Genomic DNA, 113388 nt, shown 5'->3' with positions numbered 1-113388 from the left:
CGGTCGGCTCGACCCCCGAGGTCCCGCGCGGCATCTCCGACGTGCACGTGCGCTACCAGGAGGTCGCCGCCGACCTCAAGGTGCTCGACGAGCCGCTGAGCATGCTCACCCGTCCCACCCCGCTCGGCAAGCTCCCCATCGCCGAGCTGCGCGAGAAGGTCGCCCAGCTCGCCGAGGACAGCGAGGTGCTCCAGAACCTGCAGGAGCGCACCTCTCTCCTGGCGGAGCTCCGTCGCCTCGACCTGGATCCGCTGCTCCGCGACCTCTCCGACCGGCACGTGCCGCAGGAGGCCGTCGCCGCCGAGCTCGAGCTCGCCTGGTGGCAGTCCGTGCTCGAGCAGATGCTCGCGGGCGACAAGGCGCTCCTCAACGCGAACACGAGCGTGCTGGACCGCCTCGAGTCCGACTTCCGCCTCGTCGACGAGGCGCACGCCACCGCCAGCGCGGGCCTCCTGGCCTGGCAGCTCGCGGAGACGTGGAAGATAGGCGTGGTCGACTGGCCCGAGGAGGCGCACCACCTGCGTCAACTGCTCGGCGGATCCGCCCCCGTCGACGCCGCGGCCCTCCACCACTCCGCGCCCCACCTCTCCCGCACCATCGCGCCGGTCTGGCTCGCGTCGCCCTACGAGGTGCCCGCGATCACCGACGAGATGCCGTTCGACGCCGTGTTCCTCGTGGACGCCGGCGCCATGACGCTCGCGGAGGCGCTCGGCGGCATCCGGCGCGGCAAGCAGACCGTCGTGTTCGGGGATCCCGTCACGCAGACGCCGTCGCCGTTCACCATCGCGGTCGTCCCGCAGCCCGAGCGCTCGACGCCCCAGCTCGCGGACGACGACTCGACGCTCGAGGAGCGTCACGCCGACTCCGCTCTCGCGCGCCTCGGCGAGCTGCTGCCCACCCTCTCCCTCACGCGCAGCTACCGCGCGGGCGGCGAGGACCTGGCCGAGCTCGTCAACCGCCGCTTCTACGGAGGCCGGATCCAGTCGCTCCCGTGGGCGGGCACGTTCCTCGGCCACGGCAGCCTGTCGCTCGACTTCGTCGCCGACGGCCACGGCATGCCCGACGAGGACACCGGCGCCGTCGAGAGCGTCGACGCCGAGGTGATCCGCGTCGTGGAGCTCGTGCTCGACCACGCGAGCCACCGCCCGCGCGAGTCCCTCATGGTCATCACCGCGAGCGCCCGCCACGCCGTGCGCGTGCAGCAGGCCGTGCTCCACGCGGCGGCCAAGCGCAGCGACGTCACCGAGTTCTTCATCGGCGACCGCGCCGAGCCGTTCATGGTCGCGACGCTCGAGCAGTGCGTCGCGCAGAGCCGCGACCGCGTGATCTTCTCGGTCGGCTACGGCCGCACCCCGCACGGCCGCGTGCTGTCGAACTTCGGCGCCCTCGCGGCGCCCGGCGGGGAGCGCCTGCTCGCCGTCGCCATGACGCGCGCCCGCCGCTCGATGGTGGTCGTCTCCTGCTTCCAGCCGTCGGACATCGACCAGGACCGGATGAAGCACGGCATCGTCGCGCTCGCCCAGATCCTCTCCGAGGCGGAGGCCCGCTTCAGGGAGGACCCGATCCCGGACGACGGCGACGCCATGCTCGTCGACCTCGCCCGCCGCCTCGAGGGGCTCGGGCTCGCGCCCGCCCTCGGGCACCGCGACAAGCTCGGGCTCGTCGCCTCCTACGGCGGCCGGGCCATCGCGATCGAGACGGATCCGGTCGTCAACCAGACGAGCCTCCGCGAGTCGCTGCGGCTGCGTCCCGAGATGCTCAAGCGCCTCGGCTGGCACTACCTCCGCGTGCACTCCTTCGAGCTGTTCGCGGATCCGGACGCCATCGCCCGTCGCATCGCCACCGCCCTCGGTGCGATCTCGGACGCGCATCCGGTCACCGCGCCCGTGCAGGTCCAGGCCGGCGCGCACCGGGCGGACTGATGCCGGAGCGCGACGCGTCGGACGCCGGGCCGGCGGCCGACACGACGGGGGAGCGCCGCCCGGCCCGCCGGTCGCGACGCGCGTCGACGCCGCCCGTGCCCGGATCCGACCCCACGCCGCAGTCCGCCGCCCGAGCTCCCGCGGTGCCCGCCGCCGAGGACGCCCCGCAGGGCTGGGGCGACGCACCCGCCGCCTCCGACGCGAACGACGACCGCCTCCGGCTCGACCGCCCACCCCACTGGGGCTGACGGGTCGACGCCGGAGGCGGTCGGGTAGCGCGGGTGGAGCGCTAGGTCGGCTTCCCGGGCTCCGCCACGTGCTGGCCGGTGGACGACGCGATCGTGTGCGCGCCCTCGGGCGACGGCCGCCCGGCGAGCAGGTCGCGGATCTCGATGAGCAGCTCGGCCTCGGTCGGCGGCACGTCCTTGGGCGTCGCCTCCTCGGCGGCCTTCTGCTTCGCGAACGCGACCTTCTTGAGGTGGTTCACGGGCAGCACGAGCGCGAAGTAGACGACCGCGGCGACGATGAGGAAGTTGATCAGCGCGGCGAGCACGGCTCCGAAGAGAAGGGTGGATGTCTCGCCGTTCGCCGTCGGGATCTCGACCTTGAAGGCGTCGGCGAGCGTCGACGCGTTAAAGAGCGCCGCGATCAGCGGGTTGAAGACGGACGTGACGATGGCCGTCACGATCGCGGTGAACGCGGCGCCGATGACGACCGCGACCGCGAGGTCGATGACGTTGCCGCGGAGGATGAACTCCTTGAAGCCCTTCATGGGTGCTCCTGTCTGGCGGGCCGCCCGATCAGGTGGACGGCGAGGACGGACCGGAGCCCGAGGACGCGGGACCGGAGGGGGTGCTGGGGGTCACGGTACCGGAGCCCTGGCCGACGGTGCCGGATCCGGACGACCCGGAGGAGTCCGACGATCCGGATGACGAAGACGAGGACGAGGAGCCCGACGATCCGGATGACGAAGAGTCCGACGCCCCCGATCCGGACGACTTCGCCGACCCCGACGACGACCGCGACCGCTTGGCCGCGTCCTCGGTGCGCGAGTCGTTGCGGTAGAAGCCGCTGCCGGTGAAGCTCACGCCGACCGCGGCGAACAGCTTGCGGAGCTTGCCGCCGCACACGGGGCACTCGGTGAGGGAGTCGTCGGTGAACGCCTGGACGATGTCGAAGGCGTTGCCGCACACCGTGCAGCGGTAGGAGTACGTGGGCATGGGTCCCTAGAAGGAGTGGATGAGGGTCGGGGTCACGATGCCGTCGACCGGCATGTCGTGCTTCTCCCGCGGGAGCTCGTCGACGAACTCGGCGTCGAACACCACAGCGTAGACCGGGGGGCAGGCCTCCATGGATCCGAGGGTCTTGTCGAAGTAGCCGCGGCCCCATCCCATGCGCATCCCGCCCTGGTCGACCGCCGCGGCGGGCACGACGATGAGGTCGACGTCGTTGATGGCGATCGGTCCGAGCAGCTCGCCCACCGGCTCCGGCAGGCCGAAGAGGCCCTCGGTCTCCGTGCCGTCGCTCACGACCCAGTCGAGCAGGCCGTCGTTGCGCGACACCGGCAGGAGCACCTGCCGGTCGTTCGCGTGCAGCCACTGGAGGAACGGCCGCGTGGTGGGCTCGTCGACCGTGGACAGGTAGCAGGCGACCCGGCTCGCGTCGTGGTTCGCCACGAGCTCGGTCAACCGGCTCGTCAGCCCGTGCGCCGCCTCGTCGCGCTCCGTCGAGGTCATCTGCCGACGACGCTCCCGCAGCTGGGCGCGCAGCGCCCTCTTCTCGTTCCCGACATCGCTCGGCATGGTTCGAGTCTAGGTATGTTCGCCCGCTACGCTCGATCGCATGGTCACCCACATCACTAAGGCCGTCATCCCCGCCGCGGGACTCGGAACGCGATTCCTTCCCGCGACGAAGGCGATGCCGAAGGAGATGCTGCCGGTCGTCGACCGCCCGGCCATCCAGTACGTGGTGGAGGAGGCCGTGGGAGCGGGACTGCACGACGTCCTCATGATCACGGGCCGCAACAAGACCGCCCTCGAGAACCACTTCGACCGCAACGCCGAGCTCGAGGCCACCCTCCAGCTCAAGGGCGACGACGCGAAGCTCCGCAAGGTCAACGAGTCCACCGACCTCGCCGACATGCACTACGTCCGCCAGGGCGACCCCAAGGGCCTCGGCCACGCGGTGCTCCGCGCCGAGATGCACGTGGGCCGCGAGCCGTTCGCCGTGCTCCTCGGCGACGACATCATCGACAAGCGCGACGTGCTCCTGTCCCGCATGATCGAGGTCCAGCTCCAGCGCGGCTGCTCCGTCGTCGCGCTGCTCGAGGTCGATCCCTCGCAGACGCACCTCTACGGCGTCGCCACGGTCGAGGAGACCGACGATGACGACGTCGTGCGCATCACCGGCATGGTCGAGAAGCCCGCCGCCGGCACCGCGCCCTCCAACCTCGCGATCATCGGCCGCTACGTGCTGCGCCCCGAGGTCTTCGACGTGCTGCACAAGACGGAGCCCGGCAAGGGCGGCGAGATCCAGCTCACCGACGCGCTCGAGAAGATGGCCGCCGCACCCGAGTGGACCGGCGGCGTCTACGGCGTCGTGTTCCGCGGCCGCCGCTACGACACGGGCGACCGGCTCGACTACCTGAAGGCCATCGTCCAGCTCGGCGTCGACCACGAGGACCTCGGCGAGGGCCTGCGCGAGTGGCTGCCCGAGTTCGTCAAGACGCTCGAGCGCTGATCCGGGTCCGCGACGCGGGGCCGGGTCGCACCGGCGCCCGCGCTGAGGCCTAGGCTCATGGACGTGCCGCAGACCGTACCCACCATGCGGGACGGGCGCATCTCCGTCCGGCCCATCCGGCTCCGCGACTCGCGGGCCCTCGAGCGCTCGCTGCTCGACAACCGCTCCTGGCTCCGCAAGTGGGAGGCCACGAGCCCCTACGCGCCGATGGCCTTCGACACGCGGGCGAGCATCCGGTCGCTGCAGGCCAACGCGCGAGCGGGCCTCGGGGTCCCGCTCGTCATCGACTACGACGACGAGTTCGCCGGACAGCTCAACGTGTCCTCCATCGCCTACGGCTCGCTCTCGAGCGCGACCATCGGCTACTGGGTCGGCCAGGAGTTCGCGGGGCGGAACGTCACGCCCACGGCCGTCGCGCTGGCGACCGACTACTGCTTCACGACGCTCGGGCTCCACCGGATGGAGATCTGCATCCGCCCGGAGAACGCGCCCAGCCTCCGCGTGGTCCAGAAGCTCGGCTTCCGCTACGAGGGGCTGCGCCGCCGCTACATCCACATCAACGGCGACTGGCGCGACCACTTCTGCTTCGGCCTCGTCGTCGAGGAGCTCTCCACCAGCGTGCTCGCGCGCTGGAAGGAGGGCGGCGTGGATCCCGAGTGGTCGCGCGTCCCCGACGCCGACGTGCAGGCGGCCGCCGTGCCCCTTGCCGTGCAGCGCCGGATCTGACCTCCGCGCGTCCGCGGACCTGCGGATGCGCCGGTGTCGCCGTGGACACGCGGCGCGCTTCCCGCGCCGTGCCCGCCGGACCTCCTAGCCTCGGGACATGCAATCCGGCGGCATCATCATCGCGCTCTCCGCGGTGCTCTGGCTCGCCTACCTGCTGCCCACGTGGCTGCACCGGCGCCAGTACATGGCGACCGAGCGCAACGCCGTGCGCCTCCAGCAGACCCTGCGGATCCTGGCCGAGACGGCCGAGGTCCCCGACGCGGTGCGCGCCGAGACCCGTGCCCGCAGCGTCGTCGAGCAGCAGCGCGCCCTCCGCCGGGCCGCAGAAGAAGCCGAAGCCGCCGCGCGTGCGCGAGACGCCGCCGCCCAGCGCGCCCTACCGAAAGTGGCCCCCGTGTCCGCAACGTCGCCCTCCGCCGCCACGCGCCTCCGCCGCACCCGGCTCGTCGCCACCGCCATCCTCGCGCTCGCCCTCGTGGGCGTGATCGCCGGCATCGCCCAGGTCGCCGGTGCCGGCGCCTGGACGCTGCTCGTGATCTCGTCCCTCGCCACCATGGGCTCGCTCGCGATCCTGCAGCGCATGTCCCAGGTCGCCGCCGCCCGCCGCCTGCAGGCGCCCGAGGCCCGGCCGCGTCCGCAGACGGGCTTCACCGACTTCCACGAGTCCGCCGAGCAGCCCGCCGCGCCCGTCGCCGATCGCGAGGAGGGCGAGTCGTGGACGCCGGTGCCCGTGCCCAAGCCGCTCTACCTCTCCCGCTCGCAGGCGCCCGGCCCGCGTCCCGGCGCGGGCAGCGCGCCACGCGCGCCGCTCTCGCCCGTCGAGGAGATGCGCCGCGCCGCCGCCGCGTCGGAGGAGACGCTGCGACGCGCGCACCTCGAGCCCGAGGTCGCGCGCCTGTCCGCCGAGGAGGAGGCAGACGCGCCCGCCGCATCCGCCGCCCCGGCAGCGCCCGCCGCGCGCACCGCTCCCGTCAGCCGCTTCTCGCGCATGGGCATCGTCGACGACGCGGAGCCCGGCATGGGCGACCTCGACGAGGTGCTGCGTCGCCGCCGGGCGGTCGGCTGACCCACCGCCTCCGGGCCCGCGGTTCGGAGGGCTCCGCGTGACGTGGTAGTCTCGTGGAGTTGTCAGGGCCTATGGCGCAGTTGGTAGCGCGCCTCGTTCGCATCGAGGAGGTCAGGAGTTCGAATCTCCTTAGGTCCACAAGAACCCCGCTCCGGCGGGGTTTTTGCTTGTCCCCTGCGGATGACTGGGCACCCTCACGCCCTGTGAGGGATGGGAACGCGACGCGCGATGCGGTCCTAGCCTTCCCGCATGAAGACACGAAGAGGCCTCACCTCCGCACTGCTCGGACTGCTCCTCCCGGTCGCGCTCGCGACGGCGGGAGCGTCAGCTGCCTCGGCCTCCGCAGCTGACCCGGGCTCCGCCTCGGCGCACCCCGCCGCGGCGTCGACCTCATCCACCGCGTCCGGATGGCTCCACACGGACGGCGGGAAGATCGTCGACTCCACCGGTTCCACGTACACGATCCGCGGCGCCGCCTGGTTCGGGCTCGAGTCGTCGGGGTGCGTGCTCCACGGTCTCGACAAGATTACCCTCGACAGCGGCATGAAGCACCTGCACGACATGGGCTTCACGACGGTGCGCATGCCGTTCGCGAACAGCTGCCTCCGCGCCTCGAGCGTCGCCGACTGGGGGACCACCGCCAATCCGGACCTGAAGGGCATCACCCCGCTGCAGCTCATGGACCGTGCCATCGCCTCCGCGAAGGCCAACGGCCTCAACGTGTTCCTCGACCAGCACCGCCCGACCACCGACGGCCAGTCCGAGCTGTGGTACACGAACGACCTCCCCGAGTCCCAGTGGATCTCCGACTGGAAGATGCTCGCGGACCGCTACAAGGACGACCCCACGGTCATCGGCGTCGACCTGCACAACGAGCCGCACGGCCAGGCGACCTGGGGCTCCGGGGACACGGCCACCGACTGGCGGCTCGCCGCCGAGCGCGGGGGCGACGCGGTGCTGTCGGTGAACCCGAACCTGCTGGTCATCGTCGAGGGCACCGACAAGCAGCCCGACGGATCCGGCACGTGGTGGGGCGGGGCCCTCGGCGCCGCGGGCGACAAGCCCGTCGAGCTGAGCGTCGCGAACCGCGTCGTGTACTCGCCGCACGACTACCCCGCGAGCATCTACGCGCAGTCGTGGTTCAGCTCGCCGGACTACCCGAACAACCTGCCCAGCGTGTGGGACGCCCACTGGGGCTACCTCGCGAAGAAGAGCATCGCCCCGGTGCTGCTCGGCGAGTTCGGCACGAAGCTCGAGACCACCAGCGACAAGCAGTGGCTGACGACGCTGGTGTCGTACCTCCAGACCACCGGCATCAGCTCCTCGTTCTGGTCGTTCAACCCCGACAGCGGTGACACCGGCGGGCTCGTGCAGAGCGACTGGGTCACGCCCGAGCAGGCGAAGCTCGACGCGATGGCGCCGATCCTGCACCCGGCTCAGTCGTCGGGTTCGGGTTCCAGCTCGGGGTCCGGCTCCGGCTCCTCGTCGGGCTCCGGCTCATCGGCCGGATCCACGCCCGCGCCGCAGCCGCAGCCGCAGCCGCAGCCCGCGCCCTCCACGTCGGGCGCCGTGACGGCCACGTGGCAGCCGGGCGGATCCTGGTCGTCCGGCTACGTCGCGGGCCTCGACGTCACCGCGAAGTCCGCGGTCGCCGGGTGGACCGTGTCCTGGGCGAGCCCCGGCACGACCTCCGTCGGGAACAGCTGGGGCATGCGCTGCACGGTCGACTCCGGCACCGTGACGTGCACGGGCGCCGACTGGGCGGGTGCGCTGTCCGCGGGTCAGACCGTCCACGTCGGCCTGCAGGCCGCAGGCGGTCCGGCCCCGTCCTCGCCGCAGCTCACCGTCACGAGCCGCTGACCTCCTTCCCGCATCCACGGCGCCGGTCGCCGGGCACCCGCCCGGCGGCCGGCGCCTCGCCGGTTAAGCTCGACCGGTGCCCCGCCCCGCGATCCCGCCCGTGACCATCGCGAGCCCCGAGGTGCGTGCGCTGCGCGCCGACCTCGAGGCGGCGCCCTTCACCCTCGCGTCGGCGCTCGACGTGTGGGGCGACGCGGCCGGGCAGGCGTTGCACCGCGGGAACCGGATCCCGGCCCGTCGCGCCGTCGAGGCCGCCCGCACCGCCGACGGACTCCCCGCGGCCGCCGCGCTCGCGGCCCTGTTCGTGCTCGGCGATCCGGTCGACGCGGACGACCTCCGCGCCGCCCTGCCGACGCTCGGCCTCGACGGCGCGCGGCGCCTCGGCCTCGTCGAGGTCGATGGCGACCGCGTGCGACCCGCGGTCGACCTCCGCCCCTACGGCTTCATCGACGCGCACGGCGTCGGCGAGTGGTGGATCGCGTCCGACCTGGGCGAGCTCGCCACCGGCGGCGCCCTCGACGAGGACCACGTGCTCGGCGTCGGCGGCGCGTCGGCCACCCTCAGCGGCCTCATGATCTCCGCGCCCGTCGCGAGCGCCCTCGACCTCGGCACCGGCTGCGGGATCCAGGCGCTGCACGCCTCCCGCCACGCCGACCGCGTCGTGGCGACCGACATCTCCGCGCGCGCCCTCGCGTTCGCGGCGCTCAACGCGGCACTCAACGGGATCACGACCATCGAGCTCCGGCTCGGCAGCCTGTTCGAGCCGGTCGCGGGGGAGCGGTTCGACCACATCGTCTCGAACCCGCCGTTCGTGATCACCCCGCGCGCGGAGGGCGTGCCGGCCTACGAGTACCGCGACGCGGGCCTCGTCGGCGACGCGCTCGTGGAGGGCGTCGTCGCCGCCCTCGCCGACCACCTCACGCCCGGCGGCGTCGCCCAGCTCCTCGGCAACTGGGAGCACCGCGCCGGGGAGCCCGGCCTCGAGCGCGTCGCGGGGTGGCTCGACCGCGCGGCGGCGCGCACCGGATCCGGCCTCGACGCGTGGATCGTCGAACGCGAGGTGCAGGACGCCGCGCTGTACGCCGAGACGTGGATCCGCGACGGCGGCACCCGCGCCGGCACCCCGGAGTCGGAGGCCCTCATGGGCGCCTGGCTCGACGACTTCGCCGCGCGTGGCGTAGACGGCGTCGGATTCGGCTACCTCACCCTCCGCCGGCCGGTCGCGGGGGCGCCGACGCTCCGCCGGATCGAGCGGCTGCACGGCGGCCTCGGCCACAACCCCACCGGCCTCGGCGACCACCTCCAGGCCTCCCTCGCCGCGCACGACGCCCTCGCCGGCGTCGACGACCGCGCCCTCGCCGGGCTCGCGCTCGTGGTGGCCGGCGACGTCACGGAGGAGCGGCACTACTGGCCGGGCGCCGAGGATCCCACGGTCATGACGCTCCGCCAGGGCGCGGGCTTCGGCCGCGAGGTGCCGCTCGACACCGGGCTCGCGGCGCTCGTCGGCGCGTGCGACGGGGAGCTCGCGGTCGGCGCCATCGTCGACGCCGTGGCGCAGCTCACCGCGGTGGACCCGGGCGCCCTGCGCGCCGAGCTGCTGCCGCGGATCCGCGCGCTCGTCGCCGACGGCTTCCTGGCGCTGCCACGCGAGGCCGCGGCAGGGGAGGGGCTCGCCGACCGCCCAGGGCGCGACGCCTAGGATCGCGGGGTGACTCCCCGAACCGCCCGCCGCGCCGCCCGTCCCGAGATCGTCCGCGCCGGAGTGCTCGACGCCGCGCTCATCGTCGTCTTCGTCCTCATCGGCCGCGCGAGCCACGGCGAGGACCTCGCGCCGTCGGGCGTCCTCGGCACCGCCTGGCCGTTCCTCGCGGGAGGGCTCGTCGGCTGGATCGTCGCCCGGGCCTGGCGCAGCCCGTCGCGCGTCGTGCCCACCGGCCTCCTGGTCTGGGGCGTGACGCTCGTGGTGGGCATGGTGCTCCGCGCGCTCAGCGGCGAGGGCGTCGTGGTGCCGTTCGTGATCACGACCGCGATCATCCTGGGGCTGCTGATGCTCGGCTGGCGCGCGATCTCGGCCGTCGTCGTCCGTCGGCGCGCCCGGGCCTGATCCTGCCGGCCGCCCCGCGTCAGGCGGCGGGCGGCATGGGGGCAGCGGCCTCCATCACGGCGATGAGCGCCTTCGCGTAGGCCTCCTCGGCCTCGAGGTCCCGGTGCTCGACCTCGGCGCCGTCGATCACGACGAGCACCACGTGCGCGCCGTCCTCCGCTCCGCCGATCTCGCGCCGCAGCGACCGGAAGGCGCCGCCGAGCAGCGCCCGGAGCTGGTCCTCGCGCGGCAGCCACAGGCTGTCCTCGAGCGCCACGGAGTCGAGCGCCCACTCCGTCGTGCCGTTGAAGCCGAGGACGGTGCCGGTCGCGTGCTCGTGCGCCTCGATCGTGAGCTCGCTGATGGTGAAGACGTCGGACTCGAAGCCCTGGCCGCGGATCCGGAACCGGTCGCCGGGCTCGGGGCTCCACTCGAGGCCGAGCTCCAGGAGGGTCGTGGCGTGCGCGGTGGAGATCATCCGTGCAGTATGCCGGGCGCTCCCGGGTGCCGCCTCCGCAGGCGGGGGAATGCGCGTGCATTAGATTCGGGGCACCGCCTGCGGCAGACGCCGCCGCCGGACGGACACGGGGAGGACCATGCGCGCGACAGTCAAGGACGTCGCCGCGCGTGCCGGGGTCTCCCCGAAGACCGTGTCGAACGTGATCACCGGCCGCGTGGCCGTGAGTCCCGCGACCCGCGAGCGCGTCGAGCGGGCCGTCGCCGACCTCGACTACGTGCCGAACCTCTCCGCGCGCGGCCTCCGCAACGGGCGCACGGGCGTCATCGCGGTGGCCCTGCCCGACCTCGGCACCGCGTACTCCGCGGAGCTCGCCCACCACCTCGTGGAGGTCGCGCACGAGGCCGGCTACAGCATCCAGATGGAGGAGACGGGCTCGCGGCCCGACCGCGAGCGCGACCTCATGTCCCGCGCGCGCGAGCACCTGGTCGACGGCCTGATCCTCAACCCCGTCCTCCTCTCGCGGAGCGCCATCTCCCGCGCCGAGTCGCTGCCGCCCGTGGTGGTGATCGGCGAGGTCGAGCAGGAGATCGTCGACCGGGTGCTCGTCGACAGCGTCCAGGCGGCGTACGACATGACGCGCTTCCTCCTCGGCACGGGCGCCCGGCGCATCGCCGCGGTCGGCACGGCCACCCGCGAGGAGTCCGCGGCGGGCGATCTCCGCCGCATCGGCTACCGGCGCGCGATGGAGGAGGCGGGCGAGGCGCCCATCGAGATCGACCGCACGGGCTGGAACAGCGCGTCAGGTGCGGAGGCCGTCGACGCCTGGCTGGCCGATGGCAATCCTCTCCCGGACGCGCTGTTCTGCTTCACGGACGGCCTCGCGTTCGGCGCCCTGCGCGCGCTCGCCGACCACGGCATCCGCGTCCCCGAGGACATCCAGGTCGCGGGATTCGACGACGTCGACCAGTCGCGCTTCTCGATCCCGACCCTCACGTCCGTGCACTTCGACATCCGCGCCTACGCGGAGGCGGCCGTCGGCCAGCTGGTGCGCCGGATCGAGGAGCGCGACGGCCCGCCCGTGCAGCTCGTGATCCCGCACCGCATCGTCGTCCGCGGCAGCACGCGCCCGACCGCCTGACCCGGCCTGCTGCTCCGCGAACGTCCGGAGGATCGTCCGGCGGAAACGTTGCGCTCCGCATTACAACGATGTAATGATCGCTGCATCACGAAGGAGTGGTCAATGGATCCTGTTGCAGGAAAGGCCGGGGGACGTCCCTCGGCATGGTCGAGGCGTCAGATCCTCATGGGCGGAGCGGCGGCCCTGGGCGGCGCGTTCCTGGTCGGGGGCCTCTCCGGCTGCGCGCCCCAGGTGGCGTCGGCCGGCGGCATCGTCGACCTGAAGTACTGGCATCTGCTGTCCGGAGGCGACGGCATCCGGATGACGGAGATGGTGAAGGAGGCGAACGACTCCGGCGGCGGCTTCGACGTGACCGCCACCGTCCTCGCCTGGGGCCAGCCGTACTACACGAAGCTCGCCATGGCGTCGGTGGGCGGCCGAGCACCGGACGTCGCGGTGATGCACGCGGCCCGCGTGCCCGGCTTCGCGCCCGGCGGCCTGCTCGATCCGTGGGACACCGACAGGCTCGCCGAACTCGGCGTCACCCAGGCCGACTTCGAGCCGCGCGTCTGGGATAAGGGCGTCGTCGACGGGCAGCTGTACTCCATCGCCCTCGACAGCCACCCGTTCATCCTCATGTACAACACGGACATCGCGGCCCAGGCGGGCGTCCTGGGCGGCGACGGCCAGCTCGAGGAGATCACGTCGCCTGACCGGTTCCTCGAGGTCATGCGGGCGATGCAGGCCGTCACCGGCGAGCACGGCCTCAGCTACGGCTACCTCGGCGACGGCGCCCAGATGTGGCGCATGTTCTACACGTTCTACAAGCAGATGGGCGGCGACATGGAGCTGCCCACGGGCGGCGAGGTCGTCTACGACCGCGACAAGGCCGTCGCGTCGCTCGAGTACATCCAGACCCTGCTCGACGGAACGATCGCCACCCCGAGCGGCGACGCCGGCACCGCCATCGCCGAGTTCGCGGGCGCCAAGAGCGGCGCCATCGTCACGGGCGTGTGGGAGCTCCCCACGTTCCAGAAGGCGGAGGTGCCCTTCGACGCGATGCCCATCCCGAACCTGTTCGGCACGCCCGCGACATTCGCCGACTCGCACGCGTTCGTGCTGCCGCACCAGAGCTCGCCGGACCCGGTCAAGCGCGAGAGGACGTACGCCTTCGTCGCCGATCTCCTGAAGAACTCGCTGCAGTGGGCGGGCGCCGGGCACATCCCGGCGTACAAGCCGGTCGTCGACAGCCCCGAGTACGCGGAGCTCCTGCCGCAAGCGCACTATGCGAACGCGGCCGAGCAGATCGAGTACGACCCGGTGGCGTACTTCACCGGATCCGGCTCGGACTTCCAGACGTACTTCGCCGAGAACGTGCAGAACGTGTTCCTCGGGCGGCAGGAGGCGGGGGTCGGCCTCGACGCCTTTATCCGGCAGATCAACGCGCTGCTCGCGAAGCCCAACCCCCTGTAGCGCGCCCGCCCCCGAACGATCTCGCGGTCGCCGCCCATGCGCGGCGCCGCACCCTCTTCCCAGCGAAACGACGAAGGAGTCCACTCGTGACGACAGCAGCACCACCCACCCCGGTCGCCCCCGCGGCCGGGTCCCCGTCCCCGCGGCCCGCCGCGGGCAGCCCGAAGGTGCGGGCCAAGGAGCAATCCATGGGGATGCTCTTCATCGCCCCGTTCCTCATCACCTTCCTGGTGTTCCTGGTCTGGCCCGTCCTCTACGGCTTCTACCAGAGCCTCACCGGGCAGAGCCTCACGGGCGCCAACAGCGAGCTCATCGGCTTCGCGAACTACGCCGAGGCCTTCGGCGACTCCCAGATGTGGCGCTCGCTCGGCAACACCGTGGTGTTCACGATCGCGAGCACCGTCCCGCTCCTCGTCGTCGGCCTCGTGCTCGCGCTCCTCGTGAACCTCGGGCTCCCCGGCCAGTGGCTCTGGCGGCTGGCGTTCTTCCTGCCGTTCCTGCTCGCCTCCACCGTCGTGTCGCTGTTCTGGCTCTGGATGTACAACCCGCAGCTCGGCGTCGTGAACGCGATCGCCGGGGCGTTCGGCCTCCCGCAGCCCGCGTGGCTGCAGGACTCGAACCTCGCGATGACGAGCGTCGTCGTCACCACCGTGTGGTGGACCGTCGGGTTCAACTTCCTCATCTACCTGGCGGCGCTGCAGAACATCCCCGACCAGCAGTACGAGGCCGCCGCGCTCGACGGCGCCGGCAAGTGGCGGCAGCTGTTCTCCATCACGATCCCGCAGCTCGCCCCGACCACCGCGCTCCTCGCGATCCTGCAGGTGCTCGCGTCGCTCAAGGTCTTCGACCAGATCTACCAGATGACCGCGGGCGGCCCGGGCGGATCGACCCGGCCCATCGTGCAGTACGTCTTCGAGACCGGGTTCACCGGCTTCCGCTTCGGCTACTCGGCCGCCATCTCGTACATCTTCTTCGCCCTGATCGTCGTGATCTCGGTCATCCAGTTCACCGCGACCCGGAGGAAGTCATGACCACCGCCACCCGTCCCGCCTTCTCCTCCGGCACGCTCGCCCGGAAGCCCGCGACCAGCGTCGCCGCGCGCCAGGGCCGCACGGGCACGCCCCGGTTCGCCCCGTCGCGGATCGCCGCGCTCCTGATCCTCATCGTCCTCGCCGCCGCGTGGCTGCTGCCGTTCCTCTGGGCGGTGCTCACGTCGTTCAAGTCGGAGACCGACGCCGCGGCGTTCCCGGTGACGGTCTTCCCGGCGGGCGGGTTCACGCTCGACGCCTACGCGTCCGTGCTCAACGGCGGCACGATCCCGCTGTGGACCTGGAACAGCCTCGTCACCAGCACGGTGATCACGGTCGTCGCGGTCGTGTTCTCGGCGCTCGCCGGCTACGCGCTCAGCCGCATCGACTTCCGCGGCCGCAAGCTGCTGATGGGCGCGATCGTGGCGTCGATCATCATCCCGCCGCAGATCCTCATCGTCCCGCTCTTCTACCAGATGCTGTCGTTCAACCTGGTGGACACCCTCTGGGCCGTGATCCTGCCGCAGATCGTGCAGCCCGCCATGGTCTTCATCCTGAAGGCGTTCTTCGACCAGATCCCGATCGAGCTGGAGGACGCCGCGCGCGTCGACGGCGCGGGACGCGTGCGCGTGTTCCTGCAGATCGTGATGCCGCTGTCGCGCCCCATCCTCTCGGCGGTCGCGATCTTCGTCTTCATCGGCGCGTGGAACAACTTCCTCTGGCCCTTCATCGCCACGAACGACGCCACGCTCATGACCCTCCCGGTCGGCCTGCAGACGGTGAAGAACGCCTACGGGATCCAGTACGCCCAGAACATGGCGTCGGCCGTGCTCGCCGCGCTGCCGCTGATCCTGGTGTTCCTCTTCTTCCAGCGCCAGATCATCAAGGGCATCTCGACCACCGGGTTCGGCGGGCAGTGACCCCGCGCGACGACACCCGGACCCGCACCACCCATCCCGCCCGGGACGCACGCGCCCGGGCCGCTCGCGAAGGAGGACGCCCATGACCCGCGCCCGCATCACCATCGACCGCGACTTCACCATCGGCGACGTGCCCCGCCGGCTCTTCGGCTCGTTCGTCGAGCACATGGGCCGGTGCGTCTACAGCGGCATCTACGAGCCGGGCCATCCCACCGCGACGCCCGAGGGCTACCGGCAGGACGTGCTCGACCTCACCAAGGAGCTCGGCGCCACCGTCGTGCGCTACCCCGGCGGGAACTTCGTCTCGGGCTACGACTGGGAGGACGGCGTGGGCCCCGTCGAGGACCGGCCCCGCCGGCTCGACGGCGCCTGGCACACCGTGGAGACGAACGCGTTCGGCCTGCACGAGTTCGTGGGCTGGTCGAAGGCCGCGGGCGTCGAGGTGATGGAGGCCGTCAACCTCGGCACGCGCGGCGTCGACGCGGCGCGCTCGCTGGTCGAGTACGCGAACCACCCCGGCGGATCGAAGTACTCCGACATGCGCCGGAGGAACGGCGCCGAGGAGCCCTTCGACATCAGGCTCTGGTGCCTCGGCAACGAGATGGACGGGCCGTGGCAGATCGGGCACAAGACGGCCGACGAGTACGGCCGGCTCGCGCAGGAGGCGGGCAAGGCCATGCGGCTCGTGGATCCGCGCATCGAGCTCGTCGCGTGCGGCAGCTCCAACTCGGGCATGTCGACGTTCGGCCAGTGGGAGCAGACGGTGCTCGGCCACACCTACGACGTCGTCGACTACGTCTCGCTGCACGCCTACTACTACGAGAACGAGGGCGACGTGCGGAGCTTCCTCGCCAGCGCGGTCGACATGGACTTCTTCATCGACTCGGTGGTCGCGACCGCGGACGCGACCGGCGCGCGCCTGAAGAACCGCAAGCGCATCGACCTCTCGTTCGACGAGTGGAACGTCTGGTACCAGCGCGGGCTCGACGGCGAGGACCAGCCGCACCGCATCGAGGAGTCGGGCTGGCGCGAGCATCCGCGGGTCATCGAGGACGAGTACAACGTCACCGACGCGGTCGTCGTCGGCACGCTGCTCAACTCGCTCCTCCGGCACGGCGACCGGGTGAAGATCGCGAACCAGGCGCAGCTCGTGAACGTGATCGCGCCGATCCGCAGCGAGGAGGGCGGGCCCGCCTGGCGGCAGTCGATCTTCTGGCCGTTCGCCCGCATGGCGCAGCTCGCGACGGGTCGGATCCTCCAGGTCGAGGTCGACAGCGACCGATACGACAACGACCGCTTCGGCACCGCAGACGTGGTCGACGTGAGCGCGACCTGGGACGACGAGGCCGGCACCGTCTCGGTCTTCCTCGCCAACCGCGGGCTCGAGGAGGAGGCGTCGACCGAGGTCGCGCTGCGCGGGCTCGACGCCGGCCGGATCCTCCGCGCCGAGGTCCTGCGCGTGCCCGAGGGCGGCGACCGCTTCTCGAGCAACACGCTCGACTCCGGCGAGCAGGTCGGGCTCGTGCCGCTCGAGGGCGTGCACGCCGAGGGCGGGCGCCTCACGCTCACGCTCCCGGCGCTGTCGTGGGCGGTCGTGGTGCTGGACGTGACCCGCAGCTGACGTCCGCCGCACGACGACGGCCCGCCGTGCGCGATGCAGGGCGGGCCGTCGTCGTGGGGGAGGAGCGGATCAGCTCACGGGGCCCTCGGTGAGGGTCACGGTGCCGGTCTTCGCGGCGCCGGCCGCGGTGGTCCACCCGAGCTTCACCGACTCGCCCGGCTTGTGGCCGGAGATCGCGGCGCTGAGCTCGGAGGCCGAGGCGACGGCCTTCCCGTCGACCGAGGTGACGACGTCGCCCTGGGCGAGGCCCGCCTTCGCGGCGCCGGATCCGTCGACGACTCCCTGGACGGGCGCCCCCGCCACGGTGCCCGCGCCGTTCGCGAGCAGCACGCCGAGGAACGCGGGGTAGCCGATCTTCACGGTGCCGGACTCGACGCCGCTCTCGATCTGCTTCGCGATGGACATGGCCTTCTCGATCGGGATCGCGAAGCCCGCGATCTGCTCGGAGCCGGAGGAGGCTGCCGTGTCGATGCCGACGACCTCGCCCTCCGCGTCCACGAGCGGCCCACCGGAGTCGCCGGAGACGATCGCCGCGTCCGTCTGGATCAGGTCGGTGAGCGTCTCGCCCGCGGCCGTGCCCTCGGACTGCGTGGTGATGGTCTGGCCGAGCGCGGTGACCTGGCCGGTCGCCGCGGTGAGCGTGCCGGTGCCGCCCGCGTTGCCGACCCCCGTGACGGCCTCGCCGACCTGCGCGCCGTCGGTGTCGAGCTTCGCCGGGGTCAGGCCCGACGCGCCCTCGAGCTGGAGGACCGCGACGTCGTTCGTGGCGTCGGTGCCGACGACCTTCCCGACGTAGGCCTTGCCGGTCGACTCGACCGTGACGCGGATGCTGGTGGCGCCGCTCACGACGTGGTTGTTGGTGAGGATCGTGCCGTCGGACGACAGGATGATGCCCGTGCCGGCCCCGGCCGCGTTCTCGTAGGTGAGCGCGGAGTCGATGGTGACGACGCCGGCCTTCTGCGCCGTCGTCGCCTCCGGGGAGGTGACCGACGTGCCGCGCCCGGTGCCGGACTGCGTGCCGGATCCCGAGCCGGAGCCGCTGCCGGATCCCTGCCCGGGCAGCGTGGTCGTGCCGCGGCCGAAGCCCTGGCCCGGCGTGAAGGAGCCCGGGTCCTGGATCTGCGAGCTCCCGGCCTGCGAGCTCGACCGGCCGAGGTCGGCCATGAAGCCCACCGCCGTGCCGCTGCCGAAGGAGAGGAGGAGCGCGAGGGCGGACGCCCCCGCGATGAGGCCCGTGCGGAGGCCGCGGCGCATGCGCTTCGGCGGCACGGGGTTGCCCGCCGCGTCCACGGCGAGCGGGCGTCCGAACGCGTCGGTCGCGGGGGCGTGCCACGGCGATCCGGCGGGTTGGCCGCCGGCGGGCATCGCGGTGGCGTAGGCGGCGGTGGGCTGCTGCGCGGTGGGCTGCTGCGCGGTGGGGGCGCCGGCGCCGACCGCGGGGCCGGTGGCGGCGTGCGCGTCGGTCGGGGCGGTCCAGGCGGCGGGCGCGGCGGTCGCGCGGGGCGCCTCGGGTGCGGCGGGACCGGCGGTCGCGGGACCGGCGGGCGCCGGCCAGGCGGGCGCCGGCCAGGCGGGCTGCGCGGTCGCGGGCGAGCCATCGGCCGGCGGGTGGGGAGCGGCCGGCGCGGCGGGTGCGGTCTCGGCCGGGGTCGCGGCGTCGGCGGAGCGGGTGGCGTCGATGGGGGCCTCGTCCGGACGTCCGGTCGGCTCCTGGGGTGTCTCGTTCATGACGGGTCCTTCGTGTCTCGGGTGGCCCGGTGGGGGCCATGAGGAGATCACACCCGGCGACCCTATGAGCACCCCATGACGCGCACGAGCGTCCGCCAAGCATCCTGGGCCCTGCCCGGGCGTACCCTGAGCGGCATGACGCGGAGGTCGGACGGAGAGGACGAACCCTCCGGCGTGGATCCGCGCTTCGACCCGGCGTTCCAGCGGGCCTCGGCACGCGGGTCGCAGCCGAGCCCGGACCAGCGGGCGAGCGCCGGCGCCGAGCGCCCGGCCTCCCCGACCGAGGACCCGCCGCGGCCGCCGTCGCCGTCGGGACCGGGAGCGCGGGCGGCCGATCGGCCGGACCTCGCCGGCTGGCTCGCCCCGGTGCTCTGGATCCTCGCCGTCGCCTTCCCCGCCGCGGGCCTCGGCCTGCGCGCGCTCGCCGCCGGGATCGCGACCTCCATGCCGTACTCCAGCTTCGGCGACCCGCTGGGGCAGCGCTGGCTCCTCGATCTCGTGCCCCTGCTCGTGACCCTGGCGCCGGGCGTCGTCGCAGGCGGCCCGATGGCCGTGATCGCCGCGCTCGCCGTGCACGCCCTCCGCCGCCGGCCCGCCCGAGCCGCGACGGACGACCGCGAGGCCGACGTCCCCCGCGCGTAGGCTCGACGCATGGAGCAGAGAAGCCTCGGCAGGACCCATCGGAACGTCTCGGTCATCGGACTCGGGACATGGCAGCTCGGCGGGGACTGGGGTGACGTCGCCGAGGACGACGCGCTCGCGGTGCTCGACGCGGCGGCCGACGCGGGCATCACCTTCTTCGACACGGCCGACGTCTACGGCGACGGTCGCAGCGAGACCATCATCGGATCCTGGCTCCGCGCGCACCCGGATTCCGGCGTCACCGTCGCGACGAAGATGGGCCGCCGCGACGCGCAGGATCCCGCGAACTTCACCCTCGACCGCTTCCGCGAGTGGACCGACCGCTCGCGCCGGAACCTCGGCGTCGAGACGCTCGACCTCGTCCAGCTGCACTGCCCGCCCACGCCCGTGTTCTCGAGCGACCGCGTCTACGACGCCCTCGACGAGCTCGTCGCCGACGGCGCCATCGCGTCCTATGGCGTGAGCGTCGAGACGACCGACGAGGCCCTCCTCGCCATCGCGCGCCCCGGCGTCGCGAGCGTGCAGATCATCCTCAACGCGTTCCGCCTGAAGCCGCTCGACCGCGTGCTGCCGGCCGCCGTCGAGGCGGGCGTCGGGATCATCGCCCGCGTGCCGCTCGCGTCCGGTCTCCTCAGCGGCCGCTACACCGCCGCCACCACCTTCGCCGAGACCGACCACCGCAACTTCAACCGCGGGGGCGCCGCGTTCGACGTGGGGGAGACCTTCTCGGGCGTCGACTACGACGACGGCGTCGCCGCGGCCCGCGAGTTCGCGGCCGCCGCGCACGAGGCCGCGCCGGACCTCACGCCCGCGCAGGTCGCGCTCGCCTGGATCGTGCAGCGCGAGGGCGTCTCCGCGGTGATCCCCGGAGCCCGCAACGCGGAGCAGGCCCAGGCGAACGCGCGCGCCGGCTCCGCCCCCAGGCTCGGCGAGGTCTTCGAGCGCCAGGTCGCGGACATCTACGACCGGTACTTCCGCGCGGCGGTCCACCCGCGCTGGTAGTCCCGCGGAACGGACGACGGCCCGGTCAGCTTCGCGCTGGCCGGGCCGTCGTGCGTGCGGGGAGAGCTACTGCAGCTGGTCGCAGGCGCTCGACATCTGCGTCTTCAGCTCGTCGCTGATCGGCTGGCCGACGCCGGGCGCGAGCTGGTCGGCGAGGGCCGTGATCTGCTGGCCCGCAGCCGCGGCGCCGCTGTCCGTGGAGGCGGAGATCTCGGTGCCGAGGTCGCGGAACGCCTGCACGTCGGACTCCTCGAGCGTCGACTTGTCCTTGAGGCCGCAGGCGATGTCGCGGGTCTTGGCGGCGATGGCCTCGCGGGATCCGGAGGCCGCGGCGTCGCCGGAGCCGGCGTCGCCCTCGGTGGTCGCCTCGGGCGTGGGGCTCGCGGCCTCGGCGGAGGCGGATGCGGAGGCGGACGGGGTGGGCGTCGCGGCGTCGTCGGCGGCCGGCGAGCTGCACCCGGCGAGCGCGAGGCCGAGCACGAGGCCCAGCCCGGCGATCCCGGCGCGCAGGCGGCGCGTGGTCAGAGGGGTCTGCGGAGAGGTCATGCCCTCACACTATCCAGCGCGGCGGGCTGTTTTTCCGCGGGGGCGGAGACTCTGGGGCGCGGATCCCGTGGGTCCTCCGCGCGTCCGGCCGAGCCGACCGTCAGGTCATGACCGGGACGGGCTCCGTGTCCGGGATCGGGCCGGCGTCGCGGCCGCGGAGGTCCGGGCTGTGCCGGTGGAAGACGGCGGCGATGGCCGCGCCCGCCGCCAGCAGCGCCGCCGCGACGACGAACGCGCCCTGCGCCCCCTGCGCGTCGATGACGAAGCCGGCCGCGGCGGATCCCAGCGCCGCCCCGATGAGCTGCCCGGTGCCGACCCAGCCGTAGGCCTCCGCGGTGTCGCTGAAGCGCACCGAGGACGAGACGACGGCGAACAGCACGGCCAGCGCGGGCGCGATGCCGACGCCCGCGAGGAAGAGGAACACCGACAGCCAGACGACGTTCATCGACACGGCCGCGAAGGCGGTGCCGGCGAGGATGATCGCCATGCGCCGGGCCATGGCCCACGGGCTGATGGGGATGTGGCCGAGCGCGAGGCCGCCGATGAGCGAGCCGACGGCGAAGATCGCGAGGACGAAGCCCGCCTCGGGCCCGCCGTGTCCGAACACGGCGACGACGCCCGCCTCGATGGCCGCGCACGCCGCGATGAGGAGGAAGCCGACGATGGTGCTGAGGAGCACGGGAGGCCGCCCGAGCACCACGCCGAACCGGCGCTTGCTGCGGGGGATGCGCACCCGGCCGAGCTCGGGGGAGGAGATGAACCACGCGCCGCCGCCGACGAGGAAGGCGGCCGCCACGAGGATCCCGGCGCTCGTGTCGACCTGGATGGCGAGGAACGTCGCGATCACGGGCCCGAGCACCCAGATGATCTCCTGCGCCGACGCGTCGAGCGAGAAGAGGGGCGTGAGCTGCTTGGAGTTGACCATCTTCGGGTAGATGGTGCGGACCGCCGGCTGCACGGGCGGGTTGGCGAGGCCCGCGACGAGCCCGAGCGCCATGAACACGGGGACGGACGTGCCGTCGTCGCCGAGCGCCACCGCGACGACGGCGACCGTGCAGACGACGGACGTGAGGATGAGCACCGGGCGCATGCCCCAGACCCCCATCCACCGGCTCGTGAGGGGGCCGGCGACGGCCTGGCCGATGCTCGTCGCGGCGAGCACGAGGCCGGCCGCGCCGTACGACTCGTGGATCCGCTCCACGTGCATGAGGAACGCCAGCGAGAGCATGCCGCCCGGGAAGCGCGCCAGGAGCTGGGCGGCGATGATCCGGCCCACGCCGCGGGTCTTGAGGAGGCTTCCGTACGTGCTCACGAGGGTCAGATCCTACCGGCCGGAGGGCCTCCGCCTGCAGCCCCGGGCGCCACCGGACAGCGATGTCGGCGGCGCTCCGTAGCCTGTGGAACCTGTGGACAAGTCCGCGGAGTTGTCCACACCTGTGGACGACACGCCCACTACATATGGGGTTGGTCCTGGCCGGGGGCCCGCATATATAGTGATGGAACGGCGGGCAACCCCCATCGTCCTGGCTCCGCGGAGCAGGGCGGACGAGGGCTCGCCGAGCATTTCCCCTGGTGAGGACCAGGGCTGGTGAGGCGCAGGCGCAGCGGGTACGACCCGCATCGCGTCGCCTCCGACCGCAGGACAGTCCGCAGCCGATCAGCGCGGGCGACGAAGACCATGAGGAGCAGAGTGTCCATCACCGTAGTGAAGCGCGACGGCACGCGGGAGCCGTACGACGCGAACCGCATCAACCTGGCCATCGAGGACGCGACGCAGGGCCTCGACGAGAACATCGGCTGGGTCACGCAGATCGCCTCCGAGCTGGAGATCACCCTCTTCGACGGGATCACCACGCAGCAGCTGGATGAGGCTGTCATCCAGGTCGCGCTCCAGAACGTGAAGGACGACCCGGCGTTCGACACCGTCGCCGCGCGCCTCCTCCTCAAGACCATCTACAAGCGCGTCCTCGGCGACTACTCGTCGCCCGAGGAGCTCAAGCGCCTCCACGCGGAGCACTTCGCCCGCAACATCCAGCGCGGCGTCGACGAGATGCTCCTCGACTCCCGCCTCGTGCAGCTGTTCGACCTGGAGCGCCTCGCCCAGGCCCTCGAGCCGGCGCACGACGAGCTGCTCAAGTACATCGGCGTCGTCACGCTGAACAACCGCTACGGCATCAAGGGCCGCAACGGCGACGCCCTCGAGGTGCCCCAGTACTTCTGGATGCGCATCGCGATGGGCCTCACGCTCAACGAGCAGAACCCCACCGAGACCGCCATCGCCTTCTACGAGAAGATGTCGAAGCTCGAGTACCTCGCGGCCGGCTCCACCCTCGTCAACGCGGGCACCATCTACCCGCAGCTCGCGAACTGCTTCGTCATGGAGATGCAGGACGACATCGAGCACATCGCGAAGACCACGCGCGACGTCATGTGGCTCACCAAGGGCACGGGCGGCATAGGCCTCTCCGTCTCCAAGCTGCGCGCGCAGGGCTCGCCCATCCGCTCGAACAACACCACCTCCACGGGCCCGATCCCGTTCATGCACACCATCGACTCCGTGCTCCGCGCCGTCAGCCGCGGCGGCAAGAAGTTCGGCGCCCTGTGCTTCTACATGGAGAACTGGCACCTCGACTTCCCCGAGTTCCTCGACCTGCGCCAGAACTCGGGCGACCCGTACCGCCGCACCCGCACCGCCAACACGGCCGTGTGGATCAGCGACGAGTTCATGAAGCGCGTGCAGAACGACGAGGACTGGTTCCTCTTCGACCCGCTGGAGGTCTCCGACCTCAACGAGCTGTACGGCAAGGCGTTCTCGGAGCGCTACGCGTTCTACGTCGCCGAGGCCGAGGCCGGGCGCATCCGCATGTTCAAGCGCATCAAGGCGCGCGAGCAGTTCAAGTCGATCCTCATCTCGCTCCAGACCACCAGCCACCCGTGGCTGACCTGGAAGGACACGATCAACAACCGCGCCCTGAACAACAACACCGGCACGATCCACCTGTCGAACCTCTGCACCGAGATCACGCTGCCGCAGGACGAGGACAACGTCTCCGTCTGCAACCTGGCGTCCATCAACCTGTCGCAGCACTTCTCCGACGGGAAGATCGACTTCGCGAAGATCGAGCAGAGCGCGCGCCTCGCGGTGCGCCAGCTCGACAACCTCATCGACATCACGCGCTCCAGCGTGAAGGAGGCGGACTTCTCCAACCAGCAGAACCGCGCGGTGGGCCTCGGCGTCATGGGCTTCACCGACGTCGTGGAGAAGCTCGGCTTCTCGTACGAGTCGGAGGAGTCGTACGACCTCATCGACGAGATCATGGAGCACGTCTCCTACGCGGCCATCGACGAGTCGGCGGACCTCGCGAAGGAGCGCGGCGCGTACCCGAACTTCGAGGGCTCGCGCTGGTCGGAGGGCCTCGTGCCGCTCGACTCGATCGCGCTCATGGAGGCCGACCGCGGCGTGCCCGTCAAGGTCAACCGCACCACGCGCCTCGACTGGGACGCGCTGCGCGCCAAGGTCAAGGGCGGCATGCGCAACGCGACGCTCATGGCGATCGCGCCCACCGCGTCCATCGGCCTCGTCGCCGGCACCACGCCCGGCCTCGACCCGCAGTTCTCGCAGATCTTCAGCCGCTCCACCTCCTCGGGCAAGTTCCTCGAGGTCAACCGGAACCTGGTGAAGGACCTGCAGGAGCTCGGCCTCTGGGAGACCGTGCGCGAGAGCATCCTGCGCAGCCAGGGCGACATCCAGAACATCGCCGCCATCCCGGACTCGGTCAAGGCCACGTACCGCACGAGCTTCCAGCTCTCGCCGTACGCGTTCCTCGAGGTCGCGGCGCGTGCGCAGAAGTGGATCGACCAAGCCATCAGCCGCAACATGTACCTGGAGACGCGCGACCTCGGGGACATGATGGACATCTACTTCGCCGGGTGGGAGCGCGGGGTCAAGACCACGTACTACCTGCACATGAAGCCGCGCCACACGGCCGAGCAGTCGACCGTCAAGGTCGACAAGTCGCAGGACGCCGACGGCACCAAGCGCAAGGGCTTCGGCGGCTTCGGCGGCGGCGCTCCCGCGGCCGTGCCCGCCCAGGCCGCTCCCGCATCCACCGCGACCGCGGAGGCCCCGGCCCCGCAGTCCGCTCCCGCGCCCCGCAAGGGCTTCGGCTTCGGCGGAGTGGGAGGTGCACGCTGATGAACGACGACACGTTCGGCGACTACGTCGTCCCCATGGACCCCATGGACGAGCTCCAGTGCGACTCCTGCCAGTAGGCAGGCGCCGCTCCTAGCTCCTCCCGGCCCGACCGGCCGCCCCACCGCACGACCCGTAACGCAGCGCGAAAGTAGAGACACCAATGTCGAAGATCCTCGGCACGGGAATCCAGGAGGGCCTCCTCCTCAAGCCCGTCAACTACCAGTGGGCCATGGACCTGTACGACCAGGCCGTCGCCAACACGTGGTTCCCCAACGAGATCCAGCTCGGCGAGGACATCGCGGACTTCAAGAAGATGACGGACGAGGAGCGCCACGCGATCACGTTCCTCATGAGCTACTTCAACCCGAACGAGCTCCTGGTGAACAAGGCGCTCGCGTTCGGCGTCTACCCCTACATCAACGCGCCGGAGTGCCACCTCTACCTGGCGAAGCAGATGTGGGAGGAGGCGAACCACTGCATGTCGTTCGAGTACGTCCTGGAGACGTTCCCGATCGACCGCGAGGCCGCGTACAACTCCCACGTCGACATCCCGTCGATGGCGCGCAAGGAGGAGTTCGAGGTCAAGTTCATCAAGCGCATGACCGAGCAGACCCTCGACATCACCACCACCGAGGGCAAGAAGGACTTCGTCCGGAACCTCGTCGCGTACAACGTGATCCTCGAGGGCATCTGGTTCTACTCGGGCTTCATGGTGTCGCTGTCGTTCCGCCAGCGGAACCTGCTGCGCAACTTCGGCTCGCTCATGGACTGGATCGTGCGCGACGAGTCGCTGCACCTGAAGTTCGGGATCAACCTCATCCTCACGGTGCTCGAGGAGAACCCCGACCTGCAGACCGAGGAGTTCGCCGCCGAGATCAAGCAGATGATCCTCGACGCCGTCGAGATGGAGGAGCAGTACAACCGCGACCTCCTGCCCAACGGCATCCTCGGGCTCAACGCGAACTACATCAACCAGTACGTGAAGTACCTGGCCGACCGCCGCCTCGAGGAGCTCGGCTTCGAGGCCGAGTACAAGGTCTCGAACCCGGCGAAGTGGATGGCGACGGCGAACGACACGCTGCAGCTCGTCAACTTCTTCGAGTCGACCAACACGTCGTACGAGTCGAACGCGTCGGCCACCGTCGGCGCCAAGTAGGACCGCACCACCCGCCGCGGGAGACCGCGGCACCGCACGATCGACGCCGCCCGCGCCGCGCATCCACCCGGATGCCGGTGCGGGCGTCGTCATGCCCCGCCCCCACCGGCCGGGACGGACAGGGAGAGGGAGCATGACCGAGCAGCAGGCCGAGGCGCGGCACGTCGCGCGCGACGGACGGGTCTACCGCACCGAGGTGGTCGGCTGGGACGACCCGCGCGGGGCGCGGATCCGCCAGGCCATGGAGGCCGAGATGGACGTGCGGTACGAGGGCCGGCACGACGACGACCCCGACTGGCCCGCGAAGGCGGCGGTCGCGTTCGCGTTCGACCCGGCCGACGTGGAGGCCATCGTGCTGCTCGTCCTCGACGGCGACGACCGGGACGCGGCCGCGCACGGCGTCATCCGGCACCTCCGCGACGAGCTCGAGCTGAAGAAGGTCGTCGTGGATCCCGCGCACCGCGGGACGGGCCTCTCCCGCGTGCTCATGGCGGAGCTGGAGCGCGTGGCGCGGGAGCGCGGCGCGCGCCGGCTGATCCTGCAGACGGGGGACCGGCAGCCGGACGCCATCCAGCTCTACGCGACCGCGGGGTGGCTGCCCATCGACGTGTACCCGCCGTACATCCCGGTCACGAACTCGGTCTGCTTCGAGAAGCCGCTGGGCTGAGCGCCTCCGACGCTGCGAGCATGGGCGGATGGACATCCTCATCACGCCCGCCGAGCTCGCCCGCGCCCTCCGGACCCGCGACGACGTGCGCGTGATCGACGTGCGCTGGTCGCTCGGCGGCCCTCCCGGCCGGCCGCTGCACGAGGCCGGGCACATCCCCGGCGCCGTGTACGCCGACCTCGACACGGAGCTGGCCGGCCACGGCGCGCCCGAGGAGGGGCGCCACCCGCTGCCCGCGACCGCCGACCTCGAGCGGGCGGCGCGCGGCTGGGGGATCCGGGAGGGCGACACCGTCGTCGTGCACGACGGCGGCGGCAACACCGCGGCCGCGCGCGCGTGGTGGCTGCTGCGCGATGCGGGGCTCCACGATGTGCGGATCCTCGACGGCGCGCTGCCCGCGTGGGTCGCGGCGGGCCTGCCTCTGGCGACGGGATCCACCGTGACCGACCCCGGGGACGTGACGCTCTCGCGCGGCGTGCTGCCCACCCTCGACGAGGACGTGGCGGCGGAGATCGCGCGCACCGGGACGCTCCTCGACGCGCGCGCGGGCGAGCGGTACCGCGGCGAGGTGGAGCCCGTGGATCCGCGCGCCGGCCACATCCCGGGCGCCGTGAGCGCGCCGACGGCCGGGAACCTCGCCGCGGACGGGGCGTTCCTGCCCGCGGGCGCGCTGCGCGCGCGGTTCGCGGCCCTCGGGATCCGGCCGGGCGAGCCGGTGGGCGTCTACTGCGGCTCGGGCGTCACGGCCGCGCACGAGATCGCGGCGCTCGCCATCGCGGGCATCGACGCAGCGCTGTACCCGGGCTCGTGGTCGGCGTGGTCGAACCGGCCCGAGCAGCCCGTGGCGACGGGTGCGGAGCCGGACGGCGACTGAGGGCCCCGTCAGGTGAGGCGGCCGGCGTCGAGCGTGAGCACCCGGTGGGCGCGGTCGGCCGCCGTCGCGCTGTGCGTGATGAGCAGGATCCCGACGCCCGTGCGCGTGCGCGCCTCGTCGAGGGCGTCGAGCACCATCTGCTCGGCCGTGGCGTCGAGGGACGCGGTGATCTCGTCGCACACCAGCAGGGTCGGGGCCGCGACCATCGCCCGGGCGATCGCGACGCGCTGGCGCTGACCGCCGCTCAGCTCGTGCGGACGGCGGTCGAGGTGGCGCGGATCCAGCCCGAGGCGCGCGAGCAGCTCGGCGGGATCGGCGGGCGTGGAGCCCTGGCGGACGGCGGCGCGGCCCGCGCGGGTGAGCGCGGTGCGCACCGTCTCGCCCGGGTGCAGGGCGGCGCGGGAGTCCTGGAGCACCAGCCCCACGAGCGGCTTCTGGGACCGGGCCCGAGCGTCGCCCGCCCACGGGAGGCGCGTGCCCGCGACGTCGAGCGTGCCCGCCTCCGGCACGAGGAGGCCGGCGATCGCCCGGCCGACGCTCGTCTTCCCGGAGCCGGATCGGCCGCGGAGCGCGAGGATCCCGCCGGGCGGAATGCGGAGGGAGGCCTCCTCGACCACCCGGTGCGCGCCGAAGCGGATGCGGAGGCCGGTCACGTCGACGGCGGGAGCGGATGCGGTGGTCGGGATGGGGGAAGCCGCCCGCGCCTCGGCGGTCGCCGGTCCGCGCGCGGGCGGGAGCGGCGCGGATCCGGGCGCGGGGCCGGGTCCCCGTGCGCCGTCGCGCAGGGTGACGACGCGTCCGCCGGTGCGCGCGAGCACGTCGGGATCGTGGCTGGCGATGACGACGGTCGGGAGCCACGGGAGACGGGTGACGTGACGCGCGACGAGGTCGGCCGTCTCGGCGTCCAGGGCGCTCGTGGGCTCGTCGAGGAGGACCACCGCGGGCCGGCCGGCGAGGAGCGCGGCGAGGATCACGCGCTGCGCCTGGCCGCCCGAGAGCTCGGATCCGCGGCGGCGCAGCAGCGCGGGGTCGAGGTGCGCGTCGTGCGCGGCCTCGAGCGCGAGCCGGCCGAGGTCCGCGCGCCCGGTGCGGCCGGCGGACCGTCGCGCCGCCGATCGGATGTGGTGGAGCGCGGTGCGCGCGGGATCGAGGGCGCTCGCCGGGTCCTGCGGCACGTGACCCACGACGCGTCCGCGGAGGAGGCGGCGGCCGGCCGGGGTGAGCGGATCCACGCCGTGGACGCGGACGGTGCCCGCCGTGACCCGGGTCCCGGGGGAGAGGTGGCCGAGGAGCGCGTGCAGGAGGGTCGACTTCCCGCTGCCGGACGGCCCGGAGAGCCCGACGACCTCGCCGGGCAGGACGCGGAGGTCGATCCCGCGGAGGAGCGCCGCTCCTGTGCCGCTCGCGTCGGTCGCGCCGGTCGCGCCGGTCCCGCCCTCGATGGTGAGGCCGCTGACCTCGACGGCGGGGATCATCGGGCCGCCCCGCGCCGCCGGCCGGACGCGTCCACCGCGAGCGTGACGCCGAGCGAGACCGCGACCAGGAGCCCCGCCGGGACCAGGGTCGCGAGCGGGTTCGCGCGGATGCCGACCACGTCCTCCCGGACCATCCGCCCCCAGTCCGCCGCGGGCGCGCTGGCGCCGACCCCGAGGAACCCGGCCGCCGCGGCGAGCTGGATCGCCGCGATGAAGCGGAGGCCCGCATCCGCCAGGACCACGGACCGGATCCCGGGGATGATGTCGTGCCGGAGCCTGCTGCGGATCCCGTCGCCGCGCGCCCGGGCGATGACGACGTGGTCGGCCGCCGCGACGATGCGCGTCTGCTGCCGGATGGCGCGCACGGAGGACGGCGCGCTCACGAGGGCGATGGCGGCGACGATCGCCGCGGGTTGACCCGGGGCGCCCGCGGCGAGGACCAGCAGGACCAGCAGCGCGGGCAGGGCGGCGACGGCATCGACGACGCGCACGGCCGCGTCGGTCACCCGGGACGGACGGAGCCCCGACCAGATCCCGAGCGCGAGTCCCGCGACGCTCACGGCCAGGGTCGCGGCGAGGGCCTCGAGCACGAGTCCCCGCCCGCCCGCCGCGACGCGCGCGAGCAGGTCGCGCCCGAGCAGCTCGGTGCCGAGCGGATGCGCGGCGTCGGGACCCGCGAACGGCCGGCCGACGACCTCGTCCGGCGAGCCGAGCGGCAGCAGGGGCCCGAGCAGGGCGGCCGCGACGATGCTCGCGGCGAGGACCAGGGCGAGCGTCCGGAAGCGGTCGCGGGCGCGGGATCCGGCGGGCGCGTCGCTCATCCGCGGACCTGCTCGGCGCCCCGGCGGCGTCGGAGGAGGGCCGCGCCGACGTCGCCGACCAGCAGGATCGCGAGGGCCGTGCCGCCGAGCACGAGCGCCACCGCCTGCACCATCGGCACGTCCCGCGCGGACACCGCGCGCGCCAGCTCCAGGCCGATCCCCGGGACGCCGAAGAGCGTCTCGACCACGATCCCGCCGCCGAGCAGCCCCGCGGACACCAGCGCGAGCGACTGCAGCGCCGGTGCCGCCGCGTTCGGCAGCACGTGCACGAGCGCGAGGCGGAGGCCGCGGATCCCGTTGAGCCGCGCGTGCTCGACGAACGGCGCGCGCATCACGTCGACGACGGCCGCGCGCAGCATGCGCGCGGCCGGGCCCGCACCGGCGAGGGCGAGCGTCGCGATCGGCAGCACGAGCACCTCCGGGTGCTGCCACGCGCCGTCGCCCAGCGGCACGAGCGCGACCGCCGGGAACACCGGCACGAGGGAGGTGAGGAGCACGAGGAGCGCGGTGGCGACGAGGAACTCCGGCGTCGCCATCATGACGACCGTCAGGGAGGTGAGCAGCCGGTCGGCCGCGCTGTCCTCCCGCATGCCCGACGCGAGGCCGAGGCCGGTCGCGGCCACGGCGATCACCGCGACCGCGAGGGCCGTGATGGTGAGCGTGTCGGCGAGGCGCCCGACGATGACCGGCGCGATCTCGCGGCCGGAGACGAGCGAGCGGCCGAGGTCGCCGTGCAGGGCCCCGGCGGCCCAGGTCAGGTACCTCTCCGCCACCGGGCGGTCGAGACCCAGGTCCGTCCGCAGGGCGGCGCGCTCCGCCGCGGTCGCGCCGGTGCCCGCGAGCGCGCCCGAGGCGTCCCCCGGGAGCGCGTCCGCGCTCGCGAACACGACGACCGAGAGCGCCACGAGGGTCACGAGCGCGGCGCCGCACCGTCCGGCGATCCACCGGCCGAGCGGCGCCGCGGAGCTCACCGCGCCGCGACCGTCGCCCGCGACAGGTCGGGGAACTGCAGCTCGCGCACGCCGGCGACGCCGTCGGACTGCGCGCTGATCGACGGCACGAACACCGGCGCGAGCGTGTAGCCCTTCGCCCAGAGGATCTGCTGCGCCTGGTGCGACGCGGCGAGCCGGGCCTCCGGTGTGGCGGCGCTGCGCGCCTCGGCGACGAGGGCGTCCGCCTCGGGCAGCGCTCCGGGCACGTGGTTCGGCTCGAAGAGCGCCGGCGGCGTGTACCCGGCCGCGAACGGCAGCTGCTGGTACGCGGCGTAGTCGGCGTAGAGCTGGCCGGCCGGCAGCTCGGAGAGGGTCGCGTCCACGCCGATCGCGCGGAGGTCCTGCACGACGAGCGTGGCGGTCTCGACCATGCCGGGCAGCTCCGGGCCCGCCGTGAGCGTCACCTTCATGCCGCTCTGGCCGGCCTCCGCGAGCAGCGCCTTCGCCCGATCCGGGTCGTGCTCGCGCGCGGGCAGGCTCGTGTCGTAGCTCGGGAAGCCGAGCCCGGGCACGTCGTCTCCCGCGAACGCGTGGCCGAAGTAGACGGTGTCGACGATCTGCTGGCGGTCGATCGCGAGCTTGAACGCCTCTCGCACGCGCTCGTCGGCGAAGGGCGCGAAGGCCGGGTTCATCAGGAACTGCAGCGAGGAGGCGTACGGCAGCTCGCTGGTGGAGACGGTGATCCCGGACGCTCCCGTGAGCTCCTGCGCCTGCGCCGGGGCGAGCCCGCTCGCGTAGTCGACCTGACCCTGGCGCAGGGCATCCTCGCGGGCGGTCTGGTCGGAGATGGACAGCAGCTCGATGGAGTCGAGCGTCGGTCCGGTGCCGAGGGCGGTGCCGTAGAACGTCGGGTTCCGGGTGAGGACCGTGCTCTGCCCGGGTTCGAACCCGCTGACGGTGAACGGCCCCGAGGACGGCGTGGTCTCGGTGAACTCCGTGGTGCCGTCCTTGATGGCGAGCATGCTCTGGCAGATGAGCTGGCGCCCGTCGGCGACCGGGTGGCGCGTCGGCAGCGTGACGGTGAGGTCGTCGACGGCCGTGGCGGCGTCCACGTCGAGGTCGCGCGCGACGATCTGCGTGAAGGGCAGGCCGTGCAGCAGCCCGGGAGCGCGGAGCGAGTAGATGACGTCCGCGGCGGTGAGCGTGGATCCGTCGGTGAACGGCACGTCGGGTCGCACGTGCAGCGTGTAGGAGGAGAGGTCGGGGCTCACGTCGATGGAGGAGAGGGCGCCGTAGGCGACGCCGTCCGGAGCCGACGCGTCGAGCTCGCAGAACGGCGCGTGCACCAGCCGCGCGCGGACGTAGTCGAGCGCGGTCGGGCCGACCAGGTAGTCGAGCGTCTCGGAGGCGCCGCCGCCGGGGAAGGCCGCCCGGAGCGTGCCGCCGGACGCGGCGGCCTCCGCGGGAGCGCCGGAGGACGGCGCGCATCCGGATGCTCCCGCCGTGATCGTGAGGGCGAGCAGCGCCGCGACGATCGCGGGGTGCCTCCTGGGGAGCGTGGTCATGGGATCCTCCGTGCGGCTGCGTGGGGATCCGCGCGACGGCGCGGATCGAGACGCAGGATAGCCGCTTATCGAGAACCGTTCTCAGAAAGTTCCACATGCCCGCCGGGGACCCACGTGGTCCCGCCCGGGTCAGCCGCCGGCGCCGAGGTGCGCCCGCCAGGAGCCGCGAGCGGTGATGTCCTCGGCGCCCGCGAGCGCCGGGGGCTCGCAGAGGAAGCCGAGCACCTCCGACCCGTCCGCGAGCGCCACCTTGCCGACCACCATGGGGCGGGCGAGCTGCGCGACGAAGTCGCCCACGCGGCCCGACGGGATCGCCCACAGCTCCCCGGTGATGGACGCGCCGCCCGACTCCGTCGCGACGAGCCCCGGCTTGGGCGGCACGGTGTCGAGCGCGTGGAGGCGGTAGGCGGGCGCGGTGACCGCGTCGCCGAGCAGCCGGGCCCCGAGGCCGGTGAGCTGCCCGTTGAGCGGCTGCCCCGCCATGTGCGCGCCGAACACGGCGATCGGCGTGGCGGCGGGTCCCCAGGACGCCGCGGGCGTGCGCGTCTCGCCGCTGGCCGTGCCGATCGCGCGCTGCAGCCGGTCCGCGGCATCGACGAGCGCGGCGTCCGAGAACGCCGGGCCGACCAGGGTCACGCCGAAGGGCCGGCCGTCGGCGTCGGGCCCGGGCACCGCGATCGCGGCCAGGTCGAGGAGGTTCACGAAGTTCGTGTAGGTGCCGACCCAGGAGTTCACGCCGATCGGATCCGCCGCGACCTCGGCCCGCGACGGGTGCCCGGGGGCCGTGGGCAGCAGGAGCGCGTCCACGCCGTCGAGGATGCGCCGGGCATCCAACCGGTGGCGGCGGAGGGCCTGCTGGTCGCCGACGAGCTCGACGGCCGTCTTCGCGGCGCCGGATCCGATGATGCGCGCGACCGACGGATCCGCGCCCTCGGGCGAGCCGGCGAGCAGGTGCCCGACGGCCTGGGTGCGCTCGGCGACGAGGGCGCCGTCGTAGAGGAGGGCGGCGGCCGCGAGCAGCGGGGAGATGTCGACCTCGACGATCTCCACGCCGGCGTCGGCGAGCATCGCCACCGTCCGCTCGAAGGCCCCCCGCCACGCCGGCGACATGGGCGTGAGGTCCGCGTCGCCCGGCACGGCGAGACGGAGGGCGGGGGCCGCGCTGAGCGGGGCGTCGGCGGGCCAGGGGCGGCTGGCCGGATCCGCGTCGTCGACGCCGGCCATCACCCCGGCCACGCGCTCGGCCAGGCCGAGGGTGCGCGCGAACACCGTCACGGTGTCGTAGGAGGGCGCGGCCGGCACGACGCCGCGGGCGGGCAGGAGGCCGAGGGTGGGCTTGATCCCGACCAGCCGGTTGTAGGCGGCGGGCACGCGCCCGGACCCGGCGGTGTCGGTGCCGAGCGCCGCGTCCACGATCCCGAGCGCCACCGCGACCGCGGAGCCCGAGCTGGATCCGCCGGACACGAGCTCCGGATCGGCCGCTCCCCGCACCTCGCCGTAGGGGCTGCGCGTCCCCACGAGCCCGGTGGCCAGCTGGTCGAGGTTCGTCTTGCCGATGACCACGGCGCCCGCCGCCTCGAGGCGCGCCACGACCGTCGCGCTCTCCGCGGGCGTGTAGGCGCTGACGGGCAGGGCCGCGGTCGTCGGGAACCCGGCGGCGTCGATGTTGTCCTTGACGGCGACCACGAGACCCGCGAGCGGCAGGGCGTCGGCGCCCTCCTCCGCGAGGGCCCGCGCGACGCCGGCCGCGACGGCGACGGCCTCCTCCTCCGGGCGGAGCGCGATCCACGCCTCCGGCCGGTCCACCTCCGAGATGTGCCGGTAGGCGGCGCGCACGCGGGCGACCGGATCCGGCATGCCTTCGCGAGAAGCGGGAGGGGTGAGGGGGGCTGTCGTGGGCGAGGAGGTCATGCGGTCTCTCCGTTCGGGGTGCGGTGGTCGGGGGTGGTGGCGGAGACGATGGCGAGCGGCTGGCCGGCCGCGACGGTGGCACCGGCCTCGACGAGCATCTCCACCACGTGCAGGTCGTGGGGCGCGCGGACGGGCGTCTCCATCTTCATCGCCTCGAGGACGAGGAGCGCGTCGCCGGCGGCGGCGGACGCCCCGGTCGGGACCTCGACCTTCCAGACGGCGCCCGCCATGGGCGCCTCCACCACGGTGGCGCCCTCCGGGAGCCGGGAGCGGACGTCGTCCTCCGCGGAGTCGGCGCCGACGGCCTCCTCGCGGGTCGCGAACTCGCCGGCGGCCTCCCACGCGGCGCGCTCCGCCTCGAACGCGGTCGCCTGCCGGGCGCGGAACGCGGCGATGGGCTCGGCGTCGCGCGCGAGCATGTCCTCGTGCTCGCGCAGCGAGAACTCGCCCGGGCGGATGTCGAGCTCGAGCCGGTCGGCCGCCATCTCGGAGCGGAGGTGCGTCAGCTCCTCGGCGCTCACGGGGTGGTAGCGGATCCGGTCGAAGAAGCGCAGCAGCCACGGGTCGCCGCCCGTGAACGCCCGCCGCCGCGTGCGCAGGCCCGCCCAGATGGGGAGGGTGCGGCCGACGAGCTGGTAGCCGCCGGGGCTGTCCATGCCGTAGACGCACATGTAGGTGCCGCCGATGCCGACCGTGCCCTCGGCCGTCCAGGTGCGCGCCGGGTTGTACTTGGTCGTCATGAGCCGGTGGCGGGGGTCGAGCGGTGCCGCCGCCGGCGCGCCCAGGTAGACGTCGCCGAGCCCCAGGACCATGTACTGCGCCGACATGACGATGTCGCGGACCTCGTCCACCGAGCCCAGGCCGTTGGCGCGGCGGATGAACTCGATGTTCGACGGGTTCCACGGGGCGTCGTCGCGGATCAGCGACGCGTACCGGTCGATGGCCTCGTGGATGGCCGGGTCGTCCCACGAGAGGGGCAGGTGCACCTCGCGGCTGGGGACCACGAGGTCGGCCGTCGCCGGGATCGTGTCCTCGAGCTCCTGCAGGAGGCCGAGCAGGCGGCGCACGCTGAGCACCGCGGGGTCGACGTGCAGGTGCAGCGAGCGGACGCCCGGGGTGACGTCCACGAGCCCGGCCGGGTCGACGCGGGCGAGCGCCTCCATCAGCGCGTGGATCCGCATGCGGAGGCCGAGGTCCAGCGTCATGGGGCCGTACTCGACGAGGAGGTTGTCGTCGCCGCCGCGGCGGTAGACGACCTCGGGGGCGGCGTCGGTCGCGGGTCGCCGGGCGAGCACGCCGTCGTCGTCGTCGCGTCGGGAGGAGCGCGGGACGAAGGCGCTCGCCGTGCGCCGGGCGTCGCCGATGCGCGGCAGCTCCGACTCGTCGACGGGGACGAGGCGCAGGGTGTCGCCGGGGCGCAGCTGGCCGAGCTTCCAGCGGTCGGCGCTCACGACGGTCACCGGGCAGGCGAAGCCGCCGAGGCTCGGGCCGTCCGGCCCGAGGATCGAGGGGGTGTCGCCGGTGAAGTTGATCGCGCCCACGGAGTACGCGTTGTCGTGCAGGTTCGAGGGGTGCAGGCCCGCCTCGCCGCCGTCGGGTCGCGCCCAGCGCGGCTTCGGGCCGACGAGCCGGATCCCGGTGCGCGCCGCGTGGAAGTGCACCTCCCACCGGGCGTCGTAGATCGCGGTCATGTCGTCCGCGGTGAAGTAGTCGGGGGCGGGCTGCGGCCCTTCGGCGACGTGCAGCGTCCAGGAGGCGCCGATGACGGGACGCTCCGCCGGGGGTACGGGAGCGGGCGCGGCGAGATCCGTCGCGGATCCCGGCCCGTCGAGCGGCGCCGTCCGGAGCACGTCGCCCGTGGCCAGCGCCCGGCCGCCGTGCCCGCCGAAGCCCCCGGGCGCGAAGGTGGCGGCGCTGCCGAGGTAGGCGGGCACGTCGAAGCCCGCCCGCGCGGCGACGTAGGTCCTGACCCCGACGCCGCGCACCGTGCCGACGTCGAGCGTGCCGCCCGCCGGGACGAGGACGGGCTCCCACTGCGGCACGGGGATCCCGTCCACGGTCACGGCGGCCTCCGCCCCGGTGACGCACACGAGGGTGGCGTCGGAGAAGCGCAGCGCGGGTCCGGTCACGGTGCACTCGAGGGCGGGTGCGCCCTCCGGGTTGCCGACGGCGCGGTTCGCGAGCCGGAAGGAGCGGTCGTCCATCGGGCCTCCCGGCGGGACGCCGACCTGCCAGTGGCCGAGCCGACCGGGCCAGTCCTGGATGGTCGTGGACGCGCCGCCGCGCTCCACGTCGATCCGGGCGCGCTCGTCGCGGAGGCCCTCCAGGAGCGAGGTCGTCATCGTCCCGTCGAGCACCTCGGGGGAGCGGGCGATGCTCGCCAGCAGGCCGAGGTTGGTCTCCAGGCCCTGGATCCGCGTCTGGGCGAGCGCCTCGGCGAGGGCCGCGAACGCCGCCGTCCGGTCGTCGGCCGTGACGATGAGCTTGGCGAGCATCGGGTCGTAGATCGGCGTGACGACGTCGCCCGTCTCCACTCCGCTCTCGATGCGGAGGTCCGCGAGGTCGGCCACGGCGCCCGCCGGGAACGCCACCTCGGTCAGGAGGCCCGAGCTCGGACGGTGGTCCTTCGAGGGGTCCTCGGCGTAGATGCGCGCCTCCACGGAGTGGCGCGTCGGCGCGGGGAGGTCGGCCGCGGCCAGGAAGCCCGCGGGGCCGACGTCGCCGAGGCCCACCCGCAGCATCCACTCGACGAGGTCGATGCCGAGGATCTGCTCCGTGACGGGGTGCTCGACCTGGAGCCGGGTGTTCATCTCGAGGAAGAACACCTCCTGGCTCTCGGCGTCGTAGACGAACTCGACCGTGCCGGCCGAGCGGTAGTCGACGTGCCGTGCCAGGGCGGCGGCGCTCCGGTGCATCGTCTCCCGCACGTGCTCCGGCAGGTGCGGGGCCGGGGCCTCCTCGACGACCTTCTGGTGGCGGCGCTGCAGGCTGCAATCCCGGTCGCCGAGGATCGCGACGTTCCCCGCGCCGTCGCCGAACACCTGCACCTCGAGGTGACGGGCACGTGCGATGAAGCGCTCCACGAACACGCCGGGGGTCGCGAAGTTCGCCGCGGCGAGCCGGGTGACGGAGGCGAAGGCGGCGCGGAGCTGCGTCTCGTCGGCGCAGGTGACGATGCCCACGCCGCCGCCACCGCCGGACGCCTTCACCATGACCGGGTAGCCGATCTCCGCGGCCGCCTGGGCTGCGGCGTCCGCCGACCCGACCAGGCCGCTCCCGGGCACGCACGGGACCTCGCACTCCATCGCGATCGCGCGTGCGGTGTGCTTCGGCCCGAAGGCCTCGATCTGCTGCCAGGTGGGGCCGACGAACACCATGCCCGCCTCCTCGACGGCCCGCGCGAATGCGGCGCTCTCCGAGATGAAGCCGTAGCCCGGATGGATCGCGCCGGCGCCGGCGGCGAGCGCGACCTCGATGATGCGGTCGATGTCGAGGTAGCTGCTCTCCGGGGCGCTCGGCCCGAGGAGGTGCGCCTCGTCGGCCTCCCGCACGTGCGGGGCCGCGCGGTCGGCGTCCGAGTGCACGGCGATGGTGCGCAGCCCCATCCGCCTGGCCGTGCGGATGATGCGGCGCGCGATCTCGCCGCGGTTGGCGATGAGGACGCTGTCGAATGGCGGTGCGGGGGGAGCGGTTCCGGGCATGGGGTCTCGGCTTTCCGGGTCGGCGGAGCGGCGCGCGGCCCGGGGAATCGGGCGGCGCGGATGTCGCGGGTCGGGCGGGGACGGGCGTCAGAGGACGCCGCGGGTGACCATGTTCGTGATGGCGCGGGTGGCCCGGGCCATCACGGTGTCCATGGAGACGCCGACGTGCTCGCCGAGCGCGGCCTTGGCCGCGTCGACGTCGCCGGCGACCACGAGGTCGCCGATCGCCAGGTGCTCCTGGATGGTCGCGGTGATGCGGTCCTCGGTCACGTAGTCGTACATGCGCACCGAGCGGATGCGGTGGTTGACGGCCTCGAGCGCGTCCACGATCGCCTCGTTGCCGGCCGCCCGGCAGAGCGTGACGTGGAACCGCTCGTCCTCGACCACGAACTGCGGCGTCGGCGACGGCGGGCTCTCCGCGAACTCCCGCCACCGGTCGAGCTCCGCGGTGACGAGCGGGAGGTCGTACGCGGCGGCGTCGTAGTCGATGGTGCGCTGGATCCCGCGCATCTCGAGGGTCACCCGCAGCTCGTACAGCGCGGCGAGGTTCTGGAGGTCCGGCATGACCACGCGGTAGCCGTACTCGTCGTTCTCGATGAGGCCGTCGCTGCGGAGCATGAACAGCGCCGTGCGGACGGGAGTCCGCGAGACCTGCATCTCGGCGGCGATCGCGTCCTCCCGCAGCCGGGTCCGCGGGGCGTACGCGCCGCTCATGAGGCGGTCGCGGAGCTGCTCGTAGACGTGGTCGGTGCGCGAGCGCCGTCCCCCGGTCGCGGCCGCGGATGCCGTCGGGGTCACGGGGGCGTCGTCGTCGCTCATCCCTGCACCATACGGTCCGCCGGGGGAGAGGATCCTCCGGAGCGGCGGCGCCGTCAGCGTGCGGCTCACCGCTGGGCCGGGAGCACGTAGCGCCCCGTCTTGTCGGTGGCGAGCGCGAGGGAGGAGATGTACTGCGGCGAGCCGTCCTCCGCGCGCTCCGCGGACAGGATCATGTCGGGGCGCTCGAACTCCAGCCTCGTCACGTGGCAGCGCAGTAGCGCGGCGGAGGGATTGCCGTCCGCGTCGAGCATCGGCAGGTCGATGCCGTCGTCGGTGCGGCGCAGGTAGTAGCGGCCGCGCGTGAGGATCGCCATGAGCGGGGTCGCGACGATCGCGATGCCCACCGCGAACATGGGCGAGAACGGGGCGATGTCCGGCCCGAACGCGCCGAAGAACATGGCGATGGAGATCCCCGCGCTGAGCGCGAGCGCCACGACGCCCACCGGGTTCCAGTCGAAGAGCATGCCGCGCCGGAACTCCGGGTGCTTCGGCGACAGCCCCAGCACGTGCTTGTTGATCGCGATGTCGGTCGCGACGGTGACGATCCAGGCCATGCCGCAGTTGGCGTAGAAGCCGAGGATCGTGTTGAGGAAGTCGAACATGTTGAGCTCCATCAGCGCGAGCGCGATGACGAGGTTCACGATCACGAAGACCATGCGGCCCGGGTACGTGCGGGTGACGCGGGTGAACGAGTTCGTCCAGGCGAGCGATCCCGAGTAGGCGTTCGTGACGTTGATCTTGATCTGCGAGATCACCACGAGCACCACGGCGAGCGCGAGGGCCAGCCAGCCCGGCATCATCTGCTCGTAGACCCCGAGGAACTGGTGGACGGGCTCGTTCGCGGTCGCCGACGCGGCGGGATCCAGCGCGGCGATGAGGTAGACGGCGATGAAGAGGCCCACGGCCTGCTTGACGGCCCCGAAGAGCACCCACCCGGGGCCGGCGAGGATGACGGCGCGCCACCAGGCGACGCGGTTGGCGTCGGTCTTCGGCGGCATGAAGCGGAGGTAGTCGATCTGCTCGGCGATCTGCGCGATGAGCGAGAGGCAGACGCCCGCCGCCAGCATCACCGAGGCGAGGTCGGCGCCGCCGGTGCCGCCGCCCTCGCCCGGGTACGCGAGGAAGGTGCCGACCGACCCGGGGTTCGCGATCACGAGGTAGGCGAACGGGATCACCATCAGCACGAGCCAGAGCGGCGTCGTCCACACCTGCAGCTTCGACAGCGCCTTCATCCCGTAGATCACGAGCGGGATGACGAGCAGCGTCGAGACCGCGTAGCCCACCGGGCGCGGGATGCCGAGGCCGAGCTCCAGCCCCTGGGCCATGATCGAGCCCTCGAGCGCGAAGAAGATGAACGTGAACGTCGCGAAGATCACGTTGGTGATGATGCTGCCGTGGTACCCGAAGCCGGATCCGCGCGTGATGAGGTCGAGGTCGATGTTGTACCGGGCCGCGTAGTACGCGAGCGGGATGCCGGTCACGAAGATGATGACGGCGGCGACGAGGATCCCGAGGAGAGCGTTCGTGGTGCCGTGCGCGATGCCGATGTTGGCGCCGATGGAGAAGTCGGCGAGGTACGCGATGCCGCCGAGGGCGCTGGTCGCGACGACGCCCGCGGTCCAGCGCCGGTAGGAGCGGGGCGCGAAGCGGAGGGTGTAGTCCTCGAGGCTCTCCCGCGTGGCGGTGCGGGTGGTCGAGTCGGCCGCGGCGGGTGCGGCAGGGGGAGCGGTGGCGGGCGGAGCTGGCCGGGTCTCTGACGACATGGCACGACCTTTCACGGACGACGGTGCAGGGCGGGATGCGCGACGCGCTCCGGTGGGCGCCGTGGCCACCACTCTGCTGACGCCGTGTTTCCGCGATGTTCCCCGCAGCGAACATCTGTGTGTCGACAGGTCTGTACACGCACTTGTATACGAACTCGACGGCACGCGTCGCGCCGCCCGGACGGTCGCCCGACCGCCGGATCGATCCGGCGCGTCAGCCCGCGAGCACCTTGCGGATCCGCTGGAGCGACACGGGCTCGGCCGTCGGCAGGTGCTGGGCGAAGAGGCTGAGGCGCAGCTCCTCGAGCATCCAGCGCGCGTGCACGAGCGACTCGGGCGCGTGCGGCGCCGACGGGATGACGCCGCCGGCCTCGCGGTAGAGGTCGGTCGCCTTCTGCACCTCGGTCATCCACGCGCGGTCGCGCGCGGGCTGGTCGGGGAGGCGCTGCACGCGATGCGTGAGCCCGGAGAGGTAGGCGGGCAGGCGCTGCAGCCGCGCGAGGCCGGTGGCCGAGACGAAGCCCGGGTGCACGAGCCCCGCGAGCTGCTCGCGCGCGTCGGTGAGCGCGCCGATCAGCTGCATGCTCGTGGCCTGCTTGATCGCGCGCTCGGCGTCGCGCGCGCCCGTGAGCACGCGGTTGACGAGCGCCACCGTGTCGAACATCGAGTCCATGACGACGCCGGAGACGCGGTCGCGCGCGGTCTCGAACAGCTCCTTGGAGTAGATCGCGCCGCCCGGGGCCACGCGCTCGAGCACCTGGTCGATGCAGGCGAGCAGGCAGTCGTCGAAGAGCGCCTGCACGTTCGGGTACGGGCTCGTCGCGAGCATGAGCTTCTCCTGGCTCGTGAGGTGCTGCTTCACGTAGGCCGAGGGGTTCGCGATGGCGAGCACGAGCAGGCGTCGCACGCCGCCGGGCATGGCGCGCGCCTGGTCCTCGGCGGTCGCCATGAGGCGGATCGCGACGGTGGATCCCTCGTCGACGAGCGCCGGGTAGGCGCGGATGACGTGCCGGCTGTCGCCCGTGCCGCCCTGCGCGGTGTCGACGAAGCGGGGCAGCTCGTCGAGGTCCCACGTGGTGAGGCCCGTGCGCTCCATGCCGCGCGTGGCGGGGCCCTTCGCGCCGGCGACGCGCTCAACCGGACGCGCGGTGGCCCGGGCCACGCTGTCGCGGGCGCGGCTGGACAGGCGCGCCTGCAGCTCGGTGAGGTCGCGGCCGGCGGCGACCTCGCGGCCGCGCTCGTCGACGACGCGGAACGCCATGCGCAGGTGCGCGGGGATCCGGTCGAGGTCGAAGTCGTCGTCGGCGACGCGCACGTGCGCCTTCCGCATGATGAGGCCCGCGATGGTCGTGGTGAAGGCCACGGGGTGCTGCGGATCCGGCTCGGGCAGCCCCTCGAGGAGGCGGTCGGCCCAGTCGGCGGCCGGCACCACGTTCTTGCGGAGCGCCTTGGGGAGGGCCTTGATCATGGCGGTGACGAGGTCGCGCCGCATGCCCGGCACCTGCCAGTCGAAGCCGGCGGGGCTGAGGCGCGCGAGGAGCGCGAGCGGCACCTGCACGGTGACGCCGTCGTCGGGCGCGCCCGGCTCGAACCGGTAGGTGAGCGAGAGGCGCTGGTCGCCCTGCTGCCAGGTGGGCGGGAACGCGGCCTCGTCGACGTCCACCGCGTCCTCCGCGAGGAGCTCCTCGGCGGTCATGGTGAGGAGCTCGGGCGTCTCCTGGCGCTGCTTCTTCCACCAGCCCTCGAAGGCCCGCGTGGAGGCGACGTCGCGCGGGATCCGCTTGTCGTAGAACTCGAAGACGGCCTCGTCGTCGTTGAGGATGTCGCGGCGGCGCGTGCGCTCCTCGACCTCGGCGAGCTCCTCGCGGAGACGCCGGTTGGCGCGGTCGAACGCCTGCTGCGACTCCCAGTCGCCCTCGACGAGCGCGTGCCGGATGAAGAGCTCGCGCGCGTACGCGGGGTCGATGCGGGAGAACTGCACGCGGCGCTTGAGCACGATCGGCACGCCGTACAGCGTCACGCGCTCCCACGCCACGGTCGCGCCCTGCTTCTTCTCCCAGTGCGGCTCGCTGTGCGTGCGCTTCACGAGGCCACCCGCGATGGGCTCGGCCCACGCCGGGTCGATGGCCGCGTTGGTGCGCGCGAACAGGCGGCTGGTCTCCACGAGCTCGGCGCTCATGATCGCGTCAGGCTGCTTCTTCGCGAGCGCGGATCCGGGGAACACGACGAAGCGCGACTGGCGCGCGCCCACGTAGTCCTTCTTCTGCGCGTCCTTCAGTCCGATGTGGCTGAGGAGGCCCGCGAGCAGCGACTTGTGGATCCCGTCCGGGTCGGCCTTCGGCTCGTTCATCTGCAGGTCGAGCGGGCGGGCGAGCTGGCGCAGCTGCCGGAAGACGTCCTTCCACTCGCGGACGCGGACGTAGTTGAGGAACTCGGCCTTGCACATGCGGCGGAACGCGCTCGAGGAGAGCTCGGCCTCCTTCTCCTCGAGGTGGTTCCAGAGGTTGAGGAGCGTGATGAAGTCGCTCGACGGATCCACGAAGCGCGCGTGCTGCTGGTCGGCCTGCGGGCGCTTCTCGAGCGGGCGCTCGCGCACGTCCTGAATGGTGAGGCCGGCCACGATGATCATGACCTCGCGGCTGACGCCGTGCTTGCGCGACTCGACGACCATGCGGGCGAACCGCGGGTCGATGGGCAGGCGCGACAGGTCGCGTCCCACCTTGGTGAGGGCGGGCGTGCCGTCGGGGGAGCGGACGACCGCGCCGAGCTCCGTGAGGAGGTCGACGCCGTCCTTGATGCCCCGCGAGTCCGGCGGCTGGAGGAACGGGAACGCGGCGATGTCGCCGAGGCCGAGCGACACCATCTGCAGGATGACGGCCGCGAGGTTGGTCCGGAGGATCTCCGGCTCGGTGAACTCGGGCCGGCGGGCGAAGTCCTCCTCCGAGTACAGGCGGATCGCGATGCCGTCGCTGGTCCGGCCGGAGCGGCCCGAGCGCTGGTTGGCGGAGGCCTGCGAGATCGCCTCGATGGGGAGGCGCTGCACCTTCGAGCGCACGGAGTAGCGGGAGATGCGCGCGGTGCCGGCGTCGATCACGTACTTGATGCCCGGCACCGTGAGGCTGGTCTCGGCGACGTTGGTGGCGAGCACGATGCGACGGCGCACGCCCGCCTGCGTCGACGGCTGGAAGACGCGGTGCTGGTCGGCCGACGAGAGGCGGCCGTAGAGCGGGAGCACCTCGGTGTGCGGGAGGTTGCGGCTGCGGATCGCGTCCTCGGCGTCGCGGATCTCGTTCTCGCCGCTGAGGAACACGAGCACGTCGCCCGAGGACTCGGCGGCCAGCTCGTCGAGGGCCGCGTTGATGCCCTCGAGGAAGTCGCGATCGTCGGCCGGGCGCTCGAGCGGCGCGTCGGCGAGGTCGTCGTCCTCGCCCGCGACGGCGGCCTCGGCGACGAGCGGGCGGTACCGGATCTCCACGGGGTACGTGCGCCCGGAGACCTCCACGATGGGCGCGTCGCCGAAGTGCTTCGAGAAGCTCTGCGGGTCGATGGTGGCCGACGTGATGATGACCTTGAGGTCGGGCCGGCGCGGCAGCAGCTGCTTGAGGTAGCCGAGCAGGAAGTCGATGTTGAGGCTGCGCTCGTGGGCCTCGTCGATGATGATCGTGTCGTACTTCTTGAGCAGCCGGTCGCGCTGCAGCTCGTTGAGCAGGATCCCGTCGGTCATGAGCTTGATGCGGGTGTCGGCGGAGACCTTGTCGGTGAAGCGCACCTGGTAGCCGACGAGCTGGCCGACCTCGCCGCCGAGCTCCTCCGCGATGCGCTCCGAGATGGTGCGCGCGGCGAGCCGCCGGGGCTGCGTGTGGCCGATGCTCTCGCGGCCGAGCTCGAGGCAGATCTTCGGCAGCTGCGTGGTCTTGCCGGAGCCCGTCGCGCCCGCGACGATGACGACCTGGTTGTCGCGGATGGCGTCGGCGATCTCGTCCCGCATCCGGCTGACGGGGAGCTCGGGCGGGTACGCGATGCTGAATTCCATGCTGGTTTGAGTCTATCCGCGCACCGCCGCCCCTCCCCGTGGCGGGGGCCCGGAGGTAGCGTCGGGGAAAGGCGCCGGGTGCATCGGCGCGCGGGTCGCAGCCGCCTCCCGAGTCGACGACGACCGACGGGATCCACCCATGAGCTCCGACACGCCCCTCCTCGCCACCGACCACGCGACGACCACCGGGTTCGCCTCGGTGTCGGTCGCCGCGATCCTCGCCGAGTCCGCCGAGCGACACGCCGACCGGGTCGCCGTGGTCGTCGGCGACGTGTCCACCACCTACCGCGAGCTGTGGGACGAGACGCGCGCCTACGCCGGCGCCCTCGCCGAGCGCGGGGTGGGCGAGGGCACGCGCGTCGCGATGCTCATCCCGAACGTCGCCGACTTCCCGCGCGTCTACTACGCGGTGCTCGCCCTCGGCGGCGTGGTCGTGCCCGTGCACGCGCTGCTGAAGAGCGAGGAGATCGCGTACGTGCTGCGCGACTCGGGATCCGCGCTGCTGGTGTGCGCCGGACCGCTGCTCGAGCAGGGCGCGAAGGGCGCGGCGCTCGCCGAGGTGCCGGTGATCAGCGTGCTCGTGCCGGCCTCGACGGAGGGCGGGCCCGACCGGCTGGAGGAGCTCGCGCAGGCCGCGACGCCCATCCGCACCTACGTGCCGCGGCGGCCGTCCGACACCGCGACGATCCTCTACACCTCCGGCACCACGGGCCAGCCGAAGGGCGCGGAGGGCTGCCACCTCGCGCTCGTGATGCAGGTCGACGTGCTGCTGCTCGACACCTTCGACCTGCGCGCGGGCGACCGGATCCTCGGCTGCCTCCCCCTGTTCCACACCTTCGGCCAGACCTGCACCATGAACGCGTCGTTCCGGGCGGGCGCGACGATCGTGATGGTGCCGCGCTTCGACGGCGACGCCGCGCTCGCGCTCATGGTCGAGCACGACACGCAGGTGTTCATGGGCGTGCCGACCATGTACTTCGCGCTGCTGGCCGCCGCCGCCCGGAACCCCGCGCGGCCGGCCCTGCGCTACGCCATCTCGGGCGGCGCCGCGCTCCCGGTCGCCGCGATCGACGCGTTCCGCGACGCGTTCTCCGCGGAGATCCACGAGGGCTACGGCCTCACGGAGACCTCGCCCGTCGCGTCGTTCAACCACGTGGGGCTCCCGGCCCGGCCCGGCACCGTCGGGAAGCCGATCTGGGGCGTGCAGATCGACATCGCCGACCCCGAGCACGAGGACCGCGTGGAGCTCGTCGAGCGGGGCACGCTCGGCGAGATCGTGATCCGCGGCCACAACCTCATGAACGGGTACCTGCACCGCCCCGAGGACACGGCCCGCGCGGTCGTCGACGGCTGGTTCCGCTCGGGTGACCTCGGCACCATCGACGAGGACGGCTACATCCGCGTCGTCGACCGGACGAAGGACATGATCCTGCGCAACGGCTACAACGTGTACCCGCGCGAGGTCGAGGAGGTGCTCGCGCGCCACCCCGGAGTGGCCCAGTGCGCCGTGTTCGGCGTCGCGCACGAGCTGCACGGCCAGGAGGTGGCGGCGGCGATCGTGGTGCGCGCCGACGCCGAGGTGGACCCGGACGAGGTGATCGCGTTCCTCCGCGAGCGCATCGCCTCGTACAAGTACCCGCGGCGGGTGGAGATCGTGGACGCGCTGCCCCTCGGGCCGAGCGGCAAGGTGCTGAAGCGCGAGCTCGTGGAGCGGTTCGGCGGCTGAGGCCGGGGCGGCGCGCTGGGGAGGGCCGCGGCGATCCCGGGGGACCGGCCGCTAGCGTCGCGGGCGGCCGATCCCGCCCGCCGCTCTCGGCGCCACTCCCGGGACGGTCCCCGAGACCCGAGGAGCCTGCGATGCTCGACGCCGCCATGCCCGCCGCCCCGACCGACGATCCCGCCGCGGACGGCGGCGCCACCGCGGCCGGCCGGGTGCGGGACGGCCTCACCATCTCCGCCGCCGCGATCCTCGCCGAGTCCGCCGTCCGTCACGCCGACTCGGTGGCGCTGGTCATCGGCGAGGAGAGCATCACCTACCGCGACCTGTGGGCCCAGGCCCGGGCGTACGCGGGCGCGCTCGGGGAGCGCGGGGTGGGCGACGGGACACCCGTCGCCGTGCTCATCCCCAACGTGGCCGACTTCCCCCGCGTCTACTACGCGGTCCTCGCGCTCGGCGGCATCGTCGTGCCCGTGCACGCGCTGCTGAAGGCCGAGGAGATCGCGTACGTCCTCCGGGACTCGGGAGCGCGGCTCCTCGTGTGCGCCGCGCCCCTGCTCGCGGAGGGCGCCGCGGGCGCGGCGGCGGCGGGCGTCCCCGTCCTCACGGTGCTCGCCCCCGCCGACCGCCCCGACCTGCCGCCGCGCCTCGAGGACGAGGCCGCGCGGGCGACGCCGGTCGTCTCGTACGTCCCGCGGTCGCCCCTGGACACGGCCACGATCCTCTACACGTCCGGGACGACGGGCCAGCCGAAGGGCGCGGAGGGGACGCACCTCGCGATCGTGATGCAGGTCGACGTGTTCCTGATCGACACGTTCGACATGCACGCGGGCGACCGGATCCTGGGCTGCCTGCCGCTGTTCCACTCCTTCGGGCAGACCTGCACCATGCACCTGGCCTTCCGCATCGGCGCGACCGTCGTCCTCATGCCCCGCTTCGACCCGGACGCCGCGCTCGCCCTCATGGTCGAGCACGGCACCGAGCTGTTCATGGGCGTGCCCAGCATGTTCGTCGCGCTGCTCGCGGCCGCCCGACGCGACCCGCGACGTCCGCCGCTCCGGTACGCCATGAGCGGCGGCGCCGCGATCCCGGTCGCCGTGATCGACGCGTTCCGGGAGGAGTTCTCCGCGGAGATCCACGAGGGCTACGGCCTCACGGAGACCACGCCGGTCGCGTCCTTCAACCACGTGGGCGTCGCGCCGCCGCGGCCGGGCACGGTCGGGACGCCGATCTGGGGCGTGCGCGTCGAGATCGCCGACCCGGCCAGGGAGGACGCCGTCGTGATCCTGCCGCGGGGCGAGCTGGGGGAGATCGTGGTCCGCGGCCACAACGTGATGAACGGGTACCTGGGCCGCCCCGAGGACACGGCGCGCGTGCTCGTGGACGGCTGGTTCCGCACGGGCGACCTCGGCGCCATCGACGAGCACGGCGACATCCGGGTGGTCGACCGGACGAGCGACATGATCCTGCGCAACGGCTACAACGTGTACCCGCGCGAGGTCGAGGAGGTGCTCGCGCGGCATCCCGCCGTCGCCCAGTGCGCGGTGTTCGGGGTGCCGCACTCCGGGCACGGACAGGAGGTGGTCGCCGCCGTGGTCGTCCGGGACGGTGCCGTGGGGGATACTGCCGAGATGAAGACCTTCGTGCGCGAGCGCATCGCTTCCTACAAGTACCCGCGGCGCATCGAGGTCGTCGACGCGCTGCCGCTCGGGCCGAGCGGCAAGGTCCTGAAGCGCCGGCTCGTGGAGCGGTTCGGCGCGTGACGGATGTGCAGGGCAGCGGCGGCCTCCGCACGCCCATCCCGTCGGTCGCGATGGGCGACGGCGTCCCGATCCCGCAGTTCGGCGTCGGCACGTACAAGGTGTCGGACGACGACGCCGAGCGGATCGTCGCGGAGGCGCTCGAGGTCGGCTACCGGCACATCGACACCGCGGCCATGTACGGCAACGAGGAGGGCGTCGGGCGGGCGATCCGCGCGTCCGGCATCCCGCGCGACGAGCTGTTCGTCACCACCAAGGTCTGGAACGACGACCACGGACGCGCGCGGGCGGCCGAGGCGATGCGCCGGAGCCTCGACCGGCTGGGCCTCCCCGCGGTCGACCTGATCCTCATCCACTGGCCGGCCGCCGAGCGCGGCCTCTACGTGGAGACGTGGGAGGCGCTCGCCCGGGCGCGCGAGGCGGGGCTCACCCGCTCCATCGGCGTCTCCAACTTCCTCGTGCCGCACCTCGAGGCGCTGGACGCGGCGGGCCTCCCCGCGCCCGCGGTCGACCAGATCGAGCTGCACCCGCGGCACCAGCAGCGCGCGACGACGGACTACCTGCAGGAGCACGGGATCGCCGTGCAGGCCTGGAGCCCGCTCGCGCGCGGCGCCGTCGCGGACGCGCCCGTCGTGCGCGACGCCGCCCGCGCCCACGGGAGGACCGATGCGCAGGTCGTCCTGCGCTGGCACGTGCAGCGCGGCACGATCGTCTTCCCGAAGACCACTCGCCGTGAGCGGCTCGTCGAGAACGCCGACGTCTTCGACTTCGCGCTGACCGACGAGGAGATGGCGGGGATCGCCGCGCTCGAGGCCGCGGGACGCGTCGGGAGCCACCCGGATCAGGTGGTCTGACCGGGGCGCTCCCCAGCGGCACGATCGCGTCACCTCGGCCGGGTACCGTGTCCGTCATGTCCCAGCACCGCATCCGCACGCGCCTCAAGTCCGTGGTCGCCCGGGGCGTCGCGCCCCTCGGCGGGCATGCCGGCGGCGGGGCGTCGCGCGCGCGGGCCGAGCGGGAGGCCGACGGCGTCGCCGACCCGACGGGCGCGCGCCGCCCGAGTCTCGTCGACAACGGCGTGTACGTGGACGGCTGCCGCGTCGCCTCGCCCGCCACGCTCGCCGACACCTTCCGCGAGCTCGACGAGCGGCCCGAGGCCATGGCGTGGATCGGCCTCTACCGGCCCACGGTCGAGGAGCTGCAGGCGCTCGCCGAGGAGTTCGACCTGCACGAGCTCGCGGTGGAGGACGCGGTCCAGGCCCACCAGCGCCCCAAGACCGAGCGCTACAGCTCCACCCTCTTCACGGTGCTGCGCGCCGCCCGCTACGTGGACGACCGCGAGGAGGTGGAGTTCGGCGAGCTGCACGTGTTCCTCGGCCGCAACTTCGTGATCACCGTCCGGCACGCGGAGTCGCCCGACCTCTCCGCCATCCGCACGCGCATGCAGGAGCGGCCCGAGCTCCTCAGCCACGGGCCGCAGTCGGTGCTCTACGCGATCCTCGACGCCGTCGTCGACGGGTACGCGCCCGTCGTCACGGGTCTCGCGAACGACATCGACGAGATCGAGGACCAGGTGTTCGACGGGGATCCGGCCGTGTCCCGCCGCATCTACGAGCTCTCCCGCGAGGTCATCGACTTCCAGCGCGCGGTGCGCCCGCTCGGCGGCATGCTGCAGCAGCTGCAGGCGGGATCCGGCAAGTACGAGGTGAGCGAGGACCTGCAGCAGGCGCTCCGCGACGTGGCCGACCACGTCATCGTCGTGAACGAGCGCGTGGAGGAGTTCCGCGTGCTGCTGCGCGACATCCTCACCGTGAACTCGACGCTCGTCGGCCAGCGCCAGAACGAGGAGATGCGGGAGCTCAGCGAGTCGAGCAACCGGCAGAGCGTGGAGACCCGCAAGATCTCCGGCTGGGCCGCCATCCTCTTCGCGCCCACGCTCGTCTCGAGCGTCTACGGCATGAACTTCGACATCATGCCCGAGCTGCACTGGGACTGGGGCTACCCGTTCTCGCTGGTGCTCATGCTCGGCGTGAGCGGCGTGCTCTACGGGATCTTCCGCAAGCGCGACTGGATCTGACGCCGGACCGCCCGCGGCGCCGCGCGTAGCGTGGGCGCATGCGCAACCGCCTCGCCGACGCCGTCAGCCCGTACCTCCTCAGCCACGCGGACAACCCGGTCGACTGGCGGCCGTGGGGCGAGGAGGCGTTCGCCGAGGCCCGTCGCCGCGATGTGCCGGTGCTCGTCTCGGTCGGCTACTCGACCTGCCACTGGTGCCATGTCATGGCGCGCGAGACGTTCTCGGATCCCGCGCTCGCCTCGCGCCTCAACGCCGGGTTCGTCGCGATCAAGGTCGACCGCGAGGAGCACCCGGAGGTCGACGCGGCGCTCATCACCGCGGCCGGCGCCTTCACGGATCAGCTCGGCTGGCCGCTCAACGTGTTCACGACGCCCGAGGGCCGCACCTTCCACGCGGGCACCTACTCGCCGCCCGAGCCGCGCGCCGGGCACCCGTCGTTCCGCCAGGTGCTCGACGCCGTCGCCGACGCGTGGACCACCCGGCGCGACCAGGTCGAGCAGGGCGCGGGGCAGCTGAGCGCGGCGATCCGGGAAGCCTCGGAGCGCGGATCCGTGGCCTCGCCGCTGCCCGACGCCGCCGCACTCGACCGCGTGGCCGCCGATCTCGCCGCGTTCGAGGATCCCGAGCACGGCGGGTTCGGATCCGCGCCGAAGTTCCCCGTCGCGCCCGTCGTGCTGCTGCTCGACACGCTCGCGACCTCCGGGGCCCTCGTGCCCGAGCGCGCGGCGGCGACGGGCGCGCTCGTCCGCCGCACGCTCGACGCGATGGCCGGATCCGACCTGCGCGACCCGGTCGAGGGCGGCTTCTTCCGCTACTCCACGCGCCGCGACTGGTCCGAGCCGCACTACGAGCGGATGCTCTACGACAACGCCCTGCTCCTCGACGCCTACGCGCGCGCCGGGGACGAGGAGGTCGCGGCGGGCATCGCGGCGTTCCTCACCGGCACGCTGCGGCGCGCGTCGGGCGGGTTCGCGTCGGCCCAGGACTCGGAGAGCACGGTCGGCGGGCGCCGCGTCGAGGGCGGGTACTACGCGCTCGACGCCGCCGCGCGCGCGGCCGAGGAGCCGCCCGCGGTCGACGGCAAGGTGCTCACCGGCTGGAACGGGCTCGCCATCGGGGCTCTCGCCCGGGCGGGCCGCGCGTTCGGGCGCGGGGACTGGATCGACGCGGCCCGCGCCGCCGCCGACATGCTGCTCCAGGAGCACGTGCGCCCGGACGGATCCCTCGTGCGCGCCTCGATCGACGGGCGCGTCTCGCCCGCGGTCGCGACGCTCGAGGACCACGGGATGCTCGCCGACGGGCTGCTCGCGCTGGCGCTCGCGACGGGCGAGGTCGTCTACGCGGCGCGGGCGCGGGGGATCGTGGACGCGCTGATCCAGGCGGCGGGCACCGATCCGCAGCCCGGCGCCGCGGGGTTCCGCGTGCCGACGGGCGCGGATCCGGTGCTCGCGGGCTTCGGCCTCGATCTCGCCGCCGACCCGTCCGAGGGCGCGTACCCGTCGGGCCTCACCGCGGCATCTTCAGCCGCGCGCGTGCTCGGGCGGCTGACGGCGGATCCGCGCTACGAGCGGGCGGCCCGCGCCGCGCTCGCGACGGTGGCGGCGGGCGGCGTCACCCGCCCGATCGCGTTCGGCGGGGCGCTCGAGCAGGCGGCGGCGATCGAGGCGGCGGGTCGGCAGCTCGTGGTCGTGCTGCCGGACCAGGGAGCGCGCGCCGACGACCCGCTCGCCGCGGTGGCGCACGCGCTGATCCGCCCGCCGCACGTGTCGCTCGTGGTCACGGCGACCGCCGCGCGCGCGTGGGCCGACGCGGGCTTCGAGCTGCTCGCGGACCGCGCCGCGGGATCCACCGCCACCGCCTACCTGTGCGCCGACTTCGTCTGCCGCCTCCCGGTGACGACGGCCGACGCGCTGCGGGCGCAGCTGGCCGACGGGGCCTGACCGCTCAGGCGATGACGTCCTCGCCGTGGGCGAGGATCCGCTCGAGCTCGGCGAGCTGCCGCGGCGACGGATCCACGAGCGGCGCCCGCACGGATCCCACGGGCACGCCGCCCAGCCGCAGACCCGCCTTGATGAGCGACACGGCGAACCCGGGCGTCTCGTCGCGCAGGCGCACGAGCGGCGTGAAGAACTCGTCGAGGAGGAACCGCTGCCGCTCGTGGTCGTCCGCGCGGTACGCCGCGTGGAACGCGCTCGCGATGCGGGGCGCCATCGCGAACACCGCCGACGAGTACAGCGGCACGCCGATGGCCCGGTAGGCGGCCTGGCTCGACTCGGCCGTGAGCAGCCCGTTGAAGAACTGCACGTCGTCGCGCCCGGCCCGGCGGGCGGCGAGCACGAAGCGCTGGAACAGGGCCACGTCGCCCGCGCCGTCCTTGATCCCGGCCAGCGTCGGCAGCGCGAGGAGCCGCTCGACCGTGGCCTCCGTGAACTGCGCCTGGCCGCGGTGGTAGGCGATGAGCGGCAGCGGGGTCGCGCGGGCGACGGCCTCGACGTAGGCGGCGAGGCCCTCCTGCGGGCCGGCGACGAGGTACGGCGGGAGCACGAGGATCCCGTCGGCGCCGAGCTCGGTGGCCAGCTGCGCGCAGCGCTTCGCGTGCCCGAGCGGCCCGCCGACCCCCGCGATGACGAGGTGGCGGCCGCCCGCCGCGGCGACGCCGGCGCGCACGGCCTGGGCGTACTCGTCGATGTCGAGCGCGTGGAACTCGCCCGTGCCGCACGCGACGAAGGCGGCGCCGGCGCCCTGGTCGAGGCCGTGGGACACGTGCGCGGCGAGCACGTCGACGTCGACGCGGTCCGCGGCGTCGAACGGCGTGACGGGGAAGAAGAGCACGCCCTCGAAGGGCGGCAGGAGGCCGGCCGTCGCGGGGGCGGGAGCGGCGGCGGGGTGGGCGGCGGTGTCGGTCGTCGTCATCAGTACCTCGGGAGGGTGGGGTCGTAGGCGGGCTGGATGCTCCGCATGTAGCCGGAGTCGTCGCGGATCGTCCGCCCCGACTCGACGTACACGCGGTGCTGGCGGGCGAGGGCGTCGCGGTCGAGCTCGACGCCGAGGCCGGGGGCGGTCGGCACGGCGACGGATCCGCCCACGATCTCGAGCGCGCCCGGCACGATCACGTCGTCGCCGCGGTTCCACGGGTAGTGCGTGTCGCAGGCGTACGCGAGCTCGGGACTGGCGGCGGCGACGTGCGTCATGGCCGCGAGCGAGATCCCGAGGTGCGAGTTGGAGTGCATCGAGAGCCCGACGCCGAAGGTGCGGCAGATGGCCGCGAGCTCCCGGGTGTGCGCGAGCCCGCCCCAGTAGTGGTGGTCGGAGAGCACGATCTGCACGGCGTCCTTCGCGAACGCCTCCCGGATCTGCTCGAAGGTCACGACGCACATGTTCGTGGCGAGCGGCTGCGGCACCTCGGCGGCGACGCGGGACATGCCGTCGATGCCGAGCACCGGATCCTCCAGGTACTCGAGCACGCCGTCGAGCTCGGCCGCCACGCGCACCGCCGTCTCGTGCGTCCAGGCGCCGTTCGGGTCGATGCGCAGCGGGTGCGTCGGGAAGGCCTCGGCCAGCGCGCGGATCGCGGCGACCTCCTCGTCGGGCGGGAAGACGCCCGCCTTGAGCTTGATGGAGCCGAAGCCGTAGCGGTCGATGAGGAGGCGGGCCTGCGCGACGACGCCGGCCGGATCCAGCGCCTCGCCGAACGCGTCGGGCGCCTCGCCCGGGTGCGCCGCCCACTTGTAGAAGAGGTACGCGCTGTAGGGGACCCGGTCGCGCACGCGGCCGCCGAGCAGCTCGCTCACGGGCAGCCCGGTGATCCGGCCCCACGCGTCGTGCGCGGCGACGTCGATCATCGAGAAGACGACACGCCGCTCCTGCCGGCTGAGCGGCCCGGCGTCCCCGCCGAGCGCGGCGTCCACCGCCCGCTCGATGCCGTGCAGGTCGGTCACGCGGAGGCCGACGACGGCGTCGCGCACGGACGCGACGCGCGCGGCCACGACCTCGCCGCCCTGCCCCTCGCCGAGGCCGACGACCCCGCCGTCGACGACGAGCTCGACGATGGTGCGGAGCGCGAGCGGCTCGTGCACGCCGTCGGCGTTGAGCAGGGGCGGGTCGCGGAAGGCGATGGGGGTGACGACGAGGTCGTGGATGATCATGGTGCTATCCCTTCGTCGCGCCCGAGGTGATCCCCCGGATGAGCGAGCGCTGCATGAGCAGGTAGATGACGAGGCTCGGCAGGAGCGCGAGCAGCGCACCCGCGAGCAGGACTCCCGAGCCGACCGTGGGGTCGGTGCGGAGCACGCTGAGCGCGACCGTGAGCGTGTAGTCGCTCGGGTCGTTCGCGGCGATGAGGGGGAGCAGGTACTGGTCCCAGATCATCATGAAGCCGAAGATCGTCACGACCCCCAGCACGGGCTTGCACAGCGGCAGGATCACGGTCCACAGCATCCGCAGCTCGCCGCAGCCGTCGAGGCGCGCGGCCTCCTCGATCTCCAGCGGGATGTCCTTCATGAACTCCGTCATGACGAGGATCGAGAAGCCCCACACCGCCACAGGCAGGATCACGCCGAACGGCGTGCCGCGGAGGTCGAGGCCCGTGCCGCCCACGTTCCCGATGACCTGCGACAGCGGGATCGCGATGACCTCCTCCGGCAGCATCATCGTGAGCAGGAACAGCAGCAGCACGAACGACTGGCCGCGGAACCGGTGCCGGGCGAGCGCGTACGACGTGAGGATCGCGACGCTCACCTGCAGGAGGAGCCCGCCGCCCGCGATCACGAGCGAGTTGCGGAGGTAGCCGAGCACGCCCGAGTCGAACGCGACCCGGAACGACTCCAGCGACAGCTTCTGCGGGAACAGGTGGATGCTCGTCGACGACGTGAAGGCGTCGAACGCGCCGGACACGATGATCACGAACGGCGCGGCGAACACCACGAAGGCGACGGCGCAGAGCGCGAAGCGGATCACGTTCGACGGGCGGAGGCCGGGCTTCCAGCCGAGCGCGCTGTCGAACTGGCCGTCGTTGCCGCGGCGGGGGGCGCCCGTGGGGCGCTCGAGGATGCTCATCTGGCCTTCTCCTTGCGGGATGACAGGGCGCGGACGCCGAGGGTGAGGCCGAGGGTCGCGAGCAGCAGCAGCACGGAGGCCGCCGACGCGACACCTAAGTCGTTGGCCTTGAAGCCGAGCGAGAACACCCGGGTCATCCAGACCTCGGTGGATCCCGCGGGTCCGCCGCCCGTGAGCACGTAGACCTCGGTGAAGGTGCGGAGGCTGCGGATCGCCGCGAGCGTCAGCACCACGCTGACGGCCGGGCGGAGGGCGGGCATCACGATGTACCGGAAGCGCTGGCGCAGGGTCACGCCGTCGACCGCGGCGGCCTCGTAGAGCGTGCGGTCGATGCCGGTGAGGCCCGCGAGGATGATGACCATGTTGTAGGGCGCGCCCGTCCAGATGCCGACGAGCATCACGTACCCGAGGGCCGTCGACTGATCGCTGATGAAGCCCTGCGGCGGGATGCCCACCATGCCCAGCAGCGAGTTGAGGAAGCCGGTCTCGGTCGGGAAGTAGAGGATCCGCCAGATCTCGCCGATGACCGCCACCGCCGTCACGACGGGCAGGAACACGGCCGTGCGCACGAACCACAGCCGGCGCGACGTGCCCTCGAGCAGCAGCGCGAGCGCCAGGCCGATGATCAGCGCGCCGACGGTCTGCCCGATGCCCAGCAGCACGGTGTGCCCGAGCGCCTCCGTGAAGCGCCGGTCGCGCAGCACGTGGACGTAGTTGTCGAGGCCGAGGAACCTGTCGCCGAGGAACGGCTGGACCTTCACGAAGCTCATCCGGAAGCCCTCGAGCATCGGGATGAACTTGAAGAGCGCGCCGAGGACGAGGCCGGGCACGAGGAAGGCCCACGGGATCAGCGAACGCGAGCGGAACGGGAGCCGGCCGCGCGGCTGCACGGGGCTGGGGGCCGCGGGCGCGCGGCGCTCGGGATCCACCATGAGCGGTGCGGGGGCGCCGATGCTCATCCCTGCACCCCCTGCTCGTCGAGCTCGTCGGAGAGCTGGGACTGGATGTCGGAGAGCGCCCCGGGGATGTCGCTCGAGCAGTCCGCGATGACGCCGTTCAGGCCGTCCGCGACGATCTGTCGGTACGGCGTGAAGTCGATCGCCCACGGGAACGACCTGCCCTGCTCGTCGTAGACCCGCTTCGCGGTGTCCCAGCGCGGGTCGTCCTTCACCGCGCCGATGTCGACCGAGGAGTTGACGGGGATCCGCACCACCGGCTGCGCGAGCACGCCCTGCGCGTTCGTCTTCACCTGCATGGCGAGCTCCTGCGCCTCGGGCGTGATCATGAACTCGGCCAGCTGCTCCTGCAGGTCCTGCTTCTTCGAGGAGGCGCCGAAGTAGATGTTCTCGCCCTCCGCGAAGGAGTCCGTGCCGCCGCCCGGGCCCGCCGGGGTCGGGATGACCTCCACGTTGTCCTTGCCGACCGCCGCGTCGAACGAGCTGAGGTTGTAGGGGCCGGTCTGGTAGATGCCGGCCGTGCCCTGCGCGAAGAACGGCGTGTTGGCGGTTGTGAGGTTGACCGAGCCGGGGACGACCACGCCGGGCGTGCAGAACTGGTCGCGGATCCACTCCACGGCCTTCTCCGTGCCCGGGTTGTCGAAGTCGGCGGTGTAGGTGCCGTCGCCCCCGGCCTTCAGGATGTCGCCGCCGGCCTGCCAGATGTACGACGCGGCCCAGCGCGCGATGTAGCCGTTCTCGGCGCTGCCCGGCACGACCATGCCGTAGGTGTCGGCCTGGCCGTCGCCGTCCGGGTCGTCGTCGGCGAAGGCCTTGGCGAGCGCGGAGAGGTCGTCCCACGTCCTCGGCACCGGCATGTTCAGCTTCTCGCGCCAGTCCTTGCGGATGAAGGTGATGTTGGCCTGGCGCGACCACGGGATGCCGTAGTAGTCGCCGTCGGTGCCGCGCGTGCTCTGCCACGTGGCGTCGGAGATCTGGTCGCCGCCCGCGACGGCGTCGCGGTCGACGGGGCGGAGGAAGCCCTGCGACTCGTAGGTGCCGAGGTTGCCCGCGTCGCTGACCATGACGTCGGGGAGGCTCTTCTGCTGGGCGCGCGCCTGCAGCTGCGTGTCGAACTCGGGGACGGGCTTGTAGTCGATCCTGATGCCGGTCTTCGCGGTGAAGGCGTCGAACACGAACTGGTACGACGCGGCGTCGTCCGGCGTGCTGCGCGTCCACACCTCGAGGGAGCGGTCGTCCGCGGAGGTGGAGCCGCCGCCGTCCGACGCGGAGCAGGCGCTCATGGTGCCCGCGAGCGCGGCGACGGACGCCAGCGCGATCGCCCTCCGCGCGAGTCGAGTCTTCATCATCGAATCTCCATTTGCATGCATGAATGCATTACGTCAGTGTGAATGCGCTGCTAACGTAGGTGCACTCGATGGCGATGTCAATCGCCGGAGCACGACCCTGGGGAGAAGCCATGACGACCTCGACGCGCATCGTGATGACGGGAGCGGCCGGCATGGCCGGACGCGGCGTCCGGCCCCTGCTGCGGGCGGCGGGCCACGACCTCCTGCTCCTCGACCTGGTGGATCCGGAGCCGGTCGAGGGGGAGGGCGGCGTCGTCGCATCCGTGCGCGACCTCGGGGCGATGCGCGCGGCCGTGCGCGGCGCGGATGTCGTGGTGCACCTCGGCGGCATCAGCCGCGAGCGCCCGTGGGACGACGTCATCGCCGCCAACGTCGACGGCACGCGGACCGTGCTCGAGGCCGCGCGCGAGGAGGGCGTCCGCCGCGTGCTCCTGGCGAGCTCCACGCACGCCGTCGGCTTCCACCCGGTGCCCGCGGAGCCCGTCGACCACCTGCCGCCGCGGCCGGACAGCCTCTACGGCGTGACCAAGGCGGCCATGGAGGCGCTCGGATCCGTGTACGCCGACCGCCACGGCATGAGCGTCGTGAGCGCCCGGATCGGCACGCTCCTGGATCGCCCGAACGGTCGCCGCTCGCTGTCCACCTGGCTCTCCTTCCCCGACCTCGCGCGGCTCGTTCAGGCCGTCGCCGCGCTCGAGGAGCCCGGCCACCACATCGTCTGGGGCGTGTCGCGCAACGCCCGCGCGTGGTTCCGCCCCGACGCCGGCGAGCGGATCGGCTACTACCCTGAGGACGACGCGGAGGCATTCGCGGGCGGCATCGACGACGCGGACGACGCGGACGCGAACGGCCTCATCGGCGGCGAGTGGGCCGCCCCGGAGCACGCACTGGGAGACGCATGGTGACCGACGGACCGGCGACCGAGCGCGGCGCCCGGCCGGTCAAGTCGGCGGAGCGCACGCTCGCCCTGCTGGAGCGGCTGGCCGGGTCGTCCGAGCCCGTCTCCGTGGTGGACCTCCACCGCGCGTCCGGCTACCCGCGGTCGAGCCTGCACCAGCTGCTGCACACCATGGCGGCGAGCGGCTGGATCGAGATGCTGCAGGACGGCACGCACGTCTCCATCGGATCCCGCGCCCTCGTGGTCGGCACCGCCTACCTCGACCGCGACCGGGCGCTGCCGCACGCGCTCGCGGCCCTCGAGCGGATCCGCGACGAGACCGGGTACACCGCGCACTACGCGCGCCGCGAGGGCGACCGGGTGCTCTACCTCGCCACGCGCGAGACGACCGAGTCCCGGCGGGCGACCTCGAGGGTCGGCCGACAGCTGCCCGCGCACGCCACCTCGCTCGGCAAGGCCCTGCTCGCGGAGCTCAGCGCCGAGGAGCGGCGGGAGGCGCTCGGATCCGGCCCGCTCGCCGCCCTCACCCCGCAGACCGTGACCGACCCGGCGGCGCTCGACGCGCAGCTCGACCAGGCGCACGAGCGCGGGTTCGCGCACGAGCGCGAGGAGAACCTGGCCGGCGTCAGCTGCGTGGCGGTGAGCGTGGGCTACCGGATCCCCGCGACCGACGCGATCAGCTGCTCCATGCCGGTCGACCGCGCGACGCCGAAGGAGGCGGAGCGCGTGGCCCGCATCATCGGCGCGCACGCGGAGCGGCTCGCCCAGACGCTGCGGTCGGCGGGCGTGCGGTGAGCGTCTCCTTCTGCGCCTACCCGTGGGACCTCATCGACGACCCCAACGCGGCGTCCCGCGTGCGCGCGGCGGGCGCCGACGGCGTGGCCATCGCGGCGGCGTACCACTCGGTGCGGGCCGCGACGCCGCTGCATCCGCGCCACCGCATCGTCGACGCGCGCTCCGCCGCGCTCTACCTGCCGGTGCGCGAGGGCGCGTGGGGGGAGCTCCGTCCCGACGACGACACGCCCTGGGTCGGGCCGGACGCCTTCCCCCGCGCCGCCCGGGTCGCGCGGGCGGCGGGGCTCCGGGTCGAGGCGTGGATCGTGCTCACGCACTCGACGTCGGTCGGCACGCGCAACCCGGCGAGCTGCGTCGTCAACGCGTTCGGCGAGGCGTACCCGTACGCGCTCTGCCCCGCGCGCCCCGAGGTGCGCGCCTACGCGACGGCGCTGGTCGCCGAGACGGCCGCGGCGGTGGAGCTCGACGGCGTGATGCTCGAGGCGTGCGGCCCCATGGGCGTCGGCCACCTCGGCCATCACGAGAAGACCGCGGGCGCCGACTGGTCGGCCGAGGCCGAGGCGCTGCTCTCGATCTGCTTCTGCACGGTCTGCGTCGCGCTGCTGGCGGAGGAGGGCGCGGATCCGGACGCGCTCCGGGCCGAGGTGCGCGCCCGCGTCGACGCCGACGGCGGGCTCGACGGCCTCGACGCCGTGCTGCGCGTGCGCGGCCGGGCCAGGCGGCAGCTGCTCGACGCGTGCGTCGCCGCCGCGCGCGCCGCGGGCGTCACCCGCGTCGTGGTGCACGCCCAGGCGGATCCCTGGGCCACCGGCCCGTTCGCCGCGCTCCTCGACGACCTCGACGAGGTGGACGGCGTGGTGGTGCTCGACGCCGTGGCCCACGACCCCGAGGCGATGCGCGCGCTCCGCGAGCGCCTCCCCGGCACGCCCGTCGGCGGCTACCTCTGGGCGCTGCCGCCGGCCAGCCCCGCGAGCATCCGCGCCGGGTGGCCCGACGCGGTGCGCGGGCTCGACGACACGTACGTGTACCACCTCGGCCTCATCGGGCGGGAGCGCTTGGCGGCGGTGGGCGACGCCCTGCGCGCGGCGGGTGCGCCGGCCTAGTCGCGCCGGGTGCGGGGCGGCGTGCGCCACCGCTCGGCGTCCAGCCGCTCGGCCTCCAGTCGGCGCGCGACCCGCTTGGCCGCCTGCCCCGCGCGGAACGTGCTCCAGACGATGCCGCCCACGAGCAGCAGCCCACCCCAGCTGGCGACGCTGTTCATGCCGGCGCCGGCCGCGATCCCGCCGATGATGCCGCCGATCGCGACGGGCAGGCACGTGCTGCGGAGCGCGGGGAGGGCGGCCGCGTGCCCGGCGCGCCAGGCCTCGTCGCTCGCCATGAGGGGGCGCGTGCGGATCCCGATCCACCCGTTGCGCTTGAGGAGGCCCCAGGCGGCGAGCTGCGTGGTGCCGAGGACCAGCAGCGCCGCGACGGCGAGCAGCAGCGCGGGGACACCCATGCGCCCAGCCTGACACGACCGGCCGCGCCCCAGGCGCTCAGCACTCGATGACGTTGACCGCGAGGCCGCCCGTGGACGTCTCCTTGTACTTGGTGGACATGTCGAGGCCCGTCTGCCGCATGGTCTCGATCACGGTGTCGAGCGAGACGAGGTGCGTGCCGTCGCCGTGCAGCGCCATGCGCGCGGCGTTGACGGCGGTGGACGCGGCGATCGCGTTCCGCTCGATGCACGGGATCTGCACCAGCCCGCCCACGGGATCGCACGTGAGGCCGAGGTGGTGCTCCATCGCGATCTCGGCGGCGTTCTCGACCTGCCGCGGGGATCCGCCGAGCACCGCGCACAGGGCGCCGGCCGCCATCGCGCACGCCGTGCCGACCTCGCCCTGGCAGCCGGCCTCCGCGCCCGAGATGGACGCGTTGGCCTTCACGAGCGAGCCGATCGCCGTGGCGGTGAGCAGGAAGTCGCGGATCCCGTCGCGGTCGGCGCCCGGCACGAACCGCAGGTAGTAGGAGCCGACCGCGGGGATGATGCCGGCCGCGCCGTTCGTGGGCGCCGTGACCACGCGCCCGCCGGACGCGTTCTCCTCGTTGACCGCGAGCGCGAAGGCGTGCAGCCACTCGTGGCTGGTGTCGCGCGCGCCCTCGGCGTCGATGGTCGCGAGCTGCGAGGCGACCCGCGCCGCCCGCCGCCGCACGTTGAGCCCGCCCGGCAGCGTGCCCTGGCCGCCGAGCCCCGCGGTCACGCACGCCGCCATCGCGTCCCAGATCGCGTCGAGGCCGGCGACCGCGCGGCGGGATCCGTGGATCGACTCCTCGGTGTCGCGCGCGACGTCGGCGATGGATCGCCCGGTCGACTCCGCCAGCTCGATGAGCTCGTCGGCGTTGGAGAACGAGTGGGGGAGCCCGGTGGGCAGCACGGCCGACGGCGCCTGGTCCTCGCGCAGCACGAACCCGCCGCCGACCGAGAACCACGTGCTCTCGAGCACCGTGCCGCCGTCGGCGTCCAGGGCCGCGAGGTGCATCGCGTTCGGGTGGCGGGGGAGCCTGGTGAACGGCTCGAACGTGAGGTCCCGTCCCACCATGCGCACCGGGTGGATCCCCGCCAGCGGCACGTCGACGCCCTCGCCGAGCCCGGACCAGCGGCCGCGCACCTCGTCCGGGTCGCACGTCTCGGGCGCGAGGCCCGCGAGCCCCGCGACGACCGCGTCGGGCGTGCCGTGCCCGAGGCCGGTGGCGCCGAGCGAGCCGAACAGCCGCACGGTGACGCGCGCGATCCCCGTGAACCGGGGCGACGCCTCGCACTCCCGGGCGAAGAGCAGGGCCGCGCGCATGGGGCCGACGGTGTGCGAGCTCGACGGCCCGATCCCGATGGAGAAGAGGTCGAGTGCCGAGACGTACGCTGTCATCCCGTCAGACTATGCCGCGGCCTCGGCGCGGTCGGCCGCGGGGGCGCCGGACCGCCCGGCGGATGCGCGCTCGCGGCGGGCGGGCCCGGACGAGGCGATCGCCAGCCAGGTCCAGCCGATCGCGAGGCCGAGCATGGTGATCACGCCGCGCGGGAAGAAGATGTGGCTGTCGACGAACGAGACGGCCGCGACCACCGCGATGACGGCGCCGGGCAGCGCGCGGAGGCCCGCGTGCCGGATCACGAGCGCGCTCGCCAGCACGGTGACCGCGACGTACGACCAGACGCCCGCGACGACGATCCCGTCCGCGAGCGCGTACATGGTGGTGACGCCCTGCCCGCCCTCGAGCTTGAGGGCGCCGGCCGCGATGCCCGCGAGGATGTCGAGGGCCTGGTAGCAGACGGCGTAGACGAACCCGAGGACGACGGCGACGATCCCGAGGCGGCGGTCGTGGCGGCGCGTGAGGAGGATCGGCGCGATGGCGAGCAGCGGGAAGACGGGCAGCAGCGCGATGTGCAGGTCGCGCCAGTGCATCGCGGTGTCGTCGGTGAGCGAGCTGGGGTGCGAGAGGCCCGCGGCGGCCAGCGCCAGCGGCGGGAGCGCGACGGCGACGAGGACGGCGGCGGTGCGGGAGCGGGAGGGGGCGACGGCGTCGGGCATGCGGTCATCGTAGGCACGCCCCGCGGCGCGACCCGCCCGGATCAGGAGCCCGACATGAGAGGAGCCCCCGCCGCCGGACCACGTGGGTCGGGCGACGGGGGCTCCGGGAAGCAGGAAGGACTAGGCCTTCTTGCGGCCGACGATCGCGCCGTAGACCAGCAGGACGATGATCGCGCCGACGATGGCGAGCGCGAGCGAGCCGAGGTCGAAGCTGTCCACGCCCTTGCCGAAGAGCGCGCTGCCGATGAAGCCACCGAGGAAGGCCCCGACGACGCCCAGGATCAGCGTGACGATGATTCCGCCACCCTGCTTGCCCGGGAGGATCAGCTTGGCGAGCGCTCCGGCGATCAGACCCAGAACCAGAAAACCGATGATGCCCATGTGCGTTACTCCTCGAAGATTTCGTGCTGTGTGACACCCGAATGCGGGTGGACGTGCCCCAGTCAAGCACCCTGAGGACCATTCGTGCAAAAACGTTTAGTGGATACGTCTTTACCGGACGGGGGCGAGAGGCCCGTGACACCGCGGGATCCGGGGCGTCCAGGTGCCCGCGGTACCGTCGGCGCATGCGCATCCCACCCGCCCGTCGTCCCCGCGAGATCCCCGGTGACGGGCAGGAGTCGGTGTGGGACTACCCACGTCCGCCGCGCGTCGACCCGTCGTCCGAGCACGTCGTGATCGAGCTCGGCGGCCGCGTCGTCGCCGACAGCCGATCCGCCGTGCGCGTGCTCGAGACGAGCCACCCGCCGGTCTACTACATTCCCTCCGCCGACTTCGCCGCGGGTGCGCTCGCGTCCGCCGCCGGCCGGTCGTGGTGCGAGTACAAGGGGGAGGCGTCGTACCTCTCGCTCACCGCCGGTGGCGTCACGGCCGACCGCGCTGCGTGGTGGTACCCGTCGCCCACGCGCGGCTTCGAGGTGCTCGCCGACAGGATCGCCGTGTACCCCTCGCGGATGGACCGCATCACGGTCGACGGCGTCGAGGTCGAGGCCCAGGAGGGCGACTTCTACGGCGGCTGGATCACGCCGCGCGTGGTCGGCCCGTTCAAGGGCGCGCCGGGCACGCTCGGCTGGTGATCCGCGGGGGCCGCTAGACCGCGGCCTTCCGGGAGCTGATCACGCCGGTGTCGAAGCCGAGCAGGTGCAGGCCGCCGTGGAAGCGGGCGTGCTCGACCTTGACGCAGCGGTCCATCACCACGGTGAGCCCGCGGGCCTCCGCGTCCACCGCCGCCTCCTGGTTCCAGATGCCGAGCTGCACCCAGATGACGGGCGCGCCGATCGCGACCACGTCGTCCACGACGGACGGGATGTCGCTGGCCTTGCGGAAGACGTCGACGATGTCGGGCACCTCGGGCAGCGACGCGAGGTCGGGGTAGGCCTCCTGGCCGAGGATCTCGGTGGCGTTCGGGTTCACGAAGTACACGCGGTAGTCGCTCGACTGCTGGAGGTACGTGCCGACGAAGTAGCTGGACCGGGCCGGGTTCGGCGAGGCGCCGACGATGGCGACGCTCTTCGCGCGGCGGAGGATCGCCTGGCGCTCCTTCGCGGTCGGGCCGGTCCACGTGCGCTCGCTGCGCAGGAGCGCGGCGAGCGGGCTGGAGCGCGGGATCGCGCAGGTCAGGCCGTTCTGGAGCTGGGTGGTCTGGGTGCCGTCGGCGTCGCCCCCTTCGGCTGGCGCTGTGGCGACCGGCTCGGCGGGAACGGATGCGTCGGCGTCGGCTGCCTGCGCCTCGGCCGCGTCGCCGGCCGCGCGATCGGCGGCCTCCTCGGCGGGGTCGAGCGGCGCGAGGTCGGCGGCGTCCGCGGCCGGGTGGGGAGCGGATCCGGTGCGCTCGGGCGGCACCCCGCCGGTGTCGAAGCTCACTTCGCTCCCTCCGTGGCGGCGGCCAGCGCCTGGTCCAGGTCGTGGATGATGTCGGCGACGTCCTCGATGCCGACGCTGATGCGGACGATGCCCGGCAGCACGCCCGCGTCCACCAGCTGCGCCTCGCTCAGCTGCGCGTGGGTCGTGGACGCCGGGTGGATGACGAGGGTCTTCGCGTCGCCGATGTTGGCGAGGTGGCTCGCGAGCTCGACCGACTCGATGAAGCGCTGGCCCACCGCGCGGCCGCCCGCGACCTCGAACGTGAACACGGATCCGGGTCCGGTCGGCAGGTACTTGCGCGCCCGCTCGTGGTGCGGGTGCGCGGGGAGGCCGGCCCAGTTGACGGCCGTGATGCGCGGATCCTGATCCAGCCACTCGGCGACGGCCCGCGCGTTGTCGATGTGCGCCTGCATCCGGTACGGCAGCGTCTCGACGCCCTGCGCGAGCAGGAACGCGGAGTGCGGCGCGAGCGCGGGCCCGATGTCGCGGAGCTGCTCGGCGCGGAGCCGGGTGAGGAACGCGTACTCGCCGAAGTTGCCGGTCCAGTTGAGGCCGCCGTAGCTCGGCACGGGCTGGTCCAGCAGCGGGAAGCGCGCGCTCTCCCAGTCGAAGAGGCCGGACTCCACGACCACGCCGCCGAGGGTCGTGCCGTGCCCGCCGAGGAACTTCGTGGCCGAGTGGATGACGATGTCGGCGCCCCACTCGATGGGCCGGTTGAGGTACGGGGTCGCGATGGTGGAGTCGATGACGAGCGGGACGCCCGCCGCGTGCGCCACGGCGGCGAGGCCCTCGATGTCGGCGATCTCGCCCGACGGGTTCGCGACGGTCTCCGCGAACACGAGCTTGGTGCGGTCGGTGATGGCGGCGGCGTAGTCGGCCGGGTCGCTCGACTGCACGAACGTGGTCTCCACGCCGAAGCGGCGGAGGGTCACGTCGAGCTGGGTGATGGATCCGCCGTAGAGGTTCGCGGAGGCGACGATGTGGTCGCCCGCACCGGCCAGCGAGGCGAAGGTGATGTACTGCGCGCTCAGCCCACTCGCCGTCGCGACCGCGCCGAGGCCGCCCTCGAGGCTCGCGACGCGCTCCTCGAACGACGCGACCGTGGGGTTCGACAGGCGCGAGTAGACGTTGCCGTACTTCTGCAGCGCGAAGCGCGCGGCGGCGTCGGCGGTGTCGTCGAAGACGAACGCGCTCGACTGGTAGATGGGGAGGGCGCGCGCACCGGTGGTGGCGTCGGGGATGTTGCCCGCGTGGATCGCCCTCGTCTTGAACCCGTACTCGCGATCGACCATGGTCCTCACGCTAACCCGCGCTCCCGGGGCGTCCGGCGTGCGGGCGTAACAGGAGGTCTCGAGAGCGGGGATCGTGGTCCTCTCGCGGGCCCGTCGGCGGTGGCCCGGGGCGCCCTAGGGTGGCCGGGTGACCGACACGCTCGACGACCTGCTCTCCGCGGATCCGCAGCGCATCTGGCAGGCGTCGTGGGAGGTCATCCGCACGCGCGACACCGCGCTGCTCGAGGAGCTCCGGACCGCGCTCGCGGAGATCCAGCGGGCGACGGCGGACGTCGAGCTCGGCGGGATGATCCGGCCCAACCGCGACGCCCTCGACCACGCCCTCGGCAAGGTGAGGGGCTACCGCGGCTGGCGCTGCTGGTGCGACGACTACCCGAGGCTCCTCGCCTTCGACCCGGCCAGGGAAGAGGAGCGCGGGCACGCGACGATCCTCCGGCGCGACCTCTCCGGGTGGCCGGTGACCTACGAGTGCGAATGCGCCGTCTGCGGCCGGCGGTTCCGCGTCGAGGAGGGCGAGCACCACGCGCTCTGGTGGAGGTGGACCGCGCTGGGGCGCTGAGGCGAGGATCGCCGGGGCGGATCAGGACAGGCGCACGGCCGCCAGCGCGAGGGCGGCGATGAGCGCCCAGGAGAGGAGGCCGGCGGCGAGCGCGGATCCGCCCTGGCCGACGAGCTCGCGGAGGCGCACCGCGGATCCGAGCGCCACGAGCGCGATCGCCAGCAGCGCGGTCTGCACCAGCTGCGCGGCGTCGAGCACGCCGGCCGGCAGCGGCACGAAGGTGCGGATCAGCACGGCGGCGAGGAACCCGAGCACGAACAGCGGCACGATCGGCGGACGCGCGGCGCCCTCGACCCGGCCCTCGCGGCGGCGCATCACGACGCCCGCGACGGCGACCACGGGCGCGAGCAGCAGCACGCGCGTGAGCTTCACGGCGATCGCGATGGTGAGGGCGGCGGATCCCGCGATCTGCGCGGTCGCGACCACCTGGCCCACGTCGTGCACGCCCGCGCCGACCCAGTGCCCGAAGGCGACGTCGTCGAGGCCGAGCGGGCCGGCCAGCGGCGGCAGCACGGCGATCGCGAGGGTGCCGCAGAGCGTGACGAGCGCGACGGGCGCGCCCTGGTCGGCGGGCTTCGCGCGCGTGACGCCGGCCATCGCGCCGATCGCGCTCGCGCCGCAGATCGAGAACCCGGTGGCGAGCAGGAGCGGCTGCTGGCCCGGCATCCGGAGCGCGCGGGCGATCGCGTACGTGCCCGCGAACGCGAGCACGACGACCGCGACCACGAGCAGCACCGCGCGCCAGCCGAGGCCGACGATGTCCGAGAGGCCGAGCTGCAGGCCGAGGAGGACGACGCCGATCCGCATAAGCCGCTTCGACGCGAGCGTGAGGCCGGGCTTGAGTGCACCGGTGAGCGCGGGCCGGGCGGCCGGGATCTGCGCGGCGACGATGCCGAGCGCGACCGCGACCGTGAGCAGCGGGATGGCCGGGACGAGCGCGTGCACGGCCCACGCGACGAGCGCGGCCGCCGCCGCGGCGCCGAGGCCGGGGAGCGCGGGGTGCATGCGCGTGGCGGTGGCGGGCATCAGATCCAGCCCGAGGGGATCCACGCGTGCAGTCGCCAGAACCACGTGGGCACGAGCTGCCCGGTCCAGAGCGGGTAGAAGAACGCGCTGACGAGCGCGCACACGAGGAGGACGACGCCGACGATCACGATGCCGCGCGTGCGCCGGGGACGGGGATCGCCGCGGTCGCCCAGGATCATGCCGAGCACCATCGCGAGGCAGAGGAGGAGGTACGGCTCGAAGGCGATCGAGTAGAACTGGAAGACCGTGCGGTTCACGTAGAGCAGCCACGGCAGGTAGCCGACGACCATGCCCATGAGCACGAGGCCCACGCGCCACTCGCGGCGGGCGGCGAGCCGGTAGACGAGGTACAGCATCGCGGCGACGGACAGCCACCAAATGATGGGGTTCGCGATCGAGGTGATGGATGCCGAGCACGCGTCGATCGTGCAGCCCGACTCGCCGTAGCCGTAGCCCTCGTAGTAGAACTGCGTCGGCCGGTAGAGCAGCAGCCAGAGGCGCGGATCCGCCCGGTAGGGGTGCGTGACGTCGAGCCCCACGTTGAACGCGTACTGCTGCGCGAGGTAGTGCCAGAGGCTCTGGATCGACAGGGGCACCCACGCGAGAGGGCCCTGCCAGGCGTTCGCGCCTTCCGCCGCCCAGTTGCGGAAGTACCCGTTCGAGGTCGCGAACCAGCCCGCGTAGGAGGCGAGGAACGCGGCGATCGCGGGCGGGACGAGGAGGACGAAGGACACCGGGCCCTGCACGACCGCGCCCGCCGTGAACCACGCGGCGAGCCCGTGACGGCGGCGCAGCAGCATGTCGGTGAGCACCACGTAGAGGCCGAAGCCCGCGAGGAAGAAGATGCCGGACCACTTGACGGACGAGGTCGCGCCGAACGCGAGGCCGGCTGCGATGAGCCACGGGCGCCACAGCACGACCGGGCCGAACTCCAGCGGCCGCGCGTCGTCGGGGCGGGCTGCGCGGTGCCGCTCGAGCAGGGCGGTGAACCGGCGCTCGTGCCAGGTGCGGTCGAGGAGGATCGCGCCGAAGCCGAGCAGGCCGAAGAACATGACGTGGGTGTCGAGGAGCGCGATGCGGCTCATCACGATGGCGTGGCCGTCGATCGCGAACAGGAAGCCGGCGATGGTCGCGACGACCGCGGAGCCCGTGAGGCGGCGGGCGATGAGCATCAGGAGGACGACCGCGAGGGTGCCGACGACGGCCGTCGCGATGCGCCAGCCCGCCGGATCCGCCGCGCCGAAGACCGCGAGGCCGAGCGCGATGATCCACTTGCCGAGCGGCGGGTGCGCCACGAACGCGGGCGCCTGCAGGTAGCCGTCGGTCTGCCCGGCGATGAAGTCGGGGTTCGGATCCGTGGGCCAGGAGCCCTCGTAGCCGAGGTGGAGGAGGGTCCACGCGTCCTTCACGTAGAAGGTCTCGTCGAACACGAGGGTGGCGGGGTGGCCGAGGCTCTGGATGCGGAGGATGGCCGCGAGCAGCGTGATGAGGATGGGCCCGCCCCAGTGCCAGGCGCGGCGGCGGGCGGGGGTGGAGACGAGGCGCGCCCACAGGTCGTCGAGGCGGGATCCGCGGACGGTGACGGCGCGCTCGTCGGCGCGCTGGGATGCCCGGGTCGGCGTCGCGTCGTGGGCGTCGGCGGGCTCGAGGGCGGTGTCCGCGGTCACGGGAGCCGGGGTGCCGATCGCCGGTGTGCCGGCCGCCGGTGTGCCGTCGTCCCCGTGCTCGGCGGGGCGGTAGGGCGAGTCGGGCACGGCTCATCATCGCATGCACGTGCGCGGGCGCCCGGGTCGCGGACGCTCCGCGGCTCCGGGTACGCGTCGGGACTGCGTGAGGTTCCGGGCGGCAGCCGTAGGGGTGTCGTGAGCGGGCTCGCGGGCGGGATCCGCGCGGAGGTGGACTGGGCGCATGCCCTTCCCGTGCCGAGTCCCTCCCGTCCCCGTCCGTCCCGTCCCCGCCAGCCCGACGGCGGTGCGGCGATGAGCGTGCTCGCGGCGGTCGCGCCGCCGCGCGCGGGTGCTGGTGCGCCGGGCACGGATGCGCCGCCCGCGCCCGCCGTGCTCGACGACGTCGTGGTCGCCGGGGTCTCGATGCGGCGGCTCGTGGAGGTGTGCGGGACCCCGTGCGTGCACTCGGGCGAGGCCATGGGGATCCGCGAGGACGCGGCCGGATGCGGCGCGCTCGTCGTCGTGGCGGTGACCGCCGTCCTCGCGGGAGCCGGCGGGGAGCGCGTCGTGTGCGTCGACGGGCACCTCGATGGCGTGGACGCGCGCTGGGGGGAGGCGCGCGTCCTCGGCCGGGCGTCCGGTCGCTCCTCGGTGGTCCGGATCGTGGCCGCGGCGCCGACGTCGGGCACCGCCGCGGTCGCGCTGCCGGACGACCTGGCGGTCGGCGACCTCGTCGTCGTGCCGTGCGGGGGATCGCCCGCCCTGCACGACGTGCGGCTCGGCGGGCGTCCCGTCGGCACCGGGCGCGTGGCCGGACGCGGCGCGGGGGAGCGCCGCGTGCCGCCGCGTCGCCGGAGGAGGCCCTGATGCGGGCGACGCTCCTCGACCCCTCCGCCGGCGGCAGCCGTCCGCGGACGCCGCGGATCGCGTTCGCGGGCGACGACATCCCGGCGCTCGCCGACCTGCGCGCCGCGCTCGACGGCCGGGGCGAGGAGGATCCGCGTCCCGTGCGCGCGCTCGTCGTGGGCGTCGACGCGCAGGCGGGCGGGATCCGCGGCGTCCACGCCGCCGCCCGGTGCCTCCGCGCCGTGACCGTGCCGGAGCACCTGCCGCAGCTGCGCCACCTCGTGGTCGTGGTCGGCGGGCGGATCGGGGCGATCCGGCCGGACCTCCGCGCGCTCGACGCGTGGGTGGTGCGCACGCACGCGGGGCTCGAGCGCACGCGCGGCGCGGACGTCGCCGTGACGGGGATCCTCGCATCCGGCTGCGTGACGCCCCGGCTCCTCACGAACCGCGTCGTCGACCTCGTGCGGCACCCGATCGCCGCGCCGCGGATCGCCGTGGAGTGGGCGGACATCCGCGACCGGCGGATCCGCGACGTCGCCCTCGAGGCGTGGTGCTGATCCGCCGGCCGGCGATGCCGCGTCCCGGAGGCCGGGCGGCCTAGGCCTCCTCGGCCTCCGGCTCCTCGTCGAGCAGCAGGAAGAGGCCCGCGTAGGGCTCGAGCTGCACGGGGAAGCTGGACAGGTCGTCGACCGTGCCGACCTCCTCGCCCGTGGTGGCGTCGCGCACGGTGCGCCGGCTCGGCAGGTGCTCGGAGCGGACGGTCGCGAGGATCGGCTCGCCCGTGAAGTTGAGCACCGTGAGCTGCAGGCGCGCGTCGGCCTCGGGATCGCCGTTGTCGAGGCGGTGCACCATCACGAGCATCCCGGGGTGGCCGACGTCCGGGACGTCGAGCTGCGTGCCGAGCGCGACGTCGAAGCGCTCGCGCACCTCGAGCACGCTGCGGAGCCCGGAGACGAACGACGCCGGGTCGCCGACCTGCGCGGGCAGCGATCCGTACAGCGAGCGGCCGCGCGGCATGCCGGATCCGGATCCGGTGGCCTCGGGCGCCGCGTCGAGCAGGTCGTGCCCGCCGCGGTGCACCCAGCGGGTGTCGCCGCCCTCGATGAGGTCGGCCACCTGCGACGCCTGCAGCGGCAGCACGCCGAGCAGGTCCCAGGCGGAGAGCGCGAAGACGCCCGGCTGCCACGCGTTGAACTTGGCGAGCAGGAGGTGCGCGGCGCGGATCCCGGCGACGTCGCCATCCCCGATCGCGTCGAGCGTCGTGAAGCCCTGCGCGGCCGCGATGACGGACGCCGTGGTGCAGGCGATGCCGTTCGTGGTGAACACGTGGTTGTAGTCGGCGCTCTCGCCCGTGAGCTCCTCGAGGAGGTCGCCGCGGATCGTCTCCGCGAGATCCGCGCCGGTCATCTCGTCGCCGCGGAACGGGAACACGTCCGCGCAGTGCTCGGTCGCCCAGTGCACGAGCTCGTAGGTGAGCTCGTCGTGGTTCTGCAGCGCGTGCACGAGGGTGACGGGCTCGACGCCGATCTCGAGCGAGGTGCGGAGCGTGAGGCGCAGGAACTCGGTGTCGCCGGTCGCGAGCGCGTGCTGGTACGCGGGCCGGTTGATGAAGTCGTAGGAGAGGTCGGCGCCGACGCGGCCGGTGTCGCGGATGTCCTCCATCGTGAGGTTCAGCTCCTGGAAGGAGAACCCGCCGACCTTGCGCACCATGCTCGCGATGAGGTGGTTCGCGGCCTCCGAGAGCGGGTGGCCCTCGGACCACGCCGGGCCCTCGACGCTCTTCTCCACGCCGAGGAAGCCGTTGGCGTCGAGCCGCAGCGCGCTCGCGCCGAGGTCGCCGAGCGAGTGCAGCGCGTCGCCGATGACCATGCGCATGCCGGCGAACGTGGGGTCGAGCCAGTTGATGGAGGGCTGGCCCTGCTTGAAGTAGTGCAGGTACACCCAGCGGCGGGTGCGGCCGTCGACGCCGAGCACGGGCGCGGTGGCGCTCCAGTTGGTCTCCTTGACGCCGGGCGCGTAGAAGATCACGCGCTGCAGGCGGCCGATGATGTAGCCCTGGTCGGCGAGCGCCTGCTCGGCGGCGACGTCGAGGTTCACGGCGTCGCGGCCCGGCAGCACGTCGGGCAGCAGGCCCCAGTCCTCCTCGGGGATCTCGACCATGTGGTAGATCCCGGGGAAGTCCTTGTAGCCCATCTCGGCGAGGCGGAAGTCGGCGCCCTTGCCGGTGTGGCCGGGCACGATGTCGTCGATGACGCTGCCGCCGTGCTGGTCGGCGACCTCGGTGAGGCGGCGGAACTCGTCCTCCGTGCCGAACGCGGCGTCGATCTGGGTGCTGATGCGGTCGAAGTGGCCGTCGACGCTCGCGGTCTGCGACCACTCGGTGATGCCGCCGGCGAGCTTCACGGGCCCGGTGTGCACGGCCTCGATGCCGATGGACTGGAAGATCTCCCACAGCTGCGGGTCGCCGAGCGCGCCGAGGTACGACTCGCCCTCCTTCGTGATGAGCGAGATCGGGTACGCCGTGAACCAGACGGACGCGGTGTCGATGGCGCGGCGCGCGTCCGGCCGGGCGTACGGGTTCGACCACATGCTGGGCGACCCGGAGAGGCCGCGGCTCAGCACGTCGGCGTCGCCGAGCATCGACTGCCGGCGGAGCCACTCCACGTAGGAGGGGTTCGACGCGTCGGCGGCGCGCGGGTCGTTCGACGAGCGGCGGATCCCGCTGGCGCGCAGCTGCGGACGGGCGCGGAGGCGGGCGGGGCGTGCCGGGAAGCGCTCCTCGTCGTACGTGATCTCCGTGGGCTCCGGCTCGGGGATCGCGTTCGTCTCGATGGCGTCGTCCACTGGTGCTCCTCGGGGTGGGTGGTGGTGTGTCGTGCCCGATCCGGGCAGCGTCGGCCCGCGGGGCCGCTGTCACGAGCGTACGCAGGATGCGGGGGCGCCGTGCTGGGTCGCGGCGCGGTGCCGGTCGTGCCCCGGCCGCCGCCGCTCATGGGAGCCATCGCTCGCGCCGAGGACCCGGGAGCGGCGTGAGGGGATCCGGCGCCGCGAGATGCCGCGCCTCTCGGGGCGAGATACGCGCTCGGGCGTCAGGAAACCAACACGTCGGCGTCAGGAAATCCTTCCGGCGCCATGAGGGAAATCGCACTGTGCATTCGCCTGGTCGCGCGCCCCGGCTCGCCTACCTTTCGGTGGCGGCCTCATCGGCCGCTTCCATAGAGAGGAAACCTGATGTCCAGCATCCGCCGGACCCGCAATACCCGCACTCCCCGTTCCCTCGTCGCGTCCGTCGCCATCGGCGCCGTCGCGACGCTGGGGCTCGTGATCGCCGCCCCAGGCAGCGGAGCCTTCGCCACCGGGAACCCGAACTCCCCCGAGGCGCGCGTCGGCAACTCGATCGCGAGCGGTCACCTGATGGACGACATCGAGTCCGGGAGGATCACCGAGTCCGACGTCCTCCACGCAGCGAGCACCGGCGTAGACGTCCACGGGAAGCACATCGACAACTGGATGGACCTGTCGGCCGCACAGGCGGCCGAGTCCGATGCGCAGATCGCGAAGCTCAACGCGGCCGCGGCGGCCGACCCGAAGACCGAGGCGTCCCTGCGGAGCGCGAAGGCCGCGATCCATGCCGCCGAAGCCGAGTCGCTGCTGAGCACGACCAGCTCGGACACGTCGAGGCCGCCGGCGAAGGCCGGCGAGATATCCGAGTCCAAGCACTGGTGGAGCCACATCATCCACTGGTTCACCCTCTACATCAACAACGCGTGGCTCCGTGGGCTCGTCGCGGCCGGCTCCTCGGCTGCCGCTGTCGCCATCTGCGCCTTCTTCGACATCAGCCACATCACATGCGGATTCGTCGGCGCATTCATGGCTGGCGCGACAGAAGCCCTCGAGAGCTCCAACATGTGCAACGGCCAGGGCATCTACATCAAGATCCCCGACACCGTGAATTCTCACTGCGCGTAGAGCCGCGGTCCGACGCGCGGGCACGCGCGTCACGGGCGCCCACCGCCACGGTGGGCGCCCGACGCGCTGGCGGGCGTCGCGGGTCGACCATCCGGTGACCGCGCCGACCCGCACGGTCGGGGTCTCGATAGCGTCGGTCGTCGCCGACGGCGGACCTCGGCGGCCGGCGGCGCGCGCGTCCGCTCAGGCGGTCCGCCGGCGGCGGCTGAGCAGCCCGTCGACGCTGAAGCGGCCCGCTCCCAGCAGCCCGACGACGACCAGGCCGGCGATCAGGGCGAGCACGAGCTCGTAGCCCCCGCCGTCGACGAAGACGCCCTTGTCGGCGTGCACGATGACGAGGGCCCCGAGCAGGTTGAGGACGTTCAGCGCCGCGACCACGGGCGTGAGGAGGCCGAGGATCAGCGCGGCCCCGCCGGCGGTCTCGACCGTCGCGGCGAAGACCGCCGCTGCGGCAGGCACCGGGATGCCCATCTGCGTGAAGGAGGCGGCGGTGCCGTCGAGCGTGTAGTCGAGGAACTTCTGCAACCCGTGGGCCATGAGGATGAAGCCGATCGCCACGCGGGCGATGAGCAGGGCGGCGTCCTGGAGGACGGGCGACGTGCGGGCGGGGTGGAGCAGCGTGCGCATGCGGGGTTCTCCTCTGTTCGGTGGTGGTGGTGGTGATGGAAGTGCGGGGATCGCGTCGTGTGGTCCGAGGAGCCGGGGCGCGTGATCGGCGCGCGGATCCCGGCGGAGCGCGATCGGGCGTTCTCGGTGGGGAGCGTCGAGGGCTCGACGATGTCCAGGGCCCATGTCCACGGACGCCGTCAGCGAGCGCGGCGGCGACGCCTCCCGCTCATGCGCGATCGGACGCCGGACGAACGGCCGCGCTGCTGGAGACCGTGCCGGGATGCGGCTGATGAGCCGGCCGGACCGTCTGCGATCGGGTGTCCCGACATGCCCCCGGACACTCCACGCTATTTCGTTGAACGTTCAACGACCGTAGGACGCGGTGGGCGGGGGAGTCAAATCCCTGCGCGGTGGGGTGGGTGATCCCGCGGGGTCGTGCTGGCCTCGGCAGCGCGGGCCTCGCCGCCCACGGGCGCCGTGCCAGCATGGATCCGTGCCCCTCCTCGATCCCCGCCGCCTTCCCGAGCTCTCGCCCGCCGCCGCGGACCCCGGGGTGGCCGCTCACGTGAGCGCCGGCGCCGACGCGCCCGCGGTGCGCTGACCCGTGTTCCTGCGAAGCCGGTCGCGGGGCCGCGAGACCTGGGGCTACGTGATCCTCGGCGTCTTCCTCTGCCTGACGTCTGTGCTCGGACTCACCGGCGTCCTCGGCGAGTTCACCACCTCTCGCGGGTCCACTCTCGTGCTGTTCGGAGTGCCGCTCGGGCTCCTGTCGATCGGCGTCGGCGTGGCGAATGCGCTCCGCGGCTGGGGCGACCCGGGCGCCGAGGAGGTCGAGGACCCCGCGCACGTCGGCGACCGGGCCGGCCTCCCGCGCGAAGGTGAGGTCGAGGACGAGAGCCGGCCGGATGGGATGATCGACCGGTGATCATCCTCGGCGCGACCCCCATCGGCAACCTGGGCGACGCGTCGCGGCGGCTCGTGGAGGCGCTGTCCTCCGCCACGGTCGTGGCCGCCGAGGACACCCGCACGACCATCCGCCTGCTCACGGCGCTCGGCGTCGAGAACCGGCCGCGCCTCATCGCGCTGCACGACCACAACGAGCAGGAGCGGTCGGCCGACCTCGTCGAGCTGGCGCGCGAGACCGACGTGCTCGTCCTCTCCGACGCCGGCATGCCCGCGATCTCCGACCCCGGCTTCCACCTCGTGGAGGCGGCTGCCGCCGCGGGCGTGCGCGTCACGGTGATCCCCGGGCCGAGCGCCGTGCTCAGCGCGCTCGCCGTCTCCGGCCTCCCCACCGACCGCTTCACCTTCGAGGGCTTCCTCCCGAGGAAGGGCGGCGACCGGCGCCGCGTGCTCCGCGAGCTCGTGCGCGAGCGCCGCACCATGGTCTTCTTCGAGTCGCCGAACCGGCTGCAGGCGTCGCTCGAGGACGTCGTCGCCGAGTGGGGCCCGGATCGCCGGCTCGTCGTGTGCCGGGAGCTCACGAAGCTCTACGAGGAGGTGCGCCGCGGATCCGCCGCCGAGCTCGCCGCCTGGGCCGCCGAGGGCGTGCGGGGCGAGATCGTCGTGGTCGCGGAGGGCGCCGCGGCGCTCGAGGTCGACCTCGCGACGGGCGTCACGCAGGTGCTCGAGCTGGTCGCCGACGGCGCGCGCCTCAAGGACGCGGCGGGCACCATCGCCGAGGCGACCGGCCTCGGCAAGCGCGACCTGTACCAGGCGGCGCTGCAGGCGAAGTGAGGCGGCCGGCGGGCTAGCCGACCGGATCCTGCGCGCGGCGCTCGCGGAACGCGACCATGTTCATCCGGTTGCCGCAGCGCACGCTGCAGAACCGCTTCGACCCGTTGCGGGAGAGGTCGACGAGCACGCCGTCGCAGTCGTCGGCGGCGCACGCGCGCAGGCGGTCGGCGGCGTCGGAGCGCACGACGTCGACGAGGGCCATGGCGGCCTCCACGAGGATCCGGTCGGCGAGCGGCGCGTCTTCCGGGGTCGCGTGCAGGTGCCAGTCGAGGGCGTCGTGCCGCACGAGCCGGGGCGCCGCGTGGTGGCGCGCGAGCAGCTCGTTGACGGGATCCACCATGGCGTCGCGGTCGAGGCCCCAGATCTCCCGCAGGCGGGTGCGGGCGCGGTGCACCTCGCGGAGCTCGCGGTCGTCGCGGTCGAAGCGGCCGGAGAAGCCGCTGCGGGTCATCAGGTCGGCGAGCTGCTCGGGCGTCGCCAGCAGGTCGTCGCCCGAGCGGGTGGCGCGCGGGGCCGTGTTGAGGATCACGGCGTCGAACGTGAGGACGTCCTCCGTGTCAGGGGTGAAAAGCAAGTTGACTCCTTATCCACGTCGAGTCTAACGTCAGGACCGTAGGCCGCATGGCCCCTGACGAGACGAGCGCACCATGGAACGACGCCACCTGACCACCGGACTCGTCCTCGCCGTGGTGGCCGCCGCCTCCTTCGGGCTGTCGGGCGCCTTCGTGAAGCCGCTGCTCGAGGCCGGATGGAGCCCGGTCGCCGCCGTCGCGCTGCGGGCGCTCGTCGGCGGGCTGGTCCTCGCGCCCGTCGCGCTCGTGCAGCTCGGCGGCGACCTGCGCCCGGTGCTGCGGGCGTGGCGGCGGGTGCTCGGGATGGCGCTCGTGGGCGTCGCGGGCGCGCAGGTCATGTACTTCGCGGCCATCGAGCGGATCCCCGTCGGCACGGCGATCCTCATCGAGTTCATGGCGCCGCTGCTGCTCGTGGCGGTCGCGTGGGCGATGAGCCGGCGGCGGCCCGCGGTGCCGGTGCTCCTCGGATCCGTCGCGGCGGCGGGCGGGCTCGCGCTCGTGGTGTCGCCGTCGGGTGGCGGGGCGCTGGATCCCGTCGGCCTCCTCTTCGCGCTCGGCGCGATGGTCGGCTGCGCCGGCTACTTCGCGATCGCGGCCCGGGGCGCCGACGGGCTGCCGCCGGTGGCGCTCGCGGCCGCGGGGCTGCTCGTCGCGGCGGTGCTGCTGGCGCTCGTGGGCGTGACGGGGGTCCTGCCGTTCACCGGATCCGTCGCCGACGTCGTGATGCTGGGGAGCGTCGTCCCGTGGTGGGTGCCGATGCTCGTGGTCGGCGTGGTCGCGACGGCGCTCGCGTACGGGGCGGGGATCACGGCGGGCGCGATGCTCGGATCCCGCCTCGCGTCGTTCACGGGCCTGCTCGAGGTCGCGGCGGCCGGCGCGTGGGCGTGGCTGCTGCTCGGCGAGGAGCTGACGGCGCTGCAGCTCGTGGGCGGCGCGCTCATCGTCGCGGGCATCGTCGCGGTGCGGTTCGAAGCGCGTGCGGAGGCGCTGCCGGTGGGCGGCGAGGCGGCTGCGGGGGCGTCGGCCTAGTCCACGCGCGGATCCGCGCTACGGCGCCGGCGACTCCGCCGCGTCGACCGGCTCGAGGTGCCGCAGCACGCGCTTCAGGTGCATGGCCGTGAGCACGCCGGGGCCCATCGCCCGCCCGAGCTCCTGCGACTGGTGGTCCACGGCCTCCACGAGCAGCCGGACCTGCCGGGCCGCCTCGCCCATGGCGCGGTGCCGCTCGGGGGAGTCCGGGTCGTCGAGGTCGAGGACGCCCGCGACCGCGTGGCAGGCGTCGCGGATGGGAGCGGCGATGCCGTGGTCGAGGCCCATCGCGCCCCGCTCCTGCCAGATGGTGTCCGCGAGCGCCGCGGAGATGTCGCGGACGTGGAACACGATCTGGTCCATCGCCTCGAGCCGCGCGTGGTCGATGCGCACGTCGCGCTTGTTCACGAGCGCGCGCGGGTTGCCCTTGCGGCTCTCGTCGGCCTCGCGGAGGTCGGCCCGCACGGCGCGCGCGGTGCCCGCGAGGTCCTCGCTCGCGCGGATCCAGTCGGCGTGCGCGGGCGGGGCGTCGGCCTCGACCGCGTCGCCCACGTCCCGCAGCCGGTCGGCCACCTCGCGCTGGAACGCGCTGATGCGGGCGCCCGCGGCCCCGCTCGACAGCTGCGGCGCGACGAGCACGTTGATGAGGAGGCCCGTCACCACGCCGACGGCCATCTGCACGAGGTAGCCGAGCGAGTATGTGTCGGCGTCCTGCCCGCCGATGATGAGCACGAACAGGGCAGCCATCGGCACGTACTCGCGGCCCGCGCCGAACCAGCCCGAGCCGGAGAGGATCACGCCGATGCCGACGATCACGGGGATCGACCACCACGAGGGGCCGGTGGTGAGGATCACGGCGGTCGCGAGCACGATGCCCGCCGCGAGGCCGAGGAGCGTCTGGAGGCCGGTGCGCGCGGATCCCATGAGCGTCGGGTACATGCTCACGAGCGCCCCGAGCGGCGCGTAGTAGGGGTACTCGTTCGCGACGCCGGGCACGTACGGCGCGACGGCCCAGGCGATGCCGACCGCGAGCGCCGTCTTGGCCGCGAGCAGCAGCCGGTCGGGGGAGACGGCGGCGTGCCAGGCGCGCGTGACCTCGTGCCGTGCGCTGTCCATCCCCATGTCCCGAGGCTATCGACGCGGGAAGCGCCCGGCCGCATCGGGCATCGGGCGCTCCCCGCGCGGGATCAGGCGCGCGTCGCCTCGATCACCATGTCGTCGCGCGACGGGCTGCCGTCCGGGCGCTGCAGGCACGTGATCACGACGAGCCGGCCGGGGGTGTCCGCCCAGACCTCGGCGTCGTCGGGCAGCTGGCCCTTGGGCACCGCGCGGCTGGATCCGACGGCGTACTCGACGCCCGCCACCTCGATCACCGCGCCGGGGGCGACGCTCGCGCTGCCCGCCCGGTCGTCGATGAGCAGGTCGCCGGGGCCCGTGCCGCCGCCGCGCACCGAGTGCATCACGACGAAGACCGTGCCCGTCGCCGCGTCCTCGGGTGCGACGCCGAGGTCGCGCACGCGGTACGCGGAGGAGAAGCCCGGGGGATCCACGACGCCGCCGACCACGTCGACCGCGCCGAGCGGCACGTCGAGCCCGACCGAGGGCGCGCGGAACCGGCCGAGGCCGGAGTCGACGGACGTGGCCGCGTCGGCGCTCGCCGCGGGCGCCGGCACGTCGGCCTGCACCGGGGCGCCCGCGAGGTCGCGGGGGAGGCCGGCCGCGCCAGGCCACCCGCCCACCGCGAGCAGCCCGCCCGCGACGACCGCCGCCGACGCGGCGACGACCCCGGCGGCGGCGAGGAGCCGCCGCCGGGTCATCCGCGGAAGCGTCGTCACGGCCTGCGCAGCGCGGCGCGACGGCGCGCGACCGTGCGGGCCGCGATCGCGGCGAGGCCCGCGAGCCCGAGGGCGGCGAGCGCGAGGCCCGGCCGCGGGTCGGTCGCGACGGACGTGCCGCCCGTCGCGACCGCGGGGCCCGCGTGGCGCGCGCCGGTCGTGGTCGCCGTGACCGCGGAGACGGCCGCGGCGCTCACGGTGATGGCGGCGGGATCCGAGACCGCCCGGCCCTGCGCGTCCACGAGGGTCAGCGTGTGCGCGCCGGGGTCGGTGCCCGCGGGGATCGTGACGGTGCCCGATGCGGTGCCGTCGGACGCCGCGGTGACGGAGCCGACGTCGGTGGGCGTGGAGTGCAGGATCACCCGGTACGTGGCGCCCGGCGTGAGGCCGGCGGCGCGGAACGCGACGGTGCCGCCCGCGGTGGGGGTGGATCCGCCCGGCAGCGCGATTGCGGCGAGCCCGGCCGTGATCCGGTACGTGCGCGTGGTGCGCCCGTCCGCCGCGGTGACGGTGACGGTGACGGTGCGGCCGTCGACCGCGACGGACGAGGTGGCGGCGCCGTCCGCGGTGGTCACCCGGACGTCACCGGCCGTGAGGGCGGGGAGGCCGACGGGCACGACGGCTCCGGCGGATCCGGCCGCGTCGCCGAGCGGCACGGTGACGCCGCCCACCGTGATGGAGGCGGCGGCAGCGTCGTCCGAGACGAGGAACTGCGCGCGGAGGGCCTTGATCTCCTGGTCATCGACGCCGAGCGTGGTGCGGATGTAGGAGTCCATCCCCGCGTAGCGCGACGCGATGCCGGCCTCGAACGTGCCCTGGAGGAGCGCGGGCGTGGCCCACGTGACGCCGAGCTGCGTGTTGGAGAGCAGGTAGTCGTGGAGGATGTCGGAGCTGCCGACGCCGAGGATCCGGTCGAGCAGGTCGATGACGGTGCCCGTGCGGTCCATGCCGTGCGAGCAGTGGATGAGGATCGTGCCGTTCCCGGTGTGCGACGCGATGGCCTGCAGGATGCTGCGGTACGCGCTGATCATCACGCCCGGGTCCGCCGCGTCGACGTGCCCCTTGTCGATGAGGTCGCGGTACATGACCGTGTCGTCCGGGTAGTCGCCGTCGGCGCCGAACATCGAGATGGCGACGGTCTTCGCGCCGGGGATCGGGACGTCCGGCTTCTTCTGGATCTGGCCGGGCGTGCGCAGGTCGATCACGAGGTCGACGTGGTGCGCGGTGGCGAGCGTCGCGGCGCCGGCGGCGGTGATCTTGTCGAGCGACTCGGTGCGGATCAGGCGGCTCGCGGCGACCGTGCGCCCGTCGACGCCGGTGAACGCGCCGAGCTCGCGCCCGTTGACGAGGCCGGGCACGTCGGTGATGAGGTGGTCGCGCGAGGTGGGCGCGGGCTGGAGCGCGGGGTCGGCGGCGGCGTGCGCGGCGGGGGCGCCGATGCCGACGGAGAGCGCCACCGCGGCGGCCGCCACGGTGAGGGCGCCGATGCGCGCGGGGGCGGCACGGCGGGCAGGGGGGATCTTCACGTTCGTCCTTCTGTGGGGAGGGGCGCGCGGGCGCGCGCGGGGAGCGCCGTCCGGGCGCGCGGGGGATGCGCAGGGCTCGGCGACAGGAGCATGGCGCACGGCGCGCGGCCGTGCATGAACGGGATGTTCTGCTTCCGTGAACTACTGAGGTGGCGGGCACCCGGTCGTCCGCGCCATCGGTCTCGCAGCGGACGCGACCGTGATCGATCGGCACCGCACCGCCCTCGCGAGCCGGCTGCGCCGGCAGGTCCTCGCCGCCACCCGCATCGGCGATCGACGGGAGGGCCTCGTCGAGCGTCTCCCGGGCGACGCCCTCGGCGACGAGCCGCTTCGAGAGGTCCGATCCGGCGCTGGGACGTGGTCGTCAGCGTGCGCGGGCGCCCGGGGCCGCCGCGGCCTCCGCGAGCCGCTTCAGCACGAGCACCGCCTCGCTCCACATGTCGCGCATGCTGGGCGCCCACTCGTCGGGGACCTCGAGCTCGACGTCGAGCGTGGTGACCCCGTCCGTCTCCCGGAACGCGTACGACTCGCGCATGCCGGCGATCGGGCTGTCGCGCGACACGACGCCGCGGTCGATCTCCCCGTCGTAGCGGATCGTCACGAGCTCGGCGGGCCTGCTCTCGACGATGGTGCCGGCGAGGCCGCTCGACCCGCCGTCCTCGCCCATGCCGACGAAGCGGATCTCCCGGCCCAGCTCCCACCCGCCCTCGTAGGTCGAGCCCTCGTGGAAGGCACCCGTCCACCGCTCGTAGCTGTCCCGGGCGAGCATGGTGTCCCACACGACGCGGGCGGGAGCGTGGACGGCGACGTGGGCTCGGACGATCTCCATGCGCGATCGTATGCCTGCGCGCCCCGGGAGGCGCAAGGGTGCGCGGAGGATCGGCGAGGTCTACGGCGCGGGGCGCAGGATGCGCTGCACGGCCTCGTGGACGAAGGCCTCGCCGGGTGGCTCGGGATCGAGCGCCCGGTGGATGGTGAGGCCCTCGACGAGCGCGTCGAGCATGCGCGCGGTCGTTGGGTCGACGTGCTCCTCGAACGTCGCGCGGCTCCGGGCCATCCAGGACTGCGTGATGGTCCGGTACTCGGGCCGGCGGGCGGCGAGCGTGTAGAGCTCGTGGGTGAGGACGAGGTCGCGCTGCGTGCCCAGGAGGTCGCGCACGATGACGTCGACCACGGCGGCCTCCATCTCCGTCTCCGCGGTCCTGCGGGCTGCGCCCATGCGGCGTCGCATCTGCTCCGCGACGCGGTCGGCGAAGCGGGTGAACGCCTCGTGGAGCAGGTCGTCCATTCCCTCGAAGTGGTAGGTCATCGAGCCGAGCGGGACGTCAGCCGCGGCGGCGACCCGGCGGTGGGTGGTCCCGTCGACCCCGACGTCGGCGATGACGTCGAGGCATGCGTCGATGATCCGGTCGCGGCGGTGGGGATCCGATCGCCGTGGTGCCCGTGTCGGCGTCGGAGCCGTCATGGTCGGGGTGCGATCTCGCGGATCACCCGGGCGGGGTTCCCTACGGCGACCACGCCCGCGGGGATGTCGCGGGTCACGACCGAGCCGGCGCCGATGACGCTGTCGTCGCCGATGCTCACGCCGGGACAGACGATCACGCCGCCGCCGAGCCAGACGTTGTCGCCGATGGTGATCGGGCGGGCTGCCTCGAGCCTGTCGCGGCGGGGCTGCGGGTCGATGGGGTGGGTGGGCGTGAGGAGCTGGACGTTCGGCCCGATCTGGCAGTCCTCGCCGATGGTGATCGCGGCGACGTCAAGGGCCGTGAGGTTGCAGTTGATGAAGGTGCGGGCGCCGATGCGGATGTTCTCGCCGTAGTCGACGAAGAGCGGCGGCTTCACGAACGCGTCCTCGCCGAGAGATCCGAGCAGCTCCGCGAGCAGGGGACGCGCTGTCGTCTCGTCCTCGACGGCGGCGCGGTGGTACGCGTCGGCCAACCGGACGGCGCGCTGCGCGATGCGGGCGCTCTCGGGGTCGTCGGCGATGTAGAGGTCGCCGGCGAGCATCCGCTCCCGGTTGGTTCGATCGTCTCCCGCGAAGTGGTCGGCAGTCATGTGTACAAGCGTACACTCGGCCTCATGGACGACATCGACTGGACCAGCGGCTCCTGGACGAACGCGCCCGCCCACGTGGCGGTCGCCGACGACGGGATGCGCGTCACCGCCGTCGAAGGGAGCGACGCCTGGCGCATCACCTCCTACGGCTTCGTGCACGACACCGAGCACGCCCTCCTCGTGCCGTTCGACCAGGGCGCGGCGATGGAGGTGTCGTTCCGGCTCGACCTCTCCGCCCAGTTCGACCAGGCAGGAATCTTCGTCCGCGTCGACGAGAGCACGTGGATCAAGGCCGGCGTCGAGCGCAGCGACGGCGAGGACGGTCTCGGCGCGGTGGTCACCCGCGGGATGTCCGACTGGTCGCTGGCACCCGTCCCCGCCTGGCACGGCCGCCTCGTCACGATCCGCGCCAGCCGCTCCGGCGACGCGCTGACGATCCGCGCCCGGGTGGACGACGAGCCGTGGCGACTCGTGCGGGTGGCGCCCCTGGATCCCGCCGCCGCCGTCACCGCTGGCCCGATGTGCTGCGCCCCGACGCGCGAGGGCCTCACCGTGCACTTCACCGCGTGGCGGACCGGGGCGGCGGACGCGGGCCTGCACCCGGAGGGCTAGGCGGTCAGGCGGGGATCACCTGCGGGGCCCGGGCGCTGCCGCCGGTGGGCGTGCGGTCACCACCAGCACGGCGGCTGCGTCACGTACGGGCTCTCGAGCCGGGCGACCTCGTCGTCGGTCAGCTCCAGCTCGAGCGCGGCGACGGCGTCGGTGTCGAACGCCTCCGCGACCTCGTCCGTCACCGAGCGCGCGGTGATCGCGCCGCGCGGCCGGGTGAGCCGGCCCTTGCCGTGGGGAGGGTACGGCGTGAGGCCGACGCCGGTGTCGGCGCAGAGCGGGATCATCTCGCGCTCCTCCTCGCGCTTCAGGAGGTCGTACTGGTCCTGCATCGCGGCGAAGCCCGTCCACCCGTTCACCGCCGCGGCGCGCTGCAGCTTCGCGAACTGCCACGCGTGCATGGACGAGGCGCCGAGGTAGCGGACCTCGCCCGCGCGGACGACGTCGTCGAGGGCCTGCATCGTCTCCTCGACCGGCGTCTCCGGATCGAAGCGGTGCAGGTGGTGGACGTCGATGTGGTCGGTCCCGAGGCGACGGAGCGAGGCGTCGACCTGCTCGAGGATCGCGGCCCGCGACAGGCCCGATCCGCCGGCCCCTTCGTGCATCCTCCCGGAGACCTTGGTCGCCAGCACGATGTCCTCGCGCCGGGAGGAGCGGCGGATGGCCCGGCCCACGTGCTCCTCGCTCGTGCCCTGCTGGTACACGTCGGCGGTGTCCCAGAACGTGATGCCGAGCTCGACCGCCTGGTGGGAGAAGGGCGCCGACGCCTCCTCGTCCATGGTCCAGGAGCGCATGCCCCGGGTGGGATCGCCGTGTGTCATGCAGCCGAGGGCGAGGCGGCTGACCCGGAGGCCGGTGGTGCCGAGTCGGGTGTGCTCCATGTTCCTGCTCCTTCGCGGTGTCGATCCCCCGTCACGGCGCGGCCGATCCCGCCCGTCGCGTGGGAAGCGCCACCAGCCACACGTCCACCGCGTCCTCCCGCTCGACCCGGAACCCCGCCCGCTCGTACAGCCGCCGCGCCGCGCTGCCCTGGAACACGTCGAGGCGGAACGGGCGGCCGTCGTCGTGCCGGGACATGAGATCGCCGAGCACCTCGCCGCCGATCCCCGAGCCCTGCACCGCGGGATCCAGGTAGAAGTGCTCGATCCAGTGCGCGTCGGGCTCGTCGCGGCGGGCGATGAGGCCGACGTCGCGACCGCCGACGCGGATCACCGAGGTGCGCGCGGGCGCCCAGCCGTCGAGGAAGCGGCGGCGGACCCGCACCGGGTCCCACCGGCCGAGCCGCTCGAGGTCGGGCCGGAGGACGACGGCACGGAGCTCCGCCATCCAGGTCGCGTCGTCCGGGAGCGCCGGGCGGAGGATCCAGCGGGGGAGCGGCCCGGGCGCCTCCCGCAGGTCGCGCTCCATGCAGACGCTGGTCGGATCCTCGGCGTACGGCCCGAAGCGCGGAACGTGCCGGTAGCCGCCGCGCTCGTACATCGCGATCGCCGCGATCTGCGGCAGGCCGGTCTCGAGCCGCATGAGCGTGACGCCGAGCGCGCGGGCCCGCTCCTCCGCGGCGACCAGCAGCGCGCGCCCGACGCCGAGGCCGCGCGCCGCGTCCGTGACGAACACGCGCTTCAGCTCCGCGGATCCGTCGCCGCCGTCGACGACCGCCGCGGTGCCGAGCGCGCGGCCGTCGACGCGGGCGACGAGGAACGTGACACCGGGCCGCTCGAGGTCGGCGATGTCGAGCGCGTGGTAGTTCTCGGCCGGGTAGAGGGCGAGCGCGAACTCGTCGGCCTGCCGCAGCAGCGGCAGCACGTCGTCCTGGCGGGGGGACTCCTGGGCGACGGTGAGCACGCTCCAGCGTAGGACGGGCCCGCCGGTGGATACGCTGGACCGGTGCCGCGCGGACGGGGCCACGAGCCCTCCGCGTCAGGCGCCCGACCGTGAGGAAGAGCATGCAGATCCACCGCGTCCGCGTCCACCGCAGCGACGAGGCCCTGCCTCCCGGGGAGCAGCTGGCGGGGCGCATCGCCGCCGTCGCCGCGGATCCGGTCGAGGTCGACGCCGAGGTCACCGAGATGATCGTCAACCGCATCATCGACAACGCGGCCGTCGCGACCGCCTCGCTCACCCGCGCGCCCGTCGTCGCGGCGCGCGCGCAGGCCCTCGCGCACGGGCCGTCCACGGGCGGCGCGGGCGCGACCGTCGTGGGCGCGGATCCCGCCACCCGCGTCAGCGCCGAGTGGGCGGCCTGGGCGAACGGCGTGGCCGTGCGCGAGCTCGACTACCACGACACGTTCCTCGCCGCCGAGTACTCGCACCCGGGCGACAACATCCCGCCGATCCTCGCCGCCGCGCAGCACGCCGCAGCTGGAGGCCGCCCCGACGGCCGCGCGCTCACGGGCGCCGACGTGATCCGCGGCATCGCCACCGGCTACGAGATCCAGGTCGACCTCGTGAAGGCCATCAGCCTGCACGCGCACAAGATCGACCACGTCGCGCACCTCGGCCCGTCGGCCGCCGCCGGCATCGGCACGCTCCTCGGGCTGGATCAGGAGACCGTCTTCCAGGCGATCGGCCAGGCCCTGCACACCACCACCGCCACGCGCCAGTCGCGCAAGGGCGCGATCAGCACGTGGAAGGCGCACGCGCCCGCGTTCGCCGGGAAGATGGCCGTCGAGGCGATCGACCGGGCGATGCGCGGCCAGACCAGCCCCACGCCCATCTACGAGGGCGAGGACGGCGTGATCGCCTGGCTGCTCGACGGCCCCGACGCCTCGTACGACGTGCCGCTGCCCGCGCCGGGCGAGGCCAAGCGGGCGATCCTCGACACGTACACGAAGGAGCACTCGGCCGAGTACCAGGCCCAGGCGTGGATCGACCTCGCGCGCCGCCTGCACCACACGCACCCCGTGCTCGCCGACGCGGACGCCATCGACCGCGTCATCATCCACTCGTCGCACCACACGCACGTCGTCATCGGATCCGGCGCGAACGACCCGCAGAAGTACGACCCGCGCGCCAGCCGCGAGACGCTCGACCACTCGATCCCGTACATCTTCACGGTCGCGCTGCAGGACGGCGCCTGGCACCACGTCGACTCCTACGCTCCCGAGCGCGCCGGCCGCCCCGACACGGTGGACCTCTGGCGCCGCGTCACCACGACCGAGGACCCGGAGTGGACCCGCCGGTACCACTCCATGGACCCGGCCGAGAAGGCGTTCGGCGGCCGCGTGGAGATCCGCCTGACCGACGGCTCGACCATCGTCGACGAGATCGCCGTCGCCGACGCGCACCCGCTCGGCGCCCGCCCGTTCGCGCGCGCCGACTACGTCGCCAAGCTCCGCACGCTCGCCGACGGCGTGCTCGAGGAGGCCGAGGTCGACCGCTTCCTCCAGCTCGTCGAGCGCCTGCCCGAGCTCACCGCCGACGAGCTCGCCGGCCTCACCGTGACCGCCCGGCCTGGCCTCCTCGACGGCGCCGGCTCCCCGAAGGGACTCCTCTAGTGCTGCACTCCACCCTCACCTCCGCCGCCAAGCGCCGCGCGTTCCGCGAGCGGCTCGCGTCGGGCGAGCTGCTCCGGATGCCCGGCGCGTTCAATCCGCTCTCGGCCCGCCTCATCCAGGACAAGGGCATGGACGGCGTCTACATCTCCGGCGCCGTGCTCTCGGCGGATCTGGGCCTGCCCGACATCGGCCTCACCACGCTCACCGAGGTGGCCGGGCGCTCGCAGCAGATCGCGCGCGTCACCGACCTGCCGTGCCTCGTGGACGCCGACACGGGCTTCGGCGAGCCGATGAACGTCGCCCGCACCGTGCAGATGCTCGAGGACGCCGGCGTCGCGGGCCTCCACATCGAGGACCAGGTGAACCCGAAGCGCTGCGGCCACCTCGACGGCAAGCAGGTGGTGGACGAGTCGACGGCGCTGAAGCGGATCCGCGCGGCCGTCGACGCCCGCCGCGACCCCGACCTGCTCGTCATGGCCCGCACCGACGTGCGCGGCGTCGACGGCATGGCCGCGGCCGTCGACCGGGCGCGCGCGCTCGTCGACGCCGGTGCCGATGCGATCTTCCCCGAGGCGATGGCCGACCTCGCCGAGTTCGAGGCGATGCGCGCCGCGGTCGACGTGCCGATCCTCGCCAACATGACCGAGTTCGGGAAGAGCGAGCTGTTCACCACGCAGCAGCTCGCGGACGTGGGCGTGAACATCGTCATCTACCCGGTCTCGCTCCTGCGCCTCGCGATGGGCGCCGCCGAGCGCGGCCTGGACGCGATCCTCGAGGAGGGCACTCTCGCGGCGAAGGTGCCCGAGATGCAGACACGCGCGCGCCTCTACGAGCTGCTCGACTACGCGGGCTACAGCGCGTTCGACGAGGACGTCTTCACCTTCACGCTGGAGGGGAACCGCGGCGGGGCGTGATGCCCGCCGCGGTCCCGTCGTCGAGCAGCGGCGTCACTCGATCCGGATCGCGTGCGCAGCGATCTCGTCCGCCCACCCCCGCGCATCCACGACGGCCGAGCCGGCGAGCCCGATCGAGGGATGGGAGAACGCCAGCGTGAGCGACGCCCGGGGGACCTCGGGGAGCCACCACTCGGCGGTCGCGATCCCCGGAAGGCCGGCGCTTCCCATGGCGTGAAGGGCGTGGCCGCCCTGGGCGCCTGCGGTGCGCGGATCGTCGTGCCCGTCGACATTCGCGGTCACTGAGACAGGATCAGCGACAGGGAACTGGGCGGCGAGCTCGGGCCAGTCATCGGGATCGGCCGCGGGTGGATCGCCGACGATCCACCGATAGTGGGCGGTGAATGCGATTCCGTCGGGGTACCCCCTGAACGCGTCCACCCAGAAGGCGCGTCCGCCGCTGAGGGCGAGCACGACTCGGACGGCGAGCGGCGCGGGCACCCATTCCAGCTGTGACCGCTCATGGCGTTCACCCTCGGCCTCATACCGCCTCAAGAGATCTTCGTCGGACATCGTCAGGCCTTCCCGTCTTCTAGTAGACGCATGCGTAGGTCGAACCCGTTCCGCACTGAGCCGTACCAGTGCGCACTGAGTCGAAGTAGTCGGAGCGATTGCGGGAGAAGAACGCATGCATCTGAATGCGATCGACTTGGGCGCCTCCAGCGTTGCTCCTGTGCACCACCACCGGCGAACCCGAGCCGTTGCCGTTCCGTGGCCCGGCCTTCCCCGCTGTCCCGGAGCCGCACTCACGGCCGTTGCAGTCGACCGCGAGATTCGCGTATATGTCACTGAGATTGCCGCTGCCCACTCTCGTGGAAGTGAAGTTGAACCTGTCTCCCCCTCGGCCCGGGGTCACCTTCCATGTCTGGCGCGTCACATCGGTCGTTTCGCAACCCTCCGGATCGCAGAAGCCCCCATCGATCTCGGTATGGACCTGCCAAGTGTGGTTCGAGTTCACGGCCACCCCTCGCAGCTCGAATTCGGTGCCGCCCAGCGCGTCCGGGCGGACCTCATCCGACTCCGGGGACGAAGCGGAGCGAGTGGCGAGACCGGTTGCGTCCGCCAGCTGCACCTTCTCGTCGTCGAGGTTCGCGGCGTCACCCGGCAGATGGACGTCGGCACCTCCTTGTACCCGCGATGTGACGCCCGAGAGCACGTCCTTCCATTCGCGGGCGGATGCCGGGTCGGCAGCGATCGCGCGCGCGACCACGTCGGAAAAGGATTCTGTCGGAGAGCCCACGAACCAGACTCGGTCGGCGGTCGCGCCGGTGGAGATCGGGTGAGCGCCAGACGCCATGCTCAGAGGATGCGAGGAGGGGGGCTCAGCGGCCGTAGCGGCCATCGCCGGGATGTTGAAGAGTGTCGCCAGGCAGATGCCGGCGACGATTCGAGAGGCGACGGTGCCTCGTGTGGTCATGATCAGAGATCCCTTCAATCGGATACCGGGATCACCCCGGCCGGTGGTCCGCCGAAGGTAGCTCCGCTAGGAGCAGCATCGCGCCCGTCGTCCACCGATGGTGTCTGCGAGCGGTGGCGGTCGGCAGTCCGTGAGGCTGATCGTGTCGCTGCTGCGCCTCGCGATGGGCGCCGCCGAGCGCGGCCTCGACGCGATCCTGGAGGAGGGGACGCTCGCGTCGAAGGTGCCCGAGATGCAGACCCGCGCCCGCCTCTACGAGCTGCTCGACTACGCGGGCTACAGCGCGTTCGACGAGGACGTCTTCACCTTCACGCTGGAGGGGAACCGCGGCGGGGCGTGATCCGCGCCGGGCCCGGCGCCCCACCCGATCGGGAGGGTGGTCCGCACGGCAGGCGTGTGGTCGACTCGGGCAGCGGAGGGAGCGCGCATGCGGCGACGCGAGGACGGCCACGGGAGCGATCCCGTCTTCACGCGGACGATGACGCGCATCGGCGTGGCCACCGCGGCGATCGGAGCCGCCGCGCTGGCCGCGGTCGTCCTCGTGGCGACCCACCCGCCCCAGCCGATCGTCGTCGGGCAGCGCTTCGACGCCGCCGGGGCGGGGCTGGTCACGTTCGAGGGCCCGGCGCACACGGATCCGGACGTGCGCTGGCTCGAGGTCGGCCAGCGCTTCCTCGTCACCACCTACGGCTCGTCGAGCTGTCCGGAGGCCCCGACGTCGGTGCGCATCGACGGAGGCGGGCTGCGCGTCGGCATGGAGGTCATGGGCGGCCCCGCGTGCACCGACGACCTGGGCCCCACCACGTACGCGGTCGCCGTGCCCGAGGGGCGGACGGCCGTCGAGCGGCTCGACGTGGTCCTCGACCGCGAGGACGAGCCGTCCCTCGACCTCGTGCTCGAGCCCCACGACGACGACGTCGCTCCCGCCCGGATCGCCACCTACGTGTCCGACGGCTTCGCGAACGCGGCCCTGGTGGCCGGGGTGCTCGTCGTGCGCGACGGGTGCGTCTACCTCGAGAGGGGGACGCCGGGCGACGAGGGCACCGACCTCGTCCTGCCGCTCTTCCCGGAGCAGACCACCTCCTGGGACGGCGCGACGCTCACCACCGGCGACGAGGTGCACGCGCTCGGTGAACAGGTCTCGTTCGGCGGCGGGACGGTCTCGGAGCCCACGTCGCCGCGCGACCTGCGCGACCGTCCGGGGATCCCGGATGCGTGCGACGCCACGACCGCGTGGGCCGTCGCGCCTCCTGCCTGATGCCGCGTCGCCGCGGCGGGCGTCGGCGCGGCCGTCAGGCGTCCCGGTCGTCGAGGCCCCGAAGGGATCCGTCGAGCGCGAGGCCCAGCGTCAGCACGGCCAGCAGGATCCCCATCACGACCGACGCGAGGACGTGCCCCGCACGGGTGACCGCGCGCACCCCGCCGGATCGGGCGGCGGGGGCGGCGGGCATCCCGCGAGGCTAGCCGCGGGCGCGCCGCGCGGCCCCCGAGCGTCCACACGGGCTCGCGATCACAGCCGCGGATCCACCGGCTCGGACTCCATCGCCAGCACGGCGAAGACCGCCTGGTGCACGCGCCACGTCGGCTCGCCCGCGACGAAGCGCTCGACCGCCTCCACGCCGAGCGCGTACTCGCGGAGCGCCATCGACCGCTTGTGCCCGACGTCGCGGTCGCGGAGGCGGTGGAGGTTCGCGGGCTCCGTGTAGTCGGGGCCGTAGACGATCCGCAGGTACTCGCGGCCGCGCACCTTGATGCCCGGCTGCGCGAGCGCCTTCCGCCCGCGGACGAGACCGGCGACGGGCTTCACGACCATGCCCTCGCCGCCCGCGTCCGTCAGCTCCTGCCACCAGCGCGTCGCGGCCGCCTCCGCCTCCGGCGAAGCGAGGTCGACCTCGCGGGAGCGCGTGGGGATCACGAGGCCCGGATCCGCGTCCGCCAGCCGCCCGGCCAGCGCCAGGTGCCACGCGTGCTCGCGCGCCAGGTGCGTCGCGCCCTCGGTGGCGAGGAGCTGGAACGGGGCGAGGCGCACGTCGTCTAGGCCGTCGTAGGGCGCGGCGTGGCGCCGGTACGCGGCGACGTACGCCTCGGCGTCGGCGGCCCGGGCGCGCGTGCGCTCGAGGAGGTCGGCGACGTCGATGCCGTTCGCAGCCGCCTGCTCGAGCGTGCGGACGGCGGCGGGCAACGCGGCGGTCGCCGCGGCGCCGACGGACGCGTACTGGTCGCGGATCAGCGGTCCGGCCTTCGCCGACCACGGCAGCAGCTCGGCGTCGAGCAGGATCCACGACGTGTCGAGCTCCGCCCACAGCCCGGCCGAATCCACCGCGGCGTCCAGCCGGGCGAGCAGCGCGTCCGTGTCGTCGGCGCCGAAGAACGGGCGGCCGGTGCGCGTGTGCACGACGCCGCGCCAGCCCCCGGGCGCGCCGAAGCGGGCCGGGTCGCGGGTGAGGAGCACGACCGCGCGGGATCCCATGTGCTTCTCCTCGCAGATCACCCGCTCGAGCCCGTCGCGCCGGTACGCCTCGAACGCCTCGGCCGGGTGCTCGAGCACGTCGTCACGGGGCGAGGTCGCGGGCGGGCTCATCGTCGGCGGCAGGTAGAGGAGGTGCCGCGGGTCGACGGCGAAGCGGCTCATGGTCTCGAGGGCGCCGGCGGCGGCGTCCTCGCGGATCCCGACCCGGCCGAAGGCCCGCGTCTCCACGACCTGCTTGCCGAGCACGTCGTCGATGCGGAGCAGGCCGGGGGCGCGCGCGTCGTCCGCGACGGATCCCGATCCGGACGCGGCGGCGGACGAGGCGTACCGGCGGCCGAGCGGCACGGCCGGCTCCGACCACACCCGCTCGGCGGGCACGGCGACGACCTCGCGCTCGGGCCAGCGGAGGGCGGTGAGCTCGCCGCCGAAGACGCATCCGGTGTCGAGGCACATGGTGCCGTTGACCCACTCGGTCCCGACCCCGGCGACGTGCCCGTAGAGGACCGTCGCGGATCCGCGGTAGTCGAGCGCCCAGTCGCGGCGCACGGGCAGGCCGCGCTCGTCGGTCTCGCCGATCGTGGCGTCGCCCCAGAGCGCGAACGCGCGCACGCGGCCGGACGCGCGGCCCTGGTACGCCTCGATCAGGCCGGCGTGCGCGACGACGAGGTCGCCGCCGTCGAGCACGAGGTGCGAGACGAGCTCGCGGCAGAACCGCTCGACGTCGACGCGGAACGCCTCGTCCTCCTCGGCGAGCTGCGCCAGCGACTCGGCCAGGCCGTACGCGACCCGCACCTTCTTCCCCTGCAGCGCCTTCACGAGCTTGTCCTCGTGGTTGCCGGGCACCGCGAACGCATGGCCGGCGCGCACCATGCCCATCGCGAGGCGGAGCACCCCCGGGGTGTCGGGTCCGCGGTCCACGAGGTCGCCGAGGAACACGACGCGGCGGCCTTCCGGGTGCGCGGCGTCGACCGGTCGGCCCCGCTCGTCGCGCCGGATCTCGTAGCCCAGCTCCCCGAGCAGCGTCTCGAGCTCCGCGCGGCAGCCGTGCACGTCGCCGATCGCGTCGAAGGGGCCGCGCTCGTGGCGGAGGTCGTTGAGGAGCGGCGCGACCGTGAAGCGCGCGGCGGCGATCTCGTCCACGCCGCGGAGCACGTGCACCCTGCGGAAGCCCTCGCGGCCGAGGCCCTTCAGCGACCGCTGGAGCTGGTCGTGCTGGCGCTTCACGACGGACGCGCCGAACGTGCGGTCCGTGCGGGCGGCGTTCCGCTCCACGCACACGCCGACCGGCACGTCCAGCACGATCGCGACGGGCAGCACGTCGTGGTCGCGCGCGAGCTGCACGAGGGATCGGCGCGACTCGGGCTGCACGTTCGTGGCGTCGATCACGGTCATCAGCCCCCGGCGGAGGCGGTGCGCGGCGACGTGCCGCAGCGCCTCGAAGGCGGCGGACGTCGCGCTCTGGTCGTTCTCGTCGTTCGAGACGAGGCCGCGGAAGACGTCGCTCGACAGCACCTCGTACGGGCCGAAGTGCGTGCGCGCGAAGGTGGACTTGCCGGATCCGCTCGCGCCGACGAGCAGCACGAGCGACATGCGCGGGATGGGCAGCGGGTCCGGGAGGATCGAGTCGGTCATCGCGTGGCCTTCCGGAACAGGGCGAGCTGGGTGGGGGAGCCGTGGACGGGATCCGCGTCGCCGACGGGCCGGATCTCCACCAGGTAGCCGTGGTGGACGGCCACGCGCTCCGCCCATGCGGCGAACTCCGCCCGGGTCCACTCGAACCGGTGGTCGGGGTGGCGGAGGGCGCCCGTGGCGAGCCCCGGGTAGAGCGCGTTGTGCTCGGCGTTCGGGGTCGTGACGACGACCGCGGCGGGGGAGGCGGATCCGAACACGCTCGCCTCGAGGGCCGCGTGCCGGTCGGGGTCCACGTGCTCGATCACCTCCATCAGCACGATCGCGTCGAGGCCGGCGATGCGCGGGTCCTCGTACGTCGCGGACGACTGCAGCAGCCGGATCCGCTCGCGAACCCGGTCGCCCGCCTCGCGGAGGTCGAGGCGACGGGCCGCGGCCTCGAGGTCGGACGCGGAGACGTCGGTGCCGATGATCGTCGTGAACGCGGGATCGGCCACCAGGTGCCGCAGCAGCGCGCCGGATCCGCAGCCCACGTCCGCGACCGTGCGGGCGCCGAGCTCCGTGAGCACGGCGTGCACCGTCTCCGCGCGCAGGCGGGCGAGCGAGGGGGAGCGCGGCGCGAGGACACCCGCATCCGTGGCTGCAGCGGCGTCCGCGGGCCCATCGGATCCCGCGTCGAGCAGCTCGCCCGCCTCGCCCACGAGGTCGCGCTGGTGCGCGAGGTAGCGGCGCGTGATGAGGTCGCGCGCCGGGTGGTCGGCCAGCCAGCCGTCGCCGGCGCGGAGCAGCTTGCCCACCTCGTCCTCGGAGACCCAGTAGTGCTTGCCGTCGTCGAGCACGGGCAGCAGCACGTAGAGGTGGCGCAGCGCGTCGGCGAGGCGGACCTCGCCGGTGAGCAGGAGGTCGACGTACGGGGAGTCGCCCCAGCCGGGGCGCGCGGGATCCAGCGGCACGGGCGTCGCCTCCACCTGCCAGCCGAGCGGCGCGAACAGGTCGCGCACGAGGTCGGCGCCACCGCGCGCGGGGAGGGCCGCGACCGTGATTCGGAGGGGCAGGGTGCCCGCCGCCAGCTCCGGGAACGTGTCGCTGCGGCCGCCCATCGCCGTGCGGAACACGTGCCCGAGCGCGACCGCGAGCATCGACGACGACGCGTAGGGCCGGTCGTTCACGTAGTGCGCGATGCTCGACGCACCTGAGCTCCGGAAGCGCGTGGAGCGGACGAGCGCGATCGGGTCCACCTCCAGCAGCAGCGCCACGGTGCACCGCTCGTCGGTCGCCTCCGGGTAGAGGACGTGCGCGGTGCCGACGGCGAGGTCGAAGGACTGCGCCTTGGCCGGGTGCTTGCGGAGCAGATGGCTGAGGTCCGACGCCGAGGGCGCCGTCGAGGTGAGGGTGATGAGCACGGCGGACTCCCTGGTGGGCTGATGCGACCCGGTGCGGAGGCCGAGACCCACCGTAGCGATCGCGCGATCCCCGCGGGCATGCGCGACACGGCGCCCTCACCGGGGGTTCCGTCCCTGCGCGGCCCGTGGTCGACTGGTCGCGGGAGGCTCCATGCGACGAGCACGAGCACGAGAGGTCGCGTCGCCGACGCCCGATCCCGCGGCCGTGCCCCGCCCGCGCCTGCTCCTCCGCGCCGCGCTCCTCGGCGGGATCCCGCTGGTCGCCATGTCGGCGATCGGCGCGCACCTGCTCGCCTCCGGCCAGACCGCCGACGGCCGCTCCACCCTCGCGGTCGGCGTGATCGTCGCCGCGACCGCCGCCGGCTCGCTCCTCTACCAGGTTGACCGCTGGAGCCTCACCCGGCAGTCCATCACGCACTTCGCGCTCATGCTCGTGACGGTCCTCCCGGCGCTCCTCCTCAGCGGCTGGTTCCCCGTGGACACGGCGGGCGGCGTGCTCGCGGTCGTCGGGATCTTCCTCGCCACGGGCCTCGTGCTCTGGACGACGCTGTACCTCGTGATGACCGCGGCCGAGCGGCGGCGGACGGCGCGCGCCTCCGCGTGATCCCGGCGCCCGCGCCTCAGAGGCGCACGACGCGGTACGTCTCGTCGACCGCGAACCCGGCGCGCGCGTAGAGGCTCATCGCGCGGGCGCTGGAGTGCACGCGGACGTACCGGCAGCCCCGCGCCCGGGCGTGATCCAGCAGCGCCGCCACGAGCCGCGCGCCCGTCCCGGATCCGCGCAGCGCCGGCAGGACGTAGACGGACTGGACGTCGCCGGCGACCCGGCTCAGGTCGTCCGGCGTCGGCGGGCGATCCGTGAGGGCGAGCCAGGCCATGCCCACCACCTCGCCGTCCGCCTCCGCGACGATGCACCGGTGCGTGTCGGGGTGCGCCGCGGCGAATGCGGTGGTCGCCGCGACGTAGCCGGCCTCGTCGGTCGCGGGTGCCGTGCCGGACTCCTCGACGCTCCACCGCCAGCGCAGCTCCGCGACCCGCCGCATGTCCTCGGCGCGGGCGGGGCGGATCCTGACGGCGGGGTGCGCGGCTTGCGTCGAGGTCTCGTCGTGCGGCGGGGTGGGCGACTCGCTCATGGCACGACGGTAGGCGGTGCCGGTCGTCCGGCGCGGGCACCGTCCCGCACGTCAGCCGTCGTCATCTCCCCGCGCGTCACGCAGCCGTGATCGCCGCGACGACCTCGGCGACGGCGCGCTCCACCTCGCCGCCCACGGCGTCGCGGTCGCCCGACTCGGAGTCGTGCACGAACGCCAGGGCGCCGTGGCGCGCGCCGCAGTAGTCGATGATCCCGTGGCCGATCTGCGTCTGGAACGCGGACAGGTAGCCGTGCCGGGCGAACGACGCGCGGCCGAAGCCGGCGACGGGCAGGAGGTGCACGGTGAGGCGCTCGAGGTGCGTGTGCACGCGCCCGTCGTCGTCGATGTCGAAGGCCCAGCCGCCGATGAAGGTGCGGTCGATCCAGCCCTTGAGCAGCGCGGGCATCGACCACCACCACACGGGGAAGACGAGCACGACGTGGTCCACGGCGTCGAGGCGCGCCTGCTCGGCGACGACGTCCGCGGGCGCGGGGGCGTCGCCGGAGTACGCGCCCCGGTCGGCAATGCCGAACACCGGGTCGAAGCCCTCTTGCGCGAGGTGCGCCGTCGTGACGCCGGATGCGCCGGGGCCGTCGGACGCTTCGAGCGCGGCCTCCAGTCGGCGGGCGACCTCATGGGTGAGGGAGTCGGGATCGGGGTGGGCCGTGACGATGAGCGCGGTCATGCGTCCATCCGACCACGCCCGCCCGGGCGTCGCCTCAGTCGAGCTCGCCCGCCCGGTCGTCCTCCTGGAGCAGCCGCCGGGCGGCGATCCCGATGATCGCGCTGTATGTCGGGTACGCGAAGCGCACGTGCGCGAGCGTGGACACGTCGACGCCCGCGGCCATCGCGGTGGTGACCGACTGGATCACCTCGACCGCGTTCTCGCCCACGGCGTGCGCCCCGAGGATCAGCTCGCGACGGCGGTCGGCGATGAGGAGGAGGAATCCGGCCTCCCGGTCGTCGATCACGGCGCGGTCGACCTCGGCGAACGGCACCCGCGCGATCACGCACGCGCCGTCGCGCTCGCGCGCCTCCGCCTGGGTGAGGCCGACGCCCGCGTAATCGGGGTCGGTGAAGCCGCCGGCCGGGAGGAGCTGCAGCGGGATCCGCCGGTTGACCCCGAGCACCGCGTTCTCGGCCGCCGCCTCGCCCTCGGACTGCGCCGCCTGCACGAGCATGTCCTTGCCGTTGGCGTCGCCCACCGCGAGGATGTGCGGCACGCGCGTGCGGAGGTAGCGGTCGACGGGGATCGCCGAGCGCTCCACCTCGACGCCGGCGCTCTCGAGCCCCAGGTCGTCGACGTCGGCGGGCCAGCCGGTGGCCATGATCACGGCGTCGAAGCTGGAGGACTGCGGGCGGTCGCCGTCGCGCCAGAGCAGGGTGATGGATCCGTCGCCCGTCTTCGTGAGGCCCGTCACCGTGTCGATGCCGGTGCGCACGCGCACGCCCTGCGCGGTGAACGCGTCGGCGACGGCCTCGGAGATCGCCTCGTCGGACGCGGTGAGCACGCGGGGCGCGACATCGAGCAGCGTGACCTCGGACCCGAACGAGCGGAACACCGTGACGAGCTGCGCGCCCGTGTTGCCCGCGCCGATGACGGCGAGGCGGCGGGGGATCCCCGGCAGCGCGAGCACGTCCTCGGGCACGGTCGCGAGCTCGGCGCCGGGCACGGGCAGGCGCTTCGAGTGGCCGCCGACGCACACGATGATCGCGCCCGCGGTGACCCGCCTGCCGCTGTCGAGCACGAGCGTGCGGTCGTCGACGAAGCGCGCCCGGCCCTCGTGGATCAGCGTCACGCCCGCCGCCTCGAACCGCGCGGCCTCGTCCTTGAGCGAGCGCACGCGGTCGACCTGCGCGTGCACGCGCGCGACGATCGACGGCCAGTGCGGCGTCGGCTCGCCCACGCCGATCCCGTTCTCGCCCGCGGAGCGCACCTCGCGCACGAGCCGCGCGGTCTTCGCGAGCACGCGCGTGGGCACGCATCCGGTGTTGACGCACGTGCCGCCGACGCGGCCGGCCTCCAGCACCACGACGGACGCGCCCAGCTCGGCGGCGCGCAGGGCGGCGGCGGTGCCCGCGGGTCCGGCGCCGATGACGGCGACGTCGTAGCGCGCCGGGGCGCCATCGGCTGCAGTGGCGTCCTCGGTCGCGGTCGCGTTCTCGGGCATGGGGTCCTCCGATCGGCGCCGGCCCTCGGGCGGAGCCGTCACGGCGCCTCCTGCGAGGCTACCGACGCCCGCCTCCCGCGCGGTCCCCGCATCGCGTCCCGGCTCCCGTTGACGCCATACCTTGAGGTAGGTATGGTGGCGGCATGACGACGACAACAGATCCCGCACCCCGCACCCGACTCATCTCGGCAGCCCAGGAGCTCTTCTGGGACAACGGCATCAGCGCCACCTCCCCCCGCGACGTCATGGACTCCAGCGGCGTCACGCAGGGGAGCCTCTACCACCACTTCCCCGCCAAGCGCGACCTCGCCCGGGCGGCGGTGACCGAGTCCATCTCGACGAGCCTGCGTTCGGCCGTCGACCAGCTCCGCGGCGACGGCGAGGCGCACGAGCGCCTCGTCGCGTACCTCGTCCGTGATCGCGCGGCCACCCGCGGCTGCCGCATCGGCCGGCTCACGGCGGACCCCGCCGTCGATGCCGATCCGGAGCTCTCGGCGGCGATCTCCGGGTACTTCACGGAGCTCGTCGGACTCGTGCGCGACGTGCTCGTCGAGCGCGGCGCGGGGGACCGCGCCGGCGACCTGGCGTACGCCGCGGTCGCCGTGGTGCAGGGCGGCTACGTGCTCGCGAAGGCCACCCGGGACGACGAGGCCATGCGCGCTGCTGTCCGCGGCTTCGTCGCCCTGCTCGAGGCGGGGCCGGCCGCATGACCCGATCGCTGACGCTGACGAAGCACGGGCACTCCTCCTTCAGCGTCGGCGACGGCGAGGCCTCCGTGCTGTTCGACCCCGGCTCGTTGACCGAGGAGATCACGGTCCGCGGCGAGCTGGCGGCCATCGTCATCACGCACGACCATCCCGATCACTGGACCCCGGAGTGGCTCGACCGCGTCCGCTCGTCGGGCCCTGCCCCGGTCGTCTACACGACGGCCGCCGTCGCCGAGCGCATCGGGACGGACGGCGTCGTCGTCGTGGAGAGCGACCGGGCCGTCGAGGCGGGGCCGTTCACGCTCGCGTTCACCCGGACGACCCACGCCCGCGTGCACGCGTCCGTGCCCGCCCCGGAGAACCTCGGGTGCCTCGTGGAAGGCGTCCTCTACTACGGCGGCGACGCGTTCGTCCTGCCCGCGGGTGTCGAGCCGGAGGTCCTCGCCGTGCCCCTCGCGGCGCCGTGGATGAAGCTCGGCGAGGCGATCGACTACGTGCTCGCCGCGGCGCCGCGCCGCACGTTCCCCGTGCACGACCGCGTGCTCTCCGCTGCGGGACGCGATCTCGCGATCGGACGGATCGAGTGGGCGACCGGCCAGCGGCCGGGCGCGGTGCTGCTCGATCCGGCCGACGGCAGCACGATCGCGCTGTGACGACCGGCCTCAGGAGCGGCTGAGGGCCATCAGCTGCTCCCGCATGCCGAGCAGCTGCGCCTCGGCCCACGACCGCCATCCCGGTTCGTCGGCCACGCGGAAGCTGAGGACCAGCTCGTCTCCCGCCAGGGCGCGGAGGTAGGCCCGGGGGCCCACGGTGATCCCGACGTGATCCACCCTGATCTCGCCCGGTGGCCCGGCCGAGGGGGAGGTGCCCGCGGGCACGTCGATGTGGTTGAACGACAGCGCGTCGTCCATGTCCGCCGTGCTCAGCCCGCGGCTGCGGAGCACCTCGCGGAGGCCGTCGACGTCGTAGATGCCGTGTCGGAGGCCCGCCGCCGCGGCAGCCGCCGCGGACAGGGCCGCGGCTCTCGGGTCCTGGCCGGATCCGGGCAGGGTCGCGGGGACCCACTCGTTCATCGTGGTGACGCACCGCCGCCGCTCGGCGGAGATCCGGTTCGAGACCATGATGCGCACGAAGAGCCCCGCGTCGTCGGTCGAGGCGCGGCGGGCCAGGGCCGACAGCACGGCGGCCATCGGCGACGCCCGCGGCGGCAGGCCGGCCGCGAGCTCCTCCCGCCGCACCCCCGTCGCCATCTCGACATGGCTCAGCGGGACGTCGGCGGACGGGGGGAGCCCGTCACGACGCCCGGGCCGGTCGAGCGATTCCGCCCAGTGCCGGAGGGCGGCGTCGGCCCGGCGCCGGCCGATCGGGCTCGTCTCGGCCGCGACCAGGGTCAGCGGGGCCACTCCTGGCGCGATCTCGCCGTGCCGGAGCAGCCGTCCGAGGTCGTCCCGCATGAGGTCGAGCCCGTGTCCGTCGGCTATCAGGTGGTGCACGACGAGGACGACCGAGGCGTCGTCCCCCGGGGCGATCAGACCCACCCGCCAGCCGATCCCGCGCGTCAGGTCGAAGGGCCGGGCGGCGTAGGCGTCGACCTCCTCCGGCATGAGGACCTCGAGCTCGACGTCGATCTCGGCGGGTCGAGCGACGTGCTGGCTCGGCGGGTCGGTGAACGAGAAGGTCGTCCGCAGACCGGCGTGGCTGAGCTGCAGCCGCGCCGCCGCATCCCGGAGACCGCTCGCCGTGACGCGTCCGCCGGGTCGCCAGCGCCGCACCAGATTGGCCTCGTGCCACCGTCCGCGCGCGAGCCCCTCGATGTCCCGCCACAGCGAGAGCTGCCCGTGGGTCAGCGGCCCGGCTCCGACGGGCTCCGCGGAGCCGTCCCCGTCGGGCGGGCGTGGCGCGGTGCCCGTCATCGATCCGTCCGCCCGCGGTCCGACGTCTCCGTCTCCGCCGACGTCTCCGCCTCCGCCGGCGCCTGGGCTTCGGCTCCGGTCCCCGCGTCCGCGCGGCCGGGGATCGCCTTCGCCGCCGTGAGCGCGAACACGACCCACCCCGCGACGAAGAGGCCGACGACCACGAAGATCGCCATCCGGACGCCGATGGTCTGCCCCAGCGCTCCGCCGACGAGAGCCCCCACGGGGAGCATGCCGAAGGCGACGGTCCGGAATGCCGCGCTCACGCGTCCGAGGAGCGCCGTCGGGGTCCGCTCCTGACGCAGCGCGACGCTGAACACGTTGAACACGGTCTGGCCGAGCCCGTAGCCGTTGAAGGCGACGATGATCGAGACGACCGCCACGATGCCGCCCGAGCCGTTCAGCGGGATGAGCAGCGGCGAGATCGCCGTCAGGCCCATCGTCGCGACGAAGGTCGCGCGGGTGCCGAAGCGGTCGCCGAGCCGTCGGGCCACGACCGCGCCGAGGGTCGCCCCCACGCTGCCGAGGCCGATCGACAGGCCGAGCAGGGCCGGATCCAGCCCCAGGTCCTTCGCGCCGTAGATGAGGAACAGCGTCAGCAGGGCCTGCTCGCAGAAGTTGAACCACGCGCCGGACAGCATCATCGCGCGGATCGGCAGGTCGGCCCACACGAAGCGGAATCCCCGGGTGAGCTGCACGAGGAACCCCTCGCCCGCGACGGGCCGCTCCAGCGGCGGCTCGTGCCCGCGGATCGACGCGAAGAGGAACGCGGCGACGAGGTAGGCGGCCATGTTCCAGCCGAACGCGGCCACGGGCGTCAGGACAGTCAGCAGCACGCCCCCCGACGCGGTGCCGAGCACCTGGGTCGACGAGTAGGTCGCCTGGAGCCGGGCGTTGGCGTCCACGAGCTGATCGCGGCGGACGACCGTCGGCATGTACGAGTGCCAGGCGACGTCGAACACGGCGGTGATCGACCCGAGGAGGAAGGCGACGAGGCACCAGCTCCAGACGGAGAGGGCACCGGTCGCCACGAGCACCGCGGCGCCGCCGAGGAGGGCCGCGCGCGTGATGTTGGCCCACACCAGCACCGGACGCCGGCGGATGCGGTCGAGCCAGTACCCGGCGATCACGGTCATGAACAGCACCGGGAGGTACTGGGACGCGGAGATCAGCCCGAGCTCGAACGGGGACGCCTGGAGCGTGAGGACCGCCACGAGGGGGAAGACCAGCTGGCCCGCGAACGACCCGGTGAGGGAGACCGCCTGGCCCGCCCAGAGCCGGAGGAAGTCGCGGTTGGAGCGGAGGGGCGAGCCGGGGTCGGCCGGGGCGCCGGGAGCGACCGCGTCAGGCATGCGCCGTCACCTCCGATCCCGTCGTCTCGATGACGCAGCTGGCGGCCGCGGATGCGGCGAGCGCGAGGGCGCGCTCCGTCGTCGCCGCGGCGCAGAAGACGTATCCGGCGTGCGCGAGCGAGCCCAGCGGGCCCGTCGAGGTGTCGCCGACCGCGATCTCCATCACCACGTCGACGACGCCGGGCAGCGCGCGCAGCTCCTCGACGGGCGTCATGGCCGTGACGATGCCCGTGGGCGCGGGGATGCTGACCCACGCCGTCGACTGCTCGGCCTCCTCGACCGCGAGCGGCGTCGTGATGCCCTCCACGAGGTCGGCCGCCTGGGCGACGACGTCGATGCCGTGCTGGAGGGCCATGATCCTCGGCGTCTGCGCTCCGCCGGGACGCGCGCCGATCTCGCCCAGCAGCCACGTGCCGTCCCGGAGCCGGAACACCTCGGCGTGCGCGAAGCCGTCGCGGAGGCCGAGCGCGTCGGCGGCGGATCGGGTGATGTCCCGCACGCGGCGGGCGTCCTCGGACGACGAGCCGATGTGGGCGGCACCGACCCTGTCGCCGGCCTCCAGGAGCGGCGCGGAGTAGCGGAAGGGCAGGCAGTACACCTCCTCGCCGCCGCGTCGCAGGAGCTCGCACTGGAACTCGACGTCGACGTCGACGCAGGCCTCCGTGAGGAAGCCCCGCGGGGAGGAGCCGAGCGGCCCGAGCCCGTCCGTCGCGGACAGCGCGGGGTGCCGGGTCCCGATCGACGGCGCCCGGCGCAGGACCCCGTCCGCCTGCAGCTGCGCGAGATGCCCGGGATCGCGGATCACGTGCGTGCTGATGGCGCTGAAGCCGGAGCGCGGCTTGACGAGGAGCGGCCAGCCGAGACGCGCGGCGACGTCCGGGAGGTCGTCGACCGCGTGGACGACCTCCCCCTCCGCCACCGCGACGCCGTGGGCGCGCAGCCGCGCCTTCATGACGGCCTTGTCCGTGAACGCCACCGCGTCGTCGAAGCCGAGCCCGGGGAGGCCGAGGACCGCCCGCAGGAAGGCGGCCGCGCGCAGGCAGCGCTCGTCGGTCGTCGCGACGGCCACGACACCCTGCCGCTCGAGATCGGCGGCGAGGCGGGCGAGCTCCGTGTAGTCGTCCCAGCGGTCGACGCCCCGGACGGCGCAGTCCGGCCGCGCACGCTCGTGCACGACGGCGCGGGGGACCAGCACGATGACCGCTCGCCCGCGGGCCGCGAGCTCCCGCTCCAGGGAGGTGCTGAGGGTCGAGAGGACGACGATCGGGCCGCTCATCGGGCGACCGCCGCGGAGCCCATGGTGATGCGGGTGCCCGCGGCGGCGATGCGGGCGCGCTCCCGCACGGTCTCGGCGTCGTCCCCCGTGAGCACCGCGAAGCCGAGGCGCGCCATGAAGACGTCGGGCGGCAGCCCCATCCGGTCGCCGTGGGCGCGGACCCACACGCAGCGCTCGACCCAGGGCTCGTCCGCCCAGGAGCCCACGCGGTGCTCGACGAAGGTCCCGGCCTCCGGTGGCGTGAAGAAGTGGATCCCCGCCGCCCGGGAGATCACGGGAGCCCGGGGGACCTCGACCCCCGTGGCGACGCAGGCGGCGGCGAGCGACAGGTCCACGCCGGTGGCGAGGTGCACCAGGTGCGGGATCAGGTCCCCGCCGAGCCGGCCGTTCACCTCGATGATCCGGGGCCCGCTCCCGTCGATCCGCACCTCCACGTGGCTGACGCCGACACGCACGCCGAGGGCGTCGAGCGCGCGGCGCGCCACGTCCGCCGCCTCATCGGCCCAGCCGCTCGCGCGGTCCGCCGCGTCCACGACGTGCCCCAGCTCCTCGAAGTAGGGCGGGCTGCCGACCTGCTTCCGCGTGATCGCCACGACGTCGGTGGCGCCGTCCGCCGTGACGCACTCGAGGCTGAACTCGTCGCCCGTCAGGTACTCCTCGACGAGGACACCGGGACGCGCGATGACCGTGGCCATCACCGCGCCGTCGGCGAGCTCCCACGCGGACCGCATCCCGTCCGGGTGGTCCACCCGCTGCACGCCGATGCTGCCCGCGAGGGAGCGCGGCTTCACGACCACGGGGTAGCCGATCTCCCGGGCGGCGTCGATCGCCTCGTCGACCGTGCGGGTGAGGATCGACCGCGCCGACGGCACCCCGGCCGCGGCGAGGACGCTCCGGGTCCGCCACTTGTCGCGGCACGCCTCGACGACCTCGGGGGCCGGACCGCGCAGGCCGTGCCGGGTCGCGATCCGCGCCACGAGGTCGAGGCGCCGCTCGTCCCACGTCATCACGCCGTCGACCGGCTGCTCCGCGAGCAGCGGATCGAGCGCGTCCAGGGCCTCGTCGAAGGGCGTGACGACCGCGTCGACCACGTGGGGCGACTGCCAGGTCGGTGGGGCGTCGTCGAGGAGCACGACGTCGAAGGCGCGCGCGATGGACTCGAGCGAATAGAGCCGATAGGCCTCGGCGGCGCCGCTGCCGACGACCAGCAGCCTCTTCCGTGTCTGCATCAGATGCTTCCTTCTCGGGGACGGGGACGGGGACGGGGACGGGGGAGGGCGGCCGCCAGCGGGTGGCGACGGGGGACGACGGAGGCGGGTCCGGCCGGCGTCATGCGCGGCCACCCGGCCGGTCGAGGCGCGCGACGATCGCGCGGCGCGCGGCGTCCCGGTCGCCCGAGGCGTCCACGACCGTCCAGCCGTCGCGCTCCGCCCACCCGTCCATGACCTCGAGGATCCGCGTCTGGTGCGCCACGAACGACGCGCGGGAGCAGGAGGGATCCATGCCGCACTCGTAGGGGACGACGTCGCCGTCCTCCTTGCGCGCCCAGGCGACGTCGGGCGTCACGCGGAGGTACACGACCTCGTCCGTCGGGGGGAGCCCGGCGACGACCGACTCGATCCACTCCCGGTCCACCCCGTAGGCGGCCTCGCTCGCGGCGTGCTTCATCCAGTACCCGTCGAGCACCGTGACCGCGCCGGGGACCCGCGGGCGGGCCTCCAGCGCGTAGCCGATGGACCACATGAGGAACAGGAACCGGGAGGCGCCGGGCATCTCCGCGACGCACTGGCGGGTCTCCGCGACCGATGCCTGCATGAACCGGGCCGCGCGATAGCGGGGGTCGCCCACGATGTCCCACCGGTCCACCAGGGTCGCGGTGTCGCCGCGTCCGCGCAGGTGCGCCGTCACCTGCCGGGTCGCCGTCGACTTCCCGGCGCCGTCGGGCCCGACGATGGCGACGATCACGAGAGTGCTCCGTCCGCGTCGGCGATGGCCCGCTCCACGGCGCCCCACAGGGTCAGCGGGGTCGCGAAGGTGGCGGGCGCGAGCGCCTCGTCCGGGAGCTCGACGTCGAAGGCCTCCTCGAGCTGCAGCACCGTCTCCACCGTGGTGAGCGAGTCGAGGCCGAGCCCGCCCAGGTCGGATCCCCAGGTGAGGGGCGGCCCCTCCGGGGTCAGCTCCAGCACGGTGGTGAGCACGGCGAGCAGCCGGGCGGAGCGTTCGACGTCGTCCGGGTGTCCGGTCACTTCATCTCCTGTCATGCGTGGGGAACGGTCGAGGTGGCGGCGGCGGAGGGGCCGGCCGGCGCCTCCGCGAAGAGCCGGTCGGGGAAGGGGATGTCCCACCGCGTGGGGCTCCCGTCGGCGGCGCCGTACTCGTCGAGGTGGGACAGGTCGGCGGGCCGGAGCGCGTCGAGCACGCGCGGCGGGACGCTCCCGGGGTAGAGGGCCTCCGCGAAGGCGAGGGAGTAGTGGATGACCCGGCGCTGGCCGCTCGAGGCGACGCGGCCGAGCACCGTGTCCCAGGCGTCGGCCCCGAGCGCGGAGGCGGATGCGGAGACGTCGAGGAACTTGCTGATCTGCAGATCCACGCCCTGTTCGACGAAGAGCAGGCCCGTGGCCTCCTTGTGCAGATGCGCGCACAGGTCGAGGAGCTCGTCCACGGGTTCGAGCCGCGGCATGGATCCGCCGCCGAGCGGCGTCCTCCCCGCGCGGGCGAGCACCTCGGGCGTGGTGTCGCCGTCGGCGACGTCCTTCTGGAAGAGGGCGTGGCACAGGTCGACGTTGACCACGGGGAGGTCCGGTCGTGCGCCCAGCTTCACGTACGGCAGCTGGTTGGTGAGGTTCGTCCGCCAGAAGATCTGGGTGGCGCGGGAGAACCGCTCGATGCGGTCGCCCTCCCGGGTGATCTTCCCCTGGACGTACCCGAGGTCCTGCAGGGCGGCGTCGGCGGCGGGAGCGTCGTCGCGCGCGATGAGGAAGTCGATGTCGTTGATCCGCCGGGCGCCGATGTCGCCGTAGAGCGCCTGGGCCACGACGAGCCCCTTCCGCATGGCGTGCGCGAGGCCGTGCCGCTCGAACGCGCGCGACACCAGGAGGGCCTCGTCCGCGAGGGCGTGGTTCCTGTCGCGGTTGCCGACGAGGACCGTGGGGTAGACCCAGGCGAACGGGATGCCCTGCGTCCCGTCACCCGTGTCGCCGCGGCTCAGCCCGTGCTCCGCGATGTGCCGACCGACGAGGGGGAGGACCTTGTGCCGCGCGGCCCGCTCCAGGAACACCCCCCATCGCACCGTGCCCTCGTCGATGAGGGCACGGGCCCTCGCGACGTGCTCCGGCTCGAGGCGGATCCTCGACAGGAGGAGCAGCAGTCGTGCTTCGAGATCCGGTCCGCTCCTCGCGGTCCTCTCATCTGACGAGCTCATGGTGGTCGACCTTTCCGTTCGGGGTGTGCGGCAGCTGTTCCCACGCCGTCCAGCGGGTCGGGACCATCGCCGGGGGGAGGGTGCTGGCGAGGTGCTCCTTGAGGGGGCCGAAGTCCCAGGTGCGGCCGGTGAACACGACGTGGGCGGTGACGACCGCGCGTGCGCCCTCCTCGGCCACCGCGACGGCCGCCTCGGCCACGAGGGGGTGGGCCTCGATCGCCAGCTGGATCTCGTCCAGCTCCATGCGGACGCCGGCGAGCTTCACCTGGCGGTCCCGGCGCCCGCGGTACTCGAGCCGACCGTCGTGCCGGACGACGTGATCGCCCGTGCGGTAGAGCCGGCCCGTGGGCGAGCGGGGATCGAGGGTGTCCCGGAAGAACGCCGACAGCGTCGCGGCCGGGTTGCCGACGTAGCCGCGCCCCACGCCGAGGCCGCCGACGAACAGCTCCCCCTGCTCGCCGTCGTCGACGGCCTCCCATCCCGCGTCCGTGGACCGCAGCACGTGGAGGGTCGTGTTCTGGACGGGCACGCCGATGGGGAGCCGCGCCCGGGCGAGGTCCGCGGGCGTGATGCGCGCGTGCGTCACGTCGTCCGAGCACTCCGTGGGACCGAACGCGTTGACGAGGAGCGTGCGCTCGAAGCGCTCCAGGACGGCCGCCGCGAGCGACGGGGAGAGCTCCTCGCCGGTGGAGAGGAGGCAGCGGAGGGGGAGCGGACCGGCCGCCCGCGGATCCCGCCCGGCCACGAGCCACCGGATCACCGAGGGCACGAGCTCCGCGACGGTGACCTCGCCCTCCGTCAACCGCGCGATGATCCGCCGCGGGAACGCGAGGTCGCGGTCCGCGACGATCTCCACGGACGCCCCGGCGAGCAGCGGCGCGAGCATCTGCCAGATGGAGATGTCGAAGCCGATGGGCGCCGTGTACGCGACGACGTCGCCGCGCCGGATCCGGAGCTCGGCGATCTTCGACCACAGGTGGTTCAGCATGCCCCGGCGCTCGACCGTGGCGCCCTTCGGCGCACCCGTCGTCCCCGAGGTGAAGATGACGTAGCTCGCGTCGGTGGAGGAGGGGTGACGCAGCGCCTGACCGGGAGGGTCCGGGATCGGGTCGTCTCGTCGCCCGATGGGGACGGCATCCGCGGGGGGCTGCATCGCGTCGGGGTGACGGAGGACCGTGTGCGCGCGCGCCAGCTCCAGGACGGAACGGGCGCGGGCGTCCGGCCAGGACGTCTCGATCGGGAGGTAGACGGCGGAGATCGCGTCCACGGCCAGCAGGGCGACGATCTGCTCGACGCTGCGCGGCCCGAAGTAGGCGACGACGCTCGACCGGGGCACCTGGAGCGCGCCCAGCTGGGAGATGAGGTGATCCGCCCAGTCCACGAGCTGCGCGTAGCTGACCGTCCGCGCCCCGTCCCGCACGGCGGGGCGATCCGGGTCCTCGCCCGCGATGCGCCGCACCCGGTCGAGCAGGCGCTCGACGTCGACGTCCGCGTGCGGCCCGTGGAGCGCGCTCGCCCGGATCCGCTCGAGCGCGCCCGGGGCGATCGTCAGCTCGGACAGGGACCGCTCGCCGGCCCTCCCGGCGTCGTCGTGTCCGCTCATCTCGTTCCCTTCCCCGCGCTCTCGTGCTCCGTCGAGAAGAAGCCCTCGACGTGGTGGATGCTCGACCCGCCGCGGTCGAGGACGTGCTGGCCGACGGCGATGTCGAGCACGCCCAGCCCGAACGGCGAGACGACGACCGTCGCGTCCGCCGGCGGGACGAGCCGTCCGTCCAGCACCTCGGCGATGGTGCCGTGGACGTGGCTGCGGTCCCCGGTCCGCTGCTCGACGAGATGCACCGAGGTGTCGGCGGTGAGGCAGTGCTCGACGTCGTCGACGATGTTGACCGCGTCGCGGATGACCTCGATGCCGAGGTCGCGGAGCGACACGTGCAGCACGACGGGGTGGTGCGCGAACGCCGCCGTGTCCTCGACGTGCGGGCTCGCGGCGGTGGTGGCGAAGACGACCAGGTCGCTGCGCCGGACGACCTCGGCGGCCGAGGCGGCCTCGGCGGCCGTCCCGTCCGAGTGCTCGGCCGCGAACGCCGCCGCCCGCTCCGGGAGGGCGTCGTGGACGACGATCCGCTGCCCGCCGAGCCCCGCCGCGCGCAGGTACCTGAGCACGTACGAGGCGATGAGCCCGGTGCCCACGATCCCGACCGTCGTGGGCGTCGGGCGGTGCCGGAACAGCGCGCGCGCGGCGGAGGCCGCCGAGGCGGCCGTCCTCGTGGCGCTCACGATGGAGGCCTCCATGCACGCCACGGGGAACCCGGTCGCCGGATCGTTGAGCAGCAGCACGGCGGACGCCCGCGGCAGGCCGCGCGCGTGGTTCGACGGGAAGCTCGAGATCCACTTGATGCCGACGGGCTGCCCCGGCCCGAGCGACGCGGGCAGCGCGATGATCCGCGCGTCCGGTCGATCCGGGAACCGCAGGAACAGCGACCGCGGGTTGACGGTGGTCCCGGACGCGTGCCGGCGGTAGGCCTCCTCGACGAGGCGGATGGTGTCGAGCTCGTGTCCGTCGAGGACGCGTCGCACGGTCGCGGCCGGCACGACGGAGAGGGGGCGAGGATCCTGCGGCGCGGTCATGCCGCACCTCGCTCACGCGCGTCCTCGTGGGACGACCGGCTCGGGAACCGGGCCGCGACCCAGGCGTCGTCGTAGACGCTGTCCAGGTAGCGGTCCCCGAAGTCCGGGGAGATCGCCACGGCCACGCGCGTGCCGCGGGGATCGTGCTCCGCGAGCCAGGCGGCCGCTCCCGCCAGGACCGTCCCGGACGACCCGCCCAGCAGCAGCCCGCCCTCGGCGAGCCGCCGGCACATCGCGACCGTCTCGGACTCGTGGACCATGACCGTGTCGTCGACCAGCCCCGCGCTGAAGTGGGCGGGGACGATGCTCGCCCCCAGGCCGGGGATGTGCCGGACGCCGCCCGCGCCCCCGAAGATGACGGAGCCGATGCTGTCGACGCCGACCAGGGTCACGTGCGGTGCCTCCCGTCGCAGGAGATCGGAGCAGCCGCGGAGCGTGCCGCACGTCCCCGCCCCGACGAACAGCACGTCCAGGTCGGGGACGTCGCGGAGGATCTCCGCCGCGGTCGTGTCACGGTGCGCCTGCCAGTTGCCCGGGTTGGCGTACTGGTCCATCCAGACGAGGCGGGGGTCCTCGGCGCAGCGCCTCCGCACGTACTCGATCCGCGCGCCGAGGAAGCCGCCGGAACCGTCCGGCTCGTCCACCACGACGACCTCCGCGCCGAGGGCGCGGAGCGCGGCGAGCGTCCGGTCGTTGCACCGGGGATCCGTCACGCAGACGAAGGACAGGCCGTGCGAGGCCGCGATGGTCGCGAGCGCGAGTCCCAGGTTGCCGGACGTCGACTCGATGAGCACCGAGTCCGCGTCCACCCGTCCGGCGCGCAGCGCGTCCTCGAACATCCTCGCGGCGCTCTTCATCTTGATCGACCCCGACGGGTTGAAGCCCTCGAGCTTGACCACGAGGCGTCCGGGCGTCACGGACGGCACCTCGACGCAGACGGACGGTGACCGCACGTCGGCCAACGAGTCGTAGACCGTCACGACGGCATCCGCTCGGGTCCGGCCACCGGCGCGCATCGTCGCCGCCGGGCGGTGCGGTCCGCGGGTCCGGCCCCGGTCGTGCGCGCGCGGATCGCGCGGGCATCCTCTGGTCGGGCGGTGCCGGGGCGCGTCTCCGCACCCGGCGTCATCGGCTGGCTGGCAGTGGTCACGTGGTGTTCCTCCGTGTTCTGTCGCGTCGATCCGACGCGGGGTACGTGCTCTCGTGGCGCGCGGTGCGCGCGTCCGCTGGCCTCATCCGGTTCCCGGATCGGGGCCGGGCGACGCTCGCCGCGGGTCGTGGCGGGAGACCGCGGTGAACGGCATCCCGCTCGGCCAGTCCGCGACCTCGGCGCCCGCCCACGCCCCCAGCCCGGAGCAGCGCGAGCCGTTGAGGATGAACCCCTCGGCACCGCGACGCGCGAACCCCGCGAGCGAGCGGAGCTTGCCGGCCATCCCGCCGCTGGTGTCCGTCGCGACCACGCTCGTGCGGAGCGCGAATGCGGTCGCGTCCTCGGGGGTCATGTGCGCCACGACCGGACGCCGATCCGCGTGCGGGTCCGCGTCCGGGTCCGCGTCTGCGTCGGGGTCCGCGTCCGCGTCCGCGTCGGCGAGGTAGCCGTCGACGTCGGTGAGCAGGAGCACCCGCCATGGACCCTCGAGCGCGTCGATCACCGCCATCGGCACGGCGTCGCTGCCGAGGATGCGCACCCCGCCGCCCGGCGCCAGGACCGCGTCCCCCGAGAGCACGGGGAGCACCCCGCCCGCCAGGCAGCGACGCAGGACGTGGCCGTCGGCATGGACGCCGCCCGGGCGCGCGTCGTCGAAGGCGCACCACGCGGACGGCTGGAGCGACATCGCATCCACCCCGCGGGCCCGGAACGCCTCCGTCCACGCCCAGCGCACGCGGGAGGTCGCCTCGGTCAGCCGCCATGCGGCCCACGCATCACCGGCGTCGATCCCGCGGACGGCGCCGTGCCCGATGGAGCCGCCGCCCGCGACGAACACGACGCGACCCGGATGGCGGCGGTGCAGGTCCGCGACGATCCGCGCGTACCGGGCGACGGCGCCCAGGTCGAGGTCGTCGTCGGTCTGCTTCGTGGAGACCAGGCTGCCGCCGACCTTGACGACGATGGTCCTCGTGGGGGGGGTCATGCGCCGCCCCCGATGCTGTCGGGACGGCCCGCGCTCGCCGGCGCGACGGGCGCCGCGGCGAACAGGCGCTCGGGGAAGGGGGCGGTCCACGTCGCGTCCACGCCGTCGGCGGTGCGGTATCCGTCCAGGTGCGAGGTGTCGTCCGGTCGCGTCGCGTCGAGCACGTGCCGCGGCACGCTCCCCGGCTGGAACGCGTCCGCGAGATGGAGCGCGTGGTGGATGATCCGGCGTCGTCGCGTCTCCCCCGTGCGCTCGAGGACGTCGCCCCACCCGGCGTCGTCGAGCGCGGCGGCGCTGGCGGCGACGTCGAGGAACTTGCCGATGTGCATCGCGACCCCGGGGGCGACGAACGGCGGTCGGGTCGCCTCCGCGTGCAGGTGCACGCACAGGTCGAGGAGCTCGTCGGCGGGATCGAGACGGGGCAGCCGGCGGCCGTCGACGACGCTCGGCCGCGACCTGCTCAGCATCTCGGTCGTGCTGGCCTCCTCGTCCGGATCGTCCGCGAACACGGCGTGCGCGAGATCGATGCGGATCACGGGGAGGTCGGGCCGCTGGCCCGACCGGAGGTACGGGAGCGCGTCCGCGGTCTCCGCGGGACCCGGGGCCGGCGGGGAGGGGACGAGGCGATCCCCCTCCCAGGCGATCGTCCCCCGGGCGTAGCCCAGCTCGCGCAGGGCGGCGTCGGCCGCGCCCGCGTCGCCGCGCGCGACGAGGAGGTCGATGTCGGTGACGCGGCGGGCGCCGACGTCGCCGTAGATCGACGCCGCGACGGCGAGCCCCTTCTGCAGGGCGTGCGCGATGCCGCGCCGCTCGAGCTCGCGCGTCACGGCCTCCGCCTCGCCCGCGAGGGCGCGGTTGCGTTCCCGGTTCCCCACGAGGACCGCGGGGTGGACCCACGCGAAGGGGAAGCCCTGCATGCCGTCGGCGGTGTCGCCGCGACTCAGGTGGTGCTCGACGAGGTGGCGCCCGACGAGGGGCAGGAGGTGGTGCTGCGCGGCGCGCTCCAGGAACACCGCCCACCGCACGGAGCCGCCCCGGATGAGGCGCATGGCCTCGTCGACGTCCGTCGGATCGAGGCGG

The 113388-nt window shown here is 73.6% G+C and carries 102 protein-coding genes, 1 tRNA gene and 1 pseudogene (2 of these 104 cut by a window edge); 44 read left to right on the top strand and 60 right to left on the bottom strand.

The genetic code is table 11. From position 1 onward, the window contains the following. A protein-coding gene (locus tag JOE38_RS07575; protein WP_204575586.1) for a DUF4011 domain-containing protein crosses the window boundary here: on the top strand, positions 1-1922 show its 3' portion. It extends 1804 nt beyond the left edge of the window; 1922 of the gene's 3726 nt are visible here — the last part of the coding sequence; its start codon lies beyond the left edge, outside the window; its stop codon occupies positions 1920-1922. Beyond that, positions 1922-2170, top strand: coding sequence for a hypothetical protein (locus tag JOE38_RS07570; protein ID WP_204575585.1), 249 nt, complete (start codon positions 1922-1924; stop codon positions 2168-2170). The genes JOE38_RS07575 and JOE38_RS07570 overlap by 1 nt, the downstream gene beginning before the upstream one ends. Positions 2171-2211: 41 nt before the next feature. On the opposite strand, the gene mscL is transcribed toward JOE38_RS07570, so the two are convergent. From mscL to JOE38_RS07555, 3 genes are read right to left on the bottom strand one after another with little or no spacing between them, the layout of a single operon-like run. Further along, positions 2212-2694: a large conductance mechanosensitive channel protein MscL gene (gene mscL, locus JOE38_RS07565; protein WP_204575584.1), complete on the bottom strand. Its 483-nt coding sequence runs from the start codon at positions 2692-2694 to the stop codon at positions 2212-2214. Positions 2695-2722: 28 nt separating this feature from the next. After that, positions 2723-3142, bottom strand: a complete 420-nt coding sequence (locus JOE38_RS07560) for an FmdB family zinc ribbon protein (protein WP_204575583.1) — start codon at positions 3140-3142, stop codon at positions 2723-2725. 6 nt (positions 3143-3148) lie between these two features. Next, positions 3149-3724, bottom strand: coding sequence for a 5-formyltetrahydrofolate cyclo-ligase (locus JOE38_RS07555; protein ID WP_204575582.1), 576 nt, complete (start codon positions 3722-3724; stop codon positions 3149-3151). A gap of 40 nt (positions 3725-3764) precedes the next feature. Here JOE38_RS07555 and galU point away from each other — a divergent pair, with 40 nt between their 5' ends. The 7 genes from galU (at position 3765) to JOE38_RS07520 (ending at position 10417) form a co-directional block, all read left to right on the top strand. Then, positions 3765-4661 carry a UTP--glucose-1-phosphate uridylyltransferase GalU gene (gene galU / locus JOE38_RS07550; protein WP_012039135.1) on the top strand — a complete coding sequence of 299 codons (897 nt, stop codon included), beginning with the start codon at positions 3765-3767 and terminating at the stop codon, positions 4659-4661. A gap of 57 nt (positions 4662-4718) precedes the next feature. After that, positions 4719-5387, top strand: a complete 669-nt coding sequence (locus tag JOE38_RS07545) for a GNAT family N-acetyltransferase (RefSeq protein ID WP_204575581.1) — start codon at positions 4719-4721, stop codon at positions 5385-5387. 97 nt (positions 5388-5484) lie between these two features. Beyond that, positions 5485-6453, top strand: coding sequence for a hypothetical protein (locus tag JOE38_RS07540; RefSeq protein ID WP_204575580.1), 969 nt, complete (start codon positions 5485-5487; stop codon positions 6451-6453). Between the two features lie 65 nt (positions 6454-6518). Continuing rightward, positions 6519-6591, top strand: a tRNA-Ala gene (locus tag JOE38_RS07535). Positions 6592-6702: 111 nt separating this feature from the next. Continuing rightward, positions 6703-8313, top strand: coding sequence for a cellulase family glycosylhydrolase (locus JOE38_RS07530; protein ID WP_204575579.1), 1611 nt, complete (start codon positions 6703-6705; stop codon positions 8311-8313). A gap of 76 nt (positions 8314-8389) precedes the next feature. Beyond that, positions 8390-10012, top strand: a complete 1623-nt coding sequence (locus JOE38_RS07525) for a DUF7059 domain-containing protein (RefSeq protein ID WP_204575578.1) — start codon at positions 8390-8392, stop codon at positions 10010-10012. Between the two features lie 9 nt (positions 10013-10021). Continuing rightward, a complete protein-coding gene (locus JOE38_RS07520; RefSeq protein WP_204575577.1) occupies positions 10022-10417 on the top strand; it encodes a DUF3054 domain-containing protein in 396 nt (131 codons plus the stop codon). A 19-nt stretch (positions 10418-10436) separates the two neighbouring features. On the opposite strand, the gene JOE38_RS07515 is transcribed toward JOE38_RS07520, so the two are convergent. After that, positions 10437-10874, bottom strand: coding sequence for a pilus assembly protein CpaE (locus tag JOE38_RS07515; RefSeq protein WP_204575576.1), 438 nt, complete (start codon positions 10872-10874; stop codon positions 10437-10439). 118 nt (positions 10875-10992) lie between these two features. Between JOE38_RS07515 and JOE38_RS07510 the strand changes: the two genes are divergently transcribed. The 5 genes from JOE38_RS07510 (at position 10993) to arfA (ending at position 17015) form a co-directional block, all read left to right on the top strand. Then, positions 10993-11994, top strand: coding sequence for a LacI family DNA-binding transcriptional regulator (locus tag JOE38_RS07510; protein ID WP_204575575.1), 1002 nt, complete (start codon positions 10993-10995; stop codon positions 11992-11994). Positions 11995-12096: 102 nt separating this feature from the next. Continuing rightward, positions 12097-13446, top strand: a complete 1350-nt coding sequence (locus tag JOE38_RS07505; protein ID WP_204575574.1) for an extracellular solute-binding protein — start codon at positions 12097-12099, stop codon at positions 13444-13446. 86 nt (positions 13447-13532) lie between these two features. Further along, complete coding sequence (locus tag JOE38_RS07500; protein WP_204575573.1) at positions 13533-14477, top strand: carbohydrate ABC transporter permease; 945 nt, start codon at positions 13533-13535, stop codon at positions 14475-14477. Further along, positions 14474-15394 carry a carbohydrate ABC transporter permease gene (locus JOE38_RS07495; RefSeq protein WP_204575572.1) on the top strand — a complete coding sequence of 307 codons (921 nt, stop codon included), beginning with the start codon at positions 14474-14476 and terminating at the stop codon, positions 15392-15394. Before JOE38_RS07500 ends, JOE38_RS07495 begins: the two co-directional genes overlap by 4 nt. Before the next feature lie 82 nt (positions 15395-15476). Beyond that, positions 15477-17015 (top strand): arabinosylfuranosidase ArfA, encoded by a 1539-nt coding sequence (gene arfA / locus JOE38_RS07490; protein WP_204575571.1) that lies wholly within the window; start codon positions 15477-15479, stop codon positions 17013-17015. Positions 17016-17084: 69 nt separating this feature from the next. On the opposite strand, the gene JOE38_RS07485 is transcribed toward arfA, so the two are convergent. Next, complete coding sequence (locus tag JOE38_RS07485) at positions 17085-18743, bottom strand: S1C family serine protease (RefSeq protein ID WP_239544772.1); 1659 nt, start codon at positions 18741-18743, stop codon at positions 17085-17087. Between the two features lie 135 nt (positions 18744-18878). On the opposite strand from JOE38_RS07485, the gene JOE38_RS07480 reads away from it, so the two are divergent. Both JOE38_RS07480 and JOE38_RS07475 read left to right on the top strand, forming a co-directional pair. Beyond that, positions 18879-19385 carry a hypothetical protein gene (locus JOE38_RS07480; protein WP_239544771.1) on the top strand — a complete coding sequence of 169 codons (507 nt, stop codon included), beginning with the start codon at positions 18879-18881 and terminating at the stop codon, positions 19383-19385. Positions 19386-19394: 9 nt separating this feature from the next. Further along, entirely contained in the window at positions 19395-20387 is a 993-nt protein-coding gene (locus JOE38_RS07475; protein WP_204575569.1) for an aldo/keto reductase, read from the top strand. Positions 20388-20453: 66 nt separating this feature from the next. Here JOE38_RS07475 and JOE38_RS07470 read toward each other — a convergent pair whose 3' ends face one another. Then, positions 20454-20933, bottom strand: a complete 480-nt coding sequence (locus JOE38_RS07470; protein WP_204575568.1) for a hypothetical protein — start codon at positions 20931-20933, stop codon at positions 20454-20456. Positions 20934-21033: 100 nt separating this feature from the next. Continuing rightward, positions 21034-22245: an MFS transporter gene (locus JOE38_RS07465; protein WP_204575567.1), complete on the bottom strand. Its 1212-nt coding sequence runs from the start codon at positions 22243-22245 to the stop codon at positions 21034-21036. 378 nt (positions 22246-22623) lie between these two features. On the opposite strand from JOE38_RS07465, the gene JOE38_RS07460 reads away from it, so the two are divergent. The 4 genes from JOE38_RS07460 (at position 22624) to JOE38_RS07445 (ending at position 27825) form a co-directional block, all read left to right on the top strand. Further along, complete coding sequence (locus JOE38_RS07460; RefSeq protein ID WP_204575566.1) at positions 22624-25128, top strand: ribonucleoside-diphosphate reductase subunit alpha; 2505 nt, start codon at positions 22624-22626, stop codon at positions 25126-25128. A 160-nt stretch (positions 25129-25288) separates the two neighbouring features. Beyond that, a complete protein-coding gene (locus tag JOE38_RS07455) occupies positions 25289-26284 on the top strand; it encodes a ribonucleotide-diphosphate reductase subunit beta (protein WP_012039117.1) in 996 nt (331 codons plus the stop codon). 133 nt (positions 26285-26417) lie between these two features. Continuing rightward, entirely contained in the window at positions 26418-26951 is a 534-nt protein-coding gene (locus JOE38_RS07450) for a GNAT family N-acetyltransferase (RefSeq protein WP_204575565.1), read from the top strand. 28 nt (positions 26952-26979) lie between these two features. Then, a complete protein-coding gene (locus tag JOE38_RS07445; protein WP_204575564.1) occupies positions 26980-27825 on the top strand; it encodes a sulfurtransferase in 846 nt (281 codons plus the stop codon). An 8-nt stretch (positions 27826-27833) separates the two neighbouring features. Here the strand turns inward: JOE38_RS07445 and JOE38_RS07440 are convergent, their stop codons facing one another. From JOE38_RS07440 to hrpA, 9 genes are all read right to left on the bottom strand, one after another. Next, on the bottom strand, positions 27834-29300 hold the full coding sequence (locus tag JOE38_RS07440) for an ABC transporter ATP-binding protein (protein WP_204575563.1): 1467 nt from the start codon (positions 29298-29300) through the stop codon (positions 27834-27836). Beyond that, entirely contained in the window at positions 29297-30121 is an 825-nt protein-coding gene (locus JOE38_RS07435; RefSeq protein ID WP_204575562.1) for an ABC transporter permease subunit, read from the bottom strand. The genes JOE38_RS07440 and JOE38_RS07435 overlap by 4 nt, the downstream gene beginning before the upstream one ends. Then, the gene (locus tag JOE38_RS15740; RefSeq protein ID WP_204575561.1) at positions 30118-31092 is read right to left on the bottom strand and encodes an ABC transporter permease; all 975 of its coding nucleotides are present in this window, start codon (positions 31090-31092) and stop codon (positions 30118-30120) included. Before JOE38_RS15740 ends, JOE38_RS07435 begins: the two co-directional genes overlap by 4 nt. Then, entirely contained in the window at positions 31089-32618 is a 1530-nt protein-coding gene (locus tag JOE38_RS07425; RefSeq protein ID WP_204575560.1) for an ABC transporter substrate-binding protein, read from the bottom strand. The genes JOE38_RS15740 and JOE38_RS07425 overlap by 4 nt, the downstream gene beginning before the upstream one ends. 129 nt (positions 32619-32747) lie before the next feature. Continuing rightward, the gene (gene atzF, locus JOE38_RS07420) at positions 32748-34529 is read right to left on the bottom strand and encodes an allophanate hydrolase (protein ID WP_204575559.1); all 1782 of its coding nucleotides are present in this window, start codon (positions 34527-34529) and stop codon (positions 32748-32750) included. Further along, complete coding sequence (uca, locus tag JOE38_RS07415) at positions 34526-38230, bottom strand: urea carboxylase (RefSeq protein WP_204575558.1); 3705 nt, start codon at positions 38228-38230, stop codon at positions 34526-34528. Before uca ends, atzF begins: the two co-directional genes overlap by 4 nt. Before the next feature lie 87 nt (positions 38231-38317). After that, positions 38318-39049: a GntR family transcriptional regulator gene (locus JOE38_RS07410; RefSeq protein ID WP_204575557.1), complete on the bottom strand. Its 732-nt coding sequence runs from the start codon at positions 39047-39049 to the stop codon at positions 38318-38320. A gap of 65 nt (positions 39050-39114) precedes the next feature. Further along, positions 39115-40812, bottom strand: a complete 1698-nt coding sequence (locus JOE38_RS07405) for a purine-cytosine permease family protein (protein ID WP_204575556.1) — start codon at positions 40810-40812, stop codon at positions 39115-39117. Between the two features lie 214 nt (positions 40813-41026). Then, complete coding sequence (gene hrpA, locus JOE38_RS07400) at positions 41027-44845, bottom strand: ATP-dependent RNA helicase HrpA (protein WP_204575555.1); 3819 nt, start codon at positions 44843-44845, stop codon at positions 41027-41029. Positions 44846-44984: 139 nt separating this feature from the next. Between hrpA and JOE38_RS07395 the strand changes: the two genes are divergently transcribed. The 5 genes from JOE38_RS07395 to JOE38_RS07375 all read left to right on the top strand — a co-directional run bounded on the left by JOE38_RS07395 (position 44985) and on the right by JOE38_RS07375 (position 52339). Further along, positions 44985-46571, top strand: coding sequence for a long-chain-fatty-acid--CoA ligase (locus JOE38_RS07395; protein ID WP_204575554.1), 1587 nt, complete (start codon positions 44985-44987; stop codon positions 46569-46571). Positions 46572-46702: 131 nt separating this feature from the next. Beyond that, entirely contained in the window at positions 46703-48325 is a 1623-nt protein-coding gene (locus JOE38_RS07390) for an AMP-binding protein (protein WP_239544768.1), read from the top strand. 50 nt (positions 48326-48375) lie between these two features. Continuing rightward, positions 48376-49176, top strand: a complete 801-nt coding sequence (locus JOE38_RS07385; RefSeq protein ID WP_204577150.1) for an aldo/keto reductase — start codon at positions 48376-48378, stop codon at positions 49174-49176. Between the two features lie 47 nt (positions 49177-49223). Beyond that, on the top strand, positions 49224-50399 hold the full coding sequence (locus tag JOE38_RS07380) for a magnesium and cobalt transport protein CorA (protein ID WP_204575553.1): 1176 nt from the start codon (positions 49224-49226) through the stop codon (positions 50397-50399). Between the two features lie 38 nt (positions 50400-50437). After that, complete coding sequence (locus JOE38_RS07375) at positions 50438-52339, top strand: thioredoxin domain-containing protein (protein WP_204575552.1); 1902 nt, start codon at positions 50438-50440, stop codon at positions 52337-52339. A 4-nt stretch (positions 52340-52343) separates the two neighbouring features. Here JOE38_RS07375 and JOE38_RS07370 read toward each other — a convergent pair whose 3' ends face one another. Genes JOE38_RS07370 through JOE38_RS07350 form a run of 5 tightly spaced genes read right to left on the bottom strand, consistent with a single transcriptional unit; the run spans position 52344 to position 57759 of the window. Continuing rightward, positions 52344-53312, bottom strand: coding sequence for a 5-dehydro-4-deoxyglucarate dehydratase (locus JOE38_RS07370; protein WP_239544766.1), 969 nt, complete (start codon positions 53310-53312; stop codon positions 52344-52346). Beyond that, complete coding sequence (locus JOE38_RS07365; RefSeq protein ID WP_204575551.1) at positions 53312-54544, bottom strand: enolase C-terminal domain-like protein; 1233 nt, start codon at positions 54542-54544, stop codon at positions 53312-53314. Before JOE38_RS07365 ends, JOE38_RS07370 begins: the two co-directional genes overlap by 1 nt. Positions 54545-54548: 4 nt before the next feature. Then, the gene (locus JOE38_RS07360; RefSeq protein WP_204575550.1) at positions 54549-55454 is read right to left on the bottom strand and encodes a carbohydrate ABC transporter permease; all 906 of its coding nucleotides are present in this window, start codon (positions 55452-55454) and stop codon (positions 54549-54551) included. After that, positions 55451-56413 carry a carbohydrate ABC transporter permease gene (locus JOE38_RS07355; protein WP_204575549.1) on the bottom strand — a complete coding sequence of 321 codons (963 nt, stop codon included), beginning with the start codon at positions 56411-56413 and terminating at the stop codon, positions 55451-55453. The genes JOE38_RS07360 and JOE38_RS07355 overlap by 4 nt, the downstream gene beginning before the upstream one ends. Continuing rightward, positions 56410-57759: an ABC transporter substrate-binding protein gene (locus JOE38_RS07350; RefSeq protein ID WP_204575548.1), complete on the bottom strand. Its 1350-nt coding sequence runs from the start codon at positions 57757-57759 to the stop codon at positions 56410-56412. The genes JOE38_RS07355 and JOE38_RS07350 overlap by 4 nt, the downstream gene beginning before the upstream one ends. Positions 57760-57869: 110 nt before the next feature. Between JOE38_RS07350 and JOE38_RS07345 the strand changes: the two genes are divergently transcribed. Genes JOE38_RS07345 through JOE38_RS07335 form a run of 3 tightly spaced genes read left to right on the top strand, consistent with a single transcriptional unit; the run spans position 57870 to position 60555 of the window. After that, positions 57870-58664 (top strand): NAD-dependent epimerase/dehydratase family protein, encoded by a 795-nt coding sequence (locus tag JOE38_RS07345; RefSeq protein ID WP_204575547.1) that lies wholly within the window; start codon positions 57870-57872, stop codon positions 58662-58664. Next, the gene (locus JOE38_RS07340) at positions 58658-59452 is read left to right on the top strand and encodes an IclR family transcriptional regulator (protein ID WP_204575546.1); all 795 of its coding nucleotides are present in this window, start codon (positions 58658-58660) and stop codon (positions 59450-59452) included. The genes JOE38_RS07345 and JOE38_RS07340 overlap by 7 nt, the downstream gene beginning before the upstream one ends. Next, positions 59449-60555, top strand: coding sequence for a hypothetical protein (locus tag JOE38_RS07335; RefSeq protein ID WP_204575545.1), 1107 nt, complete (start codon positions 59449-59451; stop codon positions 60553-60555). Before JOE38_RS07340 ends, JOE38_RS07335 begins: the two co-directional genes overlap by 4 nt. Here the strand turns inward: JOE38_RS07335 and JOE38_RS07330 are convergent. From JOE38_RS07330 to JOE38_RS07315, 4 genes are all read right to left on the bottom strand, one after another. Beyond that, positions 60552-60950: an SdpI family protein gene (locus JOE38_RS07330; RefSeq protein ID WP_204575544.1), complete on the bottom strand. Its 399-nt coding sequence runs from the start codon at positions 60948-60950 to the stop codon at positions 60552-60554. The genes JOE38_RS07335 and JOE38_RS07330 overlap by 4 nt on opposite strands. Positions 60951-60987: 37 nt before the next feature. Beyond that, complete coding sequence (locus JOE38_RS07325; protein WP_204575543.1) at positions 60988-62355, bottom strand: L-serine ammonia-lyase; 1368 nt, start codon at positions 62353-62355, stop codon at positions 60988-60990. 9 nt (positions 62356-62364) lie between these two features. Beyond that, positions 62365-63015, bottom strand: a complete 651-nt coding sequence (locus JOE38_RS07320; RefSeq protein WP_204575542.1) for a hypothetical protein — start codon at positions 63013-63015, stop codon at positions 62365-62367. Positions 63016-63135: 120 nt separating this feature from the next. Beyond that, positions 63136-63396, bottom strand: a complete 261-nt coding sequence (locus JOE38_RS07315; RefSeq protein ID WP_015491009.1) for a GlsB/YeaQ/YmgE family stress response membrane protein — start codon at positions 63394-63396, stop codon at positions 63136-63138. 185 nt (positions 63397-63581) lie between these two features. Here JOE38_RS07315 and JOE38_RS07310 point away from each other — a divergent pair, with 185 nt between their 5' ends. Then, positions 63582-64091, top strand: coding sequence for a DUF427 domain-containing protein (locus JOE38_RS07310; protein ID WP_204575541.1), 510 nt, complete (start codon positions 63582-63584; stop codon positions 64089-64091). A 13-nt stretch (positions 64092-64104) separates the two neighbouring features. On the opposite strand, the gene JOE38_RS07305 is transcribed toward JOE38_RS07310, so the two are convergent. Beyond that, on the bottom strand, positions 64105-64635 hold the full coding sequence (locus tag JOE38_RS07305; RefSeq protein ID WP_204577148.1) for a CoA-binding protein: 531 nt from the start codon (positions 64633-64635) through the stop codon (positions 64105-64107). A 239-nt stretch (positions 64636-64874) separates the two neighbouring features. Continuing rightward, complete coding sequence (locus tag JOE38_RS07300) at positions 64875-66170, bottom strand: O-acetylhomoserine aminocarboxypropyltransferase/cysteine synthase family protein (protein WP_204575540.1); 1296 nt, start codon at positions 66168-66170, stop codon at positions 64875-64877. Between the two features lie 127 nt (positions 66171-66297). Here JOE38_RS07300 and JOE38_RS07295 point away from each other — a divergent pair, with 127 nt between their 5' ends. Then, a complete protein-coding gene (locus tag JOE38_RS07295) occupies positions 66298-66729 on the top strand; it encodes a hypothetical protein (protein WP_204575539.1) in 432 nt (143 codons plus the stop codon). A gap of 21 nt (positions 66730-66750) precedes the next feature. Here JOE38_RS07295 and JOE38_RS07290 read toward each other — a convergent pair whose 3' ends face one another. Both JOE38_RS07290 and JOE38_RS07285 read right to left on the bottom strand, forming a co-directional pair. Beyond that, positions 66751-67755, bottom strand: coding sequence for a YeiH family protein (locus tag JOE38_RS07290; protein ID WP_204577147.1), 1005 nt, complete (start codon positions 67753-67755; stop codon positions 66751-66753). Beyond that, positions 67755-69509: a dolichyl-phosphate-mannose--protein mannosyltransferase gene (locus JOE38_RS07285; protein WP_204575538.1), complete on the bottom strand. Its 1755-nt coding sequence runs from the start codon at positions 69507-69509 to the stop codon at positions 67755-67757. Before JOE38_RS07285 ends, JOE38_RS07290 begins: the two co-directional genes overlap by 1 nt. 108 nt (positions 69510-69617) lie before the next feature. Here JOE38_RS07285 and JOE38_RS07280 point away from each other — a divergent pair, with 108 nt between their 5' ends. Together JOE38_RS07280 and JOE38_RS07275 are read left to right on the top strand one after the other, a co-directional pair. After that, positions 69618-70289 carry a hypothetical protein gene (locus JOE38_RS07280; protein WP_307838844.1) on the top strand — a complete coding sequence of 224 codons (672 nt, stop codon included), beginning with the start codon at positions 69618-69620 and terminating at the stop codon, positions 70287-70289. Continuing rightward, complete coding sequence (locus tag JOE38_RS07275) at positions 70289-70825, top strand: hypothetical protein (protein WP_204575537.1); 537 nt, start codon at positions 70289-70291, stop codon at positions 70823-70825. Before JOE38_RS07280 ends, JOE38_RS07275 begins: the two co-directional genes overlap by 1 nt. Positions 70826-70865: 40 nt before the next feature. On the opposite strand, the gene treS is transcribed toward JOE38_RS07275, so the two are convergent. Continuing rightward, complete coding sequence (gene treS, locus JOE38_RS07270) at positions 70866-73112, bottom strand: maltose alpha-D-glucosyltransferase (protein WP_204575536.1); 2247 nt, start codon at positions 73110-73112, stop codon at positions 70866-70868. A gap of 387 nt (positions 73113-73499) precedes the next feature. Here treS and JOE38_RS07265 point away from each other — a divergent pair, with 387 nt between their 5' ends. Next, complete coding sequence (locus JOE38_RS07265; RefSeq protein ID WP_204575535.1) at positions 73500-74237, top strand: hypothetical protein; 738 nt, start codon at positions 73500-73502, stop codon at positions 74235-74237. 183 nt (positions 74238-74420) lie between these two features. Here JOE38_RS07265 and JOE38_RS07260 read toward each other — a convergent pair whose 3' ends face one another. After that, entirely contained in the window at positions 74421-74864 is a 444-nt protein-coding gene (locus JOE38_RS07260; RefSeq protein WP_204575534.1) for a DoxX family protein, read from the bottom strand. A 586-nt stretch (positions 74865-75450) separates the two neighbouring features. On the opposite strand from JOE38_RS07260, the gene JOE38_RS07255 reads away from it, so the two are divergent. Beyond that, on the top strand, positions 75451-75771 hold the full coding sequence (locus tag JOE38_RS07255) for a hypothetical protein (protein ID WP_204575533.1): 321 nt from the start codon (positions 75451-75453) through the stop codon (positions 75769-75771). Continuing rightward, complete coding sequence (gene rsmI, locus JOE38_RS07250) at positions 75768-76583, top strand: 16S rRNA (cytidine(1402)-2'-O)-methyltransferase (protein ID WP_204575532.1); 816 nt, start codon at positions 75768-75770, stop codon at positions 76581-76583. Before JOE38_RS07255 ends, rsmI begins: the two co-directional genes overlap by 4 nt. A gap of 13 nt (positions 76584-76596) precedes the next feature. On the opposite strand, the gene JOE38_RS07245 is transcribed toward rsmI, so the two are convergent. Next, on the bottom strand, positions 76597-77157 hold the full coding sequence (locus JOE38_RS07245) for a CGNR zinc finger domain-containing protein (RefSeq protein ID WP_204575531.1): 561 nt from the start codon (positions 77155-77157) through the stop codon (positions 76597-76599). A gap of 73 nt (positions 77158-77230) precedes the next feature. Between JOE38_RS07245 and JOE38_RS07240 the strand changes: the two genes are divergently transcribed. Beyond that, entirely contained in the window at positions 77231-78184 is a 954-nt protein-coding gene (locus tag JOE38_RS07240; RefSeq protein WP_204575530.1) for an EamA family transporter, read from the top strand. Positions 78185-78202: 18 nt separating this feature from the next. Here JOE38_RS07240 and JOE38_RS07235 read toward each other — a convergent pair whose 3' ends face one another. The 6 genes from JOE38_RS07235 to JOE38_RS07210 form a co-directional block, all read right to left on the bottom strand. Beyond that, positions 78203-79306: an FUSC family protein gene (locus tag JOE38_RS07235; protein WP_204575529.1), complete on the bottom strand. Its 1104-nt coding sequence runs from the start codon at positions 79304-79306 to the stop codon at positions 78203-78205. A gap of 65 nt (positions 79307-79371) precedes the next feature. After that, positions 79372-80001, bottom strand: a complete 630-nt coding sequence (locus tag JOE38_RS07230) for a class F sortase (RefSeq protein ID WP_239544765.1) — start codon at positions 79999-80001, stop codon at positions 79372-79374. A 14-nt stretch (positions 80002-80015) separates the two neighbouring features. Beyond that, positions 80016-81545 (bottom strand): tyrosine-protein phosphatase, encoded by a 1530-nt coding sequence (locus JOE38_RS07225; RefSeq protein ID WP_204575527.1) that lies wholly within the window; start codon positions 81543-81545, stop codon positions 80016-80018. A gap of 364 nt (positions 81546-81909) precedes the next feature. Beyond that, the gene (locus tag JOE38_RS07220) at positions 81910-82374 is read right to left on the bottom strand and encodes an SRPBCC family protein (RefSeq protein WP_204575526.1); all 465 of its coding nucleotides are present in this window, start codon (positions 82372-82374) and stop codon (positions 81910-81912) included. 60 nt (positions 82375-82434) lie between these two features. Beyond that, positions 82435-83010, bottom strand: coding sequence for a TetR/AcrR family transcriptional regulator (locus JOE38_RS07215; protein WP_204575525.1), 576 nt, complete (start codon positions 83008-83010; stop codon positions 82435-82437). Beyond that, positions 83007-83600: a sugar O-acetyltransferase gene (locus JOE38_RS07210; RefSeq protein ID WP_204575524.1), complete on the bottom strand. Its 594-nt coding sequence runs from the start codon at positions 83598-83600 to the stop codon at positions 83007-83009. Before JOE38_RS07210 ends, JOE38_RS07215 begins: the two co-directional genes overlap by 4 nt. A 24-nt stretch (positions 83601-83624) precedes the next feature. On the opposite strand from JOE38_RS07210, the gene JOE38_RS07205 reads away from it, so the two are divergent. Further along, the gene (locus tag JOE38_RS07205; protein WP_204575523.1) at positions 83625-84212 is read left to right on the top strand and encodes a DUF1349 domain-containing protein; all 588 of its coding nucleotides are present in this window, start codon (positions 83625-83627) and stop codon (positions 84210-84212) included. Between the two features lie 56 nt (positions 84213-84268). Here JOE38_RS07205 and JOE38_RS07200 read toward each other — a convergent pair whose 3' ends face one another. Together JOE38_RS07200 and JOE38_RS16000 are read right to left on the bottom strand one after the other, a co-directional pair. Beyond that, a complete protein-coding gene (locus JOE38_RS07200; RefSeq protein ID WP_204575522.1) occupies positions 84269-85090 on the bottom strand; it encodes an aldo/keto reductase in 822 nt (273 codons plus the stop codon). A 31-nt stretch (positions 85091-85121) separates the two neighbouring features. After that, the gene (locus tag JOE38_RS16000) at positions 85122-86051 is read right to left on the bottom strand and encodes a GNAT family N-acetyltransferase (RefSeq protein ID WP_204575521.1); all 930 of its coding nucleotides are present in this window, start codon (positions 86049-86051) and stop codon (positions 85122-85124) included. A 101-nt stretch (positions 86052-86152) separates the two neighbouring features. On the opposite strand from JOE38_RS16000, the gene JOE38_RS07190 reads away from it, so the two are divergent. Both JOE38_RS07190 and prpB read left to right on the top strand, forming a co-directional pair. Then, positions 86153-87703: an MmgE/PrpD family protein gene (locus JOE38_RS07190; protein ID WP_204575520.1), complete on the top strand. Its 1551-nt coding sequence runs from the start codon at positions 86153-86155 to the stop codon at positions 87701-87703. After that, positions 87703-88617 (top strand): methylisocitrate lyase, encoded by a 915-nt coding sequence (prpB, locus tag JOE38_RS07185; protein WP_204575519.1) that lies wholly within the window; start codon positions 87703-87705, stop codon positions 88615-88617. The genes JOE38_RS07190 and prpB overlap by 1 nt, the downstream gene beginning before the upstream one ends. Before the next feature lie 33 nt (positions 88618-88650). On the opposite strand, the gene JOE38_RS07180 is transcribed toward prpB, so the two are convergent. Together JOE38_RS07180 and JOE38_RS07175 are read right to left on the bottom strand one after the other, a co-directional pair. Beyond that, positions 88651-89169 (bottom strand): hypothetical protein, encoded by a 519-nt coding sequence (locus JOE38_RS07180; protein WP_204575518.1) that lies wholly within the window; start codon positions 89167-89169, stop codon positions 88651-88653. A gap of 19 nt (positions 89170-89188) precedes the next feature. Then, complete coding sequence (locus JOE38_RS07175) at positions 89189-90073, bottom strand: hypothetical protein (RefSeq protein ID WP_204575517.1); 885 nt, start codon at positions 90071-90073, stop codon at positions 89189-89191. A 142-nt stretch (positions 90074-90215) separates the two neighbouring features. On the opposite strand from JOE38_RS07175, the pseudogene JOE38_RS07170 reads away from it, so the two are divergent. Both JOE38_RS07170 and JOE38_RS07165 read left to right on the top strand, forming a co-directional pair. Next, positions 90216-90413 (top strand): annotated as a pseudogene (locus JOE38_RS07170) (methylisocitrate lyase); the annotation flags it as partial. Positions 90414-90500: 87 nt separating this feature from the next. After that, a complete protein-coding gene (locus tag JOE38_RS07165) occupies positions 90501-91331 on the top strand; it encodes a hypothetical protein (protein WP_204575516.1) in 831 nt (276 codons plus the stop codon). Between the two features lie 34 nt (positions 91332-91365). Here JOE38_RS07165 and JOE38_RS07160 read toward each other — a convergent pair whose 3' ends face one another. The 3 genes from JOE38_RS07160 to JOE38_RS07150 are packed head-to-tail and all read right to left on the bottom strand — an operon-like array spanning position 91366 to position 95575. Further along, positions 91366-91524 (bottom strand): hypothetical protein, encoded by a 159-nt coding sequence (locus JOE38_RS07160; protein WP_204575515.1) that lies wholly within the window; start codon positions 91522-91524, stop codon positions 91366-91368. A gap of 59 nt (positions 91525-91583) precedes the next feature. Continuing rightward, a complete protein-coding gene (locus tag JOE38_RS07155; protein ID WP_204575514.1) occupies positions 91584-94175 on the bottom strand; it encodes a polynucleotide kinase-phosphatase in 2592 nt (863 codons plus the stop codon). Then, positions 94172-95575: a 3' terminal RNA ribose 2'-O-methyltransferase Hen1 gene (locus JOE38_RS07150; protein ID WP_204575513.1), complete on the bottom strand. Its 1404-nt coding sequence runs from the start codon at positions 95573-95575 to the stop codon at positions 94172-94174. The genes JOE38_RS07155 and JOE38_RS07150 overlap by 4 nt, the downstream gene beginning before the upstream one ends. 151 nt (positions 95576-95726) lie before the next feature. Here JOE38_RS07150 and JOE38_RS07145 point away from each other — a divergent pair, with 151 nt between their 5' ends. Next, positions 95727-96179, top strand: coding sequence for a DUF3021 domain-containing protein (locus tag JOE38_RS07145; RefSeq protein WP_204575512.1), 453 nt, complete (start codon positions 95727-95729; stop codon positions 96177-96179). 16 nt (positions 96180-96195) lie between these two features. On the opposite strand, the gene JOE38_RS07140 is transcribed toward JOE38_RS07145, so the two are convergent. The 3 genes from JOE38_RS07140 to JOE38_RS07130 form a co-directional block, all read right to left on the bottom strand. Next, a complete protein-coding gene (locus JOE38_RS07140) occupies positions 96196-96708 on the bottom strand; it encodes a GNAT family N-acetyltransferase (protein ID WP_204575511.1) in 513 nt (170 codons plus the stop codon). A gap of 76 nt (positions 96709-96784) precedes the next feature. Beyond that, positions 96785-97393, bottom strand: coding sequence for an NAD(P)H-dependent oxidoreductase (locus JOE38_RS07135; protein ID WP_204575510.1), 609 nt, complete (start codon positions 97391-97393; stop codon positions 96785-96787). Positions 97394-97427: 34 nt separating this feature from the next. After that, positions 97428-98879 carry a dihydrolipoyl dehydrogenase family protein gene (locus JOE38_RS07130; protein WP_204575509.1) on the bottom strand — a complete coding sequence of 484 codons (1452 nt, stop codon included), beginning with the start codon at positions 98877-98879 and terminating at the stop codon, positions 97428-97430. Positions 98880-99022: 143 nt separating this feature from the next. Here JOE38_RS07130 and JOE38_RS07125 point away from each other — a divergent pair, with 143 nt between their 5' ends. Both JOE38_RS07125 and JOE38_RS07120 read left to right on the top strand, forming a co-directional pair. Continuing rightward, positions 99023-99589, top strand: a complete 567-nt coding sequence (locus JOE38_RS07125; protein ID WP_204575508.1) for a TetR/AcrR family transcriptional regulator — start codon at positions 99023-99025, stop codon at positions 99587-99589. Beyond that, positions 99586-100239, top strand: coding sequence for an MBL fold metallo-hydrolase (locus JOE38_RS07120; protein ID WP_204575507.1), 654 nt, complete (start codon positions 99586-99588; stop codon positions 100237-100239). Before JOE38_RS07125 ends, JOE38_RS07120 begins: the two co-directional genes overlap by 4 nt. Before the next feature lie 9 nt (positions 100240-100248). Here JOE38_RS07120 and JOE38_RS07115 read toward each other — a convergent pair whose 3' ends face one another. The 12 genes from JOE38_RS07115 to JOE38_RS07060 all read right to left on the bottom strand — a co-directional run. Then, on the bottom strand, positions 100249-101499 hold the full coding sequence (locus tag JOE38_RS07115) for a condensation domain-containing protein (protein ID WP_204575506.1): 1251 nt from the start codon (positions 101497-101499) through the stop codon (positions 100249-100251). Beyond that, positions 101496-102851: an MFS transporter gene (locus JOE38_RS07110; RefSeq protein WP_204575505.1), complete on the bottom strand. Its 1356-nt coding sequence runs from the start codon at positions 102849-102851 to the stop codon at positions 101496-101498. The genes JOE38_RS07115 and JOE38_RS07110 overlap by 4 nt, the downstream gene beginning before the upstream one ends. After that, a complete protein-coding gene (locus JOE38_RS07105) occupies positions 102844-104127 on the bottom strand; it encodes an ATP-grasp domain-containing protein (protein ID WP_204575504.1) in 1284 nt (427 codons plus the stop codon). Before JOE38_RS07105 ends, JOE38_RS07110 begins: the two co-directional genes overlap by 8 nt. Then, positions 104124-105356: an ATP-grasp domain-containing protein gene (locus JOE38_RS07100; protein WP_204575503.1), complete on the bottom strand. Its 1233-nt coding sequence runs from the start codon at positions 105354-105356 to the stop codon at positions 104124-104126. Before JOE38_RS07100 ends, JOE38_RS07105 begins: the two co-directional genes overlap by 4 nt. A gap of 100 nt (positions 105357-105456) precedes the next feature. After that, positions 105457-106092, bottom strand: a complete 636-nt coding sequence (locus JOE38_RS07095; RefSeq protein WP_204575502.1) for a dTMP kinase — start codon at positions 106090-106092, stop codon at positions 105457-105459. Continuing rightward, positions 106089-106373 (bottom strand): phosphopantetheine-binding protein, encoded by a 285-nt coding sequence (locus JOE38_RS07090; RefSeq protein ID WP_204575501.1) that lies wholly within the window; start codon positions 106371-106373, stop codon positions 106089-106091. Before JOE38_RS07090 ends, JOE38_RS07095 begins: the two co-directional genes overlap by 4 nt. A gap of 11 nt (positions 106374-106384) precedes the next feature. Continuing rightward, positions 106385-107548 carry a nucleotidyltransferase family protein gene (locus tag JOE38_RS07085; protein ID WP_204575500.1) on the bottom strand — a complete coding sequence of 388 codons (1164 nt, stop codon included), beginning with the start codon at positions 107546-107548 and terminating at the stop codon, positions 106385-106387. Continuing rightward, the gene (locus JOE38_RS07080; protein ID WP_204575499.1) at positions 107532-109151 is read right to left on the bottom strand and encodes an amino acid adenylation domain-containing protein; all 1620 of its coding nucleotides are present in this window, start codon (positions 109149-109151) and stop codon (positions 107532-107534) included. Before JOE38_RS07080 ends, JOE38_RS07085 begins: the two co-directional genes overlap by 17 nt. Then, positions 109148-110176, bottom strand: a complete 1029-nt coding sequence (gene sbnB / locus JOE38_RS07075; protein WP_204575498.1) for a 2,3-diaminopropionate biosynthesis protein SbnB — start codon at positions 110174-110176, stop codon at positions 109148-109150. The genes JOE38_RS07080 and sbnB overlap by 4 nt, the downstream gene beginning before the upstream one ends. Continuing rightward, on the bottom strand, positions 110173-111156 hold the full coding sequence (sbnA, locus tag JOE38_RS07070) for a 2,3-diaminopropionate biosynthesis protein SbnA (protein WP_204575497.1): 984 nt from the start codon (positions 111154-111156) through the stop codon (positions 110173-110175). Before sbnA ends, sbnB begins: the two co-directional genes overlap by 4 nt. 252 nt (positions 111157-111408) lie before the next feature. Next, positions 111409-112308, bottom strand: coding sequence for an amino acid kinase family protein (locus JOE38_RS07065; RefSeq protein ID WP_204575496.1), 900 nt, complete (start codon positions 112306-112308; stop codon positions 111409-111411). Continuing rightward, positions 112305-113388, bottom strand: the 3' portion of a protein-coding gene (locus JOE38_RS07060) for a nucleotidyltransferase family protein (protein WP_204575495.1). Its footprint extends 77 nt past the window's final position; only the last 1084 of its 1161 coding nucleotides appear in the window; its start codon lies off the right edge, out of view; it ends in the stop codon at positions 112305-112307. The genes JOE38_RS07065 and JOE38_RS07060 overlap by 4 nt, the downstream gene beginning before the upstream one ends.

The sequence above is a fragment of the Clavibacter michiganensis genome (assembly GCF_016907085.1).
Taxonomy (GTDB): Bacteria; Actinomycetota; Actinomycetes; order Actinomycetales; family Microbacteriaceae; genus Clavibacter; species Clavibacter michiganensis_O.
The sequence above is the reverse complement of the archived record's forward strand: the minus strand, read 5'-3'. Positions and strand labels throughout refer to the sequence as shown.

Bases quoted from the DNA above. Each gene is read 5' to 3' on its own strand.
- JOE38_RS07290 (WP_204577147.1), bottom strand. From the start codon at position 67,755: ATGCCCGCCACCGCCACGCGCATGCACCCCGCGCTCCCCGGCCTCGGC.
- JOE38_RS07115 (WP_204575506.1), bottom strand. From the start codon at position 101,499: ATGACGGGCACCGCGCCACGCCCGCCCGACGGGGACGGCTCCGCGGAG.
- JOE38_RS07105 (WP_204575504.1), bottom strand. From the start codon at position 104,127: ATGAGCGGCCCGATCGTCGTCCTCTCGACCCTCAGCACCTCCCTGGAG.
- JOE38_RS07540 (WP_204575580.1), top strand. From the start codon at position 5,485: ATGCAATCCGGCGGCATCATCATCGCGCTCTCCGCGGTGCTCTGGCTC.
- JOE38_RS07365 (WP_204575551.1), bottom strand. From the start codon at position 54,544: ATGATCATCCACGACCTCGTCGTCACCCCCATCGCCTTCCGCGACCCG.
- JOE38_RS07515 (WP_204575576.1), bottom strand. From the start codon at position 10,874: ATGATCTCCACCGCGCACGCCACGACCCTCCTGGAGCTCGGCCTCGAG.
- JOE38_RS07145 (WP_204575512.1), top strand. From the start codon at position 95,727: ATGCGACGAGCACGAGCACGAGAGGTCGCGTCGCCGACGCCCGATCCC.
- JOE38_RS07315 (WP_015491009.1), bottom strand. From the start codon at position 63,396: ATGGGCATCATCGGTTTTCTGGTTCTGGGTCTGATCGCCGGAGCGCTC.
- JOE38_RS07505 (WP_204575574.1), top strand. From the start codon at position 12,097: ATGGATCCTGTTGCAGGAAAGGCCGGGGGACGTCCCTCGGCATGGTCG.
- JOE38_RS07545 (WP_204575581.1), top strand. From the start codon at position 4,719: ATGGACGTGCCGCAGACCGTACCCACCATGCGGGACGGGCGCATCTCC.
- JOE38_RS07445 (WP_204575564.1), top strand. From the start codon at position 26,980: ATGGACATCCTCATCACGCCCGCCGAGCTCGCCCGCGCCCTCCGGACC.
- JOE38_RS07125 (WP_204575508.1), top strand. From the start codon at position 99,023: ATGACGACGACAACAGATCCCGCACCCCGCACCCGACTCATCTCGGCA.
- JOE38_RS07065 (WP_204575496.1), bottom strand. From the start codon at position 112,308: ATGACCCCCCCCACGAGGACCATCGTCGTCAAGGTCGGCGGCAGCCTG.
- atzF (WP_204575559.1), bottom strand. From the start codon at position 34,529: ATGACCTCCTCGCCCACGACAGCCCCCCTCACCCCTCCCGCTTCTCGC.
- JOE38_RS07530 (WP_204575579.1), top strand. From the start codon at position 6,703: ATGAAGACACGAAGAGGCCTCACCTCCGCACTGCTCGGACTGCTCCTC.
- sbnB (WP_204575498.1), bottom strand. From the start codon at position 110,176: ATGACCGCGCCGCAGGATCCTCGCCCCCTCTCCGTCGTGCCGGCCGCG.
- JOE38_RS07390 (WP_239544768.1), top strand. From the start codon at position 46,703: ATGCTCGACGCCGCCATGCCCGCCGCCCCGACCGACGATCCCGCCGCG.
- JOE38_RS07555 (WP_204575582.1), bottom strand. From the start codon at position 3,724: ATGCCGAGCGATGTCGGGAACGAGAAGAGGGCGCTGCGCGCCCAGCTG.
- JOE38_RS07110 (WP_204575505.1), bottom strand. From the start codon at position 102,851: ATGCCTGACGCGGTCGCTCCCGGCGCCCCGGCCGACCCCGGCTCGCCC.
- JOE38_RS07240 (WP_204575530.1), top strand. From the start codon at position 77,231: ATGGAACGACGCCACCTGACCACCGGACTCGTCCTCGCCGTGGTGGCC.
- JOE38_RS07275 (WP_204575537.1), top strand. From the start codon at position 70,289: ATGCGGGCGACGCTCCTCGACCCCTCCGCCGGCGGCAGCCGTCCGCGG.
- JOE38_RS07320 (WP_204575542.1), bottom strand. From the start codon at position 63,015: ATGCCCGACGCCGTCGCCCCCTCCCGCTCCCGCACCGCCGCCGTCCTC.
- JOE38_RS07120 (WP_204575507.1), top strand. From the start codon at position 99,586: ATGACCCGATCGCTGACGCTGACGAAGCACGGGCACTCCTCCTTCAGC.
- JOE38_RS07510 (WP_204575575.1), top strand. From the start codon at position 10,993: ATGCGCGCGACAGTCAAGGACGTCGCCGCGCGTGCCGGGGTCTCCCCG.
- JOE38_RS07360 (WP_204575550.1), bottom strand. From the start codon at position 55,454: ATGAGCATCCTCGAGCGCCCCACGGGCGCCCCCCGCCGCGGCAACGAC.
- arfA (WP_204575571.1), top strand. From the start codon at position 15,477: ATGACCCGCGCCCGCATCACCATCGACCGCGACTTCACCATCGGCGAC.
- JOE38_RS07140 (WP_204575511.1), bottom strand. From the start codon at position 96,708: ATGAGCGAGTCGCCCACCCCGCCGCACGACGAGACCTCGACGCAAGCC.
- JOE38_RS07215 (WP_204575525.1), bottom strand. From the start codon at position 83,010: ATGACGGCTCCGACGCCGACACGGGCACCACGGCGATCGGATCCCCAC.
- JOE38_RS07440 (WP_204575563.1), bottom strand. From the start codon at position 29,300: ATGATCCCCGCCGTCGAGGTCAGCGGCCTCACCATCGAGGGCGGGACC.
- JOE38_RS07260 (WP_204575534.1), bottom strand. From the start codon at position 74,864: ATGCGCACGCTGCTCCACCCCGCCCGCACGTCGCCCGTCCTCCAGGAC.
- JOE38_RS07340 (WP_204575546.1), top strand. From the start codon at position 58,658: ATGGTGACCGACGGACCGGCGACCGAGCGCGGCGCCCGGCCGGTCAAG.
- galU (WP_012039135.1), top strand. From the start codon at position 3,765: ATGGTCACCCACATCACTAAGGCCGTCATCCCCGCCGCGGGACTCGGA.
- JOE38_RS07310 (WP_204575541.1), top strand. From the start codon at position 63,582: ATGCGCATCCCACCCGCCCGTCGTCCCCGCGAGATCCCCGGTGACGGG.
- hrpA (WP_204575555.1), bottom strand. From the start codon at position 44,845: ATGGAATTCAGCATCGCGTACCCGCCCGAGCTCCCCGTCAGCCGGATG.
- mscL (WP_204575584.1), bottom strand. From the start codon at position 2,694: ATGAAGGGCTTCAAGGAGTTCATCCTCCGCGGCAACGTCATCGACCTC.
- JOE38_RS07370 (WP_239544766.1), bottom strand. From the start codon at position 53,312: ATGACGACGACCGACACCGCCGCCCACCCCGCCGCCGCTCCCGCCCCC.
- JOE38_RS07480 (WP_239544771.1), top strand. From the start codon at position 18,879: ATGACGCGGAGGTCGGACGGAGAGGACGAACCCTCCGGCGTGGATCCG.
- JOE38_RS07455 (WP_012039117.1), top strand. From the start codon at position 25,289: ATGTCGAAGATCCTCGGCACGGGAATCCAGGAGGGCCTCCTCCTCAAG.
- JOE38_RS07330 (WP_204575544.1), bottom strand. From the start codon at position 60,950: ATGGGTGTCCCCGCGCTGCTGCTCGCCGTCGCGGCGCTGCTGGTCCTC.
- JOE38_RS07220 (WP_204575526.1), bottom strand. From the start codon at position 82,374: ATGGAGATCGTCCGAGCCCACGTCGCCGTCCACGCTCCCGCCCGCGTC.
- JOE38_RS07210 (WP_204575524.1), bottom strand. From the start codon at position 83,600: ATGACTGCCGACCACTTCGCGGGAGACGATCGAACCAACCGGGAGCGG.
- JOE38_RS07345 (WP_204575547.1), top strand. From the start codon at position 57,870: ATGACGACCTCGACGCGCATCGTGATGACGGGAGCGGCCGGCATGGCC.
- JOE38_RS07085 (WP_204575500.1), bottom strand. From the start codon at position 107,548: ATGAGCTCGTCAGATGAGAGGACCGCGAGGAGCGGACCGGATCTCGAA.
- JOE38_RS07165 (WP_204575516.1), top strand. From the start codon at position 90,501: ATGCGGCGACGCGAGGACGGCCACGGGAGCGATCCCGTCTTCACGCGG.
- JOE38_RS07450 (WP_204575565.1), top strand. From the start codon at position 26,418: ATGACCGAGCAGCAGGCCGAGGCGCGGCACGTCGCGCGCGACGGACGG.
- JOE38_RS07560 (WP_204575583.1), bottom strand. From the start codon at position 3,142: ATGCCCACGTACTCCTACCGCTGCACGGTGTGCGGCAACGCCTTCGAC.
- JOE38_RS07570 (WP_204575585.1), top strand. From the start codon at position 1,922: ATGCCGGAGCGCGACGCGTCGGACGCCGGGCCGGCGGCCGACACGACG.
- JOE38_RS07160 (WP_204575515.1), bottom strand. From the start codon at position 91,524: ATGCCCGCCGCCCCCGCCGCCCGATCCGGCGGGGTGCGCGCGGTCACC.
- JOE38_RS07495 (WP_204575572.1), top strand. From the start codon at position 14,474: ATGACCACCGCCACCCGTCCCGCCTTCTCCTCCGGCACGCTCGCCCGG.
- JOE38_RS07205 (WP_204575523.1), top strand. From the start codon at position 83,625: ATGGACGACATCGACTGGACCAGCGGCTCCTGGACGAACGCGCCCGCC.
- JOE38_RS07385 (WP_204577150.1), top strand. From the start codon at position 48,376: ATGGGCGACGGCGTCCCGATCCCGCAGTTCGGCGTCGGCACGTACAAG.
- JOE38_RS07080 (WP_204575499.1), bottom strand. From the start codon at position 109,151: ATGAGCGGACACGACGACGCCGGGAGGGCCGGCGAGCGGTCCCTGTCC.
- JOE38_RS07155 (WP_204575514.1), bottom strand. From the start codon at position 94,175: ATGACCGACTCGATCCTCCCGGACCCGCTGCCCATCCCGCGCATGTCG.
- JOE38_RS07475 (WP_204575569.1), top strand. From the start codon at position 19,395: ATGGAGCAGAGAAGCCTCGGCAGGACCCATCGGAACGTCTCGGTCATC.
- JOE38_RS07100 (WP_204575503.1), bottom strand. From the start codon at position 105,356: ATGCAGACACGGAAGAGGCTGCTGGTCGTCGGCAGCGGCGCCGCCGAG.
- JOE38_RS07435 (WP_204575562.1), bottom strand. From the start codon at position 30,121: ATGAGCGACGCGCCCGCCGGATCCCGCGCCCGCGACCGCTTCCGGACG.
- JOE38_RS07410 (WP_204575557.1), bottom strand. From the start codon at position 39,049: ATGAGCGACGACGACGCCCCCGTGACCCCGACGGCATCCGCGGCCGCG.
- JOE38_RS07230 (WP_239544765.1), bottom strand. From the start codon at position 80,001: ATGACCCGGCGGCGGCTCCTCGCCGCCGCCGGGGTCGTCGCCGCGTCG.
- JOE38_RS07355 (WP_204575549.1), bottom strand. From the start codon at position 56,413: ATGAGCATCGGCGCCCCCGCACCGCTCATGGTGGATCCCGAGCGCCGC.
- JOE38_RS07425 (WP_204575560.1), bottom strand. From the start codon at position 32,618: ATGACCACGCTCCCCAGGAGGCACCCCGCGATCGTCGCGGCGCTGCTC.
- JOE38_RS07180 (WP_204575518.1), bottom strand. From the start codon at position 89,169: ATGTCCGACGAAGATCTCTTGAGGCGGTATGAGGCCGAGGGTGAACGC.
- JOE38_RS07200 (WP_204575522.1), bottom strand. From the start codon at position 85,090: ATGGAGCACACCCGACTCGGCACCACCGGCCTCCGGGTCAGCCGCCTC.
- JOE38_RS07265 (WP_204575535.1), top strand. From the start codon at position 73,500: ATGTCCAGCATCCGCCGGACCCGCAATACCCGCACTCCCCGTTCCCTC.
- JOE38_RS07130 (WP_204575509.1), bottom strand. From the start codon at position 98,879: ATGCCCGAGAACGCGACCGCGACCGAGGACGCCACTGCAGCCGATGGC.
- JOE38_RS07190 (WP_204575520.1), top strand. From the start codon at position 86,153: ATGCAGATCCACCGCGTCCGCGTCCACCGCAGCGACGAGGCCCTGCCT.
- JOE38_RS07405 (WP_204575556.1), bottom strand. From the start codon at position 40,812: ATGTCGTCAGAGACCCGGCCAGCTCCGCCCGCCACCGCTCCCCCTGCC.
- JOE38_RS07325 (WP_204575543.1), bottom strand. From the start codon at position 62,355: ATGACAGCGTACGTCTCGGCACTCGACCTCTTCTCCATCGGGATCGGG.
- JOE38_RS07375 (WP_204575552.1), top strand. From the start codon at position 50,438: ATGCGCAACCGCCTCGCCGACGCCGTCAGCCCGTACCTCCTCAGCCAC.
- JOE38_RS07470 (WP_204575568.1), bottom strand. From the start codon at position 20,933: ATGACCTCTCCGCAGACCCCTCTGACCACGCGCCGCCTGCGCGCCGGG.
- JOE38_RS07485 (WP_239544772.1), bottom strand. From the start codon at position 18,743: ATGAACGAGACACCCCAGGAGCCGACCGGACGTCCGGACGAGGCCCCC.
- JOE38_RS07395 (WP_204575554.1), top strand. From the start codon at position 44,985: ATGAGCTCCGACACGCCCCTCCTCGCCACCGACCACGCGACGACCACC.
- JOE38_RS07135 (WP_204575510.1), bottom strand. From the start codon at position 97,393: ATGACCGCGCTCATCGTCACGGCCCACCCCGATCCCGACTCCCTCACC.
- uca (WP_204575558.1), bottom strand. From the start codon at position 38,230: ATGCCCGGAACCGCTCCCCCCGCACCGCCATTCGACAGCGTCCTCATC.
- JOE38_RS07235 (WP_204575529.1), bottom strand. From the start codon at position 79,306: ATGGGGATGGACAGCGCACGGCACGAGGTCACGCGCGCCTGGCACGCC.
- JOE38_RS07300 (WP_204575540.1), bottom strand. From the start codon at position 66,170: ATGGTCGATCGCGAGTACGGGTTCAAGACGAGGGCGATCCACGCGGGC.
- JOE38_RS07175 (WP_204575517.1), bottom strand. From the start codon at position 90,073: ATGACCACACGAGGCACCGTCGCCTCTCGAATCGTCGCCGGCATCTGC.
- JOE38_RS07350 (WP_204575548.1), bottom strand. From the start codon at position 57,759: ATGATGAAGACTCGACTCGCGCGGAGGGCGATCGCGCTGGCGTCCGTC.